Source organism: Shewanella avicenniae (assembly GCF_017354945.1).
Lineage (GTDB): Bacteria > Pseudomonadota > Gammaproteobacteria > Enterobacterales > Shewanellaceae > Shewanella > Shewanella avicenniae.
On the sequence record NZ_CP071503.1, the window covers coordinates 2,536,050 to 2,651,392 of the forward strand.

The following is a 115,343-nucleotide window of genomic DNA, read 5'->3' on the forward strand; positions in this document are numbered from 1 at the left end:
TGATTGGTGCGCTGTTTATTTTGGATGATCCCATCTTTAACGGTCTCGCCATTGCACTCATCTTTGGTATTTTGATTTCGACACTGCTCACCTTAGTGGTGATCCCAGTGCTGTATTACGCCTTCATGCGCAAACGTATGGAAGCCCAACCTGCAACTTTGGCTACAGGAGCCTAACACTATGTCTAAACCTATGTCTGTAGAACGTGGCACCATGGCTTTTGCCGGATTTATGGTGCTGGTGTCTGTGGTGCTGACAGCCACAGTCCATCATAACTTTTTCTGGTTCACTGTTTTTATCGGTGCCAACCTGCTACAAAGTGCATTTACTGGTTTCTGTCCTGCAAGTATGTTGATGCGTAAACTGGGCGTAAAAACCGAAGCACAAATCACTGAAGAGGCGTTTTCCAAAAAATGAGTTGGAGTAAAACACGCACTACCCTAAGCGCAGTTAGCCTTGTCGCCCTGCTAAGTTGGCAACTGCCAGCCCACGCGACCAGCGATATCACGCCGCCAACGGCAGTGAAATTGGTCGCGCAAGGGGCGCTGTTGATTGATGTTCGCAGCGCGGGAGAATTTAGCGAAGGTCATCTCGACGGCGCCAAAAACATCGAGTATCAGCAAATTGTTGATCAGCTCGCGGTATTAGAGGTCGATAAGACAACCCCTATAGTGCTCTATTGTCGCAGCGGTCGGCGCGCCAGCGTCGCCCAACAAGCATTGCAGCAGGCGGGTTATCAAGCGGTGTCCAACGCTGGTGGTTTTAGCGAACTGCAACAGCCGTTTGCCAATCATTAATAGCGGCTCTTACGTTAACGGCGGTTTATGTTACTATGCCGCCGTTATTTGCAGGAGTTGTTATGTCAACCAACCAATCTCATCCAAACGATCCGCTTCACGGCAAAACCTTAGAGGCCATTTTACAGCATCTTGAGCAGCAATATGGCTTTGAGGGTCTTGCTGACCGCATCAAGGTCAATTGCTTTAGCAATGATCCTAATATCAAGTCTTGTTTAAAGTTTTTCCGCAAAACGCCTTGGGCGAGAGAGAAGCTAGAACGGCTTTATATCAAATCAATTGGCGAGAAGATGCCAGAGCACTTAAAGAGTGTCGCGCATCGTAAACCTACCCTTGCCGCGCCAAAATCAGTCAAACCTGCTGCAACACACACTGGCAAAGGTACAGACACCAGCACTGGCACTGGTGAAAACAGTGCGATTTGGGGTACTCCCAAGAAGTAAACCGTGTGCGAGTTGGGCACAGCCAACATCGCTGCTCGTACATGGAAGGTTAGACGCTAGCGCAAAAGGGAGTGGAGGTAGGCACGCTAGCGCCTAACGCAATGGGGATTATTCTGCCGCTTCAACCACAAAGGTGATATCGCGTGGCAAGCCTTGCACCAGCGGCAAGTGCTCTTTTGCAATATGGGCAATCGGCATGATGTCGCCATAGGTCGATGATTGCTCTTCGCCGTCAAACAATACCGCAAACCAACCGCCTGCTAAGCTAATATCACCGTTTTTCCAGCCATATTGCTTTTCGCTTGGGTCAAACTTGCCTTCGGTTGCCGTGCAGCAGTAATCAAAGGCTGAACGGTAACCTGAGGTTTTGAATGGTAAACGATTTTTAAAGTCTTGCGCCGCCACCGTATCGTTTAAGGTGGCAGGGATCACGACATCGCCTGCTTTTAATACAATCGCCATCGGCATAGGTAAATCCTTCTACTTATTATGTGAGTCTGTTGTCAGCGGACAATAGAAAAATACGATGGTTTTAGCAATTCAAATAGTCTTAAATGATTGCCCAATCTTCCAAAAATTGATCATAGTTCTAAAAAAATTATAATATTTTTAGTTGGTTGTATAAATTTCAAACATATTTGTTTTGAATTTCTAGCCAATCGTAGCATCACAACCTAGGCACACTATCAGCGCAAGGCTTCGCAATTGACGCCGATTAGTTTACTATGCGCCCCTTAACTACGCCGCCGAACACGGATCTTGATTATGTCTGCCAATGCGCTCTATACCGACCTGTCGGGTTACTACGACTTAATGTGTGTCGATATCGACTACCAAGCCCAGAGCCATTGCGTGCGTAGATTGCATCAGATGTTTGGTAATGGCGGTGATCAGCACCTTGATTTGGCCTGTGGCACCGGCCCGCATGTGCGCCATTTTATCGATTTTGGCTATCAAAGTAGTGGGTTGGATATCAACCAGCCAATGCTGGATCTCGCTGCGCAGCGCTGCCCAGAAGCGGAGTTTGTTCAACAAGACATGAGTGACTTTACCGTGACTCAAGAGCTAGATCTGATCACCTGCTTCCTCTACTCCATCCATTACAACGCCGATCTGACTAAGCTAAAGCAGTGTATTGAGAGCGCCCACCGTGCGTTAAGTAGCGGCGGCGTATTCTGCTTTAACGTGGTGGCCAAGGACAAAATCAATAATGCGCTATTTGTGCAACACGGCGCGACCCAAGCCGATGAGCAGTTTACCTTTCGCTCCAGCTGGTTTTTTCAAGGTGATGGTGACCAACAAGCCCTCAAGCTCAGTATTGAAAAAACCTGCAGCCAGCAAACTCAAATTTGGCATGACGAACATCCCATGGTGGCGTTTACCTTTGCGGCAATTGAACTGCTGCTACAGCCTTATTTTGAGGTACACCTGTTTGAGCATGACTACCACAAAATCATTCCGTGGGATGGGCATTCAGGCAACGCGTTGATTGTCTGCGTGAAACGTTAACCAAACGGTGTCGGCTACGCCCGAGGGGATATGCCGCAGCGATACAGATTTGCATAAAACAAAGGCCGCTAAATGCGGCCTTTGTTGTTTAATCTTGATGCGGTTCGAAGTATGAATCCGGGATCAAATGCCCCAACTCATGGGATTTGGTTTTCAGGTAGTTTTCGTTGTATGGGTTTTTACCCACTTGCAACGGCACCCGCTCCGTCACTTCCACCCCAACCTGCTGCATCGCTTTCACTTTGCGAGGGTTATTGGTCATCAAACGCACTTTATGTACGCCGATTTTTTCCAGCATTGGCGCAATCATGTCATATTTGCGCATATCTGCCGGGAAGCCCAACTTTTCGTTGGCTTCTACAGTATTTGCGCCTTGGTCTTGCAGCGCATAAGCGCGCACTTTATTGAGCAAGCCAATGCCGCGCCCTTCTTGACGCAGATAGAGAATAAAACCACGTCCTTCTGCAGCAATATTTTGCATCGCTGTTTGCAACTGAAAACCACAATCGCAACGCAGACTAAACAGCGCATCGCCAGTGAGACATTCAGAATGAATGCGTCCCAGCATCGGCTCGTCGGCCTGTAATTCACCAAAGGTTAACGCTACATGCTCTTTGCCTGATTCTGTATCTTCAAAACCATGCATGGAAAACACACCCCAAGGCGTTGGTAATTTGGCTGTAGCAACGTATTTAATCGACATGAACTAACCTTAACGACATCTCGAACACCCATCTGTACCGCTTTAACCAGCATCGAGATAAAAGCTGTTTAACACCTTCAGGCTTAGTGATTTTGCTGCGCGCAGGCGGCCACTAAGCAAACCTTTCCCGCTTGCGACACGGGCAATGCAGACCTTCGGTCTATTAGGCTGTGGAGTATATCAATAACCCGCACAGGATGAAGCAGCTTTTTTTCGCAAAATTTCGATTATTGTGAACGATTAATGCCACACATCGCACGTTTGGTTAAAAAAGCTGTCAGCCTTGAGGATGTAACTGATGAATCACTTGATTGGATGAGCCGCGAAAGCTCAGTGAAGGATCGGCCAGAGACTGCTCAAACTTGCCATCCACCAATACATCAATCAGCGGTAACAAGGCTTGTTGTTCGCTCGTTAACTCCGCCAGCGTATAACCGGTCCAAAGCCAGACATCTTTGCTGGGGGCTTCTTCCCTTACCCGCTGCAATAGCTGTTTTATCGCGCCTAGGTTTGCCGGAAACAGCGGGTCACCGCCCGATAATGATAGGCCTCGACGCTTGATGCGACTGTCGGTTAAATCTTTGATGATTTGGTCTTCCATCTGTTTATCAAACAGATGACCAGAACGCGGATCCCAAGTGGATTGATTGTAGCAGCCACGACATTGATGCTCGCAGCCTGACACAAACAGTGTGGCGCGCGTGCCGGGGCCGTTAATCACATCAACGGGAAAATACTTGTGATAGTTCATGCGAAGCTCCAAAAGTGAGGGGCACACTCGGTGCCCCTTAGTCGCGATTAGAGGTGCTTAACTCGACGTTTAACCTCTTCCTGCTTGCCGTGATTGAATGGACGCGCATCAGGACTGCCCAAATAACCACATACGCGGCGAGTTACCGACACTCGGCTTGGCTCATGGTTACCACATTTAGGACAGACAAAGCCTTTAGAGGTACATTCAAATTCGCCAGTAAAACCACAGTCGTAACATTCATCAATTGGCGTGTTAGTGCCGTAGTAAGGCACATGCTTAAAGCTGTAATCCCATACATCTTCCAACGCTTCCACGTTTTTCTGCATGTTTGGATATTCGCCGTAGCAAATGAAACCACCGCTAGACAAATCTGGATATGGCTTTTCAAAGTCGATTTTGTCGTAAGGGTTGACGTTCTTTTCAACATCCAAGTGGAAGCTGTTGGTGTAATAACCTTTGTCGGTCACTCCGTCCACTAAACCAAATTGCTTTACGTCCAACTTAGCAAAGCGGCTGCACAAGTTTTCACTTGGGGTGGCATACAAGCTGAAACCATAACCAGTTTCTGCTTTCCACTGCTCGGTAGCGGCTTTTAAACGAGCGACAATCGCCACTGCTTTTTCGCGCAAGGTGGCATCATCAAACACATGTGTGCCATTGCCATACAGCGCGTTAATGGTTTCATGCAAACCGATGTAACCCAACGAGATCGACGCACGGCCATTTTTGAAGATTTGCGCAATAGTATCGTCAGCCTTCAAACGCACGCCACAAGCGCCTTCCATATACAGGATTGGGGCCACACGGGCTTTCACGTTTTCTAAGCGAGCAATACGGGTATCCAGCGCTTTGCGGGCGATGACTAAACGTTGATCCAACAGGCGGTAGAAAGCTTGTTCGTCACCTTTAGCTTCAAGGGCGATGCGCGGTAAGTTAACGCTGACCACGCCGAGGTTGTTACGGCCTTCGTGGATCTGCTCACCATTTTCTTCATAAACACCGAGGAAGCTGCGGCATCCCATTGGGGTTTTAAATGAGCCAGTCACGCGCACAACTTGTTCATAGTTGAGGATGTCTGGGTACATTCTGATGGTAGAGCATTGCAACGCCAGCTGTTTGATATCGTAGTTTTGGTCTCCCTGCTTGTGGTTGACGCCATCTTTAATGGCAAATACCAGTTTAGGGAACACCGCAGTCTTATGGTTTTTACCCAGACCTTCCATACGGATTTTCAGAATCGACTGCTGAATTAAACGTGATTGCCAGCTAGTACCGAGACCAAAACCAAAGGTCACAAACGGAGTTTGACCGTTCGCGGTGTGCAGGGTATTCACTTCATATTCAAGTGATTGGAACGCATCGTGACACTCTTTTTCAGTGCGTTCATTGGCATAACCTTCAGCGTCGCTAATGCCCCACTTTTGCGCTACTTCCAGATGTTTCTCATAGCTTTTGGTAACAAACGGCGCCAACACTTCATCAATACGGTTGATGGTGGTGCCGCCGTAAATGTGACTCGCCACCTGCGCAATAATCTGTGCAGTAACGGCGGTCGCAGTTGAAATTGATTTAGGTGTATCAATTTCAGCATTGCCCATTTTAAAACCACGGGTCAGCATGCCGCCCAAATCAATCAACATACAGTTGAACATTGGGAAGAACGGTGAGTAGTCCAAATCGTGATAGTGGATTTCACCGGCTTCATGGGCGGCAACCACATCTTTGGGCAGAATATGATGTTTGGCGTAATGCTTCGCGACAATCCCCGCCAGCAAGTCACGTTGGGTTGGGATCACTTTCGCGTCTTTATTAGCGTTTTCGTTCAGCAAAGTAGCGTTACTTTGCTCAACCAAACCACGAATTTCTAGGCTGAGCTTACTTGAGCTTTCACGGCAGATGTCACGGTCGTGACGATATTCGATATACGCACGGGCTACCTTTTTGTATGGCCCATCCATCAACAGGTTTTCGACATGGTCCTGTAATTCTTGGATACCTACTTCGTCTTTCTCTTTGACAGCTTGGGTCACTACTGCGGCGACAGTTGCAGCATAATCCGCATCATCTACACCACAGTGCGTCGAGGCGGCCAGCACTGCGTCCCTGAGTCTTGTTTCATCAAACGGTGTACGACACCCGTCCCTTTTGATAACAACTGGCATGGCTCTTATTCTCCTTATTTTCGTTTTTAATCACCATATATAGTGAAATTTAACCACCTCAACACTATATGTGGGCAATTAGGCTACAAACGGCACAAGGAATCATTGATCTCGATCATGATTAGATGAGTCAGAAAATTGAGTGTTCAATAGTTGACGGAACGGTAGTAAAAGAGGTTTTTTGCACTTGACGCGCGGGTTTTAGAGCGATAGTTGGCGACTAATTTTAGCCGCCTATAATACCATGGTCTAAGGCACTATTCGTAGTCACCTAGGGTCGCTTCGATTAAGTGACGTACACGGCATACCGCCTGATAGCCAGCTTCAATCGCTTCTTCGGCACGATGAAATTCCATCATGCCAATATCCGAAACTTTCGGAATAATGCAGATATCGGGTGGGTCGCCCACTAAGCGCGCCCGTTTATGTCGCTGCTCCAAAATATCCATCGATTGCGACATCACCGCCAACATGCCCGGTTGTTGCTTATTAGCTGATGAGAATTTTTGCGTCAGGTTACCAATGTAGTCTTTGCCTTTGGCAAAAAAGTCCATAAAGGTTGATTCTGACTGTTGCCGTTCTTCCGCTTTATCTTGGTCGCTGCATTCACTTTTGATGTTTACCGGCAGAATTTGCAGTTTTTCGCGCCGATGACCATTGAGATCAACCGCAATCACCACATCAACCCCCATCGCCCGCGCCACCGACACAGGAATGGGATTCACCACAGCACCATCCACCAGCCAACGCTTCCCCTGCCTGACGGGCGACATAATCCCCGGCATTGAACATGAAGCGCGCACCGCATTACGTAAATTGCCACTACGAAACCACACTTCTTGGCCAGTATTGAGATCGGCCGACACCGCAATAAACGGCTTTTTCAGCTCCTCGATTTTCCACTCACCAAGATGCTGCTCCATAGCATCAAACACCTTATCACCACCGATAAGCCCACCACGACGCCAACTGATGTCCATCAAGGACAACACTTGCCAACTGGTGAAGCCACAGACCCATCGCTCTAGCTCATCTAACCTATCGTTTGCATAAGCAGCGCCCACCAGAGCACCGATGGAGCATCCGGCTATCTTCTGCGGATGAACCCCCATCGCTGCCAGCGCTTTTAGCACGCCAATATGTGCCCATCCTTTTGCGGCTCCGCTGCCTAACGCAATACCTACCGATGGCATACTTGTCTCTCCTGTTGCGGCAATTCCTGAACAACGCGCTAAATTCACCTATAATGGCCATTCTATATGGGCAGTCCCCATAAACTCAACGTGCTGAAATGCACCACAATATTGTGCGCCGATGACATACGCGTGATGCCGCGATGAAAGTTAGCCGCAAACGGTATTAGCGCTGCCCAAATGGCAAAAAAGCGCCTATAATATGCGGCCGCTAAAAATAGGAGTTCACTTTTGCAATTTTCAGACTTTTTTCTCGACAAACGCTTACTGCAATCTTTGGGGCATCAAGGCATCACTACGCCAACTCCAATTCAGGAAGTCGCCATTCCTGTAGCACTGGCCGGGAAGGATCTGATGGCGTCATCAAAAACAGGCTCAGGTAAAACCTTTGCGTTTTTGCTGCCGGCGTTGCAACGTGTTATTTCAACCAAAGCACTGAGTAAACAAGACCCGCGGGTGTTGATTTTGCTGCCTACGCGCGAACTGGCAAACCAAGTGTATGCCGAGTTGCGCTCACTGGTAGCCAATACCCAATACAGCGCGGTCAGTATTCTCGGCGGCGAGAACTTTAACGATCAAGCAAAAGCACTGGCACGCAATCCGCACTTTATTGTGGCAACCCCAGGCCGTTTAGCCGATCACCTAGAACAACGCCATCTGTTTCTGAACGGCTTGGAGTTACTGGTGTTAGATGAAGCGGATCGCATGTTAGATTTAGGCTTTGCCTCGCAACTGCGCGCTATCAACAGCGCGGCTGACCATCGTCGCCGCCAAACGCTGATGTTTTCAGCCACCTTAGCGCACGATGAAGTGCAAACACTGGCCAGTGAGTTACTTAAAGACCCACGCCATGTAGCGATTGGTGCCAGTAACCAAGCCAACCCAGACATTCAGCAACGTTTGTATTTAGTCGATAACCTCACCCACAAAGAAGCGGTATTGCAGCAGGTGTTGAACCACGCTAGTTTCCAGCAAGCCATTATCTTTACCGCCACTCGCGTCGATGCCGAGCGTTTAGCGCAATTGGTGGACAGTTGGGGGCATTCTGCAATTGGCTTGAGCGGCGAATTAATTCAGAGTAAGCGTAACCAGATTATGGACGGCTTTGCTCGCGGCCAAGCCAAAGTGCTCGTTACTACCGATGTGGCATCACGCGGGCTCGATTTGACCAATGTTGGCTTAGTGGTCAACTTTGATATGCCAAAATTTGCCGAAGAATATATTCACCGGATTGGCCGTACCGCTCGCGCAGGCGCAAAAGGCGATGCGGTGTCCTTGGTTGGGCCTAAAGATTGGCACGCGTTTGAGCGCATCGAAGCGTTCCTCGGCACCAATATTGAGCGCGCCGCCATTGAAGGTTTTGAAGGCAGATTTAACGGCCTTGCGCCAGAGCGCCAACATACTGGTAAGCGGTCGATCACTAAACCTAAGGCTGCTAAACCTCGCAGTTCAGTAAAAGCCGCGGCCAAGCCAGCTCAGCGCGATAAGCGCTTTATGACCTCGGTGGATGTTGGCGATGCGCCGATGCGCCGTAAACCGGCCAAACCTGACGTTAGCGAAAGCGACGAATAACTGTTTAAACAATGACGAATCATAGTTTTGCTCAGCCGTTGGGCAAAACAGAAAGGAAAGACCAATGAAAGTTTGTGGTGTAGAGATTAACAGCAGCGAAGCGATTATCTGCTTGGTGCAAGATGATGGCGAATTGTTCAACGTACCGGAATGCCGCAGTCGCTCAATCAGTTTGCGTAACGCAACCGACGACCAGGCGATTCAAGAATTCCATTTCGCCTTCAACAAGTTGATGCAAGATTATAAAGTCGATGAAATCGCCATTATCAGTCGTCCTCTGAAAGGCAAATTCGCAGGTTCAGCCGCAAGTTTCAAAATGGAAGCGGCCATTCAACTGTGCAACCTGCCAGCGACAGTAATTCAACAAACGGAAATCAAAGAGCAATTAAAGCGCAATCCGCTGCAAGTCGACTTTGAATGTTTGGAACTGCGTAAGATTCAAAAACCCGCTTTTGAAGCGGCTTACGCCCGCCTGAACATCAAGCAATATAGCAAGGACTGATCTTCCGTTGGCGACCGACTATCTCGGCCATTACAGCCCAGAGATCCAAGCGCAAGTAGCCCAACTTCAAGCACAAGGGAAGTTGGGCGCTTATCTGCTCAAGCGCCATCCAGACATCCATCAAATTCGCAGTGATCGCGCCCTGTATGAATACACGATGGCGCTCAAGAACGAATATCTGCGCCAATCTGCCCCACTGGCCAAAGTGTGTTTTGATGACAAAATTACCCTTAGTCATCATGCGTTAGGGTTACATACCTACGCCGCTCGACGCCAAGGCTATAAAATCAAAAGCAAAAACGAGATCCGTATTTCGTCCAAACTAAAGTGTGTGCCGGAAGCGTTTTTACGGATGCTAGTAGTGCATGAACTCGCCCACCTGCGGGAGAAAGAGCACAACAAAGCGTTTTACAAGTTGTGCCAGTACATGGAACCAGATTATCACCAGCTGGAATTTGAGCTGCGTATCTACCTCACCTTGGCAGATGCGGGCGAAGATCCCTATCAGGCTTAACTCTTATTGGTATTGCTGTCGTCTTCCGCAATGATTTGGTCAAAGCGCTGATAGCCATGCAGCGCTTCGAAGTCTTTCTCCTCTTTAGCCGCTTCAGATAAAGAGGCACTGAAATCTACCGCTAATTCCAAATCTGATATTGCCTGCTCATCAGCGCCTAATTTGGTGTAGGCACAGGCGCGTTGATACAGGGCATTGGCATTTTGCTGATCGACTTCCAGCACTCGGTTACAGATGCTCAGCGCCCAATGGTATTCACCCATCTCCATCGCAGCATCAGCCATATAGGTCAGTGCTTCCAAATCGCCCGGACGGATTTTGAGAATTTCATTATAAATTTCAATTTTTTGTTCTGGGGTTTGCGAGTGCTGCGCGCGGATCCACAAGTTGTGGATCTCATTAATACGTTCAATCTCGCGATTGTTTTCAGTGATGATGCGGGATTTACGCTTGAGTTCGCGCTCCATATCCTGAAACTTTTTCTCGTAGCGCCCGGCAATCTCTTCCAGTTTTTGATTGGCCATTTTCTGGGTATTGACCCGAATATCACGCAATGATTGCCAGCCAACCAAGGCAATTAACGACGCAGCCGCCGCAATCAAATAGAAAAAGTAAGTCACGGTGACGTTGGCATAGTTCATCGATTTATCCGCCACCGCCAATTCACGGTCAGTGATCTGCTGTGTCACCCGCAATTCCAGTGACTGCTGATCTTGCCGAATCGATTTCAGCTCATCGAGCACATAGCGCTCCATCAACGGCTTATCGTAAATACTTTGCTGAGAGTATGCTTGTGGCTCAGGGGTTTCTACCGCTGGGGCAGTAAAGGTCATAGTAAGCAGTAGCAGCGAAAGGAAACGGATCATGGCAGCCTCGGCAGTAGTTTTCATCGCCCTAAGCCTAACAAGCCCTTGATCCATGAGCAAATCTGATGGCCAAAAAGTTCCCCCAGCCATCGTGCTGCCGCACAAAAAAACAAAAATCCCCGCCGTAGCGAGGATTTCTAACATTTTCTGAGCTTAACCCAGATTCATGATATGGCGGCGTTGATCGACCAACGACTTAAATGCCAAAAGTTGCTGTTTGTCGAGGTGGCTGGCCATTGGGATTTGTGCGGTCATAGGGTTAACCGGACGGCCGTTAATATGGAACTCATAATGCAGATGCGGCCCCGTCACCCGGCCGGTATTGCCCGATAAGGCAATCACTTGACCACGACTGACGCGCTGCCCTTTGTGCACCAACACTTTAGACAAATGCAGATAACGGGTGGTGTACTTGCTGTCATGTTCAATCACCACATAACGGCCTGCGTATGGGTGGTCAGTCACCATTTTCACCACACCATCGCCGGTCGCTTCGATCTTAGTGCCAATCGGTGTGGAGAAATCAGTACCGTTGTGCGGTGCAGTTCTGCCCGTTACAGGATGGTGACGATACGGGTTAAACCCTGATGAAACACGATAGGCTTTTGCCAAAGGCAGGCGTTGGAAGGCACGCACTAAGCTGGCGCCGTTCTCATCATAAAAGTTGCCGTCAGCATCTTGAAAGGCGGTGATATCGTTACGGCCATTGTGAATACTGATGCCCAGTAGTTGGCTGTTACCAGTTAATTCGCCTTCCACAAATTGGTCTTTCAGCAAAATTGAGAAGGTGTCCCCTGCGCGCAAATCACGGGCAAAATTCACTTTATCTTTCAACAGCATTTCAACGCGTTGAATCTCGCCTGCACTTAATCCAATTTTTTCAGCGGAGCGATAGAAAGAACCATTGATGGTGCCGCTGATGATGCGGTCTTGCCACTGACCCGGCACGTTAACTTCTTTGACTTCAAAACTACCATCGTCATAACGGCTGAACACCACTTGGCGCGCAGCGTTAAAGTAAAGCTCTAACTGGGTCAGTTGTTGCTGTTCATCGGTCCAGAAACTGATTCTGTTACCGGGCATCAAGGTATCTAACGCCAGCACGTTCAAATCAGCTTCCAGCACTTTATACATGGTTTGCTGATCAACACCGGCTTGGGAGAACAATGCGCTTAAGGTGTCGCCCGATTCAATGTCATGGACAAAGCTTGGGCTGTGGGTGCGAACCTCATTTGGCTCCACATTTTGCTGCGGCAGAATGCGGCTAAAATCCAACTCTAATGGAATACGGTCACCCACTGGGGTGATACGTTGAGATTGCGTACTTGGCAGAACCAAGGCAACCGCCAAACAAAAGCCACTGAGTAATAAGGTTTTACGATGAAGAGATGGCAGTGCCTGCAAACGGGCGGTATAACTGCTAAACCCAAACATTTTCTCTGTTTGCAAACTGCGTCTCCTAAAGTAATTAACGGTTAAAGTTCACTGTCATCTGTTTGTAACAGCACCAATTCACAGAGTTATATCAGATCGAACGCAATAAACAAGGCTAAAACCGCTTTCAAATTTAATTGGCGACTTTTTAAACTGCGATTTGCGAAATTAAGCACATTCCAAACGGATGACACTACCGCGTGCCTGTTTCAGTACATCAACGCGGGTCAGTATCTGTTCTTTCATTTCGGTCACATGAGAAATCACCCCAATCATGCGGCCACTGGCTTGCAAATCAATTAAGGTGCGAATCGCCAACTCTAGCGAGTCTTGGTCTAGACTGCCAAACCCTTCATCAATAAACAGGGTGTCGAGTTTGATGCCGCCAGCGTAGGCTTGCACCACGTTACTCAAGCCTAATGCCAACGATAGCGCCGCCATAAAGCTTTCACCACCACTCAAGGTCGCCACGGGGCGCACTTTGCCGCTGTAGGCATCTTCCACTTCTAAATCCAGCCCTGAGGCGCGGTTACCTTTGGCGCGTTCCTCTTTGCGCAGCAAGCGATAGCGGCCTTTGCTCATACGCGCTAAACGCTCCGAAGCCTCAAGCAGCACGTCATCAAGCAATACGCTCAACACAAAGCGCTGCAAACTGAGTTTGCTTTGGTTATTGCCGTTGGCAACATCTGACAAAGTGCCCACTACCGCAAAACGGCTTTCCAAAGCGGCTAACGCTTTGGCATCGGCGGCCAACTTTTGCTGGCAATTGATTAAGTTACTTAAGCGACTGTTGATCTGTTGAAATTGCTCATCTGCTTGTTGCACCAGTTGCTGCTGTGCAGTGACTGCCGTCATTAATGCGGTAAGGTCGGGCGCAATTGCATCTTTGAGCTTTTGCTGCAATGCATCAAGTTGCCCTGCCAAGGCATGACATTGCTGCTGCCATTGCTCAATATTGGCGGTCAACTGCTGCTGTTGACCATCGCTTAGCTGCGCAGCCGTTAACGCGGCCACATCGCTAAACCCGGCCTGTAGTAATGCGCTACTTAGCTCTTGCTCAGCTTGTTCGCTATAGCCTTGTGCTTGCGCTAACTGTTGCTTGCTGGCAGCAAGGGCGCTTTCTGCCGTGGCTAACTGAGCCGTTGCCTGTTGCTGCGCTTGTTGGATCTGGTTTATTTGCGCCGTTAGCCCGCTTTGTTGCTGAGCCAATTGCTGCAATTGATCGGTCAATTGCGCCAACGCGGCTGCCGCGGTGAGGTTTTGTAACTCGGCAGGCAGACGACGCTGATTCTCTGTTAGCGCCCCCGCTAAACTGCTGCAGTGGCTTTGTTGCTCAGCCACCTGCTGTTGCGCACTATTGAGTTGCTGTTGCTGCGTAGTTAATTGCTGCTCCAACGCGCTAAGCTGCTGCTGTTGTTTGCTCAGCTGTTGCTGCGCCTGTTGCGCGGCGGCAAATTGCTGTTGAGTCGCGGTGAGTTGTTGCTGCCATTCGTCAAGCGGCAGTGGTGCTTGGTAATCAAGCACCAGCGCACTAAACAGAGGTACAAGCTGTTGCTCCAAACCCGCCAGTTGATCGCGCAAGCTACGGTAATCGCTACGCAAGGTTTCGCAGATCGAGCGTTTGCTGTCGAGCTGTTGCTGGGCGTGCTCTAATTGCTGTTCGGTCGGAATTTCAAGCTCACTGTGCGCCGGATTAGGATGCTGCTGACTGCCACATACGGGGCACGGCACATTGGGGCCAAGTTGCTGTGCTAACAGTGCCGCCTGCCCTTGGTGCCATTGTATTCTGAGCTGAGTCAATTGGGCTTCTGCGGTATCAAGCGCCGCTTTCGCCTGCTTGCCCTGCTCAGCTTTTTGGGTCAACTGATGATTAAGCCGCTGTTGCTGTTGTTGCAAGCCCACAATTTGCTGCCCTTGCTCACATTGACGCTGCCACTGATATTGCTGCTGTTGCAGTTCAGACAGCTGGCCAGCGTGCTGTTGCAGTTCGGCCATCGCTTGCGTGAGCTGGGTTTTCTTTGCTTGCAGTTGTTGCAGTTGTTGCTCAGCCGTTTGCTGCGCTTTAATAACGCGCTGCAGCTCAGTGTTGGCCTGATCCAGTTGCTGTTGCTGCTGATAATAATTTTCCAGTAACGGCTTTAATTGCTCAGCGTGTTGCTGAGCACTGCGGCTGAATTGCAATTGCTGATCCAGCGCAGGCAGTTGTTGTGCGGCGCTATCGGCTTGCTGTTTTTGTTGCGTAGCGTGTCTCAGTTGCTGCTCGGCGGCAGTCAGTGCTTGTTGCTGTGCGATAAGTTCGCGACTGCGTTGTTGCTGCTGGCGATAAACCGGCAGCACTTGCTGCGCCATTTGCGCTAATTTGAGTTGTTGCTTGACGCGATCCATCTCGGCTTGACGCGCCTTGGCTTGCTCAAGGCTTTGCGCCACCCGCGCCTGCTCCGCCAGTTCACTATTGAGGCGTTTACCTGCATCTAACTGCTTATTTGCCTCGTCCAGCTTGGCACTGGCCTGCGTTTTTTGCTGTTTGGCGTGCTCACAAAGTGGCGTAAGTTCACTGATGGCATTTGTCAGCGCATCGGTTGATTCCACCCCTGCAGTATCGAGGATCCCCAGTCGTTTCTGCTCTAAATCATGGGCTTCATCGCGGATTGCTTTGGCTTGCGCCTTTAATCGCTCTTCAATACGGCTATAGATGCTGGTTTGAAACAGCTGGCTAAAAATCTTTTCCCGCGCTTTAGAATCGGCCAGCAATAGTTCACGAAACTTGCCTTGCGGCAACACCATCACCTGGCGAAACTGATCCACATCCAGCCCGGTCAACTCTTCAACCATGCTAGTCGCTTCAGAGACTCTGCTGGCCACCAGCAATTCAGCACTGCCATCGGGCAGTAGCCGCTGTAATTTGGCTTCGGCACTTTGATTGGTGTAACCATCACCGCGGGCTTTCGGGCGTTGCTGATCTGGCGTGCGTTTAATCAAATAGCAACGTTCGCCTAATTCAAATTGAAACTCGACCGTGGTCATCAGGCTGTCATCGGCATAGTCGCAGCGCATTTGTGGCGCCTCACGCTCATTGCCGGTGGTTTTGCCATAAAGCGCGAAACAAATAGCATCGAGAATACTGGTTTTGCCGGCACCGGTTGGGCCATTAATCAAAAACAGTGGGTTTTGCCCCAATTCGCGAAAGTCGATAACCTGTTTATCCGCAAACGGGCCAAAGGCCGTCATGGTCAGTTGTAATGGCTTCATGCATCCTCTCCTTGGTGCAATTCATCAATCAATCCATGCAGATGTTGCTGCTGCGCCTCGGTTAATAGCTCTCCCGCCACTTGCGAGAAGAAATCACTGAACATCTCCAGCTCACCTTTTTTGATCCGCTCGCGGCCAATATCGCGGTCTTGTTGCTGAGTCATCAAACCGGTGCGCTCCAAGTGCAGCACATTAGGATAACGGCTACGCAGTTTACCCATTGGGTCGAGCAAGGCATGAGTGTCGCTCAAGCGCACCATCAGGTAATCATCCGCATGGGGATCATCTTTCGCACGCTCAAGCAATTCCGCTAAGCTGCCTTCAATAATCCGCACGTCGCGCGCGGCGGTAATCGGCAGCAAAGTGATTACAGCAGGCTGTGAGGGTTTCAGTTCCACCAAGGTGACCGATTTGCGCTGAGTAGCCTCGCTAAAGGAGTACTTCAGCGGCGAACCGCTATAACGCACATGCTCAGCGGCGCGATATTGCGGCCCATGCAGATGCCCAAGTGCGGCATAATCAAACGGGGTAAATAATGCGGGCGAAATCCGGTCAGCCCCGCCAACACTGAGTGGCCGCTCAGACTCAGATTCACTGCTGCCATCCAGAAAACAGTGCGCCACCACCACCTTTGGCAAGCCTTCGCTCGAGTGGGCAGCCACTTGCGCCAGCATTGCCGCCATCGCTTGTTCGTGACTGGTGATGCTGTCATCGTCGAGCAGATGCCGCACCGCCGTAGGCTCCGCGTAAGAAATCGGATAAAACCAAGCCGCGCCACTTTTACCCTGCAACAAAATAGGCGTGAGTTCGGCGGTCAAACTGCCAACAATATGCAAGCCACTGCGTTTCATCTGATTAGCGGCAAACCCCAAGCGCTCGGCACTGTCGTGGTTACCAGCAGTCAACAATACCGGGATTTGATGCTCGGCAATCATCTCATCGAGAAAGTCTGACAGTAAGGTGACTGCTGCGGCCGGTGGAATCGAGCGATCGTAAATATCACCGGCGATCACCAGTGCATCAACTTGATGCTCAACGGCGAGTTGGGCAATCTGCTGCAGTGCTAACCGCTGCTGTTCAATCAGTGATTCGCCATGCAATTGCCGACCGAGATGCCAGTCAGATGAGTGAATAAACTTCATAGGCTGTAGGCTTCCTTGCGCTTAAAACGGTTGAAAATGGTAATGCTCGGCTAACAGTTTAACACTCATCAGCAATGACATGGTCACCACCAAAGGCCGAATCAACTTGGTACCTTTGCTCAACACTAAGCGCGAGCCTAAAGTTGCGCCAAGTCCTTGACCAGCCAACATAATGAGTCCCATGCTCCACACTACTTTACCGCCTAGAGTAAAAAACAGCAGTGACGAGATATTGGTGGCAAAGTTCATCACTTTGGCGTGAGCCGTAGCTTTGGCGATGCCGTAGCCAGCCATGGTGACAAAGCCTAAGGCGAAAAAGCTGCCGGTTCCGGGGCCAAAAAAGCCATCGTAAACGCCGACACCTAAGCCAATGGTGAACGCAAACGGCACCGGGGTAAGCACTCGCGCGCTGTCTTGATCAGAAATCTTTTTAGAAAACAGGAAGTAACAGCCAATCGCTAAGATTAAAAATGGCAACATCGTTTTTAATACACTGCCATCGACCAGCTGTACCGCAATAGTGCCCACCGCTGAACCAGCAAGCGCACAGGCGATGGCAAGTTTCATCTCCCGCAGTTGCACCATGCCTTTACGCACAAAATAGACGCTGGCAAAAAAGCTGCCGCCACAGGCTTGCAGTTTGTTAGTCGCCAGCGCGGCCGCAGGCGGTAAACCTATCCACATCAGCGCCGGAATGGTGATGAGACCGCCGCCACCGGCGATTGAATCGATAAAGCCCGCCACAAAGGCGACCGAAAACAGCAGGATTACAAGTTGGAGGGTAAGCTCAATGTCCATTGAATATTATTATTGTGATAAGAGTCGAATGGGCTATTAGAGAGCTTTTCGATTAAAAACGCAAAGTGAAAAAGGCAAAGTGTACAGATGCAAAAAAGCCGTCTGGGTAACAGACGGCTTAGTGTTCTATCGTTCACGTTAGCGCTAAATCAACTCAGCGCTCAATCAATGGATTACAGAGTTGATTACCACTTCATTTCGCCCGTATTGACCTTGGCGCTCATCTCCAGCGATTGTTCACCCGCTAAATGAGGATATTTGGCTTTCATGCTGGCAATCACCGCTGCTGAATCGGCAGATTGACGTAACACCTCATCAAAGGTTTGCAGGTATTGTTCGGTAAATTGCAGTGCAGCAACGCCATTAGGCATCTGTTTGACATAGTGGCCGGGAATCACTTTCTGTGGCTTCAGCGCCAGCATCGCGTTGATATCATCACGCCACTGTTGGCGAGCAGCTACGGTTTGAGTATCAGCAGTCCACGCATGTTGTCCGGCAACGACCGCCACGCCACCGAGCACGGTGCGGTTAGAGGGTATCCACAAAAACGCACCATAATCATCGGCTTTACGCAGCTCAACGGTGTCACCATCCACACTGAAGCTACGTTGCTCAGTCGCTTGCGGCACAATGATTTCAGTCGGCGCACCGGATTTTAAAATCGGTCCCCAATAAGCAATTTTGGCTGCTTTGGTGGCATTGATATGATCCACCACTTTTTGCGTGGCAACCACTTTGGCGTTAGGAAACGCAGCCACAATGGGTTGTAAGCCAAAGTAGAAATCGGGGTCACCACAGGTAATCAAAATGGTGGTGAGCTGTTTACCGCTCTGTTTGATCAGTTGAACCAACGCCGCGCCATCTTGAGTGCTGAACTGCGCGTCCACCAGCATGGCTTCATGCTCACCGGAGATCAGGGTTGAGCTGATGGGGAAAATACCATTTTGCTGCGGATTGTAGGTTTGTAACTGCAACTCAGCATTGGCGGATGTTACGCCAGCCAGCAATATCGCGGCACTGGCCAACAATGGTTGCAAGGTGTGTTTCAAGATAGGTTTAACAACGGATTTCATATACTACTCCTTTAGATAAAGTGACGCGCTTACGCCTGCAGCCACTGGGTCAATTGCTGAACTAACGCGGCAGGCTCGCCATAAAAACGATTCACCGGCACGTTGAAATACTCAGTCCCTCGTTGCACTAACAAACTCGGAAAGCCTTGTGCGCCATGTTGAGCCATTAACTGGCGAGTACGGTTGATCGCTTGGCTGGCCAGTTGTTTGGCAGCATCGCTGCGGGCTTCTTGCCACACGTCAGCCGCTAAACCTAACTTTGCAGCCACTGCATCGAGCACTGAGGTTTGGCTAATATCTTTGCCATCCACATACCAGGCATGTTGTGCTGCGGCCAAAAATGCCAATGCATCAGCACCGCTGTGTTGTTGCAGCGCTAACATGGCCGCGCTTGCAGGCAATGAATCCAATACAACCGATTGGTCACGACAGAGATGCTCGCGATATTGCTCACCAAAGGTTGCGCCGGTGAGTTCAGCAATGCGGGCATCGTGGTCGCGAACATGCAAATGCCAGTCAGCATCAATGCGGCGTCGGCTATAGCCCATAAACAAGCCACCTGAGTGCAGTTCAAACTGTGCTGGCCATTGTTGCGCGGTAGCCTGTAGCAGCGACAAGGCGCCATAGCTCCAGCCACAAAGTGGGTCGATAATCCAATGCAGGGTGATTTCTTGAGTGTTTGTCATGCTGACCTCGATACGAATCAATCTATAGCGCTATTTTAAGTTTCACATTGAGAAACAAAATCCCCATAATTAGACATAGTTTGTTTCATAAATCGAGCAGATGAATGGATAGGATCACCGCGGCGCAAGTGTTTACCCGAATTTGTGAATTAGGCAGTTTGAGTGCCGCCTCAAGGGCAATGGGCATGTCGCGGCCGATGATTAGCCGCTATCTGGCTGAAATGGAAGATTGGGCGGGGACGCGCTTGCTGCATCGCTCTTCACGCAAACTAAGCCTCACGCCAGCTGGCGAGCAGTTGCTGTCGCAAACCCAAGCCTTGTTACAGCTTGCTGATGGGATTAGCCAAGTCGAGTTACAGCAAACGGTAGCGGGCACGCTGCGGATTTCCTGTGCGCATTTCACCGCTCAGCGAATACTCAATCCACTGTTGCAGCAGTTTTTAAAGCAACATCCGGCGCTCAAGGTCGAGGTGCAGATCAGTAACCAAAACGTTAACTTGGTGGCCGAGCGGATTGATTTGGCGATTCGGATCACCAATGAACTCGATCCCAATATTATCGCGCGGCGCCTCGGTGACTGTCGCTCGGTACTCTGCGCCAGTCCGCATTATCTGGCCGAGTATGGTGAACCCAAAGCCCCCGCCCAATTAATTCAGCATAACTGTTTGCATTACAGTAACTTCTCCGATGGGATTTGGTCATTTATCGCCCCCAATGGTGAATTGGTTGATACACCAATTCAGGGCAATCTGTCAGTCAACGAATCCTCTATCTTATTAGATGCCATTCTTAATCACAGTGGAATTGCCGTGTTACCTGAGCTGGATGCAGCACCCTACTTAAACAGCGGCGCATTGACAGCATTATTGCAAGATTATCAACCGCAGCCGTTAGGCATTTTTGGCATCTATCGCAGCCGAATCCATCAACCGTTGGCGTTGCGGCTGCTGCTTGATGCATTGCGCGACTTTCTACAAACTAGCGCTTAAATCGGGTTTACATCTGGTTATTTTTTATCTTGTTTGCGTAATTTAAATACAGCTTAAGGAGCAGCAAATGAATCCAGCCAAAGTAGTGCGAGCACAGGTAAAAACGCTGACAGATCTGCCTAACGTCGGCAAAGCCACCGCCAGCGATCTGCAACTGCTGGGTATACATCAGCCTGAGCAACTCGCCGGACAAGATCCTTATCAACTCTATCTAACCCTCTGTGAAATCACCGGTGTTCGTCATGATCCCTGTGTCATCGACGTGTTTATGGCGATTACTCGCTTTGTTGATGGTGAAGCGCCTCAACCTTGGTGGCACTTTACCGATGAACGTAAAAAGTTATATAGCGTCTAGCCTATTATAACCAATACTTTCGAAAGCCTTAGCCACTGCGGATGCAGGCCACAGTTCATCCTGAAAGTTAGTTTCTAAAGCGTTATATTTTGACCAAAATCAACATTCCTTAAATTCAATTTCCTTATGTTGTTTGGGTATTGGCAAATCATATCGCCATCCAGCATGAATCACGGCCCCAGCACAATGATTTCAGCTTGATCACTTTTGAACTTGTAAGGAAAGGAAATGAAAACCGCAGTAGTAGTTATCGATGTGCAACGCGCCTATTTTGAACAAGATCAGCAGCCGTTTGATGCGGCAGCGACCATCAGCAACATCAACAGTCTGACTGAATGGGCACATGCCAACGCCACGCCGGTTGTGTTTGTGCAACATCAAAGCGAAACCGTTACCGCTGGCAGCGATGCATGGCGTTTACAGCAAGATCTCTTAGTGCGCCAAGGGGATCAATTTGTGCAAAAGTGCACCCCTGATGCGTTCCAAAACACCATTTTGAAACCGCTGTTGGATCAACATGACATCGATCATCTGATCGTTTGCGGTTATGCCACCGAGTTTTGCATCGACACCACAGTTCGCCGCGCAGCAGAGTTGGGCTACAGCGTCGATATCGCCGCCGATGCACATACCACCAATGATAAAGCACACAGCAGTGCTGAATTTATCCGTCAGCATCACAACTGCACTCTACCTGCAATCACCAGCTTTGGTGTGGCCGTACGCGCATTGACGACTGAAGAACTGACCCGCCCAGTTGCGGCATCACAAGCGATCTAACCCTCGCGGCAGAACGCCGTTCATCTTGATGGCGCCACGCATGGTGATGCTAGATGTAGCTAATCATTAAGATGCGCCAACACAAAGGCCGACGTAATGTCGGCCTTTTCGCATTCTGAGTATGAGATGCATTCAGTGGGTACACGGGTTTGAAGCTGCAACGTTCGAAGCAACAAAGCTCGAAACAGCCACGCTTAAAACCTGACGCTATCAGTAAGCTCACTCAATCAAAAAGTGCGCCCGCGCAGTGGCAATTAACTGTTTACGGCTGGTTTGCCAACATTCAATGTGCACGTTAGCCACCCGACGCCCCTGCCGGGTAATATGGCATTCAGCAAAACTGTCTTTATGATAACCGGCACGAAGATAGTCGATGGAGAAGTCCACCACTTTCGGCACTTTACTGGTCTGCATAAACACCATTAGCTGGATAATCGCCGACATCTCCATAAAGCCGGCGATCACCCCACCATGCAACGCCGGCAACACCGGATTGCCGATGTTGTCGTCATTAGCAGGCAGTTGAAACACCAGCTCATCACCAAAGCGATTTACCTGCATCCCAATAAATTTGGCATAAGGTACGTGGGCGATCAGATCGGCAAAGTCATTGGTTTCAGTCACGCGCGCGACTAAAGTTTTTACATCCGTCAGAGGCTGTTTTGGCTCAGTCATGCTGTGCCTCCTCACCCATTAACGCTTTACGGAAGTTGTCACCAATCATCTCCGGGCTAATGCGCATAAACGAGCCGACCGCGTGAGCAATCGGATCATCCACGCTATCTTGATAGGCGATGGCGCGGGTAAAAGCCACGCTGGATGACAAACGATAACATTCGGCCATGCCAAATATCGGCTTATGCGGCTGCGCTGGCTTCATGTAATCGACCCGCAAATCGAGCGTGGGCGATATCTCGAGCGTACCAAACTTCTCCTTAATAGCGCATACCACGGCACAACCGCTGCCGGTGTCCATCAAGGTGGTAATCACCCCGCCGTGCAACACACCGGTATCGGGATAACCAATTAACGCCTCGTTGTAAGGCAGCTCTAGCAGTACATGATGCTCGCTGGCCTCATGCACTTTCAGCCCAAGACGGCGGCATTGCGCTAACTGATTAACAAAGCGCGTTGCCAGTGTCGTCATCGGGAAATAATCAGGATTTGTCTTCATCTGCGACTTTTTTTCGACTCAACATTGGGCCCAGTGGTTTGCCGCCCAACAGGTGCATATGCACGTGGAACACTTCCTGCCCCGCATGTTCGTTGGTGTTGACGATTAAACGAAAACCGTCATCAGCAATGCCCATCTCTTCTGCGAGCTTGGCCGCCACAGTGAACATGCGCCCAAGTGCGGCTTCATCTGAGGCCTTCACATCATTGATGGTCGGGATGACATGGTTCGGCACAATCAGAATATGGGTGGGGGCTTGCGGCGCGATATCGCGAAATGCGGTCACGAGGTGATCTTGAAAGACGATATCGGCGGGGATTTCACGTCTGACAATCTTACTGAACAGGGTTTCTTCAGCCATTTTACACTCTCCGGTGATTTCTAATGTCAGTGACACAGTTTAGCAGCTGTATCATCACGAAACGGTTTTTGCGTATAACTCAACGCATTATACGGTGATGCACACTTGAATGCGCTGCTTGATTAACATAGCAGCTTCAATCGCCTACCAGAAGATGTAAAGCACAACGAACACTTTTGTTCAATAAAAGCGCAATTCTGCCATGATCACCAAAAAGCCGATTTATTTCCGCTGGTCAGATTGCTGTCACTGCGGATTTTGGTAGCATGTTGAGCACTTCATCACACTTCAAATCAGCAATCACATGATCAGTTATCAAATTACCGCCGTTGATCCGGTGGCTCATTTATTTGAAGTCTCAATGCGGGTTGACGCACCTGCCAAGCAACAAGAATTTTGGTTACCGGCTTGGTTGCCAGGTAGCTATATGATCCGCGACTTCGCCAAAAATATTATTGGCTTACGCGCATCTGATGAAATCAATCGCCCACTCGCTATCAGCCAACTAGACAAACAACGCTGGCTGATTGAGTCCGATGCCAAGGTACTACATTTACGCTATCAAATTTACGCGTGGGATCTGTCGGTACGTACCGCTCATCTCGATCAAACCCACGGTTTTTTTAACGGCAGCAGCGTGTTTTTGGCAGTGCGCGGGCAAGAACTTAACGCCCATGAAGTAGAAATTCTGCCACCCGCTTCTTTCAGCGATTGGCAAGTAGCGACCACACTGCCGCGCATCAAAGGTGATGATTTTGGCTTTGGTCGTTTTCGTGCCGCCGATTACGATGAATTGATTGATCATCCAGTAGAAATGGGCACCTTTACCCTAGGCAGTTTTGAAGCCTGTGGCGTGCGTCATGATGTGGTGCTTACCGGGCGTCATCATTGCCATATGCCGCGCTTGCTTAAAGATCTCACCGAGATTTGTGAAAGCCAGATCAAACTGTTTGGCACCCCAGCGCCGTTTGAGCGCTATCTGTTTATGACCCAAGTGCTTAAAAGCGGTTTTGGCGGCCTTGAACATCGCGCATCAACGGCCCTGCACTGCGCCCGCAACGAACTGCCAAAATCGATGGATGCGCCAGTTGATAAAGACTATCGCAGCTATTTAACCCTTTGTAGTCATGAGTATTTCCACAGCTGGAACGTCAAACGCATTAAGCCGAAGGCATTTATTCCTTATCAATTGGAAGCTGAAACCTACACCCCACAACTGTGGGCTTACGAAGGTATCACCTCCTATTACGATGACTTGATGACCTACCGCAGTGGCAGGGTTGATAAGCAAAGCTACCTTGAGCTGCTCAGCCAAACGTTCACCCGCGTTTATCGTGGGGTTGGCCGCCTGACACAAAGCTTAAGCGATTCAAGCTTCAACGCGTGGACCAAGTTCTACAAGCAAGATGAAAACGCTGGCAATGCGATTGTCAGTTACTACACCAAAGGTGGTTTGTTCGCCCTTTATCTTGACTTAACCTTGCGCCTAGAAACCCAAGGCGAGAAAACCCTTGATGACCTGATGCGCCTGCTGTGGCAACGTTTTGGCTTAACGGGGATTGGCACTGACGACGACAGCCATCAACAGCTGTACAGCGAACTGCTCGGCCGCGATGCCAGCGCCGAATTTGCTTGGATTAACAAAGCGGAAGATTTGCCGTTAGCGGAGCTGCTCGCCAAATTTGGGGTTGAGATGAAACTGCGCCCAAGCAGCAGTAATAGCGACCAAGGGGGGGGCGATGCCGATGGTCTCAAGGTGGGCTTTGGTGCCAAATATAAAGCGGAAGGGCTCGGGGTACGAATTGTCAGTGTTGCTAACGGCTCACCGGCACACAAAGCGGGCTTAAGTGCCAAAGACCTACTGATTGCCGCCGATGGCTTACAAGCAGGTGCGCAGTTTGAGCAGTTCTTGCAGCTTTACCAAGAAAAAAACAGCATTACCCTACATTGGTTCCGCGATGACGTACTGATGAGCGGCGAGTTACCGATTGAAGTGGCCGCTAACGATACTGTGTCGCTATTGATCCGCGATGAAGAGAAAATCAAAGCCTGGCTGGATTAGCTTTAGCTTTTACTAAAAGGCAAAGAGCGGCATTGCCGCTCTTTTTGTTTGCGCTTAGCGCAGTTTATTTACGCCGCAAAGCTTAGCATCAGCGGCAGGGTGAGCAGGCTGGCGATGGTTGATAGGGTTAACGCAGATATTGGAAATTCGGTATTTTTGCCGGTCATTTGCGAGAAAATTACCGACATTCCCGCCACTGGGCAAGCGCTCAACGCCAACACCACCAGCAACATATCGCCTTTGATTTCGAGCGCTAACAAGCACACCAACACCACCGCGGGGAACAGCAGGTTACGCACAAATACACTCAGCCAGGCCATGCTGCTAAACCAGATGCGGCCAATTTTAACCGGCGCCATCGCTGCCCCCACCAAAATCAACGCCAAGGCGGTGTTCATCTTGCCGACATGACCAACGGCGTCATGCAAGGCAGTTGGTAAGCTGATGGAAAACACAAAGAACAAACAGCCAATAATGGCCACTACCGTATTCGGATTGAGGAGGACTTTAATCAACGACTTACGGTCTAGCTTGCCAGAGTGAGTCATCACCCCATGAGTCCAGACAAAAATGCCGTTTACTGCAATATACACTGAACCGTAAAACGCGCCGTTACTGCCTACCAGCGCCACCACAAACGGCAACCCCATAAAGCCACAGTTGGAATAAACCGCAGTAAACTGCATCTGCTCGGCAATACCACGTTGTTTCAAGCTGCGGCCATTGAGCAGTAACTTACTCATGACGATAAACAGCACGTGGATACCAAATGCGAGCCCACCCACCATCATAAAGTTGTGCCACATCTCGGGGGAGTAAGGAATTTGAAAGGCGTTAAACACAAGGCAAGGCATGACCACATAACACAGCAGCCAAATCAATTTGTCGCAGGTAGGCTTATCTAAAATGTTAGCTTTGGCGAGCCAATACCCCAGCCCCATCAGCACAAACAGCACAAATATCTGATTAATAATTACGCCAACGCCCATCTTTGATTTCGACACCTATCCATTGGAAAGCAACAGTATACGCTTTTATTGTCACTTTCCCGAATACTCAACTGAGGCAGCAGCAATCACGCCCATATTTGCTCATTTTTACGCCTTCGCGGCTGTTAAATGATCCAAATTCATAGCATTAATGAATAATAACCATTAGTCTTTTTCTGGCCTTTTCAATGTATTATGTAAATTGATACACAATCAGCTGGCAGCAAGGCACGAACCGCCTTAGTTATGTTATGGTGCCAGCCGCTACACTGATGGATGCCGCTATTAAGACGATACGTCGCCCACTATAGCGATACAACATCCTACATTCACACATGGCCTTGGCTCGCCCCTAGCTCGCGTATGCGTAAGGCATGCGCCCTATCGACATTTACTCTGATAGCGAACACCAAGGGTTGTCATTAGGCCATGGCAATAATAAGTGCCCACAAAGGAATTGGAGATCACATGCAGAATAAACTGACTTCACTGCTGTTAACTGCCGGTATTCTTGCCAGCGTTAGCGGTTTAGCCAACGCCGCCGAACCAGCAACAGCACAAATGCTGTATAAATCAGGCACCCAAGGGCAATTCAAAGGCCCAGAGAAATTATTCACTGGCGATGTTTCGGTTGAGATGCTGTTTCCCGCTAATGACACCACCGCCTATTCAGGTGCGTACGTGACCTTTCAACCCGGAGCGCGCACAGCATGGCACCTGCATCCTGCTGGTCAACATATGGTGATCACCTCAGGGGTTGCCTTAACCGGTACCCGTGATGGCAAAATTATTACCGCCAAAGCCGGTGATTCGGTTTGGTGCCCACCAAACCTTGAACATTGGCACGGCGCAACACCCGATGCCCCAATGACTCACCTTGTCATCACCAACAGCATCGACGGCAAAAACGTGATTTGGGGTGATAAAGTCACCGATGAGCAATACCTCAGCAAGGCAAAATAGGCCTGAAACCTTTTGGTTTTTAAAAGACTGACCAGCGGTATATGAAAGACTGAAGGGCGGTTTATAAAAAACTGAGCGGTGATTCGTAAAGTGAGCCGCAGTTAACCGATAGCAAAAAGCGACCGATGAATTCAGGTCGCTTTTTTGTTGGCCAATGTTTGCGGTGTGGGGCGATGTCATACCGTTAACCAATTGAATAAGGCAAGAAAAAGGGCGATACAACTAAAGCGTTGTATCGCCCTTGTGCGCTCCCACGGCTTTATCAGCCTAATTAAAAGGTCGATGCATCAATAACGTAGCGGTATCTGGCTTCTTTATTAACCACGCTTTCCCACGCATCATTAATCTCAGTCGCTTTGATCTTTTGGATCTTCGGCAGAATGTTATTAGCCGCGCAGTAATCCACCATCTCTTGGGTTTCTTTAATGCCACCAATCAGTGACGCGTTAAAGTTCACCCGCGAGAACGCCAGATACAACGCATTCACTGTCACTTCTGACTTGATCGGCATACCCACTTGAGTAAAGGTGCCATAAGGTTTCACCACTGCGGCGTAAGCGGCCACATTGAAATCATATGGAATGGTGCTCAACAGGTAATCCATTTGGCCATTGTATGCGCCCAGCTTGCTGAGATCGTCTACTACTACCGCTTCTTTCGCGCCAAAGGCGAGAATATCTTTCACTTTAGAAGGTGAAGTGGTGAACGCGTACACTTCAGCACCTTTCGATACGGCAAATTTAATCGCCATATGCCCCAAACCACCAATACCGGCAATCGCGACTTTCATGCCAGGTTTGATGTCCGCCCGCATCAGTGGCGAATAGGTAGTGATACCCGCACACATCAGCGGTGCAGCTTCTTCAAAGCTAATGTTTTTAGGCACATGCATCACAAAGTTTTCTTCTACAACGATGTTGTTAGAGTAACCACCTTGTGAAATACCGGTCGGTGAACGGTCATCTGGATAGCCATAAGTGAAGATGGTATCTGGATTGTATTGTTCTTCATCGGTGGCGTGTTGATGATAATGGTTACCCACCATACAACCTACGCCAGCACGGTCGCCCACTTTGAATTTGGTAACGTTTTTACCTACGGCAGCAACCACACCCACGATTTCGTGACCCGGTACTTGTGGGTATTTTTGTTGACCCCAGTGGCCTTTCTCTTGGTGAATATCAGAGTGGCAGATACTGGCAAACTTGATATCAATCAGTACATCGTTATCGCCCACAGGACGACGTTCGAATTTCCAAGGTTTCAGCTTGCCTGATTCGTCAAATGCCGCATAACCGCGAGATTGAATGTTGCCAGAAGCTTGACTAGCAAACACATTCATTGGACCAGCCAGCATAGCGCCCATACCGACAGCGCCGGTGAATTTCATCACTTTTCTTCGGTTATGATCATGATCTTTACCGTCACACATTCAAAATCTCCTTAGTTTGGATTAACTTCTCCGTTCACTTACTGCCATTTCTTGCACAATAACCTGCTGTTGAAGATAAATAGCTGCGGTTATTGATAAAGCAATTACGCGCGTTCTAATGCGAGACAACCCACAAAAACCGCGTAGATGACTTACGTTAATTAAGGCTTAAGCTGCTGAAAAACCTTATTTCAACCTTAATTCTCGTCAATGACAGAAGAATTTCAACATCACATTCGATGCTGTCATTTTCCACGGTTTTCTAAAATACCAATAGCTTGTTTGTCTACAATTCTTGCCTATTTTTACAAATTTTCTGAACACAACCTTAAACGGCTTAACTGAACTCAAAATGAACGGATTTGAGCAACTTTTCGACAATTTGGTGTGAAAAGCGTGAAGGTAATGGCACCACTCGCTAGCGGATTCCGCCAGCCGCAGTATCTTGCGGTCAGCATTTAGCAAATCAGCTTTTCCCCTCCCCTTAATTAACTGTTAATCTTTGCCTCCTAATGTCGAGCGGGCACGGGTTGCTGGCCAACCACCATGGACGTCACCAAGCGATAACACTAAGGATAACAATGAAATCTCTGCGTTTACCCCTGAACTCGGCGCTGCTTTGCGCTACTGTTTTTTTCAGCCAATATGCGGCAGCGGGCTCAACCGTTGAAACCAGCAGTGATATTGGTTTGGTGGCCGTTCCTGCCGCTGCGTGGGCATTAAGCCAATTTAAAGATGATAGCGAAGGCCAATATCAACTTTATTGGGGCTTGGGCACCACATTGCTCAGCACTGAGCTACTAAAATACACCATCCATGAACGCCGTCCTGATGGCAGTGATGATGATAGTTTTCCTTCTGGCCACACCTCACTCACCTTTGCCGCTGCCACCTACGTGCAGCAACGTTACGGTTGGAAAACCTCCATCCCGTTTTATGCTGCCGCCAGTTATGTGGGTTGGTCGCGAGTGCATACCGATCGCCACTACACCAAAGATGTGTTGGCTGGGGCGCTGATTGGCTACCTGAACGCGCGTTATTTCACTGAACCGTTCCACGGTGTGCAGGTGGCCGCGTATTCCAACGAGGATGCTGTTGGGATCAATCTCCATATGGCATTCTAACGGCTTGCACAGTCAGCGACGGATATCGCAGTGAAAAACCAGTCATTTATCAAAAAGTTGGGCTACGCCATTAACGGCTTTATCTACGCAGTCAAGGCCGAGCACAATATGCGCCGCCACCTTGCTGCCGCGGTAATCGCACTGGCAGTGTTTGCTTGGCGTCAACCCAGTGCGCTGTGGTGGGCGTTGATTGTGCTGTGTATTGCGTTAGTGTGGGCAGCAGAGTTAATCAACTCTGCTGTTGAAGGCTTGATTGACCATCTCCACCCTGAGATTCATCCGCAGATTGGCCATATCAAAGATATGTTAGCCGCAATGGTGTTGGTGTTCAGTCTCGCCGCCGTGGTGGTGGGCGTATTGGGCTTGTATTCGACGCTGTAATTACCTCCTCAATCAACACAGCGCGGTTTATTCATAGTCATAAGGGGTGAAATTAATCCCGTAGCCAAAGGGCTTATCGCTAGGCGCACATTCAGGTTCAGTCTCAAAAATTTGGATGTCGCCAATGATTTCAAAGCCAATCTGGCGACCAATGACATCCAGCATATCGGCGCTTTGATCCGCATTGAGCGCCCAGGTTTTCATCGTCATAATCGCTGGCCCGCGCGGACATTCAAAGCCATCTTGTAATTCACCAACAATGCCATCACCCAGCACAGTAAAGTGGCTAAATTCGGTGGTTTCTGGCTGTTTACTCATGAGTTATCCTTTTCGTTAGTCGCACTGCCCTCATCAAAACTGATGCAGGCTAGATTAGCCAGCCTCGCACGACCAATCTGTAACCAAACGCGTGAAATCCAATCCAGCGGCTTGTTATTTATCCAGCATTCAGCAGTTTGCACGGCAGCAATGTTATTAAAACACCGCCTCGTTAACACATTTTTTAACATTTCTGTTGCGCCACTTTGCGCTCAGCTTCTTTAGAATCAGATGCAATATCAACATGGAAGCCAGAACATGCCCATAACAACTAAAATCAGCCCCCACCTAAGCTCGAAGATCAGCATGAAAGTCAGCACCAAGCTCAGCTTAGTGGCACTCGCCCTCTCATCCCTTGTCGCCATGCCGAGTTATGCGGCGACGGCATCGACAACGGTCGCGACCCAAGCGGTAGCTGCGGAACAAAGCCCGTCTGCACGCACTAACGCGCTGTTCGATGCCATCTATATGGAAGACGTAATGGCCAGCCCAGTGCGCCAAACCTACATGGGCATTAAACAAGATTACGACAAATGGGATGATTTTGGCGACGCCGCCGATGCCGCAGCATTAGCGCGCAATAGAAAGCATCTGGCGCAACTTAACCAGATTGATGCCTCGCAACTCGATGCCCAAACCCAGTTAAGCCTGACACTGTACAAGCAAAGCTTGAGCGACGACATTAGCGACTACCAGTGGCGCTATCACAACTATCCGGTCAACCAGATGTTTGGCGGCCATTCGATGATCGCATCGTTTCTGATCAACCAACATCAAATCAGCAACGTCAGCGATGCCAAAGCCTATATCAGCCGGATCAACGGCGTACCTGAGCGCTTAGCTCAGCTGCAACAGGCGCTCGAAATCCGAGCCGACAAAGGCATTATCGCGCCCAAATTTGTGTTCGCCCATGTGATTTCTGATAGCCAAAACATCATCAGCGGCGCCCCGTTCGATACTGGTGCGGATAGCGCACTGCTGGCCGACTTCAGCAAAAAAGTCACCGCACTAGCGATCAGCAGCGATGAAAAATCAGCCTTAATTGCCGAAGCCAAAACCGCGCTGGTGAATTCATTGGCTCCGGCGTATAAAACGCTGATCAGCTACATCAAAACCCTTGAAGCTAAAGCCGATACACGCGACGGCGCGTGGAAATTCCCTGACGGTGAAGCCTTCTACAACCGCGCATTGGCACGCACTACCACCACCGACATGACCGCAGCGCAGATCCATGCGCTCGGCTTGGCCGAAGTAGAACGCATCCATAACGAAATGCGCGCCATTATGAAAAAGGTGAACTTTAACGGCAGTTTGCAAGAGTTCTTCGCCTTTATGCGCGACGACGCGCAATTCTATTACCCCAACAATGCCGACGGCCAACAAGCCTATTTGGCAGATGCAGAACGCATTATCGACAACATGCGTACTCGCCTTGATGAGGAGTTTAAGGTCAAACCGAAAGCGCCGATCATCGTCAAAAAAGTGGAAGCCTTTAGAGAGAAATCCGCAGGCAAAGCCTTTTACAGCCAACCATCACCCGATGGTTCACGCCCAGGCACCTTCTACGCCAACCTGTACGACATGCGTGCCATGCCAAAATATCAGATGGAAGCTCTGGTGTATCATGAAGGGATCCCCGGCCACCACATGCAAATTGCCATCTCACAAGAGTTAGAAGGCATTCCCACTTTCCGTAAATTTGGCCGTTACACCGCCTATACCGAAGGCTGGGGGTTATACAGCGAATCCTTCCCGAAAGAGATGGGGCTTTACCAAGATCCTTACTCCGACTTTGGTCGCTTGGCGATGGAACTGTGGCGCGCCTGCCGCTTAGTCGTCGACACCGGCATTCATGCGAAAAAGTGGACGCGTGAGCAAGGTATCGCCTTCTACTCCGAAAACACACCCAATGCCAAATCTGACGTGATTAAGATGGTTGAGCGTCATATCGTGATGCCGTCACAAGCCACCGCTTACAAAGTCGGCATGAATAAAATCATGGAGTTGAAGCAAAAGGCACGTAAGCAATTGGGCGATAAGTTTGATGTACGTGAGTTCCATTCAGTGATTCTGGCCAACGGCCCATTGCCGTTGGATGTGCTTGAAGATCAAGTGAACCGCTGGATTGACGGGGTTAATAAGATCTGAGGCGATGAGTAAGTAACCACAATATTTCTTCAGTTAGTATCACCGCACAGTCGCCCGCAGTATCGACGCGGTGATACTTCTCACCGACATCAAATACAATCCCTTCGACAGCGTTCACTGCATCATTGGGATGGATCATTCCACAAGACGGGTTAGCCAATAACCTCATTGAATGTTTAGCCAATGGTGCTGAAAACAACACATCGTAGGCAATAAGGTATTTGCCAGATCGCCGTCAGGCATCAAGGTATAGCTATGTTGATATCAGCAAACATATACATGAGCGTTAGCGCAAATGGCGGTGAAACAGGATACACAAACTCAGCATAACGCTGTGGGGTTTAGGCCGGAATCAGCTGAAGTTAACGGGAGATTACCAACGGATAGTTCTACCGATCGATGTAAGCAAGAGAGCAACGAGGATAATGTTTAATCAGGATTGAATAAGTTAATGATAAACATAGAAAATCAACATTCAACAACTGAATTTAGCTGGGACAATTTAGCGCTATTTAATCAAGTGGGTGCTCATATTTTTTTAAAATAATGGCCATAGTGCCGTCTTGCTCCATCTCAGCCACGATTTTATCAAACTGCTCCACCAGCGGAATATTTTCTGGCTTTTTAGAAAATACAAGATAACTCACCGCAGTTTCACTTGGTGGTCCACTAATAGTAACGCGTTCAAGTCCATTGAGCTGTTTGAGTATGTCGATGCCAACCAAACGGCTACAGATAACCGTGTCCATTCTGCCTGCCAACAATTTTTTAAACGTCAGTTCAAAACTTGTCGCTACATCTAGGCGCTTAAAGGTGTTTTCTTTTACAGCCGTATCAAATCTATTGCCGTAGGAGGTTCTATTAACGACACCTATGCTGGCGTTCGCCAGCGAGGCGTAATCGCCATCAAATTCGACTTTAGAGCCTTTCAAAACAAAAAATACATAATCTTGAGTAACCAAGGGGTGCTTGGGAAACAGCATTGTTTGTTCACGCTCGTCGGTCTTTTTTATGGTAAACAAGCCATCAACTTGCTGATGTTCAACAAGATATAAAGATCTCGCCCAAGGGAAAAACCTATATTGAACCGGTTGATCCATCCTAGAGAATATCTCGTTGACAATATCAATAGTGAGCCCTTGCGCCGTAGCACCAGTTTGCTGCATATAGGGGGGATAATGCATCGTAGCAAACTCTAATTGAGTTTGACTCCAAGAGAAGTTGCTATGCAGCAGTACGAATATGACGAGCAGAAAATTTCTCAAATTGCGTATGCATCTTATGGGTTGGAACGCATAAACTAAGTCTATCTGCGGTTGGTACTTTGTCAAAAGCCATTGGATAAATCATCTGCGGTAGGCGGGTCTAATGGCTAACGCCATTCCAAACTTCGTTTGGCAAGATTATCGCTGCGCGATAGCAAACTACGTTTGCTTAAAGTCGTGGAACTGCTCGTTCCACACCAGAGGATAAGGGGGCTAGACGGCTTCGCCCCCTTATCAATCCCCCTGCCGCCCCGACGTCGCGAAACACTACGGTGCTTCTGGTTTGCCATTTTCGCAAACCGCTCTGATTCGCGGTCCATCGCTCACCATCGCTGCTCGATATCCATATCTCGCTTGCTCAATGTCTGCCCAACGCTCCTTCGTCGCGCCGAGGGGGATTTCGGTGTTGCCTGATAGTTAGGCGGAATAGCTAAGATTAATTAGCAATCAACATCAATGATGATTTACATTACACGTAATGAATTTACTACTTTTTAACATAATTATTCATAAATAATTTCAAAATAACTTGAACAAATGTAGACTGGATGCCGAAATAAAAAGTATTGGCTAGTTGTTCATCGACACAAGGAGTGATAATCACAATGTTGGATAAGAAAAATATAGATATTTCCAATCTTAAAATAGAAAATGTTGATCTAGAACAATTAAAAAGAAGACTCTCTACTGGTACTGCGATTTTATTTACTGGCGCTGGATTTTCATCGGGAACAACTAATGTAAAGTCAAACACACCCCCTTTAGCAAAAGAGTTAGCGAAAGAGTTAGCGAAATTAGCCAATGTAACTGAAACAGAAGATTTGATGTTTGCTTCGGAAGTTGCAATGGAATATACAGAACATGAAGACATAATTAATTTATTAAAAGATAATTATACATTAAAGTCCGTCAGTGATTACCATAAAAAAATATGCAGCATTCCATGGCGGCGATTTTATACAACAAACTATGACAACTCTATTGAATTAGCATCTCTTGATGTGGGGAAAAGAATAGAATCTGTTGATCTCTCTAGTAAAGCTTCTGATTATTCGCAAAAAGAAAATGTATGTGTACATATTAATGGGAAAATTGATGGAAGTACTAGTGATGATTTATCTTCAAAAATAAAACTTTCTGATTCGTCATATCTGTCCCCTGATAGCTTTTTGAAGTCCAGTTGGAGTTATCATTTTAAAAATGATCTTGAACGAGCTAGTGCTATTGTTTTTGTTGGCTATTCGATGTATGACTTAGACGTTAAAAAAATATTGTATTCAAATCCAGAGTATCGAGAAAAGACTTACTTTGTAGTTAGAGAAGGTTCTAGCTTTCAAGATACTTTTATCTTGAAAAAATTTGGACATATATTAAACGTCGGCGTAAATGGCTTTTCAGACATTGTTGGTGATATAAATAAAGTTGTAGATTCAGATGATTTCTTTACTGAATCTTTAATTAAATACGAAATAAAAAATTATGATATAGATATCAGAGATGGTGACAGTGAAAAACTTCTACTTTTTGGAATTTATTCTTCTGACAAGTTACAAAGCTATCTAAGAAATACAAAGAATATACCTTATGTTTTTATAAGAAAAATTTCATCCGATATAGTCTTTGATATTGAACAAGGTGAAAATATTGTAATCCAGTCAGATTTAGGAAACGGCAAGTCACTTTTTCTGGAAATGCTTGCCTATGATTTAACTATGAAAGGAACGCCTGTATTTTATGTCGAAAATACAGATGGTGACATGATTACTGATCTGATAAATATTTCTAAGAATTTTGAAAAATCTATCATTATAATAGACGAATATTCAAAGCATTTAAATTTAGTTGAGTATGTTATAAAAACTGATTTTAGTGGTAAATTACAATTTGTCATTGCTGGAAGAAGTACTAATTATTTAGAAGATTTAAGGAATGATGATTTTAATTTTATCGAATATAATTTAGATATTCTGTCTTTAGAAGAGATAAAAATGCTTTCTAATATTCTTGATAATTTAGCAGCATGGAATGAGTTCTCTTCTTTAAATAAGAATGCCAAAATAGAACTGATCGAAGAACACTATAAGTCACAGTTATCCTTAGTACTTCTCGGGCTTCTTAACAGTCCTAACATCAAAGATAAAATTAAATCCCAAACTGATATTCTTTATAAAAAAGAATCTATCAAGAAAACTATATTTTCAATATGCATCTGTGAAATATCAAATGTTGAGCCAAGTTATGGCTTAGTTTCTGAAATAGCAGGTAACAATGACATCTATAGTAATCAACTAAGATCTATGCCAGAATTTAACATGCTTTTTAATTACTCAAATGGGCGAATAAAAAGTAAATCTAGTGTCTTATCACTATCGTTACTAAATAATACATTCTCCGACATTTATGTTATGAATTCTCTTTTGGATATAGTCGACTTCATAAATAATTCTGGGCATAGAGAGCCTGAATTTTCAAGTATATTCAAATCATTATTGAGATTTCACATCGTTGAAAAAATAATGCCACAAAGGCAGGATGCTATTGATCGGTACTATGAGAAAATCAAGATTAAATGTCCTTGGCTAATGGAAAGTCCTCATTACTGGGTTCAATATGCAATGAGCAGATTATCATTATCCGATTTTAGTAGAGCTCAAAATTACTTAACTAATGCTTATGAGAAAGCTAGAAACAAATCTTCAGATTACCACACAGACAACATAGACACTCAACAGGCACGATTGTATTTAAATAAATCTTTAGAAACACTAGATATAAATGAATCTTATAGACTATTTGATGACGCCCATAGATTACTATTACCATTACCAGAGGATGGTCGGAAATTCAGACAAGTTTTAATTTATCAAAAAGTATTTGAACAAAAATACCAGTCTTTTTCAAAAAAACAGAAAGTTGGATTTAAACATGCAGTTAAGGCCATGTTTCAAAAAGCGTCAAGCCATAATTTAAACCCAAGAATCATTCATCACGCAAAAAAAATGTTTTTTATTGAAATAGCCGAAAGCCAAATGTCCTCAATATTAAAACAAATAGATGAAAATAGATAATTAGGAAGGTTTTATTTAGATAATTAATTCGAATTAATTACAATTAGAATATTATTTAATGTGCATACTTTAGTTTGATGCGATGAATATTAAAGAGGCGCGGCGAAGGAGCGTTGGGCAGACATTGAGCAATCGAGTCAGGGAAGACGAGAAGCGATGGTGAGTCACGGATGACGAATCAGAGCGATTTGCGAAAATGGCAAACCAGAAGCGCCGTAGCGTTTCGCGACGTCGGGGCGTCCTCGGGGTTCCAAGGGGTAAGGGACGAGCATTACCCCTTGGCTCTGGTGTGGAACGAGCAGTTCCACGACTTTGGCAAACGCAGTTTGCAATCGCGCAGCGATAAAGTCTTTCAAGGGCAGCTTGTTATGGCGTAGCCATAAATCTCTACAAGCGCCAGCTTCCAACGCACAGCCAATCAGCATACTTCTATGCGATTGCGACCATTCGCCTTGGCTTTATAAACCCCCAAATCTGCAGATTTAATAAAATCGGCAATCGACGCCATCGCTGGTGTAAAGGTTGCTAAGCCAATACTGACGCTCCCTTGCCACTGCGATTGCCCCACGTTTACCCGTAACCGCTGGATTTTTTCAAGCAAGTTTGAAGCGAGGCAGAGCACCCCATCTTGGTCAGTATTGGGACAAATAATTAAAAACTCATCGCCGCCAAGGCGGCTGGCAATATCATCAGTTCTCAGATGATGTTTAAAGGTATCTGCAAGCTGAACCAAAACGGCGTCGCCAGCGTCATGCCCTTCTGTGTCATTGATGGTTTTGAAATTGTCGGCGTCAATCATCATGCAACTGAACGTTTCATTGGTTCGATTAGCTCGCCATAACTGCTCCAGCTCACGCATGGCAAAGCGGCGATTTGGCAATCCCGTCAACGGATCTGTCGTCGCTAATAACTCTAACTCTTTGTTGGCGTTATCTAACTGAAGGTTCGCATGTTCCAAGTCGCGGGTACGCTGTTGCACCTTCTCTTCCAACTGATTGGTAAGCTCCATCAAGGCATGGTTACGCTCAGACACTTGGCTAAATAAGGCACTCAGGGCATTGAGCAGCGGCCCTCTGACATCATTAGTTAAAATCACCTCATTGTCATAAGCCTGCTCAGGCGTGCAGCCGTTGTCTATCGCCTCCATCTGCCGCGCCATAGTTTTGTCTAAACCTAGGATATGGTACGCCAGCCAATGCATAAGAAAATCGAGCAGATATTTAAGTGAATCAAATTTCTGGTTTAGCAGTTCGCCCTGCATCATTCTGACTTCATCAATAAACTGGTTATGCTGCTTTTTATGTTCTTTGATATGTCGAGGGTCGAGGTCAGCGTTCTCCATTAATGATTCTTCTTCATCAAAATGGTAAACCGTGTAAGCCAATAGGTCGGTAAGCACACTTTCAGTGTCTTTAGAATTTAATGAGTTAGTCGCGAGTGATGCACTGTACTTATTGAGGAGGCTGATTAATTCTTGATGCTGGGCGTCAACTTCTGAGTATCCCGTTACATAGATTTTGTCCCATACAAAAGATTTCATTTTCAGACCTTTTATCGTTTAAACGCAGCAAAGCGTAACCACGGATTATTCGACGCTAATTTGACCGTCGAGGCAGGAATGCGATCCCTCTAAATCAAGCCGTGCTGAGCAATTTTTGTTCAACAGCTACTCTGTCGCATAACTAAAAGTTGATCAACTTGGTACACAAAGAGTTAGTGGCGAGTCACACCAATTGGGCGATATAGGCAATAAGTTGTTTTGGGTTCGGCTTATCAGAAGAGCGAAGCTGCATTGGGCAGATATTGAGCAAGCGAGACATTCGCCGTTCCCGCACATCCATGTGCTCCGAGGTAGCAGGATGGCACCGAAATTCCCAGCACAGGGAGCGTGTTTACAGCGTGTCACTGGATTGTCTGTGCAGGCAACAAGCTTCACACACCGTTAATAAATAACCTCGTAGTATCAGGCAACGCCAATCCCCTCGGCGCGGCGAAGGAGCGTTGGGCAGACATTGAGCAATCGAGACATTCGCCGTTCCCGCACATCCATGTGCTCCACGGCATTAGTACATCCTGTACGTCGATGCTGGCGTCGAGCGCACAGGGAGCGTGTTTACAGCGTGTCACCGGATTGTCTGTGTAGGCAATTAGCTCCAATATGGCAAACAGCTTCGAACGCAGTAAATTGATAAATTCGTTGCATCAGGCAACCCCCATTCCCCTCGGCGCGGCGAAGGAGCGTTGGGCAGACATTGAGCAATCGAGACAGGAAGTCGAAGAAGCCGCGCCGAGGAATGGATTCCGAGTTGGCGGCGATTTGCGAAAATGGCAAACCAGAAGCGCCGTAGCGTTTCGCGACGTCGGGGCAGCTGGGGGATTGACAAGGGGGCGAGGCTGTCCAGCCCCCTTGTCCTCTGGTGTGGAACGAGTAGTTCCACGACGTTAGCAAGCGGATGCTTTCAAGGCGCAGCCTTCAAAAAAAGGCCACTCTAACGAGTGGCCTGCTCCCCAAAACAGCTTCATAGCAACAAGGCTAGAAGCAACGCAATAATCACTAAACTTTGAATACCACACACCACCTTAAAAAACTTCAACGGTTCCCGTTGCAGTAACGGCACAAACTGCCCTGACACCGCCACCCGCGCCGGCGTCGACAGCGCGGTAAAAAACTCATGAGTGTCGGCATAACGGTCAGCCGGATTAATACTCAGTGCGCGGCGTACTGCCGCATCCATCCACGATGGCACTTCGGGTGCGAGATCTGAGATAGGTTGGTATTTCAACGCGGCAAAATCTTTGGCGGTGCGACACTCGGCTAACTTGCCATAAAACGGCAGCTTGCCGGTCAGCATCTCAAAGGTAATGACCGCCAGCGAGAACAGATCGCTTTGCAGATTGCCAGTATGACCCAGCAGCAATTCAGGTGCGGAGTAATCTGCGGTGCCGAGAATATGGTCGCGCTCAATCGGGGTGGAGATTTCCGCCAAACCGCGTACATAACAGGAACCAAAATCCAGCAGTTTCACCCTTTTGTCTTGGCAAACCATCACATTACCGGGCTTGAGATCGCGGTGCACCATCTCACGCCGATGCAGCGCTCTTAGCCCTGCTTCCATCTGGCTGACCAAATGCAGCGTGGTGTCTGGGTCGCATTTTTTGCCCGCCAACCAATTATCCAAGGGCTGGCCGTTGAGGTATTCGGTCAGGTAATACAGCGCGGATTTGGGTTGGTCATGATCCACCAAAGCCACCACATTTTGATGACGAATGCGGCTGCCAATCCAGCTCTCTTGCATAAAGCGTTCGATGTAAGCGGCATCGTCAATGTAGTTGACCGATGGCGTTTTCATTACCGCCAACTGCCCTTGCGGGTTTTGCACCAGATACACCTGACTGCGCTCGCTTTCGTGCAAAACCTTACGCACGCGATAGCCGTCAAGGCTTTGCCCGAGCGACATCGGCGGTGGGAAGGGTTTGCTGGATAAACGCAGATAGAGGTCGTTTTTATCCATCGACGGCAAGCTGGCCACTTTCAGATATTGGCAGCTGAGGTTGTCGTCACTGCCGGCGGCTAACGCCAGCTCCACCAGTGAACGGCACAGATGCTCGCAATCTTCATCATCTTGGACGGGATGATTGACCAGATGTTCGACCATGGCGTTATGGCTTAAGTAACCATGAATGCCGTCGGTCATCAGCAGAACAGCATCACCTTCTTGCAGGGCTAAGCTGCTGTAATCAATCTCTAATTTGGGTTCTAGCCCCAATGCACGGGTTAAGAATGTGCCCTCGCCTGCACTGCCTTTACTGCAAGCATGATCGCGGGTCAGTTGGCGCAATTCGCCTTGACGCCACAGGTAAACTCGCCCATCGCCCACATGCATTAGATGCAGGCTACAGGATTTAATAATGGCGGCGCTAAAGGTACATACGTAACCCCGGCTGGCGTCGCGAAAATCGCGACCCAAGCCGAGTAACCATTGGTTGATGGCGGCAAGCACTCGCTGGCTGGCAGTTTGCACCGACCAACTTTGGGGGGTGGAGTAGTAATCGGAAAGAAAACTGCTCACGGCTGCACGGGCGGCTTGCTGCCCGGCTTCTGCAGCACTCACACCATCGCAAATCACGGCAGCTACGCCCTTGCTGTGCAATAAGTCATTCTGCGGCACGCTGATACCCACGGCATCATCGTTCTGCGGTTTGACCCCAGCACTTGAACACTGTCCGGCCCACAACGTCAGCCCAGATGCCATTGGCAATTCAGCATTGGCGTTGGCCGTGATGCTGGTATCAACCGCAGCTACCGTTACCGGCGTGGCTTCTTTGGTAGACACCGCATTGGGTTCAATGATGGACGTAGCTACATTCATGGTTGAATTTCCGTTGCCGTATTTTCGGTTTCAGTACTTTCCGTTTAAGTACTTTCCGTTTCGGTATTAGCCAACGCTGATTAACGTGACCTCACCGTTTTCATCCACTTCGGCCATATGGCCTTTTGGCTCACGCATGAACAGTAAGCAACCCACACCGAACAGCGCAGATACCGCGATGGTGTAGAAGAAGGCTTGTACTGACACTAAAGAGTAGACGGTCAGAAAGAACACCGCACCCACGTTACCGTACGCGCCTGTCATACCGGCGATTTGGCCCGTCAAACGGCGTTTAATCAACGGCACTGCGGCGAATACGGCACCTTCACCCGCTTGGACGAAGAATGAGCAAGCCATGACCGCAACAACCGCTAACGGCAGGCTCCAGCTGGCATCAATCTGTGCCACAGTGAAGTAACCCGCAGCTAAGCCTGCAGTTAAAATCAACAGGGTTGATTTACGGCCAAAACGGTCTGAAATCCAACCGCCGCCTGGGCGAGACATCAGGTTCATAAAGGCGTAAGAAGAAGCCACCATACCGGCTTGCGCCAAACCTAAGCTGAAGGTTTCAGCGAAGAACATTGGCAACATGGATACTACCGCCAGCTCAGAGCCGAAGGTCGAGAAATACAATACGTTCAGTACGGCCACTTGCTTAAATTGATAACGTTCAAACTCAGGTACTTCTTTTTCAAATACATGACGGTTAACTTGCCAAGTATTATAAAAATCAATCACTAACAGTACAGCCAGCACCACAATCACTGCCGTAACCATCGTTGGGGTCAGCATTTTCACACCTGCTGGTGACAGTTTCCAACACAGCAAACCCAGCGTGGCATACATTGGCAGTTTCATCAGCAGTAACAACCAGAAGTCGCCTTTGCTGGTCACTTCCATCGCGCCTGATTTCTTTGGCTTGAAGTAGGTTGAGCCTTTCGGGGTGTCACTGGCACCGATGTAGTAGATCACACCGATGATGATGCTCATTACGCCAGTCAGCGCAATTGCTGCACGCCAGCCGTAAGGTTCGCCAATGGCCAGTGCTAACACCGGCAAGCAGAATGCGGCTGCGGCTGAACCAAAGTTACCCCAACCGCCGTAGATGCCTTCTGCGGTGCCGAGTTCTTTGGCTGGGAACCATTCGCCGATCATACGGATACCCACCACAAAGCCTGCGCCGATAAAGCCAAGCAGGAAGCGCGCAATCGCTAACTGGGTAAAGCTGTCAGCAAAGGCGAAAAGAAAACAGGGTAGCGAACAAATCACCATCAGTGATGAGTAAACTTTACGTGGACCAAATTTGTCGGTCACCATGCCGATGACCACCCGCGCTGGAATGGTCAACGCCACGTTCAAAATCAACAGGGTTTTGACTTGCTCCTTGGTGAGCCCCAAGCTTTCGCTGATCAGGCTCATCAACGGCGCGGCGTTAAACCACACCACGAATGACACAAAGAACGCCATCCAACTCAAGTGCATGATTTTCATCTTGCCCTTGAACGAAAACAGATTAAATTTTTCCTGACTCATGATTATGCTCCTGCCAGCCAAACGCCGGTTTCATCAATTCGAACAGCCACTTTCTCAGCGCTGAGCTGTGGTTCTTCCAAACACTCACCTGTGGTGAGGCGATAATGTTGCTTATACAGCGGTGAGCAGACGTACAACTCACCGGCTAATTCACAAATCTGGCCGCGTGCCAGCAGGCTAACGCCACTGGCAGGGTCACGGTTATCCAGCGCAAATACGCCTTGTTGTCCCAGATTAAAAATCGCCACAGCACGCCCGGCGACCCAGGCGGCGATACCTTTTCCTACCGGCAATGCGGAGGGATCACATACTCTTTCCCAGCTCATAGGGTTTCCTCCTCAGCTGCTGGTGTTAGATTGATGGCGGGAATACGTTGCCCGCGCACCCGTTGGTATGGCAAAGCAGCCGCAGTTGGCGCCGCTTGCGGATTGACAAACTCACTGAAGCGCGCCCGCAGTTCAGGGGTTTCAACACTGGTTTTCCACTCGCATTGGTAGCTATCCACCACAGCTTGCATCTGGCTTAACAGCTCATCGCCGATGCCGAGCGAGTCTTCTAAAATCACTTGTTTGAGGTAATCAAGGCCACCGTCGAGGCTTTCGAGCCAGACGGAGGTACGTTGCAGCTTGTCAGCAGTGCGCACGTAGAACATCAACACTTTGTCGATAAGCTCAACCAATTCGGCATCGTTCAAATCGCTGGCGAACAGGTCGGCGTGACGGGGTTTCATGCCACCGTTACCGCAGACATAGAGGTTCCAGCCTTTGTCGGTCGCAATCACGCCGATATCTTTGCCTTGGGCTTCGGCGCATTCTCGGGTACAGCCCGATACCGCCATTTTCAGTTTGTGTGGTGAGCGCAAGCCCTTGTAACGGTTCTCTAACTCAATCGCCATGCCGACTGAGTTTTGCACCCCGTAGCGGCACCAAGTGCTGCCGACACAAGACTTCACGGTACGCAGTGATTTGCCGTAGGCGTGGCCGGTTTCAAACCCAGCGGCGATCAGTTGCTCCCAAATTTCTGGCAGTTCAGATAACTTGGCGCCGAACAGATCGATGCGCTGACCGCCAGTGATTTTGGTATACAGATCGTAACGCTTGGCTACTTCGCCGATAGCAATCAGTTTGTCTGGGGTAATTTCGCCACCGGCGATGCGCGGTACGACGGAGTAAGTGCCATCTTTTTGCAGGTTGCCGAGGAAGGCATCGTTTGTGTCTTGCAGTTGACCGCGACTCTCTGACAACACATGACCGTTGTAGAGCGAGGCAAAAATTGACGCTGCAGCAGGCTGACAGGTATTACAACCCACGCCATGCACGTGTGATTTACCGTGTTTGGCCAGCAAAGTGGCGAAGTCTTTAATGCCTTCCACTTGGCACAGGTGGAACAGCTCCTGACGGCTGTACTCGAAGTGGCTGCACAGCGCTTTGCTCACTTCAACACCTTGCGCCGCCAAGCCTTCGTTGATCACCTTCTGCACACTGGCCGAACAACCACCGCAGCCAGAAGCTGCTTTGGTACAACGTTTGATATCGCCAAGCGACGCCGCACCTTCGGCCACGGCTTTGAGAATACTGCCACGTCTCACCTGATGGCAGGAGCAGATCAAATCGTTATTGGATTTTGGCAAGGCTGGCGCATCACCCGACAGCAACATGGCGGCTGCGCTACCTTCAATTTTGTGGCCGCTGAGATAGAGGTTCAGCAGCGTGCCGTAATCACTGGTATCGCCCACCAGCAGCGCGCCGGTGATCACGTTACCTGCATCATTGAGCCACAGCTTTTTGTAGATGCCTGCAGGCTCATCCATCAGTTCAACAAAACGGGTGTCGTCGCTACCACGGCTGTTACCAATTGCAGCCACATCCACGCCCATCAATTTGAGCTTGGTGCTCATATCGGCACCTAAGAAGTCACCGTGGTGTTGCTCGGCAATTTCAAGTGAATGAACAATATGCCCTAACGCCACTTTCGCCATTTGGTAGCCGGGGGCAACTAAGCCAAAGATGCGGTCTTGCCAGCTGGCACATTCACCAATGGCGTACACATCCGCCACTGTGGTTTGGCAGAAGTTATCGACCGCGTAACCGCCGCGGGCGCCTTTTTCCAGCGCGCAGCTGTCAGACAGGTTGTCGTATGGGCGAATACCGGCAGAGAACACCAGCATGTCGGTATCGAGCAGTGCGCCATCGGCAAACTTGAGGCGCAGACGGCCAGTTTCACCATCAACGATCTCTTGGGTCACTTTGCTGGTGTGGATTTCCACCCCGAGAGCGGCGATTTTGGCCTTCAGCAACGCGCCAGCTTTGGCATCCAACTGCACCGGCATCAACTGTGGGGCAAACTCCACCACGTGGGTTTTTAATCCGAGCAGTTTCAGCGCATTGGCCGCTTCCAAGCCGAGCAGACCACCACCGATTACCACGCCGGTTTTGGCATTTTTAGCGGCCGCTTCAATCGCCAGTAGATCGTCAGTGGTGCGATACACCATGCAACCTTCGCGGTCACGGCCATTAATCGGTGGCACAAAACCGTAAGAGCCGGTGGCTAACACCAGCTTGTCGTAACTTTCACGAGTACCATCAGCCAGTAGCAGTGATTTGGCGTCACTGTCGATGCCGACCACAGTGGCACCCAGTTTCAAACTCACGCCCCACTCGGCATATTGCTCGGCGGTGGTCATGGCTAAATCGTCCAGCGCAGCGCCATTAAAGTAGGACGATAGCTGCACGCGATCGTATGCCACACGTTTTTCAGCGCCGATGACTAACACATCCAGATGCTGCTGCAGGCCTTGCTCGCACAGCTGTTCAACAAAGTTGTGGCCCACCATGCCGTTGCCGACGACCACTAATTTTGGCTTTGATTCAAAGTTTGACATACCTTTCTCCCGTGCTCACTGGCCTTGCTGGTGTTGAATCCGCTGCGAACAGCGATGCTTCAAGCTCAAAAAATCGTTAAAAACAATCCATAAAAACAAAAGGCGCCAACCTGCCCTCGCTCAACAGCCGCGAATTCGCGAGCTCACTGAGCGTGAGGAAGTTGGCGCCTTTGCCATGGTTAAATTTTCAGTTAACCCGCGCGATGACCCTTGGGTGCTATTCGTTGCGGTCGCCCCCCGAAGGTGGCCAAACAATATCGGTAACGCTATCTACGCGGCAGCAACGTGCAGCAATAATTGCTGCGCTAACTTGTCCATGCTGATGCCGCAGTGCATTGATTTCTGTCTGAGCAGTTGAAATGCTTCCTGCTCATCACGGCAGCCTTGCTTAATCAACACGCGACACAGGGCGTCGATTGCTGGGTTGGCCAGCCCTTTACCACTGGTAGCTAAAGCCACTGCCGATTCGGCTGTTGCCGCTTTGCCAAGCAGCAACAGCATGGCGGCCAAGGTGGCATTCACCGCGGCGGCTTGCAGACTGTTATCGCTGGCACCTGGGCGAGCTACGTCAGCAAAACGGGCTAACACTTCGTCATCGGTGCCGAGCAGTTGCAACTGTGCTTGGGTGCCTTGTGGCGCACATGCTGGCAACAGTTCACGCGTCACCGCACCATTGCGCCAAAACACCAATTCATTCTCAACGCGTGGGTTAATCTCCGCTTCACCTTGATGACCACGGAAAATCAAAATTTGTTGTGGCTGACTGTGAGCTGCCATCGCGCTCAGTACCGCCAGATAGTGATCATCTAAACCGTGATGGAAATACGTCCGCACACCGTATTGGCAGTTTGCTGGGTTGAAGAAACGTACCGCTTGGGTCAGTAAGCTACGTAATCCCAAGGTACGATGCAGTTCACGAATACGTGACCACAGCGGCAGCATGCTATCGAGCGCCATATACACAACGCCTTTGCTATCGAGCGCTTTGGCAGCACTTTTGGCATCAATCGCAGTAGCAATGCCGGCTTGTTTCACAAACGCCGCTACATGATTGCGCTTAGGTGAAGCTAATTCATCACCATGCAGCAATACCCGTTGGCCTTTTTTTCCAAGACGCAGTGCTGCAAACAGCAACCACGGAAACTGCTCGCGTTTACCGGCATAACATGGCCAATCCAAGCTCACTGCCAGCTCAGGTACGCTGACAAATACGCTGAAATCCCGTAAGCCCAGTGCTGCACCGGCGACTTCTTCGGCGGTTTCGCCGCGATGACGCATGATCATCAGCAGTGCGCCAAATTGCAGGTCGTCCATTTCACCCTTGGCCCATAAGTGGATCATGGCGCGAGTTTCGTCGACGGTCAGCGTGCGCGCTTTCTTTGGTCCAGCGGCCAAGGCATGTACCAGTTCACGAGCAGTGATGGTGAACTCAAAATTAACCGGCGATAGCATGGCGCAATCCTCCGTTCACAGATACCTGATGTTCGCCAACGTCGATGTCGTTGATCAGCTGTTGTAACTCACGCCCCACGGCGACCACTTCACCGATGATCATCAGGGTTGGGCCTTCGCTGCTGATGGTTTTTGCCACCGCCGCCATAGTGCCCACTGTGGCGTAGTGCAGTTGTTGGCTGTCACGGCAACCTGCACTGATAAACACCATAGGTAACTCGCTTGAACCACCGGCGAGCAGCAAAGAAGCCGCGATTTTCTGCGCTTGGTCTTTGCCCATGTAGAACACCAGAGTGCTACCAAGATCGAGCAATGCGCGCCAATGGTGAGTCGTGTTGCCACTGGCTTGGTGGCCCGTCACTAATGTCACCGAGCGTGATACACCGCGATGGGTCAGCGGGATTGCGGCAGCTGCGGCACAGCCTAATGCGGCAGTCACGCCCGCCACAAATTGCGATTTAATGCCATGCTCGGCTAAAAACAGCGCTTCTTCAGTGCCACGACCAAACACGTTGGGATCACCGCCTTTGAGGCGCAGCACTTTTAAACCGCGTTGTGCCAGTGACAGTAGCTTGTGGTTGATTGCATCTTGGCTGGAAGACACCTTGCCACCGCACACTACGCCGCCGCGTTTGCCCATGTCGTAACGCTCGCAGCTTTCTGGTAACAGCGCCAGAATGTCGCTATCGACCAGCGCGTCAAACACTACGGCTTCTGCAGTGCTAATCAATTTGAATGCCGCTAAGGTCAGGTTGCCCAAACTGCCACAGCCTGCACCGACTAACGCCACTTCACCTGCCATCAACTGTGGCAGTTGGTTGCTCGCCAACATCGCTTGCATGTTATGCATTGTGTGCTCCCCCCAGAGTAACCACCGCCGCTGCGGCATCAGAAAATTCAGTTTCAAGAATTGAGATCAGCTCGCCACGACAGCTACCACAACCGGTGCTGCAGCCAGTCAACTGCTGCACGCCTTCAATACGGCATTTGCCGGTAAAGCTGTGTGCCACCGTGATTATCTGTTCACGGGTCACGCCTTTGCAGACGCACACCAGCGGACTGTCACCTGCGCGCACCAGCTGCTCCAACTTACCCAGCAGTTGCGCCGTGGCCACTTGCCCGATCAACTTTGCGACTGCGTCTTTATCTACCGCAACACGCAGAGGTGACAGCAAACGAATGGCGCTGATACGGCCATTAGCTAATTCACAGTGGATATCCACTTGGCCAATCTGCCATTTAAGGCCATTGATGGTCTGTGGCAGGTATTGCTGTTGCAGCGCCACATGCTGGCAATGGCTGTCGCTCAATACTTGAGTGAAGCGATAAAGCACTCTATCGATAGCGGAAACATCGCCCCATTCAATGCCTTGCCAAATGTCGTTGCGGCTAGTGATGGTGACCGGTTGACCTTTAAATGCAGGCTGCTTAGACACAGGATCACGACGCGTATCCAGCAGTTGATTGACACTGAAGCTGCCGGTTTCGCGGCCAGTCCAGTGCATTGCCATAAACAGTTGGTTGGCTTGTAAGGCATCATCCGCCATCAGTTGCAGCAGTAATTCGCCACCAACAGGGCTAGTTAAAGCAACCATTTGGCCTTCAACCAGTTGCAATGCGCTGATGGTGCTTGAATGGGCGTACACGCAAGGCTGTTGTTCGTGCGACACCAGTTGCGCCACGTGACCAGTGCGAGTGCGTGTATGCCATTGGTCACGGCTACGGCCAGAGATCAGCAGCAGTTGCTCAGCGGTGTAGTGAGTGTCAACTAACGCAGGCGTAACGAAACGGGCGCGACCATCGGTAAAAGAAAACTCACCATAGCTATATACCCGTGGATTACGGTCAGCGCTCAGGGGCCATTGTTGTGGTTTCAGCGCGTCATAGTCGGCATCGCTGAGTTCGGCAAACTTGGCCAAATCCAGCTGCTTATGCGGATAGGCCTGTTTCACTTTGGCCGACAAGGCAGCAAATTCGCGGAAGATATCGGCGGCGCTGGCATAGTCAAAACCGGCGTAGCCCATTTTTTTAGCCACTTCAGCCACCATCCACCAATCGGCTTTCGCTTCACCTTTGCTGGTAATAAACGCGCGTTGACGGGTGATACGACGTTCGCAGTTGGTGGTTGTGCCCGACTTTTCTGACCAACCTTGGGCTGGCAATAACAGATCAGCCATACGGGCTGTATCGGTATCACTGCTGATATCCGATACCACCACAAACGGACAAGTCTCGAGCGCCTTTTGCACCAAGGTGCTGTCTGGCAATGAGGCTAACGGGTTGGTCGCCATAATCCATACCGCTTTGATTTTGCCATCGGCCATCGCTTGGAACATATCCAGCGCACTAACCCCTGCGTGAGTAGCAATATTGTCACTGCCCCAAAAGTCAGCCACCAGCGCACGCTCATCTTCGGCAAAGCCCAAGTGATTGGCGAGTTGCGTTGCTAAGCCACCCACTTCACGGCCGCCCATTGCATTCGGCTGTCCGGTCAACGAAAAGAATCCACGTCCCGGTTTGCCAATATCGCCGTTGAGCAGATGACAGTTGATGATGGCGTTGGTGGTATCAGTGCCGTGAATAGATTGATTCACGCCCATGCAGCTGGCAGTCAGCACAGCTTTGTGGTCACGATACAGCGCCAGCAGTTGATCGAATTGCAGTTGGCTGATGCCACAGTACGCCAGTACGTCGCTGTCAGCGGCTAACCAGTTGTCGAGATTGGTCAGTGCATTGGTTAAGCCGTCGGTATGCGCCTCAAGGTACGCTGGGTTGACAGCACTTGACTGATGCAACTTTTTAAACAGCAGTGAGAACAGCCATAAATCGCTGTCAGGGCTGATCGCTAAATGCAGATCCGCCTGACGGGCAGTGGCGGTGCGACGCGGGTCAATCACCACCAGCTTAGTGCCGTGCGATTCACGGGCACGCAAAATACGTTGGAACAGCACCGGGTGAGTCCAAGCGGTATTGGCGCCGACCAGCACCACCACATCGGCCAGTTCAAAGTCTTGATAGCAGCCAGGCACGACATCTTCACCAAAGGCGCGAATATGGGCGCTGACGGCAGACGACATACACAGGCGAGAATTGGTATCAACGTTGGCTGTGCCCCAAAAGCCCTTCGCCAGCTTGTTAGCGACGTAATAGTCTTCGGTGAGCAGTTGGCCTGAAAGATAAAACGCGACGGAGTCAGCGCCGTACTGCGCAATAGTGCTGGCAAACTTTTCGGCGACCAGATCAGTGGCGTCATCCCAACTGAGGGTTGCAGCCGCGTTGGCTAAACGTGGATAACGCAAGGCATGAGGTAATGGCAGGGTGTCGAGCAGGCGCTCGCCCTTCTGACATAGATGACCAAAGTTGGCTGGATGGTCGGCATCACCTTTCAAGGTACAGATCGACGGAGAAACTGCTACGCCAGTTTGCGCTGCTGCTGACACGCTAATGCCACAGCCTACTCCACAATATGCACAGTTTGTTTGAATTTGCTTCACCGCGAGCCCCCCTATCTTGATAGAAGGTTTATTGCAACGGTTAGGCCAATATTTAAACAACTTTGATTTAGAACAAGTTTTTCAAAAAAGGGCTATTTGTCAGTTTTAACTTTTGCGCAACACAAGTGCAAAAAAATACCCCCATGAACAAGTTTGGTGCAAAAACTCCTTATAAATCAACTACCTATAAAGAGGTATATAAGTAAATTAATACCCCTAAAGAGGTATGCCTTGCGAGGTATTAACACCGAAATTGCCTGCTGGCCGTTGCGGGTTCCCTTGAGGGAATATAACGACCATTTAGGGTTGTCCATCTTTTAGCCAAGCTAATTTCGCGCTATACAAATTCTTGTTGCCGCTGTCCCCAGCATATTGAATTGCATCAGCCAGAGAGCGCTTTGCTGACGACAAATTACCAAGAGCAAACTGACATTGTGCCAATAACAGATGTGCACGATGAAAATAGGGATATTCCTTCAGAAAACGCCTGAGTAAGCGCTTCGCTTCGCCGTACTGTCCTTCATTCATCGCGCTTAAGGCGCTCAAATATTGGGCGATGGGCTTCACCTCGATCACTGCATCCAGCCGCCGAGCCAACGCCTGCGCCTTGTGTTGATCGTTTTCAGCGAGGGCGACGATGTGGTAGTTATTCAATATGTCGCTATCGTTTGGGTCTATCGCTAGGCCATATTCGTAAAACTGAATCGCAGTGGCGTTGTCTCCGGCTTGGCGATGCAGCACGCCAACCATATTAATTAACGGTGTATATTGAGGCGCGATCGCTAACCCTTTCATCGCTATCCAGTACGCCCGCTTTGGCTGCCCAGCTAACATCGCATCTGAGGCAAGATTGCGATAAAACATGGCCATGAAAGTGGCTTCATCAACGCTTTTCCCTCCGGCTATGACCAAGCTGTTGTCAGGGAAATAATCAATCGCGTTAATCCCTAGCGGTTTGCCATCAACCGCCTCACCGATCAGCAAAGCACGCACGTGAGAGGAATACATGGCAAGCGCATCATCAACATCCAATAAGATTGGCGCGGCGTTCACTTCAACGAAGCCAATGTTCACTTTTGCCGACTTAGCGAGTGCATACGTAAGCATGGCTAAGGTCATGCAGTTACCACGCTTTTTCTGCAATGCCTCTGCCGCGGTGAAGTTTTCGCCTTCGTAACTGTAGTTCTCCATCAACTGATGCAGATACAGCGTGAGCTGTTGATATTTCGGTAGCGGCTTAGCGGCGGGGGTTTGACTAAATGCGAAAAAACGCGCGGTGTCTGCCTCAGCAATACGGTAGAAAGTTTCAGGCTCTGGCACTGACGCGGCGCTGGTAACGTCGTTAAAAAGAAAGGAATTGCCCACGGGTGGGACAAGCTGAACGGACGTCGGCGTTTGAGTCGCACATCCAGCGATTAACACCAACAGCGAAAAACATGCAATGTAACGCCCCATTTGACTGCCTACCTTTGCTCGAATTTACGATAGGTATGCTTTAGTTGTAACAGATTTTGAGAAAGTCAGGCATAAAAATGCCGGCATAAAGCCGGCATTTGACGCGTAAACGCTGAGATTATTTACCCAGAATTTTCTCTGGAGTACGGCCGTCGTCGTGACAAGCTTCACAAGTAGGACGTTGACCAACGTTCATATCGTGTGGTGCGTGGCAGTCAGCACATTTCAGCATGCCGTCGTGTGGCTTATGAACTGCGTCCATTTCAGCCAGACCACCGTGACAACCAACGCATTGTTTGAATTCATGTTCGCCGTCAGCAGATGGTGAACCGTCTGCGTGGCAAGATTCACAACCGCCGTTCATTTCTACGTGGAACTCAGCCAGTTTTTTCTCTTCAGCGAAAGCGCCTGTTGACAACGCCATTGCTGCTAAACCTGCGCCAAACAGAGCGCTAAGAATTTTTTTGCTCACCATATATCCTCCAGTAACACAAACTGGCCGGAATTCTTTTGATCGCAATGATGCCAGTCCAGTTTGCTTTAATAGCACGACTTAAGATTTACTGCCGTAATACGGCAAGTAACGAAACTAAATATCAGTCTGCGATACTTTAACAACTTATAAAAAACCAAAATGTGCGCTAAATCAACTTAATGTCTAATATGGAAATAGATTCACAAAAAATTTAGCTGATAAAACAGAGAGTAAAGATTAATTACAAGTTTTACTAATTTACAACAAAAAAGAAGGCTCTATGGCCTTCTTTTGCATAAATCACGCGTTTATTTGCACTTATCGAGCGTCGCGCAGCGCTTGAATACGTTTTTCTAATGGTGGATGACTCATCATCAGTTCCGCCATAGAACGCTTACCATTGATACCAAACGCTGACATGTTGGCTGGCATCTCTCCGGTTTCTGGGCCATTACGAAGACGCTCAAGCGCAGCAATCATCTTATTGCGCCCTGCTAACGTCGCCGCACCAGCATCGGCACGATACTCACGAATCCGTGAGAAATAGGCCACGATGATAGATGCCAGAATACCAAACAGAATTTCTAGCACGATAACCACGGCAAAGTAAGCCAAACCGCCTAAGCCTTCACCTTCCTCTTCATCGCTAGACAGGAAGTTGCTGATCAACCCTGCCACCACGCGCGCGGCAAAAATCACGAAGGTGTTCACCACGCCCTGGATCAGGGTCAAGGTCACCATGTCACCGTTGGCAACGTGGCTCATTTCGTGCGCCAATACCGCTTCAACTTCATCAGCGCTCATGCCATACATCAGGCCTGAACTCACCGCAACCAGTGAGTTATTTTTGCTCGGACCGGTTGCAAAGGCGTTCATTTCTGGCGATTGGTAAATCGCCACTTCTGGCATTTTCACACCCGCTTGCTGCGCTTGACGGGCAACAGTTTCCAACAACCAGCGCTCAGTGTTGTCGCGCGGATGGGTGATAACTTCTAAGCCCATTGATTTTTTGGCAATCCACTTTGACATCGCCAAGCTGATAAAGGCACCACCGAAACCAAAGATGGCCGCAAACACTAACAAACCACTCATGGTTTGCGTATTCACGCCCAGTACTGACATCACGACCGATGCCACGACCAGTACCGCCAAGTTGGTTAACAGAAAAAGAATGACACGCTTCATATAGACTCCTGTGGAGAATATTCGCCACTAATTAGTACGCTCTACCAGACATAATATGTCCGTTTTTTGAGAATTCAAGCACCCAAATATTAAATAATGTTTAATTAGGGTTTCCCTTGTATTTGGGCGAAGTCTAGGGCGCTCAACTTAATCAAAGCTTAATGCTAAGTTGCTGAATAATCGCTGTAGATTGAGGTTCAACCACGTCCTTTGTTAGTATGGTATTACCTTTGTACCAGCATAGAGAAACCCAATGATCACAAACGCACTTTTACTGAGCAGTTCCCGTGCGGGCGATAGCCCTTATCTGCAACATGCGCTGCCGTTTATTAAGCCCATGACCAGCCATGCCAAGAAGTGGCTTTTCATTCCCTATGCGGGTGTCAGTAAGCCTTACGAGCAGTATTTGGAAACTGTGGTTCAGGGATTGTCTGAATTACGGCTGAATATCTCGTCTATCCATCAATATGGTGACCCTAAGCAAGCCATTCTAGATGCCGAAGGGATTTTAGTGGGTGGCGGCAACACCTTTCATTTGCTGCATGAGCTGTATCGTTATGATCTGGTGCACTTGATCCGTGAGCAAGTGATTGCGGGTAAACCTTATATTGGTTGGAGTGCTGGTTCCAACATTGCAGGGAAAAGCATCCGCACCACCAATGATATGCCCATTATCGAACCGCCCTCTTTCAGCGCCATCGGGCTGCTGCCGTTCCAAATTAATCCGCATTACAGCAATGTCACCATTGCAGGCCATAACGGTGAAACACGGGCTCAGCGTATTTTGGAATTTACCTGTGTTGATCCGCTCACGCCTGTGCTGGGCATTCAAGAGGGCACCGCACTTAAACTGACGGGGAACAAATTGGAATTGCTAGGTGACTTGCCCGCCTATCTATTCAGCGGTCCAGAGCAAGAGTTGCCGGTTCCAGCGGGCAGCGATCTGTCGCATATGCTGGGCTAAGGTATTGCGCCTACATTAACACCACACTTGGGGTGAAAATATGCCCCAAGACAATCAAGCCGACGTAATGTCGGCTTGGTTTTCATCAAGGCTTAGTAGCGCTTTTTGAGCAGCGGCGTTATATCTAAGTGCTGCGCGGCGGCAGCCGCCGAAAATTGTGCCAGATGCGGCACTTCGCCAAGCAACGGCGCCTGCATCATCTCTTTCAAACTGCTGAGATTTTCTTGATAGCGTTGCATCGGTTGCTCCACATTATTAGCAACCCAACCAGCCACTTCCAACCCATCTGCAATAATCGCATCACGGGTTAACAAGGCGTGATTTAATGCGCCTAAACGCATGTTTACCACAATAATGACGGGAACTGCTAAGGCAGTTGCCACTTCAGATAGAAAACGATTGTCGCCCAAAGGTAAACGCCAACCACCCGCACCTTCCATCAAACAAAAATTGGCCATTGAAAACTGGGTAAAATCCAGCGATGCAACAATCGTTTCCGGGCTGATATCTACCCCAAGATCGGCAGCCGCAATGTGCGGTGCTATCGCAGGTTCAAAGCTGAACGGATTAATCGCTTGATAATCCAGTTGCAGACTCGATTCTGATTTAAGCAACAAGGCATCACTATTACGTAAGCCATCCTCTGTTTGATCGCACCCCGAAGCCACAGGCTTAAGCCCCAAGGTACGCATACCATAGCTGGTACGCGCTTTATGCAATAGCGCGGCAGTAATTGCTGTTTTGCCGCTGTCAGTATCTGTGCCTGTTACAAAGAAAATCATCGACTCACCTAGTTGTCACGCTGCAGCGCCTCTGTTCGGCTATTTGCGCGCAGTAATATATAAAACCTGATAACTCAGCGGCAAACCTTGTGGTTGGCGCATCAACTCGGCTTGCTGTTGCAACCGTGTCCAATGTCGCTTACCTCGCAGCCCGCTGGATTCGGTCACCGAAGACGCACCCACGCCTTTAATGGAATACAGCAAACTACGTAAATCGTTAAAAAAGCATTGATGCGTCTCGCAAGATACCGATAACACCTGCCACGCTTGGCTGCCAAAGGCTTTTTGCCACGACTCAAGCTCGACAAAAGTGCGCCGTTGCAAGCCTAACTGGCGAAGCTCAAGCAGACTATCGGCAATCACAACCGCAACCGCCAGTTGCCCATTTGGACGTAACACACGATACGCCTCAGCGGCGACTTGCGCCAGATTGTCGCACCACTGCAATGCAAGATTTGAAAAATAACAGTCCACAGACGCATCGAGTAGCGGCAGTTTTATCGCATCCCCAGCCAATGCGAGGTAATCGGTGTAGCTTTGACTAAGTTGCGCCAACATTCCTTGCGCTATGTCAACCGCAACTACTTGATTAGGCTTAAGTTGGTAAAAGTCTGTTCCGGGTCCAGCCCCAACATCGAGCAGACGCCCAACGGGCGCCTGTAACATCTCCAGCAGTCGGCGCCGAGTTTGCCGTTGCACCACATCATGTTGCTGATATTGGCGGGCGGCCTGAGAAAATCGCTGCGCCACAAGCTCTGTGGCCGCCTGCGGTTTAGGCGTTGACATCAAGCACCTCAGTGATTGCAGCAACCAGTTGCTGGATGTGCTCGGCGGTATGAGAAGCACTCAAGGTAATTCGCAAACGCGCACTGCCCTGTGGGACAGTCGGTGGACGAATGGCACCGATTAAAAAACCTTTGCAACTGAGTTGCTGAGCGATACGTAACACTCGCTCACAGTCCCCGACCACTAATGGCTGAATAGCAGTCGCCGATGGCATTAACGTCAAGCCAGCAGCCTCAGCTAACTGGCGGAACAGCGCAATATTTTGTTTAAGTCGTTGTTGCGGCGCGCCAGTTTGCGCAATGTGCAGTGCAGCCAGCGTTGCCGTACAGCAAGCAGGGGATAGCGCCGTGGAATAGATATATTCGCGGCTGTTGGCCACCAGAAAGTCGATCAGTTGCTGACTGCCAATTATCGCAGCGCCCTGACATCCGAGGGTTTTACCAAAGGTGACCACACGCGCAAACGGGACGATTGGGACGTTGTCAGTCAGCAAAAAGCCATGAGCATCATCTACAATCAACGGGCAATTGTGTTCGGCGCATAATTGCTGCAACGTCAATAACGGCGCTTCATCGCCATCCATGCTAAACACAGATTCTGTTACCAGTGCTAACGGCACCGCGGACTCAAACATGCGAGCAGCGGCTGTAACGTCATTATGGGGGAAGCGTTTTAACTTCACTTGGGCATCTCGCAGCCCATCAATCATTGAGGCGTGAATGAGCTTATCCGCCAGCACAAGGTCTTGCGCAGCAAATAGGGTTTTTAACAACGCCGTATTGGCAGCAAACCCCGAACTAAACAACAGTGAGGCTTCAGCATTGCAGGCCGTCGCTAAGGCTTGTTCCAATTGGTAATGGGCATCACTATAGCCAGACACCAAAGGTGACGCCGTACTACCTGCACCATATTGCTGCGCGCCTTGATACAGTGCATCGGCCACCTCAGGCGCGAAACTGAGTCCGAGATAATCATTACTGGCAAAATTAACTAACTCAGCTTGCGCCTGTGAGATCTTTGCCGGCTGGCCTGGTACCGCTGTGCGAAACTGACGTTGGCGCAATAAACCTTGCTGCGCCAATGTTGCTTGTCGCTGCGAAATCCGAGTTAACAGATGGGTTGAATCCAATTACAGCGCGCCTGCATCATAAAATTCGCCAGCTGCTTTGGCTTGTTTTGCCTGTTGGTGTTTCGCGGCTTGAGCGATTTCAGCACCTTCCTGTTCAAGCACTGCCGCTCGGCCTTGCTCTGGTGTTAACCCAAGGCGTTTAAACAATGACATATCATCGTTTTCTTCTGGGTTTGGCGTAGTTAGCAACTTACAACCGTAGAAAATCGAGTTCGCGCCCGCAAAGAAACACATCGCCTGCATCTCATCGCTCATCTCTTCACGACCTGCCGAAAGACGTACACGAGAGAGCGGCATAATGATCCGCGCAACGGCGATAGTACGGACAAACTCCAGCGGATCGAGTGCTTCTTGGTCCGCCAACGGGGTGCCCGTTACTTTGACCAACATATTGATCGGCACTGAATCAGGATGTTTCGGCATATTTGCCAGCTGTTGCAGTAAACCTGCGCGATCAGATGCTTGTTCACCCATGCCGACAATGCCACCAGAACAGACTTTCATGCCCGCGGCACGCACATTTTCTAGCGTGTTTAACCGGTCTTCATAGGTACGAGTGGTGATGATATCGCCATAAAATTCAGGCGAGGTATCAAGGTTATGGTTGTAGTAATCAAGCCCTGCTGCAGCCAATTCGTTGGCTTGTTGTTGATCCAACATGCCAAGGGTCATGCAGGTTTCCATGCCGAGCGATTTAACTTCCTTCACCATTTCGGTGAGGTAAGGCATATCGCGTGCTTTAGGGTTACGCCATGCGGCACCCATACAAAAACGCGTGGCACCTGCGGCTTTGGCACTGCGAGCTTCGGTCAACACCTTTTCCATTTCGAGTAAGCGCTCTTGCTCTAAGCCCGTATCGTAGCGCGCACTTTGAGGACAATATTTACAGTCTTCTGGGCAGGCACCGGTTTTAATGGAGAGTAAGCGACTGACTTGTACTTCATTGGGATTGAATTGTTGGCGATGAATCGTATGCGCCTGAAACAATAGGTCGTTCATCGGTAGCGCAAACAGCGCTTCAATCTCTTGTTTTTGCCAATCGTGACGCACCACTGCATCTACCATATCTGCGTTCCTGTTATTTCGTGCTCTGCACAATGCGGCTTGAAGCCAATTTTCATTTTGGCTAGCATACCTGTGCCCGGTTAGCTGTCAACACGGCCGACCAATTCAAGTTTACTGTTGATTACATTATGAGCAATATTGACTACTCGTTTGACCAGCAACACCTTTGGCACCCCTACAGTTCGATGCAAAACCCCGCCACCGTTTTTGGGGTTAGCTCGGCAAACGCTGTCACCCTCACCCTTGATAATGGTCAACAATTGATCGACGGTACTAGCTCATGGTGGGCTTGTATTCATGGGTATGGACATCCACAAATTTTAGCGGCGATGCAGCAACAGCTGCAGCAGCTAAGCCATGTGATGTTCGGAGGCATCACTCATGCCCCTGCTATCGAACTGTGTAAGCAGCTATTGGACTTAGCGCCCAATAATCTTAGCAAAGTGTTTTTAGCCGATTCAGGTTCAATCGCAGTGGAAGTGGCGATGAAAATGGCGTTGCAGTATTGGCAAGGTCGCCATGCCGCGGATAAAAGTAAAATCCTCACGGTGAGACGTGGCTACCATGGGGATACATTTGCGGCGATGAGTGTTTGCGACCCAGCAGAAGGCATGCACAGCATGTTTGGCGCAAATGTGGCGCAGCAGTTATTCGCGCCCGCGCCAAAAACTCCGTTCGGCGCGCCATTGTTAACCGAAGATACCTATGAGCTCGAAGCAATATTGGCATCACAGCATGCGCATATCGCCGCACTGATTATCGAGCCGATAATGCAAGGTGCTGGTGCAATGTGGTTCTACAGCGCTGAGTACCTTAGTCGCGTGCGTGATCTATGTGACCAATATGGGGTGTTGCTGATTTTGGATGAGATTGCGACCGGTTTTGGCCGTACCGGCAAAATGTTTGCCTGTGAACATGCCGATATTCAGCCCGATATTATGTGTGTGGGCAAAGCACTGACCGGCGGCTATATCAGCCTCGCAGCTACACTGTGTACTGATGAAGTCGCCAGCGGGATCAGCGATTCACGGGCTGGCGTATTTATGCATGGCCCAACGTTTATGGCCAATCCACTCGCCTGCGCAGCGGCACGCGCCAGTTTAGCATTAGTCGCCAGTGGCAAATGGCAAACTCAAGTGGCAAGAATCGAGGCGCAAATGCAAGTTGAGCTCGCCCCTGCCGCTGAATTTTCACAGGTGAAAGCGGTGCGGGTGCTAGGTGCTGTAGGCGTTATCGAAATGCACCACACGGTTGATACCGGTAAGTTGCAGCAGGAATTTGTTAACCGTGGCGTTTGGGTGCGACCATTTAGCCGCTTTATCTACATCATGCCGCCATATGTCATCAGCGCAGAAGAACTCTCGCAACTCACTAACGCCATGCTTGAGGTTGCTGCATTACCGCAACACACACTGGCAGAACACGCTGTGAGTCACGGCTAGTAGCCTGCAATAGATGTCCAGCACCAAATCGGTTGTTTTGAGATAGCAAGCAAAAAGCGCTTAACGAGCAAACGTTAAGCGCCTGTTTAACAGCAATCAGTTGAATTATGGGCTATTCGCAAATAAGCTGCCTGCCAAAATCTTATCGACCAGCCCCGGCAGGATCTCGCTGGCCTTACCTTCGTAATGGAGATGGAACAAGCTGTGGCGCTCCTTAGCCGCGAGGTTCACTTCAACCGACATCGCACCATGATGATTGGCAATTTCAACAAAACCTGCTGCCGGATAAACCGTGCCTGAAGTGCCAATCGCAATAAACAGATCACACTCCTCTAGCGCGTCATGAATACGATCCATGCCAATGGGGATTTCGCCAAACCAAACGATATGTGGCCGCAAACGTTGCGCCGGAATACAACAAGTACAACAGTTATCATTGCCAAACGGTTCATGCAGCCGAAAAATTTGCCCAGAACGTGGACAGCGCCCTTTGGACAATTCTCCGTGCATATGCAGTAACTTGCGACTCCCGCCACGCTCATGCAAATCATCAACGTTTTGCGTTACCAGTAAAAAATCGCCGGTAAACTCTTGCTCAAGCCGCGCCAGCGCTTCATGGGCCGCGTTGGGTTTCACACTGGGATCTTGCAATTGATGCCAACGCTCGTTATAAAACCGCTCAACTAATTCTGGATCGCGTGCATACCCCTCTGGCGTGGCCACATCTTCAATATGGTGATTTTCCCATAACCCATTTTGATCTCTGAATGTACGTAGCCCAGATTCTGCCGAGATCCCTGCCCCGGTCAGCACAACTATTCGATGGTACATGCCTGACCCCTTATGCGTTTTATCACATACTGCACAGCACCAACCGAGCGAGCAATAGTTCCTTGGTATAACCTTACAAAAATCAGTGCCAATCTGTTTGTTTTTATTGGGATATAGCTCAATAAACCACTTTTATGCTTAAGATAGCCTCAAAAAGACTAGCGAAGGTTTAAGTTTGTAAAAACTGCTCATATAATGAGTCCAACACCCACTGATGAACCCTAAGCTGTGACAAGGGGTTCTGCAATCAAGAGATTCACCATGACAGATGGAAATCAAGCACTAAAGAAAGCGGGTTTGAAAGTCACCCTGCCAAGAATAAAAATTCTGGAGCTGATGCAAGGCCCAGAAAATCAACATATCAGCGCAGAAGACTTATACAAAAAGTTGCTCGATTTGGGCGAAGAGATTGGTCTAGCTACGGTTTATCGTGTACTGAACCAATTTGACGATGCAGGGATAGTGTCACGCCACCACTTTGAAAGTGGTAAAGCGGTGTTTGAACTGTCAACTCAAGACCATCACGATCACCTCGTGTGTCTGACTTGTGGCAAAGTGATTGAATTCTCTGATGAAGTGATTGAACGTCGTCAGCACGAAATAGCCACAAAACATAATATCAAGCTCACCAACCACAGCTTATATCTGTACGGTACGAGCGTAGATGGTAAATGTGATCATGGTGATGAAGAGTAATCTTCTGTAACACCTGAGTGAAGAAACCGACCTGATAGTCGGTTTTTTCTGCCTTTCAGCCAACACGTTAGTACAAAAAAGGCGCCATTCGGCGCCTTTTAGCACAAGCTGTTAACTCGAGATTACCAACCAGTTTTTTCGCGCAGCGCTTTACCGATATCGGCCAGTGAACGAACAGTCGTTACACCAGCAGCTTCAAGGGCTGCAAACTTGTCAGCTGCAGTACCTTTACCACCGGCGATGATCGCACCAGCGTGACCCATGCGTTTACCCGCTGGAGCAGTCACACCTGCAATATAAGATACAACAGGTTTAGTCACGTTCGCTTTGATGTAAGCGGCTGCTTCTTCTTCAGCAGTACCACCGATTTCACCGATCATCACGATGGCTTCAGTCAGTGGGTCGTTTTGGAACATTTCCAATACGTCGATGAAGTTAGTACCTGGGATTGGGTCACCGCCGATACCAACACAAGTTGATTGGCCGAAACCTTCATCGGTAGTTTGCTTAACCGCTTCGTAAGTCAAAGTACCTGAACGAGATACGATACCTACTTTACCTGGCTTGTGAATGTGACCTGGCATGATACCGATCTTACATTCGCCTGGGGTGATCACACCTGGACAGTTAGGACCGATCATACGTACGCCAGTCTGCTCCAACTTCACTTTCACCTGCAGCATATCCAATGTAGGAATACCTTCAGTGATACAAACGATCAGTTGAATACCACTGTCGATTGCTTCCAGAATCGCATCTTTACAGAATGGTGCTGGAACATAGATAACAGAAGCAGTTGCACCAGTCGCAGCGACTGCGTCTTTTACAGTATTAAATACTGGCAGACCTAAATGGGTAGTACCGCCTTTACCTGGAGATACACCGCCGACCAACTGAGTACCGTAAGCCAGTGCTTGCTCAGAGTGGAATGTACCTTGACCACCAGTGAAACCCTGACAGATCACCTTGGTATCTTTATTGATTAATACAGACATTATTTGCCCTCCGCAGCTTTAACCACTTGCTGAGCTGCATCAGTCAGGCTGCTCGCCGCGATGATATCCAGACCGGATTCAGCCAATACTTTCGCACCAAGTTCAGCATTAGTACCTTCAAGACGAACAACTACTGGTACTTTTACGCCGACTTCTTTAACCGCGCCGATGATACCTTCAGCGATCATGTCACAACGCACGATACCACCGAAGATGTTAACCAATACGGCTTTCACATTGCTGTCAGACAGAATGATCTTGAATGCTTCTGATACACGTTCTTTAGTCGCGCCACCACCAACGTCCAAGAAGTTTGCAGGCTTGCCACCGTGCAGGTTAACGATGTCCATCGTGCCCATCGCCAAACCAGCACCGTTCACCATACAACCTACGTTACCGTCCAATGCTACGTAGTTCAGTTCGAACTTAGCAGCGTGAGCTTCACGTGGGTCGTCTTGTGAAGGGTCATGCATGTCTTTGATTTTTGGCTGACGGAACAGAGCGTTACCATCAACACCAATTTTGCCATCCAAGCAGTGCAAGTTGCCTTCGGTAGTAATTACCAGTGGGTTGATTTCCAACAGAGCAAAATCGTGTTCCAAGAACATGGTCGCTAAACCCATGAAGATCTTGGTGAACTGTTTGATTTGAGTTGGATTCAGACCCAGTTGGAAACCGAGATCACGGCCTTGGAAAGGTTGTGGGCCAGTGATTGGATCGATAATGGCTTTATGGATCAGCTCTGGCGTTTCTTCAGCAACTTTTTCAATCTCAACGCCACCTTCTGTTGATGCCATGAACACGACACGACGTGAAGCACGGTCAACAACGGCACCCAGATACAATTCATTTGCGATATCAGTGCAGCTTTCTACCAAAATCTTGGCAACTGGCTGACCTTTCTCGTCTGTCTGGTAAGTCACCAGATTTTTGCCCAACCACTTCTCAGCGAATGCGCGGATCTCTTCTTTATCGCTGGTAACTTTAACGCCACCCGCTTTACCACGGCCACCCGCATGTACCTGACACTTAACAACCCAAGTGTCGCCACCAATACGGCCAGCAGCTTCAACTGCTTCCTGAGGGGTGTCGCAAGCATAGCCTTCCGACACTGGCAAACCGTATTCTGCAAATAAGGCTTTTGCCTGATACTCATGCAAATTCATGATTGATTATCCGTAAACAACGTTTTTGGACAAACTGGCCCTCTACTGAAGGCCAGTCACGAGGTACTGCTTTGCTGTCTTAAAGGTCGAGCAGCAAGCGTGTTGGGTCTTCTAACAAGTCACGGATGGTGACCAAGAAGCCCACAGATTCACGACCATCAATAATGCGGTGGTCGTATGAAAGTGCCAGATACATCATTGGCTGAATTTCTACCTGACCATTCACTGCCATTGGACGATCTTTAATGGCGTGCATACCGAGAATGGCACTTTGTGGCAGATTTAGAATTGGTGTCGACATCAATGAACCGAACACACCACCGTTGGTCACGGTGAAGTTACCACCGGTCATGTCTTCAACAGTCAGCTTGCCATCACGGCCTTTAATGGCCAGATCGCGAATCGCTTTTTCCATCTCAGCCAAGGTCATGGTGTCAGTGTCACGCAGTACTGGGGTTACCAGACCACGTGGCGTTGATACCGCAATGCTCACGTCAAAGTAGTTGTGATACACGATGTCGTTACCGTCGATAGAAGCGTTCACTTCTGGGTAACGTTTAAGCGCTTCGGTCACCGCTTTCACGTAGAAAGACATAAAGCCCAAGCGGATACCGTGTTTCTTTTCAAACTCATCTTGATACTTCTTACGAATGTCCATGATAGGTTTCATGTTCACTTCGTTGAAAGTAGTCAACATTGCAGTTGAGTTTTTAGCTTCCAGCAGACGGGTAGCAATGGTTTTACGCAGACGTGTCATAGGAACACGTTTTTCACTGCGATCACCGCTCAATGCAACCGGCGCTGGCGCTGCAACAGCGGCAGCTGGTTTAGCTGCAGATTTCACAAAGGCTTCAACGTCTTCTTTGGTGATGCGGCCACCAACACCAGTGCCTTTGATCTTACTTGGGTCAACATTGTGTTCAGCCACTAAACGACGTACTGATGGGCTCAGCGCATCGTTGCTTTCGCCAGCAGCTTCAGCATCAGCTTTGGGTGCTGCCGCTTCAGCTTGCTCTTTTGATACTTCTTGACCAACGACTGCACCTGGGGTGATGGTGGCAATCAACTGTTCGCCCAACACTGTGTCGCCTTCTTGCGCTAAGAAGTCGCCCATAACGCCATCTTCTGGCGCTACAACTTCAAGAACAACCTTGTCAGTTTCAATATCCACCAGGTTCTGATCGCGTGAAACAGCCTCTCCCGGCTTAACGTGCCAAGTGGCGATGGTTGCATCCGCTACTGATTCTGGCAGTACAGGTACCTTAATTTCGATACTCATGGAAAGCTTTCCTTTTATATAAATTTATTACTTCAGATTTAATGCGCTTACGATCAGAGATTCCTGCTGGCGCGTATGCAATTCCGGATAACCACAAGCTGGTGCTGCAGACGCTTCCCTGCCGGCATAGCTCAATTGGGCTCCTTTTGGAATCGAAGTCCAGAAATGGTGCTGACTGCAATACCATGCACCTTGGTTCTGAGGCTCTTCCTGGCACCAAACGAAATCTTTCACATGTTGATAATCGGCTAACACTGCTTCTAACTCTTCATGCGGGAACGGATAAAGCTGTTCCACGCGAACAATCGCAACATTATCGATATTTTCTTTACGACGACGATCAAGCAAGTCGTAGTAAACTTTACCGCTACAGAAAACCACACGATCGACTTTTGCAGGTTCAAGTGGGTCTACTTCACCAATCACGTTGCGGAAACAACCTTCTGCCAACTCTTCCAGTGAAGATACGGCCATTGGGTGACGCAACAGCGACTTAGGCGACATCACCACCAGAGGACGACGCATAGGACGCACTACCTGACGACGCAGCATGTGGTAAACCTGTGCAGGCGTAGATGGAATACATACCTGCATATTGTGGTTTGCACACAATTGAAGGAAACGTTCCAGACGTGCAGATGAGTGTTCAGGACCTTGACCTTCATAACCATGTGGCAACAACAGCGTCAAACCACACAAACGGCCCCACTTCTGCTCACCAGAAGACAAGAATTGGTCAATGACCACCTGTGCACAGTTGGCAAAGTCACCAAATTGCGCTTCCCAAATCGTCAAACCAGCAGGTTCCGCGGTGGCATAACCATATTCAAAGGCCAGTACTGAGGCTTCTGACAACACAGAGTCGTTGACATCAAACGGCCCTTCTTTGTCAGCCACGTGGCGTAATGGCAGATAAGTCGTGCCATCATTTTGATTATGTAACACGGCATGACGATGGAAGAAGGTACCGCGACCGGAGTCTTGCCCGGTGATACGGACACGCTTTTTATCTTCCAAAATTGTGGCGTAAGCTAAAGTTTCAGCAAAGCCCCAATCCAGCAGCTTTTCACCTTTTGCCATGGCACCACGATCGGTATAAATCTTTTCAACACGGCTATGCAGTTTATGGGTTTCAGGCACATAGCTAATTTTTGCTGCCAACTCTTTAATATGATCTAAACCGATAGAACCGTTATACGCTTCATCCCATTCGCGATTCAGATAAGGTGACCAGTCAACGGTGTGCAACGTCATTGGACGCCACTCTTTGACCACGCAATCCCCTTTATCCAAGGCATCGCGATAATCGTTGACTAAGCCAGTAACATCGTCAGCGCCCAAGGATTTTTCTTCAACCAGACGATCGGCGTAAATCTTACGCGTTGTTGGATGCTTTTTAATCTTGGTGTACATCATTGGCTGAGTTGCACTTGGCTCATCAGCTTCGTTATGACCATGACGGCGATAACATACCAGTTCAATCACCACATCACGTTTGAAGGTGTTACGGTAATCAACCGCCACTTGAGAGATGAAAGCAACGGCTTCAGGGTCATCACCATTGACGTGGAAGATTGGCGCCTGAACCATCTTAGCAATGTCAGTACAGTATTCTGTTGAACGGGTATCATGATGGTTAGAGGTAGTAAAACCCACTTGGTTGTTCACTACGATACGGATTGAACCGCCCACTTTAAATGCCCGAGTCTGCGACATGTTAAAGGTTTCTTGCACAATACCTTGACCAGCAATGGCCGAGTCACCATGAATGGTGATTGGCATCACTTGCAAGCCATCGTCACTACCACGGCGGTCTAGACGTGCGCGCACAGAGCCCATCACCACTGGGTTAACAATTTCGAGGTGCGATGGGTTAAACGCCAACGCCAAATGCACATTACCACCGGGGGTTTCAAAATCAGAAGAGAAACCTTGGTGGTATTTAACGTCACCAGAGCCTAAACCGTCCTCATGATGCTTACCGGCGAATTCGTCAAACAGCTCTGCTGGACGTTTACCAAGAATATTCACCAGCACGTTTAGACGACCACGGTGCGCCATACCGATAACAATCTCTTTAGTACCAGCTTCACCAGCGCGATAGATGATTTCACGCAGCATTGGCACTAATGAATCACCGCCTTCAAGCGAGAAACGTTTTGCGCCAGGGAATTTTGCACCAAGATATTTTTCCATCCCTTCGGCAGCGTTCAAACCTTCCAACAAACGTGCTTTCACAGCTGTTGAATAGGCTGCCTTACCTAAAGAAGATTCGATCTGATGCTGGATCCAACGCTTCTCTTCGGTGTCGGTAATGTGCATGTATTCGGCGCCGATAGATTCGGTGTAAGTCGCTTTAAGCGCCTTAACCAAGTCACGGAGCTTCATGGTGCCATTACCGTAGGCGAAAGAACCTGTATTGAACTCGCGATCCATATCTTCGGCACCTAGGCCGTGGAATGCTGGGTCGAGTTCGGCAACAGCGTCACGCTTCCACAAGGCCAATGGGTCTAAATTGGCATTTTGGTGACCGCGGAAGCGGTAAGCGTTGATTAACTGCAGCACTTTAACCTGTTTCGCATCGAGATCAGGGTCTGTGACGCGGCTGGTAGTCTTAGTTCGACTGTCGCTCGCTAACGCTCTGAAATAATCACGAATTTTGGAATGGGCAGGTTCTGGTACGCTGGTATCGGTACCATTTACTGGTGGGAGATTATCAAAGACGGCACGCCAGTCGTCAGAGACTGCACTGGGGTCTTCTTGATAGGCTTCATACATCTCTTCTACATAGGCCGAGTTTGCCCCACTCAAGTGAGACGATTCGAGCCAAGCTTTCATGATGCCTTGGTGCATTTTTATTCCTTTCAATCTTGGTATATGTGCATCGCTTTAATTCAGCTACTTCACTGAAACTGACTACATGAATTTCGTTCCATTTCTTGCAATCAACTTGTCGTCCTTTACACACGAAAGAGAGCCACTCCCTGCACATGAGAAAGTGACTCCCGCACGAGCTATATCATTATGAATGCTTGCCCGTCTTGCTGCATTTATACCGCCCGATTCAGCAACATAGACTTGATGTGTCCAATCGCTTTAGTAGGGTTAAGCCCTTTAGGACAGACATCAACACAATTCATAATGCCGTGGCAACGGAATACACTGTATGCATCGTCTAGTTCTGATAAACGCTCTTCAGTTGCAGTATCGCGACTATCAATCAAGAAGCGATAAGCGTGCAACAAGCCGCTTGGGCCAACGAATTTATCAGGGTTCCACCAGAACGAAGGACAAGCCGTAGAACAACAAGCACACATGATACATTCATACAGACCATCCAAGTGTGCGCGCTCTTCAGGAGATTGCAAATGCTCACGTGCTGGTTGCTTATCGTCATTGATTAAGTATGGCTTAATCTTTTCGTATTGCTTATAAAACTGACTTAAATCAACAATTAAATCACGAACAACCGGCATCCCTGGTAGTGGTCTGATCTCCAGTTTCTTACCTTTAAAGGTTGAAACAGGGGTAATACAGGCAAGACCATTCTTACCGTTCATGTTCATACCGTCAGAGCCGCAAACCCCTTCACGACATGAACGACGGAACGCTAACGTTGGATCTTGCTCTTTCAATCGCATCAACACATCCAACATCATCATGTCCGAGCCATCTGGAATTTCCAGTTGGTAATCCTTCATGTAGGGCTTTTTATCTACATCAGGATTGTAGCGATAAACTGCAATGTCTAATTTCATCTCGCGACTCCTTAGTAGGTACGTTTCTTCGGAGGGAAGGCTTCACGTGATTTTGGTGCCATGTTGACTGCACGGCGATCCATGGTTTCAGTCACTGGGTCAAACAGACTGTGACACAACCAGTTTTCATCATCACGCTCTGGGAAATCTTCACGGCTATGTGCACCGCGGCTTTCCGTACGGAAGTTAGCGGCATAAGCTGAAGCAATAGCGGTTGCCATCAGGTTATCGAGTTCGAGACATTCGATACGCTGAGTATTAAATTCTTTCGAATTATCAGACAACTTAGCATTAGCCAAACGCTCACGAATCGCTTTCAACTCTTCCAAGCCTTCCGCCATTGCGTTACCGCTGCGGAATACCGAGAAGTGCAGTTGCATACACATCTGCATGTCTTTACGAATTTGAACTGGATCTTCACCGTCTTTATTGCTTTCCCAACGATTCAAACGCGCCAGAGATTTCGCAATATCAGCTTCAGATGCAGGTTTTGGCGTATCCATCTGTTCAAGAGCTGCACCCAAGTGTTGACCTGCTGCACGACCAAATACCACCAAGTCGAGCAGTGAGTTACCACCCAAACGGTTCGCACCGTGTACAGATACGCAGGCAATTTCGCCTACTGCAAACAAACCAACCACATCTTTTTCTGTGCCGTCGGTATCTTTATGGATAACTTGACCAGTAACACGTGTTGGCAGACCACCCATCATATAGTGACAAGTTGGAATTACTGGGATTGGACCATCCGCTGGATCGATGTGTGCGAAGGTACGAGACAATTCACAAACACCTGGCAAACGCGCTTCGAGAGTTTCTTTACCCAAATGATCCAGTTTCAATTTGATATGTGGTGGCAAACCACCATCGGTGCAACCACGACCTTCACGAATTTCGGTCATCATTGAACGTGCAACCACATCACGTGATGCCAAGTCTTTCGCGTTTGGCGCATAACGCTCCATGAAGCGCTCGCCATCTTTATTCAGCAGGTAACCACCTTCACCACGACAACCTTCAGTTACCAGCACACCAGCCCCAGCGATACCCGTTGGGTGGAACTGCCACATTTCCATGTCTTGCAGTTGCACACCGGCACGGGCAGCCATACCAACACCGTCACCCGTGTTGATGTGCGCGTTGGTAGTAGAGGCAAAGATACGACCTGCACCACCGGTTGCCAGTACAGTTGCTTTGGCTTTGAAATAAACGACTTCGCCTGTTTCGATTTCTAGTGCAGTACAACCAACGATAACACCGTCTTCGTTCTTGACCAGATCAAGTGCGTACCACTCAGAAAACACTTGAGTTTTGTTTTTTACGTTCTGCTGGTACAAGCAGTGAAGCAATGCATGGCCGGTACGGTCAGCGGCAGCCGCAGTACGCGCAGCTTGCTCACCACCGAAGTTTTTAGACTGACCACCGAAAGGGCGTTGGTAGATAGTGCCGTCATCGAAACGAGAGAATGGCAAACCCATATGCTCAAGTTCAATAATGGCTTCAGGACCGGTTTGACACATATATTCGATAGCGTCTTGGTCACCGATAAAATCAGAGCCTTTCACTGTGTCATACATGTGGTATTCCCAGTTGTCTTCATGGGCATTACCCAATGCAACTGTAATACCGCCCTGCGCAGACACAGTGTGAGAACGTGTTGGAAATACTTTTGACAGCAGCGCGCAGCTTTTGCCTTCCTTAGAAATCTGCAGTGCAGCTCGCATACCAGCGCCACCAGCACCGATAACGACCGCATCAAACTCTCTTACCTGAATAGCCACTTATACACCCCACACAATCAGAATGCCGCTCGCCAAATATGCAAAGGCTGTCACGACAAAAACAAACTGAAGTACACCACGTAAAGAAACGCATTTAACGTAGTCGGTCAGTACTTGCCACACCCCAATCCAGGCGTGGATTAGCAGCGCAATTAATGCCAGCAAGGTAAACACTTTCATTGGCAAGCTGGCAAATAAGCCATGCCAAACTTCATAAGTGAGAGGATTACTGAAAGCGGCGAATGCCACCAAGAACAAGGTATAACAGGCTAAAACTACTGCGCTTGCGCGCAACATAATAAAGTCATGGACACCACTGCGTCCAAACGATGCTGCATTGGTTACCATACCCAAACCCCCGCCAGAATCGAAAAGATGATGGCAAGTACAAAAACTGCCTTCGCTGACGCCTTACCTGACGCCAACTCTTCCCAACGACCAGTGTCCATTACCAAGTGACGCAAGCCACCTAATAAGTGATAACCCAGTGCGGTAAGGATTCCCCAAACGATGAACTTCACGAAGAAGCTATCAAGCAGTGATTGCACATACTGAAAGCCTTCTGGAGACTTCAGGGATGCATTGAGCAACCACAAAAGCACGCCAACAGCAAACAGCATAATGACACCGGATACCCGGTGGAGAATGGACGCAATTGCAGTCGCCGGAAAGCGAATCGTCTGCAAATCTAAATGGACAGGTCTTTGCTTTTTCACGTTCTGCTCACTCAGCTCCATTGAGCATTTTTTGTTATGCGAAATGTCCTTCTAGCGAGGACAACTTGTGATGTAGATCACATCGTACTTTCGGCAAATGGACTAGGTTGAACAATCAACTAACTGATTGACTACTTTAGTAATTCATTCAGTAAAACTTTATGAATTCGGCTACTAAAATGCAGCCCTTTTGAACCGAGGCAAGTATACTCGTCGAAAAAGTCAAATACAAACATCACATATTGGGAATTTTATTTTTTTTTGAAACTTTTAATCGTAAGTATAAGTCACTACAGGGAAATTGGTCAGACCTATACTATTGTCTAACGAATTTAAACGCCCAATTAAATTGAAATGTGATCTAGATTACTTGTACAGTAATTCAAATTTGTTACGCCGCACTCACAATAAAATGAAGTAAGGAGAACGGGTTATGGCTGAATTAGTAGCCAAATTGGAACTTCCAGGAAGTGACTCGATCGAACTGCCAGTAAAACAAGGCACCGCTGGTTTCGATGTGATCGATATCAGCAAATTAGGCAGTAAAGGGTACTTTACCTTCGACCCAGGTTTTCTTGCCACCGCATCATGCGAATCTGCCATTACTTTTATTGATGGCGACAAAGGTATCTTGTTGCACCGTGGTTATCCAATCGATCAACTCGCAGTCGAGTCTAGCTATCTAGATCTTTGCTACCTGTTGTTGTACGGAGAGCTCCCTACAAAAGATCAGTATGAAAAATTCGCTAAAACGGTCCGCAACCACACCATGGTTCATCAACAAGTAGAATTTTTCTTCCGCGGTTTCCGCCGCGATGCGCACCCGATGGCAATGCTATGTGGTGTGACAGGAGCTTTGGCGTCGTTCTACCAGGATTCATTAGACGTTGCCGACCCTAAACACCGTGAAATCGCGGCCTATCGTTTAGTGTCGAAAATGCCAACGTTAGCGGCTATGTGCTACAAGTACTCAGTTGGCCAACCGTTCCAATATCCACGTAATGACCTCAGTTACAGCGGTAACTTCTTGTCGATGATGTTTGGCGTACCTTGTGAACCATACCAAGTTAACCCAATCATTGAACGTGCGATGGATCGTATCTTTATTCTGCACGCTGACCACGAACAAAACGCCTCTACTTCTACTGTGCGTCTTGCGGGTTCATCGGGTGCTAACCCATTTGCATGTATCGCTGCGGGTATTGCGTCACTGTGGGGTCCGGCGCATGGTGGAGCTAACGAAGCTTGCTTGAAGATGTTGGAAGAGATTGGCAGTGTTGATCGCATTCCTGAATTCATCGAAAAAGCAAAAGACAAGAATGATCCATTCCGTCTGATGGGCTTTGGTCACCGGGTTTATAAGAACTTCGACCCACGCGCTAAAGTGATGCGCGAGACTTGCCACGAAGTGTTAACTGAACTGAAAGTGGATGACCCATTGTTGGATGTTGCGATGGAACTGGAACGCATTGCGCTTGAAGATGAATACTTCATCTCTAAGAAACTGTATCCAAACGTCGACTTCTACTCTGGCATTATCATGAAAGCCATTGGTATTCCGACCAGTATGTTCACCGTGATCTTTGCGTTGGCACGTACTGTAGGCTGGATTGCCCATTGGAAAGAGATGCTGGATCAACCAGGTCATAAAATTAGCCGTCCTCGCCAACTTTATACTGGTGAAGCTGAACGTGACTTCATTAAGTTGTCTGACCGCTAATCACTTACCCACTTCAAAAAAGGCGCTTTCAGCGCCTTTTTTATTGCCGTTATCCGCCCTATCAATCCTTGCCCTGCTCATTTGTCACCTACACTTAACATCCATTACGAAAAATGGTGAAAATCGCTAACAACTGAAAAGTTTCACTAACTGTTAGCACTAAAAGTAAAATTATTTAGCCAAATACAATCCAACTCATTGATTGTAAACGTAAATAATTATTGGCATCCAGTTTGCTTATACTCGTTGACGATTTTAATAGGGACTTTCTCATGAAACGCCAACCATCATTTTTTAAACCTGTTATCAGTGCGCTAGTTATTGGCTTTATGTTGACTGGCTGCGGCGAGCAAGAACAAACAAAAAAAGAAGAGAGCTACGCGATTCCAGTTGAAACTGCGGCCGTTACTCAAGGCCACATTTCCTCGTTCTATAACACCACTGCCACACTCGAAGCGCCCGAGGAAGCTGGCGTAACTACCCGCATTGCGGGACTGATTGAGCAATTGTATGTTGAGGAAGGCGACAGAGTTAGCAAAGGTCAGCTGTTAGCCAAAATCGATGCGCGTCGTCAGTACTACGAATTGGAACGTTCTACAGCTGAAGTAAAAATCATTGAGCAAGAGCTAGAGCGTTTGAAAAGGATGAATAACCGTGAGTTCATCAGCGCCGACAGTTTAGCTAAGCTTGAATACAATCTAAAAGCAGCAAAAGCACAGCGCGACTTAGCGCAACTACAAGTCACTGAAAGTGAAATTCGCTCGCCAATCGATGGCGTGATCGCAACCCGCTACGTCAAGCAAGGCAACATGGCCAAAGAGTTCGACCAACTGTTTTACGTTGTCAGTCAAGATGAGCTATATGGCATCGTCCATTTACCCGAGCAACAACTCACCAGCTTGAAACTCGGTCAAGAAGCAATAGTGCAACCGAATAAGCGTGGTGAAGTGTTCTCAGCGTCGGTACTGCGCATCAGTCCCGTTATCGACAGCGATAGCGGTACCTTTAAAGTGACCTTGACCATTCCTAACCAAGCACAAAAGTTAAAAGCGGGCATGTATGCCAATGTGCAACTTAAATACGATACACATAGTGATGTGGCGGTGGTGCCATTCAACGCTGTCGTCAATCAAGACGATGTACAAACCTTGTATGTGGTAGAAGATGGCAAAGCATTACGCCGTGAAGTCTCGCTAGGTTACCGCGAAGACAATCGTGTCGAAATCCAATCGGGGATTAAAGTTGGTGAACAGATTGTTGTGCGCGGTCAGCATAACCTCAAAGACCAATCACAAGTCGAAGTGTTAAGCCCACTCAAGCTTACCGCCGCTAAATAATCGCAAGGAAAGCACAATGTCAGTAATTAATGTATCGGTGCGGCGTCCCGTCACCGTATGGATGTTTATGCTCGCGATTATGCTATTTGGCATGGTGGGCTTTTCCAGACTTGCAGTCACCCTACTCCCAGATCTGAGCTACCCAACGCTGACGATTCGGACTCAATACGATGGTGCCGCGCCCGTTGAAGTCGAACAATTGGTCAGCAAACCCATTGAAGAAGCCGTGGGTATCGTGAAAGGTCTGCGAAAAATAAGCTCTGTTTCTCGCTCAGGCATGTCAGATGTGGTGCTGGAATTTGAATGGGGCACCCAAATGGACATGGCGGGCTTAGAAGTGCGGGAAAAGCTCGACACCATTGAGTTACCCCTCGATATTGATAAACCGCTGCTGCTAAGGTTTAACCCCAATCTTGACCCGATCATGCGACTCGCGCTGCCGGCAAAATCTGCGACAGAGAAGGAACTCAAACAGCTGCGCACTTACGCTGAGGAAGAGCTAAAACGCGAGTTAGAATCTTTACCGGGTGTTGCGTCCGTGCGCTTATCTGGCGGGTTGGAGCAGGAAGTCCACATTCTGCTTAATCAACAGAAACTTGCACAACTAAGCCTGTCTTCGGATGACATTCGTAGTCGCATTGCCGCTGAAAACATCAACCTGTCTGCAGGTAAAGTGGTACAAGGCGACCGCGAATTTTTGGTGCGCACCGTTAATCAGTTCCAATCATTGGCTGAACTTGCTGACATTATTGTCTACAAACAAGGCGCAACCTTAGTGCGCTTAGGTGATATTGCGGAGGTCACCGACGGCTTTAAAGAGCGCAGCGATATCACCCGCATTAACGGCAAAGAATCCATCGAGCTCGCGCTTTACAAAGAAGGCGATGCCAATACTGTCGCCGTTGCCGACCAAGTAAAACAGCGCTTAGCAAAGTTGAAGCAAGACAGCCAAAATGCCAACCAGATGCAACCAGAGGTGATCTACGATCAGTCTGACTTTATTCAGAGTGCCGTAAGTGAAGTCACCTCGTCGGCGTTAATCGGCAGCATCTTAGCGATGCTGGTTATCTATCTTTTTTTGCGCGATATCGTGCCGACACTGATTATTTCGATTTCGATTCCGTTTTCGGTGATCGCCACCTTTAACATGATGTACTTTGCGGGTATCAGCCTCAACATTATGTCGCTCGGCGGTATCGCCCTAGCGGTGGGCTTACTGGTTGATAACGCCATTGTAGTGCTGGAAAATATCGACCGCTGTAAAACTCAAGGCATGAATAAAGTCGATGCGGCTATCAATGGCACCAAGGAAGTTGCGGGTGCGATCACCGCCTCAACACTGACGACGCTTGCGGTGTTTGTGCCACTTATTTTTGTGGATGGCATCGCCGGGGCACTGTTTGCTGATCAAGCGCTTACCGTCACCTTCGCCCTATTAGCTTCATTATTGGTGGCGATGACCTCAATCCCAATGTTGGCTTCTCGCCAAGGCTTTAAAGGGGATGCGGTTGCTGAGCCGCAAATGCCGCAACCGATACCTACTACGCGTTGGGCTAAATTGGGGTTCTACACAGTTAAAGTTATTGGCTTTCCGTTCAAGCTGTTGTTTAACCTATTGCCTCAGTTACTCACTACCTTCATCTTGACCGTCACTCGCCTTGTTGCATGGCTTGCCTCATGGCTTATGAAGCCATTGGTAATGGGTTTTAACCTCGCCTATCAAGGATTGGCAAAACTTTATCGCCCACTGCTAAATAGTGCATTGGCGCACAAAGGAATCACCCTCGCAATAGCCATCGTATTTACTGCATCTGCCGGGCTTATGCTGTCTCGCTTAGGTACCGGGCTGATCCCCCCAATGAACCAAGGTGAATTCTACGTAGAGATACTGCTACCACCCGGCACTGAAGTCTCACAAACTGATAACGTATTGCAGCAACTTGCAAGTGAAATCGCCGACAATCCAGCGGTTAAACATGCCTACACTCAAGCTGGTAGCGGTGGTTTGATGACCTCAGATACCAGCCGTGGTGGCGAAAATTGGGGCCGTTTGCAGGTAGTATTGGCGGATCATCTCGCCTTTGAACAAGTAGCAGAACAACTGAGACAAAAAGCCCGAGCCATTCCTGAGCTGGAGGCTAAGGTAAAATTCCCCGAACTGTTTACCTTTAAAACACCGCTTGAAATTGAGCTAAGCGGCTATGAGCTGGATCAGCTTAAACAGAGTGCCGACCGTTTGGTCGATGCGATGTCTGCCAATCCACTTTATACCGATATCAACACCTCGTTAAAAGACGGCCAACCTGAAATTAGCATTCGCTTCGATCATGCCCGCATTGCCGCGCTGGGGTTAGATGCACCGACAATTGCCAATCGTATTGCACAACGGGTGGGCGGAACCGTCGCCAGCAAATATACCCTGCGTGAACGCAAAATCGATATTTTGGTACGTAGCGAAGAGAGTGAACGTAACAACATCACCGATATCGATTCGATGCTGATTAACCCTGATGGTAAACGCCCCATTCCGTTATCGGCGGTGGCCGATGTCAAGCTGACGATTGGCCCCTCTGCGATCAATCGCATCAGCCAACAACGGGTGGCGATTGTCTCGGCCGATATTACTGGCGGAGATCTCGATGCGGCGGTTGCAGAAGCACGGGGGATTGTTGCCAAACTTGGATTGCCTAACTCCATTCATACCCGCTTTGGTGGCCAGAATGAAGAGATGCAAAGCTCATTTGATTCACTCAAGATTGCGCTGGTGCTGGCGGTATTCTTAGTTTATCTGGTGATGGCCAGCCAGTTTGAATCGCTGTTACACCCACTGCTGATATTAGCGGCTGTCCCCATTGCGCTGTCCGGCAGTATTTATGGCTTATACCTCACCAACAGCCAGCTATCGGTGATTGTGTTTATTGGTCTCATCATGCTGGCGGGGATTGTGGTCAACAACGCCATCGTTTTGGTGGATCGTATCAATCAGTTGCGAATGGCGGGCGTCGACAAATTAGCCGCAATTAAAGAAGCCGGCGCTTCTCGTCTGCGGCCAATTTTGATGACCACCTTGACCACCAATCTCGGCTTACTGCCAATGGCATTAGGTTTAGGTGATGGTGCAGAAGTGCGTGCACCGATGGCTATCACGGTAATCTTTGGTCTATCACTCTCCACCTTGCTAACGTTGGTGGTGATCCCCGTGCTGTATGCCATGTTTGATCGCAAACGTTTTGATGATGTCGCAACTCAGCAGGAGGTCAGCGTATGAACCTCACTCGCTTAGCGTTAAAACGCCCAGTGACCACCAGCATGTTTTTCACTGCAATATTGCTGTTCGGTATGGCCGCCTCTCGCTTGTTACCGCTCGAGATGTTTCCAGGGATTGATATTCCTGAAATCTATATCAATGTACCGTACAAAGGCTCATCGCCAGCCGAAGTCGAGCGCGATATTACCAACGTGCTGGAAGAGTCACTGGCCACCATGGGCGGGATTGAGACTTTAAAATCTAATTCCAATCAAAATGGCAGTGAAATCGAAATCGAGATGAAATGGGGTGAAAACGTCGCCACCCGGAGTCTTGAGGCGCGCGAAAAAATCGATCAAGTCAGAAATCTGTTACCCGATGATGTAGAGCGTGTGCTGATCCAGCAATTTTCTACCGCCGATATGCCGGTGTTGAACATTCGCATCTCCAGCGAACGGGAGTTATCGAACGCATTTGACCTGTTAGATAAACAACTGCGCGTACCACTAGAGCGGGTTGATGGCGTATCAAAAGTCACTCTTTATGGTGTTGAGCAAAAGCAGATTGAAGTGCGCATTGATGCCGACAAACTTAGCGCCAGTACCATTGAACTGCCGCAGTTGCGCAGCCAACTGCTCGCCGAAAACTTCATTGTCAGTGGCGGTACCCTACGCGATAGCGGCGTGGTTTATCAAGTGTCGCCTAAAGGCGAGTTTCGCGATCTTGATGAGATTCGAGCACTAATCGTCGCCCGCGGCATTCATCTTGGCGATATCGCCGATGTGCTCTACGCGTTGCCAGAACGGACGGTAGGACGCCATCTGGATCAGAAATACGCCGTCGGACTCGATATCTACAAAGAATCTGGCGCTAATCTGGTCGACGTATCAGACAAAGTCATGACGGTGATTAACCAAGTTAAACAGGATCCCCAATTTCAGGGCATTAAGCTGTTTATCATGGATAACCAAGGCGAAGGAGTAAAATCGTCACTCAATGACCTGCTGATGTCAGGCCTGATTGGTGCTTTGCTATCATTTGCGGTGTTGTACCTGTTCTTACGTAATATTCCAATGACGCTTGTGGTCGTTTCCTCTGTGCCAATCTCGATTGGATTAACACTCGCGGGCATGTATTTCCTCGGCTACAGCCTCAACGTCCTGTCGATGATGGGCCTGTTGTTGGCTGTGGGCATGTTGATTGATAACGCGGTGGTCGTCTCTGAAAGCGTATTGCAGGAGCAGCAAAAAGAGGATCGTGGCGATGAAACAGTGCTGCTTGGGGTGAATAAAGTGGCGCTGGCGGTCATGGCAGGCACACTGACAACGGCCATCGTATTTTTACCGAATATCTTCGGCGTAAAGGTAGAACTGACGATATTTCTCGAACACGTGGCGGTGGCTATCTGTATTTCGTTGGCAGCGAGTTTATTGGTCGCTAAAACCCTCATCCCGCTGTTGCTATCTCGACTACATGGCAAAATCACACTCCCTGAGCCGAAACAAAGCCGATTACAGCTTGGCTATCAACGGTCACTCAAATGGGTGTTAATCCATCCCAAACTCTCCACATTTATCGCTGTAGTGCTGTTAGCCTCAACGGCACTGCCATTAAGTTTGGTGCCTAAGGACAGCCAAGACAGTGAGAGTAAAGAGCGACTTTACATCAATTATGAAGTCGAAGGTCGCCATAGTTTGGCAGTAACTGAGGCGATGGTAAACCGGATGGAAAGCTATTTATATGCCAACAAGGAAGCGTTTCATATTGATACCGTGTACAGCTTTTACTCACCGGATGAGGCAAGTTCCAGTGTCATATTGCTGCCAGATCTGCCCATGGATATCGCTGAGTTAAAAAAGAAAATTCGTGAAGGTTTTCCTCGCTTAGCGGCTGCCAAACCACAATTTGGTTGGGGCGACGATAATTCGGGTGTACGGGTAACCTTAACCGGCAGGTCTACCGCCGAGCTCATTAAGATCAGTGAGCAAGTGTTACCACTGCTCTCCAATATCGACGGTTTACAAGATGTGCGTTCTGAGCTGAACGGTGAGCAACAAGAAGTCATTATTAACGTTAATCGTGACAGTGTTGCCCGACTTGGCCTCAAAGTACGTGACATCGCCAGTACCGTATCCACTGCATTAAGGGGCTCACAATTACGTTCATTTCGACATGATCCAAGCGGTGAGCTACGGATTCAGTTGCTGTATGACAAGTCATGGCAACAATCGCTGCAACACCTCAAAGATCTTCCTGTTGCCAACATTGATGGTCGAATTTACTCACTAGCGCAGCTCGCTGACATTCAAATTCAGCCGCGGTTTGATGCCATTCGCCACTACAACCGTGAAACCGCATTATCGATTGGTGCCAACCTCGAGAAACTGGAGATGGATAAAGCGCAGCAGTTGATTAAACAAGCCATGGAACATGTGAATTTTCCGCCCGGTTATGGCTATTCACTTCGCGGCGGTTTTGAGAAGCAAGATAAAGAACAATCGGTGATGATGGTCAATATGCTATTGGCGGTAGCGATGATTTACATCGTGATGGCGGCATTGTTTGAATCACTGCTACTGCCTAGCGCCATTATTACCAGTATTCTGTTTTCGATTACTGGCGTATTTTGGGCGTTGTGGCTAACCGCTACCCCCATGTCGGTGATGGCAATGATCGGGGTACTGGTGTTATTAGGCATTGTGGTTAATAACGGCATTGTATTGGTCGATCAAATCAACCAAATGACGCCGGCACTCGATGAGTTATCAAGCACCATTACCGATGTCTGTATCACTCGTTTGCGCCCAGTGTTGATGACGGTTGGCACCACAATATTAGGCTTAGTTCCTTTGGCTATGGGCGACACTCAGATAGGGGGTGGAGGCCCACCCTACTCGCCAATGGCAATCGCCATTATTGGCGGCTTGGCGTTTTCAACCGCCACCAGCCTTTATTTAGTGCCGTTATGTTATCAAGCCTTTTTCCGCCTACGCTATCGCTCATCCGTTGGTTGGCAACGTTCGCTTAAGCTAAGTCAACGATTACTGCCGTGGCTTGGATCTTAGAAAAACACCCTGCGCCACAAGAGCAAATAAATTTTGCTCTTGTGGTTACCAGGTTAGACATGACGAAAATGCCACAGTAACCAGAAAATCGGCGTAACATCGCGGCCACCGCGATGACGAAATGGCTTCATCAGGTAATACAACCATTGCCAGCTAGCGAGAAAACTTTTACTCGCCTGCCAAATGCGCTCACCACCACAACGGCGATACTGGGCAACCACCTCGGTAATAAGTGCGTTATTGGGGCCGAGATACCGATAAAGGCTGTGGATATACACCAGCAAATCGCGAATGTGTTGGTACAACAGCCCTTTTCGCGGTGCTCTGGCTTCAAAATCGATAAACCTGACCCGACCTTGTTGCCAACTGATATCGCGTAGCGCGGGTCGACCGTGTGCCAAACCCAATTGATGCAGTTGTGCGAGCGCCTCAGCGCTGTCGAGTAACACTTGACGTCGAAAATCGGCCGACAGATCTTGGCGCGCTATCCACTGTTTCAAGGTGGGGCCAACATCTTCTAGCACCATATAACCAGGTTGTTCATACACAACATTGGGCACTGGCGCATGTTGTTCGGCCAATTGTAATAGGCAGGATTTTTCTTGTTCGAGGGAGGACGCTGGATGAGCTTTAAGGAGACGCATTCTGCCGTGCAATTGCTCTGGTTGTTTCAACCAGTACTTTCGCCCGGAAAAATCGAAGCTGATGATCCGTTCACCTCGATGCTCTAGCAACAACTGCTGAACTTTTTGCTCAATGGTTGCGGCCATGATGACACTCCGTGTAAAAATCGAGAGTGTTATTATCGGGCTAATTTAGCAAGCCACTCAATAATAAGCCGCTAACAAGTATCAGATAACATCATGTTATCAAACAATTTTTAACACTTGAGCACAGTTCTGTTGCCGTTCAGTAACCTTTCGCTTAGCGAAAGATAAAAAAATACCGCCCAAAAGCGGTATTTCATCATGGTGACAAAGTGGAAAACTATTCAGCCACTTCTTGCAGGTTGGTTGCTTTCTCGGCCAACAACACTGGAATACCGTCATTGATTTGATAAACCAAGCGGTCAGCTTTACAGATCAGCGTCTGCTGCTCTTTGTTGTATTCCAGTTTGCCTTTGCATACTGGGCACGCCACGATGTCGAGAAGTTTTTTATCAAACGCCATTAGTTCATCCTTCATTTTTAGCATTAGTTTTTTGGGCAACTACGTTCGCAACTTTTGCGAGCAATTGCGCCGAAAATTCATCAGATAGGCGAGCATCTACCGGCAGATACCAACCGTTCTTAAGGGTAAATTCGCGACATTTAATCGCATCTTTCTCCGTCATCACCAGTGCCAATTCCGCTTCGTTGACTGCAAAATCCGCCGCGCTATAGGGGTGATGGTCAGCAAATATCTTGGTCTGCGCAATATCATACCCCAACTCGGTGAGAGTATCGAAAAAGCGCTGCGGATTGCCAATCCCTGCGATCGCTTTAATGCGTTTTGGCTCACAACTTGGCGAATTGTCACGCTGCAACGGCTGCAATTTGTCGGCTGATAACTGCATTGCAAACCGGGTTGGCGAATCCTGTTTAGCCCCGTTTTCAACAATAAAATCGACCGTCGATAGACGCCATTTACCTTCTCGCAACGGACCAGCGGGCAACAGCATGCCGTTGCCTAATTGGCGTTTACCATCTAACACCAGCAGTTCGATATCTCGGCCCAAACGGTAGTGTTGTAAACCGTCATCGCTGATGATGATGTCAACCTTGTGCTCAGCTAATAGCAATTTTGCCGTGGCGATGCGATCTTGCCCCACCGCCATTGGGACTTGCGTACGCGCCACGATCATCGCCGGCTCGTCACCCACCTCTTTGGCTAAGGCCTGGGTGCTAACAATCCTCGGCTGCTGTTGCTCACTACCATAGCCGCGGCTGATGACACCGGGATGATATCCCTGCTGCCGCAACAGCTCGATAAGATAAATCACCAGCGGCGTTTTACCACTGCCACCCACGGTGATATTGCCCACCAACAACACCGGCACTGGCAACTGTTCAACTGGCTTTAGCCCAATCCGAAACAGCTGGCGGCGTACGCCGCTTATCAAGCCAAACAACCAAGACAATGGCCACAACAGCCATTTCAGCCAGTGGTTTTGATACCAGATGCGGTTTACAAAGGCTTCCACTTAGCCCCCAAATTGCATCTGATAGAGTTTGGCGTACATGCCATTTTGCTCAAGCAAGGATTTATGATTGCCACGCTCCACCACTTTGCCTTGGTCAATCACCAAAATCTCATCGGCGTTTTCAATGGTCGATAAACGGTGGGCAATCACGATAGATGTACGGTTACGGCGCAGATTATCTAAGCCTTTTTGAATGGCTTTTTCTGATTCTGTGTCTAATGCAGAGGTGGCTTCATCCAAAATCAACACCGGCGCGTTACGTAAAATGGCACGCGCAATCGCAATACGTTGCCGTTGACCGCCGGATAACATCACCCCGTTTTCACCGATTTCAGTATCTAGGCCATCTGGCAGACGTTCAATAAACTCCATCGCATACGCGAGGGTGGCCGCTTCAATCACTTGTTCGCGGGTCACTTCACCCGGGTAGGCATAGGCGATGTTGTTCGCGATAGTGTCATTAAACAGCGTGACCTGTTGCGATACGAGTGCGATCTGACTACGTAATCCTTTGAGCGAATAGTCATGAATATCAATACCATCGAGCATAATTTGGCCTTCACGCAGTTCGCCATAGAAGCGGGTAATCAAACTCGCAATGGTCGATTTACCTGAACCCGAACGCCCCACCAACGCCAAAGTGCGGCCTTGTTTTACTTCCAGTGACACTTGGTCAAGCGCCAGCTTTTCCTGCTCTGGATAGCTAAAGCTGACATTATCAAACTTAATATCACCGGCAACGCGTTCAACTTCATGGGTGCCTTCATCTTTCTCTGCTGGCGTGTCGATCAACTCAAACACTGTGGCACACGCCGTCATACCACGCTGAAATTCGGCGTTAAGGCGAGTTAAGTTTTTGATCGGTTGCAACAGCGCTAACATGGTACTGAGCATTGCCGCAAAGATACCGGCGGTCAGTTCATCATGCAGACTATCAAGACTAGCGGCATAAATAACCGCACCCAGCGCCAGTGAACTAATCACCATCACTGTGGGTTGGCTAATCGCCTGCACCGTGGCCAGCTTCATGTTCTGGTAACGGTTATATTTATTCACTTTGGCAAAGCGAGCCGACTCAGTTTTCTGCCCACCAAAAATCAGCACGTTTTTGTGGCCTTTGATCATCTGCTCCGAAGCGGCAGTCACTGTGCCCATCGCATTTTGGATTTGACGCGAGACCTTGCGTAAGCGCTTGTTTACCACAGACACAACAACACCAATCAGCGGCACAATGATCAAAATGCACAGTGATAGTTTCCACGACATTGAAAACATCACCCCGAGATAGGCAATAACACTCACGCCATCACGGATCAGAGTTACCAAGGTGTTGCCTGAGGCGCGGGCGATTTGTTCGGTATCGTAGGTCACTTTGGAAATCAGTTCACCTGGGCTCATCTTGTCCATAAAGCTCACAGGCAAACGCAAAATATGGTCAAACACCTGCTGGCGCATGGTTTCCACCACACGAGTACTCATATAAGACACGCCATAGGTGGCCACGAAGTTAAAAAAGCCACGCAGGATAAACAGCCCGATTACAATAAACGGGGCAATTTTCAACACATTGCTGTCTGACTTGAAACCATGGGTATTCGCAACTTCGATACCATCGACAATGCTCGGTGTTGGCGTTGCCGCAAAGCCTTCATCAATAAATGGCCGGATCAGGTACAAAAAGGTCGCATCAACAATCGCATAGGCAACCAATGCTAAGGCTGAGATGATAAAGATGCCTTTGAGGTCAGCAACATAGGTGAGTAATCGCTTAAAAATATCGCGATTTCGCGGATTCGGCATTTTCGTCATTGAGGCAGAATTAATTCACTAACAAAACAAAGAGGGCATTCTACTCTGGATTGACGGGGTTACCAAATGCTATCAGGCGGTTATACCAATAGGGGGCGATATCCGCTCGGTAACTGCGAACGCTTTGCGCACCATTGGCGATTTCAATACTGAGCTGGCCTTGCTCACCAGTAACAAAGGTTTCCACACCATGCGCCTGATACCTTTGTTGAACTTCCGCTTTGGGAAAGCCCCAGCGATTTTGGTATCCAGCCGCAAAAATCGCCCAACGCGGCGCAACCGCGCTAAGCAGATCATCGGTTGACGAGGTATTACTGCCATGATGCGGCGCTAACAGCAGATCACTATTCAGTTCAGCCTCACGTTTGGTTAAGCCAATTTCTGCCGGCAGCTCAATATCACCGGGCAATAACACGCTAAACGCCGCATCATAAATGCGCAGCACACAAGAACCATTATTGCCAGTTGAGGGCGTTAACGGGCCGAGGAACCCCAAATTAAGATCCCGCCATTGTTGCCTATGTGGACGACAATTATCACTGGCTTTGAGTTGGCTTAAGTCAGTAATCACTTGCGCCTCGGGATACTGCTGCATGATGTATGTGGCACCGCCAGCATGATCATTGTCGCCATGACTCACCACCAAGTAATCCAGCTTGGCAATACCGCGATGCTGCAAAAAAGGCACGATCACACGCTCGGCATAGCTGAAATCATCAAAGCTGGCGCCGGTGTCATACAGTAAACCATGCTGGCCTTGCTGCACCACCACGGCCAGCCCCTGCCCCACATCCAATACATGCAGTTGCCAACCCGCAGGCCTAACCCATTCAGCCATTAGCAGTAGTTGCAAACCCAATGGCACGCAGGGGATCACTAGCCAATAACATTGTTGTGGCCGAAGTAAGCGCCAACCGCCAGTAACGGCTATCAGCGCCAGCATTAATGCCATCGCCAATTCTGCAGACAAAGGCCACCACGCCGCCACAAGGTGATCCGCGAGCTGCCATAACCACTCGGCGGGGACCAAGGAATTGGAGGTCAGTTGCCACAACGCGGTGCTTAATTCGGTAAAACCTAGCGCTGAACCTAGCATGCCGAGACAAAAACACAGCATCACCAGCGGGATCACCAGCAATGAAAACCAAGGCACCAGCAGTAAGTTGATCCAAAAGCTGTGCAGGGTTAAGCCACCAAACAGCAGCAGCTGCAGCAAACTCATCCCCAAACACAAACGCCATTGAATGCGCCATAGGCTAAGCCCCCACTGCTTAACCTGTGGCCAGATGCCATTATTTATTTCATTCGCCGCTGGCGAGCGCCATTCGCTCAGGATCAGTGCCAGCGCAAAAAACGACAGCCAAAAGCCGTTGCTCAATGGCGCCAGCGGATCAAACAACAGCACCAAAGCCAACGCCCACAATAATCGCTCCCAACTCGAACTCGCCCGCATGGTCAGTTGACTGACAACCACCACCACTAACATCAATAACGCCCGTTGTACCGGAATGCCCCAACCTGCCAACCAAGCATAAGCCGCCGCAATCGCGATGGCACTGAGATTGGCGAGAATGAAATTTCGGCGTGATTCCACCGGCCAGAATCGATTGAGCGCCCACTTCATCATCAGCAACAGATAGAGCGATACCACCGACAGGTGCAGCCCCGAAATCGCCACTAAATGGGCCGTACCACTATTGCGCAACTGCTGCCAACGCGCTGCACTAATCTCACTGCGCTCGCCCATGGTTAACGCCAGTAAGATGTCACGATGCGCAACGCCTTGCAGCTGCGCCTTAACCGATGCAAGCAGCCCCGCCCTTAACCCAGCAATCTCGGCAACTTTTTGCGCTGAAATAACATTGGCTCGCGCCTCAATATGCTGACTTAGCAACTGCCGTTGTTGATTAAAACCGCCTTGGTTCAACACCGACGAAAATGCTTTAGGCTTGAGTTCAAACTGCCAGATTTCACCAACTTGCGGCAGTAATTGCGACGCTTGTTTGGTGAGATCCCAACCCAATCGCCAACGTCGTAATGGTGCGTCAGAATCACCGTTGGCTAATTGCTGAACATCAAAACTAATCCAGTCGCCGTTTACAGAAACTAGTGATATGATTTCAGCCCTCACTGTGAGGGGTGTAGTATGTCCCCGGACAGATGATTGCTGTTCAACTGCGGCCGATGGCAGCAGCCAGTGGCAATATGCTGTTATCCATATTACGCCCACAAGCACGCCCGCTATCCCGGAGCAACCCCCTCGAAAGCGATGCTTGCAGTGCCAAAAGACACACAGGAGTAAAGCGCCTGCAATAATTGGCAACCATAATAACGGTATCATTGATGGCCAAACGATCGCGGAGATAATCGCGATGCCAAAGCCTGAGAGAAAAAGATTCATATCATTAGTAAAGACAGCAATCGAATCCTATGCCAAAAAAACTTCTTAAACGTCTCACACCAAATCCTGAAGTGCTGCGAGACCATAAATATCTACGCATCTTTGGTGGATTGCTCAACAATCCGAATTTATGGGCACTTACCCGCCGCTCAACGCCAGGGGCATTCGCAGTAGGATTATTTGCTGCTTGGGTACCTATGCCATTTCAAATGGTACTGGCTGCCGCATTAGCGATTGTATTTAACGTCAACTTGCCGGTATCGGTTGCCTTAGTGTGGATCACCAACCCAATCACCATGCCACCCATGTTTTATCTGGCGTATAAATTGGGTGCTATCATTCTGAACCATCCGCCAGAACCGTTTCATTTTGAAGCCACATGGAGCTGGCTAGAAACCTCATTTGCCAGTATTGCACCGCCATTTTTATTAGGCTGTTTTGTAATTGGAGTGGTCAGCTCCGCGCTCGGCTATTTTGTGGTGAAAGGCGCTTGGCAATATTCCATCTATCGCCATTGGCAAAAGAAGCGTCAACATCGCATTAATAAATAGCGCATCCCAAAACAGCGCTGCGAGTTGAAAACGAACAAAGAAAAAAACGTACACATGGATTTTCCGGGTGTACGTTTTTTGTTGTCGTGACATCCCGCATGTTCAACATTTCCACGCCCAATTCGCCCTAACGCTAATACAACAACCACTTATGGCGTCATTTGATTACCTTTGCCGCTATTCTCACTGCGGCGGTTGTCACCTTTTACCCGTTTCGATGCTACAATCGCGCCGTCAAAATTATCTATCAGCGGTGCTTGTTTATGAGTTTTTCCTCCCTAGGTCTTCAGTCTGCATTATTGGCTATCCTCGATAAACTTGGATATCAAACGCCAACGCCAATTCAGCATGCCGCTATTCCAGAAGTCCTAGCTGGTCACGATGTGATGGCGGGCGCACAAACTGGTACAGGTAAAACTGCCGCATTTGCCTTGCCGTTGATCCAGCGCCACCTCGCTCGCACTAACGCCGCAAACGCTATTCGAGTATTGGTGCTGACGCCAACACGGGAACTCGCGCAACAAGTCCATCAAAGCTTTGTGAATTACAGCGAAGGGCTTGGCCTCAAAGCCGTGGTTGCCTATGGCGGTGCGAGTATTAATCCTCAAATCGATGCATTAAACGCAGGTTGCGATGTATTAGTGGCGACGCCTGGCCGTTTGTTGGAACTGGCTATCAAAGAACTCATCGACCTAAGCACGTTGGAAACACTGGTACTGGATGAAGCCGATCGCATGTTGGACATGGGCTTTATCATTGATATCAAACGCATCCTTAAACGTCTGCCTGAAGCTCGGCAAACCCTGTTTTTCTCAGCCACCTTTAATGATGAGGTTTTTGCGCTTAGCAAAACCCTGCTTAAGCAACCAAAACTGATTGAAGTGGCACAGAGAAATGCGACTGCAGCACAAATTGAACAACGCTTTTACGAAGTGGATAGCCAACGAAAAGCCGCGTTATTGGCCTATCTGATTGGGTCTAAAAACTGGCAGCAGGTGCTGATTTTTACCCGCACCAAACAAACCGTCGATGAACTCGAAAAAGAGCTGCAAAAAGATGGTATCAGCACTGCGGGTATCCATGGCGACAAATCCCAAGGCGCTCGCGATCGTAGCTTAGCACAGTTCAAATCCGGCCAAGTGCGGGTGCTGGTTGCGACCGATGTTGCAGCTCGCGGCTTAGATATTGAACAGCTGCAATATGTGGTTAACTTTGAGCTGCCATACAACGCCGAAGACTATATTCATCGCATTGGTCGCACTGGCCGCGCAGGCCAAACCGGCACCGCGGTTTCGTTGGTGTCTGGTAAAGAAAAATACCTGTTCGAGGATGTGAAAAAGCTCACTGGCGAGCAATTTCTACTGCAATGGATGGAAGGGTTTGAGCCGAATCTGCTGGCACAGGAAGAACTCAGCAATAATAAGCGGCCACCATCTAAGAAAACCCTGCGCGCTAAAGCACTGGGTCAAAGTGGCAACAACAGAGCCAAAAGCGGTAAACCGCGCCGCCGTTATATTTGATAACGTGAAGCACCCGTAATAGAGGCTCAATTGCTCATTAATGAGTCTCTGCTTTTTCTATTTACACCTAAGCAAAGCACATTGGTAACTAACAAAGTTTAACTGTTTTTTACCAAGCAAATTAGACACTAATTTTTTGCGAATTGTCGTTCCAACGCAAACCTACATCACAAATTTTTATCAATCGTTATAATATGTTATTACCTATCTATGGCATAGTTCACTTGCTGTCACTCACTCTGTAAGCAGCTTGCCACATCAATCACTCAACTGCAGCACTCATCTGATACAGGATGTTCCCCCGTTATGCTCCAAGAACAACTTGATGCCATTCAATCCGTCATGGATAGTCGCGTGAAACGTATTATCAAGACCACACCATGGCCGTTAACCATAGCAACGTTTCTGGTGTTAATGATGGGCTATGCCATCTGGTATCTGTGGTGTTTAGCTGCGCTCGAACCGTTAATTAGCGCACCAGAGCAAGATATTCTGCCCACCTATGCTCCCGTGCATCTTGCGCTATTAACCGTGATGGCGACGTTACTGTTGTTTATCAGTTGCTTATCCACCAAAGCACAAGCATTACGCTACTGGCAGGTGTTGTTAGTGATGTTTTTCGGTGGCGGAATAATTGTGGCAGCACTGCCGTCAGTATGGGCCGTACTACTGCTCGTTGTGGCGGCATTCGTAGCTTTGGCATACTTTATCTGGCCGTGGCAACACTTCATCAAGCCGCTGCAATCCATCGAAAAAGATCCCGATATACTCATGTTTGCTTGTGTAAATTGCGCTAAGCAAATCATTAGTTTGCCGCATAATGAGATCCGCCCTCAGTGGCTTAATTTGCTACAAGAGATATTGGCACTGAGGCAGACCACACCGTTAAAAGCGCGGTTTGACGAGGTGGTATTAGACTTTTCAGTGCACTTTGCCCTGCTGTTTGGTGCACTCAGTTTTCGTCTAAGTTCATACGGTGAAAACGAGCAGCAGCTGTTAACCACATTTTTGGCGCAATATCCTGCGTTTGATAGCACCAAACGCATGACCTATAACCAAGTTGCCTACTATCGCAACGTTACCCTCAACTCTGCAGAAGCTGAAAGCTACCTGCGCATCATGGCATTAAAGTCTGGCTTAATCGTGGCCGACCGTAGCGTTAAAACCTTGCCAGATACCATCAACGACCTCGAGCTGTTGTTGTTGCCACTGTTACTTGAAACGCCTGCAGCACAACAGGTGGATATCATCCATCTCTGTGAACGTTTGATGGCACGTTTACAAAAAACTCAGGAGCGGCTCAATGTATTTCAGCAAAATAGCTGGCTGGAGGTATTAAAAAACCTCGCACTGGGTGCCGACCCCGTGCACATCTCACTTTGTTATCAATGGTACCAACTGGATCAACGTTATCCGCAGCACCGCCTGAGTTTTGCCAAAGAGACATACGCCTACAATGAGGCACGTGAGCATCAGCTATTGGATTATTGCCAGCGCATTATTCATCAAGCATCACTGCAACTTATCGATCCCCATGCTAATAATCATTCGCTGTCGTTAAGCCATTTATTTGAACAGATCAATCAATATCCAAACTGGGCATTCGCGGCGTTTATCAACCAAACGCCAGCATCATTAATCACAGCGGGGGCTGCCCGCATAGAGACACAACTAGCCACCGAATTTTATGCCAAGCTCAACGCACTTACGGAGGCGCATCAGCGCATCGAAGCGCCTGACCGCGAGCAGCCGCTGGCACTCGATGCGACCAGTGATGCCGCGGTGGAACAGCAGTTATCGCGTTATTTTAATGCGATTGAGCGTGAATTGGGGTTAGTACTCACCCAATATGAAGAATGTGATGAGCTGCGTTATTGTCGTGAACAAGACAGGTATGAGTATGACATTGAACAGCAGCTAGATCGTGCCGTGCTGTCGCGTATCGATCAATGCAATGACAAATTGAGTCAGGTACTCAGCGAGTTACAGCACGATATCGACACACAGCACATTGATCTAACGCCCTTTATTGCCCATCTCAGGCTAAAATTTGGCGCATTAGCCCAAGCACTCGCCGCATGTGACAGTAACGAACAACTCCAATGGTTATTAAACGGCGACGATCTACCCGCCTTAGCCGTAGACAGCACCAGGCAACGCCCTCAATATCTGTTCGCCGTAATGCAGCAAGTCACGCTGTTTCACCAAGCACTGCATCAAAGTGAGCGTGGCAAAGCGTTTCGTGCCATTTCACGACTGTTACAACTCTTCGGTGCCCGCTACCCCCTTAACCAAGAAACCGCTGACAGCTTGATAGTTTCATCCATTCAAATGGCCAGCGATTGGACCTTACCGCACATAGATATCGAAGCCTGGCTTCAACAACTGCAGCAACTGGCCGACGACGTACTACCGTTACTGACGCCTGAGCGCCAACAACATGTGTTGCAGTTAATCAGGATGGCATTTGAAAAATATGCCGAGACGAGCGAAAACTCACTAGAGGCCAAGCATAAAGCCCAGCTGCAACAGCTGTTACTTGCAGGTACCGTGCAATGATAGCGCCGCAAACGATTGACAGCGAACGACATCTACGGCGATGCCGAGGTCACCGTGTTCATTAAGTTGCTAACGCGTGAGCTGGTGTGGGGCGGGATCGTCGGCTTACTGCTGGCATGGCCACTGAGCAACTATTGGCTATGCCAGCAACCCAGCCGCACGGTGAGCTCATTATCAGCCAATGGCTATGCGATGTATTTTCAGCCAGCGCAGATGCCGACTTGGCAAATCACCTTGAATAATGACAGTCAGTTTCGCGGACATTGGCAACGCACAGTCTATGTGTTGGACGAATATCAGCTGTATGCCTATCAACAAAATGATGGCCAAGTGGTATTAGTTGAAAGCCACAGTATCGCCCCGAAAGCACGCTATTTAGGGGAAGTAATAGCCACTAATACGCTGCTGCAAGCGCTGGCGCGGCGCCAGTTGAAGCTACCTGCTGAGCTAACCGCACATCTCAGTGCGATCAGTTTTCGCGAACATCGCTCCTGGCTTGGACAATGGCTGTACAGCGCCTATGCCTTACCCATTTATGGGGTACAGCAGCTAACGCCACTATCCGCCTCCCTATTAACAGACATCACGGCGACGGAGCAGAATAATGAACACTAAACACCGTCATGCAAGCTCTGCGGCGACGGCAAAGTTAGGTAAAATTCTCTATCGTCCCGCAACGTCGCCAGCGCAACTGATACGTCAACAGTTACCCTTGGCACTATGGAGAGTATTGTGGCTACTCATCTGCTGGTTAATGTTGTTGTATCCGGTGCTAGCGCTATTGTCCGTCGCAGCGTCCATCAACACTCACCTTGCGTTGCTGTTTTTTCTACTATTGTGGTCCCTGGCAAGCGTTGCCCTCTACCGTAATATTCCACAGCTATATTCCACTCGTTGGGATATCGTGGGTGATAAGGGTGTCATGTCGCAACGGGTTCAAAGTAATGGCCGAGTGTTGCAAAGAACCTTGCTATGTTTTGATAACGCCATCCAATATCAGCACCACGGTCATCATTTAGTAATTAAACAAGGCAATGACAGTGTACAGTTTTGTCACGCAAAAATGGGAAGTGAAGCAGAGCTAGCCTGTACGGCGGCTTTTCGAGCGGCAGTACAATTTCACGCTCGCTTACCAAAACAATAATCGTCAAGCACATGGATAGGCAATAGCATCTCAGCTAACCCCTGCCCTAAGATTACCTGACGGCCTAACCAGCTAAATCGGCCTTTATTAGTAAACGCTCAGCTTATAAAACAAGGGGCTTTATCGTTATTGATCTGCGATTGATTTTTGGCCAATCTAACTACCAAGCGTGATCACGGCTTTAAGCGCTAATGCGAAGCTCCCAGAATAACACCTATACTGCAACCTAATGCAACACTGATACATATCCCCAGCGCCAGTTAGTCGACTATTTTAACAGTTCTATAATGTCCAACATTTGTGCTAAGAACACTCAGCCAGAGATGTTTAACATCTTGATTTTTAATGATATTTAACCTTCAACTCTCGAAGTACGGACAAAGTGCTATATAGCTACGCTAAACTGAGTGTGACGGCAAGGTTACTGAGCACTTCTGGTTTAATACATAACAATTATGCCCGTGATGAAGGCAAACGCGACCACTAATTTCCTGACACATTAAATGACGATGTGTTGGGTTGATAAACCGCAGATGACGACGAAAACAGCTTGAGTCCAATTAATGTACAACCGCCAACGCCCCACAGCAGGATGGTCAGCGTGTCATATCCAAAACTGGACAAAACACAAAAGAAGGAAAAAACCTGAATGCCGATCGGAAGGATAAATAAACCGTAAACCCAAAGGGAGTATGCACTAAATTTGCTAAAGTCATCTGACGTCCTTGTAATTGAATGGCTAGAGCATACAAAAATCAGTTTGCTAAATCTGAAGCGATTACAATTCAATGTTTGCACCGTTAGCTTCTTTTTATCATCAGCTCAGAAAAAGCACATTGCCATTTGCCGCTGAACCAAGAAGCCATCAGCTTTTAAGTGAAATGTAACCAGCAGAATTCGTAAAGAATCTTCGCTGAGATCAAGCTTTATCAAGATACTCAGCGCAAAAAACTGATCCCGCAGACTCAGGTAACTTTACCGCCCTGCCAATGCCGCAGCTGGCGAAATCTGGCTGGCGCGATAAGCAGGATAAACAGTCGAAAACAGACTCATCACCAGTGCGGTTGCAATCACTAACACAATATCTTGCAGTTCGATTCGGGATGGCAGGAAGTCAATAAAGTAGACATCGGCAGATAAAAACCGATGACCAATCAGCGTTTCTAATTTCGCGACCAAATAAGACAAGTTATTCGCCATCAAAACGCCAGTAACGCCACCGATAACAGCGCCTAACACGCCGTTGAGCGCACCTTGAACTATGAACACCACCATCACGCTGGGGCGTTTTAAGCCCATAGTCATCAAAATGGCGATTTCGGCTGCTTTATCGCGCACCGCCATAATCAAGGTCGATACGATATTGAAACAGGCAACAGCAATCACCAGTGCCAGCACCAGATACATCAGGGTGCGTACCATTTGAATGTCTTGGTACAGGTGGCCTTGGGTACGCGTCCAGTCACTGACATACATAATCTGATGCTGCTGATAACCGAGCTGCCGCACTAACGTCGGCGCGTCAAAGACGCGCTCTACTTTGATGCGTACCACATTGACCGCATCCCCCAAATCCATCAGCGACTGCGCATAGGCCAGCGGTACATAAGCGTTGCTGTAGTCTAGTTCACCACCGATGCTAAAACTGCCACTAACCGTCAGGCTATGGCTAAGAGCACGCCCGATTTGACCAGCGGTGCGATCAGACGCAGCAGGCGGCAAGTAAAAGGTCACCACATCACCAACCTTCAATCCGAGCTTGTCGAGCACACCTTGCCCCATGACGATATTGGCACCATCACCAGCAAGACTTTGCCAACTTTCCGCTGACATAAACTGCGGCAAACTGGATACTTCCGCTTCAAGACTTGGATCAATACCGGTGATTTTTACCCCGGTAAAGCCACCAGGTTTTTGCAGCAACCCTTGCATTTTTACATTCGGCGCAGCGGCCACAATGCCATTAATGCCTTTAGCTTGGGTGAGAATTTCTCGCCAATTTGCCAGCGGTTCATCACCGGCAATCAGTTCGCCATGCGGCACAACCCCTAACAAGCGCTTCTCAAGTTCGGTCTCAAAGCCATTCATGGCCGACAGTACCAAGATCAGTACCGCCACCCCTAACGCGATGCCAGATGTCGATGCAAACGAGATAAAACTGACGAATCCGCCCCGCTCGCGCGCACGATAAAAACGCCAGCCGATGGTGATTGGTAGCGGCAGTCCCATGCTTAACTCTCCGCCTCGTTCACTAACAAATGGCCGTCCACCATACGCAGTTGCCGATCCATTCGGTCAGCGAGTGCTTGGTCATGTGTTACCACCACAAAGGCCGTATCGAACTGCTTTGCCAGCTCTTGCACCAGTTGATACACAGCTTCACCACTGGCCGCATCGAGGTTACCTGTCGGCTCATCGGCCAACACCAACTTAGGCTGGTTAATCAAGGCGCGAGCGATGGCGACCCGCTGGCGCTCCCCCCCTGACAACTCAGAAGGAAGATGAGTCAAACGATGGCTTAAACCCACCCGTTCGAGTAATGCAGTCGCCCGCTGGGCAACCTCTTTTTTGTTGTGTCCAGCAATCCACCCTGGCATCGAGACGTTTTCTAACGCGGTGAATTCCGGCAGCAGATGATGAAACTGATAGATAAACCCAATCTGCTCATTGCGCACTTTAGCCTGTTTAGCCAACGACATTTGGTACAGATTTTGACCATTTAACAAAACCTTACCTGCTGACGGCTTATCCAAAGTGCCCATAATATGGAGTAAGGTGCTTTTGCCTGAACCCGAACTCCCCACAATCGCAACCTGTTCCCCCGCATTGATGCAAAGCGACACCTCGTGCAGCACAGGCGTACTCACTTTGCCTTCAAGATAACTTTTGCTGACACCCTCAACTTGCAACAACGGCGGCTTTTCCATGTAACTCATCTCTTTTATTCGTAACGTAATGCGTTGGCGGGTTGTACGGCAGCGGCGCGTACTGCGGGATATAGCGTTGCCAACAGTGTTAACACCACTGACCCCGATGCGATAAGGCCCAAGTGGCTCGGGTCTAAAATGACTGGCAGACGTTGCCCCACACCTAAAATCTGCATGCCCAATGTGCTCATAATGCCATTGATATTCAGCGTCGCGGTCACGCCCAATGCGATACCTAACACCAAGCCCACCAAGGCATTCAGCGACCCTTGACTGATAAACACTAACATCACCCCAAATGGACTGAGCCCTTGGGTCTTCAATACTGCCACATCAGCAGTTTTATCCACGACCATCATCACCAACGCCGACACAATATTGAAGGCTGCTACAGTAATGATCAGGCTAAGTAACAGTGACATCATGTTTTTTTCCATCTTCACTGCAGCGAACAGATGGCCGTAATTATCGCGCCAATCGCTCACCTCGGCATTGATACCTTGCTGTTGAAGCAGAGTGCTCACCGCGGGAGATAGACTAGGCGCTAAGAAAGGATCACTGAGGAATACGCGCAAATCTTCAATATCGTCTGCGGATTTACGCATTAGACGGCGAGCATCGCTATAGTGCAGATAGGCGACGTTTGCATCTACCTGAGAGCCCATTTCAAACACGCCAGCCACAGTAAATGTTCGTTGACTGGGCACTGGGCCTAATGGCGAATAGATCACCCCTTCCCCACTGAGCAAACGCACTTTGTCCCCGCTAGAGACATTTAGCCGACGGGCTAATTCACTGCCCAGCAGCACATTATATTTTCCCGCTTGTAGCGCAGTGTAGGCATCATTAAAGGTATTCGTTGCTAAAGGCGACAGCGCCTTGTCCTCATCAGGGAAAATACCGTATACGGCCACCGCCTGAATATTACTGGCGGACTGCGCCATCGCTTGATTGGTAATGCTCGGCTCAACACCCTTCACGCCCGGCAAACTCAGCAACTGTTGTTTCACTTTTTGCCAGTCCGATAACGGGGCTTGGGTATGAATCGTCAGTTGCGGAATAGCGCCAAGGATGCGTTGTTTTAATTGTCCCTCGAGGCCATTCATCACCGAGCTGACAACAATCAGCGCAGCAACACCCAAAAAGATGCCACTGACCGCAAAAAAAGTAATAAATGAGGCAAAAGCGTTGGACTTACGCGCGCGCCAGTAGCGATAGCCTATAAAACATGACAGAGCTGGATTCATGTGAAGCGCCGCATCTCCCTTGCTAAATCATTGAAGTGCGCACGATAATAGGTGGAATAACCTGTAATTAAAAGAGGCACAGCCGTTGAATTCCGACAGTAACGCTTATTTCAGTGTATTGCATCCATTTGATGCCTATTTATCGCGCTGGCCCACTGAAAATCCACTGCCAACTGAAGAGCAATTGCATGGCATGAAATCCACCGGCATGCAGCTAATCAGCGAGGTAAAAGCCCTCGAAGGAAGTTACATGCTGCAGTTGCGTCATCTCGGGGATGACGCCCGCGCAATCGCCGATTACATGAAACTGCAATCGCGTAAAATTGACTTGGTATTGCAGCATCTACTGGAACAAGAAGCCAAAGATGGCTTGCGCTGCACCGGACTGCAATTTGGTGGCAGCAACTTTCGGGTGGCGAGCCCTGAGCCTTTTCAGCTTGGAGAGCAAGTTAAGGTCACACTGTTCATCCGAGAAGAGGTGCTGAGTGTCCTGTGTTTCGCCACAGTGGTGGATTGCCATCCAGATGCGCAGCAACCAAACCACTTCGTCGTGGAGTTAGCTTACAGTGTCATTAACGATGCCGAAGTTGAACATTTGGTGAAGGCCAGTCTTAACGTTCAACAAAAACAGCTGCAACTTCGAAAAGCCAATCGTTAACCAAAACATGCCAGTGCCAGCATCGGGCTGGCACTGCTGCAAACAGCACTATACAATGATGCGCAATTTCGTTGCGAGCAGTTGATTTTCCACCACTAATGACCACTTTTTCTGTTCTAGCGCCACCGAGCGCTACTCAAGCTGGCGATGTGCGTTTTCTTAACGTTACTGACGGTGTTGCACGCGCGCTAACGCTGGCCGAACTCAGCAAAGCGCATTCAGGTATTTCGTTACTAATCACCCCGGATACACCTAGTGCGATCACGCTAGAAGCCGAACTGAGTTATCTGCTGGCCGACTCACTGCCGGTATGGCTGTTTCCCGATCGTGAAACCTTGCCATTTGATAGCTTTTCACCGCATCAGGATTTGATCTCACAACGCTTAGAAACCCTGTCTCGCCTACCAACGGCGAATAAAGGTTTATTGATTGTGCCGGTCAGCACGCTGATGGTGCGTTTGCCGCCGAAATCTTTTATGTCAGCCAATGTGATGTTGCTGAAAAAAGGCGACAAATATCCGCTGGAGCAGATGCGCCAATATTTGGTGGATGCGGGCTATCATAATGTTGGCCAAGTTTATGAGCATGGCGAATTTGCCATCCGAGGTTCCATCATCGATATCTTTCCAATGGGGTCGAACGAACCACTGCGGATCGAACTATTTGACGATGAAGTGGAATCGATTCGCTATTTTGAAGCGGATAGTCAGTTGTCAAAAGCGCCGGTCAATGAGATCCGCATGCTGCCAGCGCGTGAATTTCCAACTGATGACGCCGCGATTGAAGGGTTCCGCCAACGCTATCGCCGCTATTTTGAAGTGGTGGTTAAAGAGCCAGAATCGGTTTACCAACAAGTTAGCCGCCACATCATGCCAGCGGGCATTGAAAACTATCTGCCGCTGTTTTTTGATGAAACCGCGACCCTGTTTGACTATTTGACCCCCGCAGTGCAACTGCTGACCGTGGGTGACTTAGCCAGCGCCGCAGATGAGCATTTAAAGCAGATCCAACAACGCTATGAAGACCGCCGCGTTGACCCATTAAGGCCATTATTAGCGCCGCAAGATCTCTATCTTTTAAATGAGCAGCTATTTGCCGAATTAAAAACAAGACCGAGAGTGCAACTGGCTGCCACCGAGCAAAAACACCAGTTGCACGCGGCACTGCAACCACTGCCCGATTTAACCGTTAACCATAAGCTTCGCCAACCCTTGGCCGCCGTTGCCGACTACATGGTAACTGGCGCCAGCAGAGTGTTATTTAGTGCCGAATCTGAAGGTCGCCGCGAAGCGCTGCAAGAGCTGCTGAGTAAGATTAATGTTAAGCCAGTGAGGTTTAACAACATAGCCGACTTTATCAAGGCGCAAGACAGCATTGGCTTAATTGTTTCGCCGTTGTCACAAGGTTGTCGTTTAGCGACTCCCGATGTCAGCATCATTTGTGAAACAGAGCTGTTTGGTGCGCGTATTTCACAGCAGCGCCGCCGCGATAAACAACGTCAAGTCAGTCAAGATGCGCTGATCCGCGATCTGGCCGAGTTAAAAGTCGGCCAAGCGATTGTGCATATCGAGCACGGGGTTGCACTCTATAAAGGTCTGGAAACCTTAGATACTGGCGGCATGGTCGCCGAGTACTTAAAGCTTGAATATGCCGGTGGCGACAAGTTGTATGTGCCGGTGTCTTCGCTACATCTGATCAGCCGCTACACCACAGGGCCAGAAGCTGAGCCAGCACTCAATAAGCTGGGTAATGAAAGCTGGGCGAAGGCACGTAAAAAGGCGATTGAGCGGATCCGTGATGTCGCGGCCGAGCTATTAGATGTCTATGCCCGTCGCCAAGCACGCCCCGGCTTTGCCTGTGAGCTGGATGACACCGAATACGCCCAGTTTGCCCAAAGTTTTCCATTTGAAGAAACCGTCGACCAAGAGAATGCGATTGACGCTGTGCTGAATGACATGCAGGCGGCCACCGCGATGGATCGTCTGGTGTGTGGTGACGTGGGTTTTGGTAAAACCGAAGTGGCAATGCGCGCAGCATTTGTCGCGGTAAACGCTGGCAAACAGGTGGTGGTGTTAGTGCCTACGACCCTGCTCGCCCAACAACATTTTGAAAACTTTAAAGACCGTTTTGCTGACTGGCCAGTGCGGATTGAAGTGATGTCACGCTTCCGTACCGCCAAAGAGCAAAATCAAGTGATTGAGGCACTGGCCGAAGGCAAGGTTGATATCGTGATTGGCACCCACAAGTTGCTCAACTCAGAAGTGAAGTTTGAGGATTTAGGGTTATTGGTTATCGATGAAGAACACCGCTTTGGGGTGCGTCAAAAAGAGAAAATCAAAGCGCTGCGTGCCAACGTGGATATCCTAACGCTGACAGCGACGCCGATTCCGCGAACCCTCAATATGGCGATGTCCGGCATGCGTGATCTGTCGATAATCGCCACGCCACCGGCAAAACGGTTAGCAGTGAAAACCTTTGTGCGCGAATATGATAAGAACACCATTCGTGAAGCAGTACAGCGGGAAATTTTGCGCGGCGGTCAAGTATATTACTTGCACAATAACGTCGAGAGTATCGAGCGTGCCGCAGAAGAATTGCGCGAATTGGTGCCGGAAGCACGGGTGATTGTCGCCCATGGACAGATGCGGGAACGGGAACTTGAACGGGTTATGTCAGAGTTCTACCACCGCCGCTTTAACGTGCTGGTGTGTACCACGATTATCGAAACCGGAATTGACGTGCCAAGCGCCAATACCATCGTTATTGAACGTGCCGATAACTTTGGTCTGGCACAGTTACACCAATTACGCGGACGCGTTGGCCGTTCACACCATCAAGCCTACGCTTATCTAATGACGCCCCATCCGAAGCGAATGACCGCTGATGCGCGCAAACGTTTAGAAGCAATCGATGCGCTGGAAGACTTGGGTGCAGGCTTTATGTTGGCGACCCAAGATTTAGAAATTCGTGGCGCAGGTGAATTGCTCGGTGAAGAACAAAGCGGTCATATCTCCAAAATTGGTTTTAGCCTGTATATGGAGATGCTGGAGTCGGCTGTAAAAGCCCTGAAACAGGGTAAAGAACCATCACTGGCACAAATGCTGAACGAACAAGCCGAGATGGAACTTCGTATTCCGGCCTTGTTGCCAGAGGACTATGTCGGCGATGTGAATATTCGCCTATCCTTATATAAACGCATCGCCAACTGCCACACCGAAGCTGCGCTCGATGAACTCAAAGTTGAGTTAATTGACCGATTTGGTCTGTTACCCGAGCAAACCAAGAATCTCATGGCGATGACCTTACTTAAACATCAAGCCACTGTGCTCGGCATCAAAAAGCTAGAAATGCACAGCCGTGGTGGCAGTTTAGAGTTTAATAACGACCATGTGATCGACCCAGGCTTTATCATTGGCTTACTGCAATCACAACCACAAATCTATCGAATGGACGGACCGAATAAGTTAAAGTTTGCCATGGCGATGGAGAGCAGCAAAGAACGACTCGATACCGCACAGCTGCTATTAGCGCAGTTATCGCAACACAGGGTGGGAGACCAAGCGTGATTAAACAATGTCTGTTAGCAACACTGGCAGGACTAAGTGCATTTGCGGCGCAAGCTGCCCAATACCCTTGGTATGAAGTTGAGATTTTTGTGTTTGAACGCCAAGCAGTAAGCGACGAACACTGGCCGTCCACGCCACTCACCTTAAAAACCGATAACGCCATCGATTTAATTACCCCACAAGTGGCCAATGATATCACCGGCGTAAGCATGGCATTGGGCGATTGTGGTAATCGCAATTGGAACAATGTCAGCAGCCAAGATTTTGGGGTTAACGCCACTCTAGATACCACACTGACGACCTCACAAAAAACACCAAATCAGCAACCTTGTCATGGTCTTACCAGTGCCAACAAACTGCTATTGCCCAAGCAACTACCGGTACAAGTTGTGCCAGCCAACCAGCATTCGGCTGCGGTGCCATCTGCGGTGTTACTCGGTGCGAATAACGCCAATTTTAAGAACTACATCGCCAAGTTAAATCGCCAAGGTGGAATTCAACCACTGCTGCATATGACATGGCAGCAAGAGATGAAGCCACGCAGCAATGCGCAGCCACTGCATCTGTTTGCAGGTAAAGATTATGCCGAGCAATTCCAAGCCAATGGAATGCCAGTATCGGTGGAAGCAAAATCTAACCGTTATGGTTTTGATGAACTCAAACAGGATGGCAATCAAACGGCTCCCGTTTGGCAATTTGACGGCTTACTCACCATCTATCTAAATCATTATCTGTTTGTGGAAACTCGCTTTAATTTACGAGCACTTGAGCAGAAAACCTTGGAAGGCGATGCCACCTCGGACACCACACCATCCATCATTCCGTTTTTAGGCGTGGCACCTATGGAGCAAAACCGCCGTATTCGAAGCACTGAAATCCATTACTTCGATCATCCACGGATGGGAATGTTGTTACAGGTAAGAAAGATGCAACAGCCTTCTGGTGTCGCGGTGGAAGCGGAAGAGCAAGCTGACGACAGCGCCGATACGCCACCTGAATCAACAGCGCCTGAATCAACTACGCCGAACGGGGTCCATTAATCAAGACAGCTAACGCTGGCTGAAGTGCATTTGGCTTCAGCCAGTGACTGAAAAATCGAGATAAATCTCATCGCCCTCATCGTCTTCAACCAACACATGACTGACATCGGCCGCGAATGGCCCAGCTTCACAACTGGCAATCAACTGGTCGACGGCGGGGTAAGCGCCCTGCGCTAACACTTCAACATCGCCATTTTCCAAATTACAGACATAGCCGGTCAGCCCTAAGGCACGCGCCTTTTGTAAGGTAAATCGTCGATATCCTACGCCCTGCACTTTGCCTTTTACTGTAAGCAATACGCGTTTCATCACAGCCCCCTCATTCGAGTTCTACTGTTAAATCAAGCACTACTGGCAGCAAAAAGCAAAGTTTGCTGACGATATTAATCGCTAAATTTAAATCCCTTAATACTGGTGAGGTGACTTGAGAGCGACGGAAATTTGTGTGGCTGATTTTTATCCACAATCACCTGATAATACTCGCCTAATAAATTGCCGCTGCGCTCGCTGTCGAGTAACTCATCTTGCGCGGATAATAAACATAAGGCATTTCCGCGATTTTTGCGGCGAAATTCGCTAACGCATTTATCAGCAATGTCCGCATACTCTTCTGGACGGTCAATTTTGCCCTGCATGTTTTCTTCTGGCCACAGATTAGGATTCACCAGAACAGTGCGCATACCCGACAGAAAGCCTACCCGTTCAGCCCAAAATCCTCCCAAACCAACCCCAAGCAGTAACGGCTGTTTATCATCGGTGAGTTTGAGATGCTTATTTACTTCATTGAGCAAGTGTTGCATGTCATATTTGGGATACAGGGTGCTGTAACTGACCAAACGTACATCGTCATCAATGAACTGCAACTGACGCACCTTTTCATGGTTGCCGGGACTGGTAGCATCAAAACCGTGCAGGTATAAAATCATCCAAGTATTCCTTTTACGTCACTACGGTTCTATTCAAGCTAACTGAGATCTCGATCAAATTTGTTGTGCCATATCAAATATTATGCAGCGCGGATCTGCTGAACGATGGCAATCGCACGTTGCCACTCAGGTTCATTCTCGAGCGCTTGCATCACTTTGAGCGGATCAGGCTTAAGTGCCGCGAACAAGGCGTTATCGGCAGTTGGCCAATCAAAATCATTTAGTAATGAGCGTGCACCTTGTGGATCATTACACACCAACACCATATTACAGCCCGCGTTCAATGCGGCATGGGCTCGAGCGCGGTAGTCTCCGGCAACTGCAGCGCCTTTCATGCCGAGATCATCGGAGAAAATCACTCCGTTGAAATTCAACTGATGACGGAGCACCTGCTGCAACCAAAACTCACTAAAGCCCGCTGGTTGGTTGTCTACCGCCGAATAAATCACATGGGCAGGCATGATGCCCTGCACCTTCTGTTCGTTAATCAATTGCTTAAACGGCAGCATATCTTGCGCCGAAATTGCCGCCAATTCGCGTGGGTCGATCGCGCTGGCGTGATGCGTATCAGCCACCACGCTGCCGTGCCCAGGGAAATGCTTACCGACCGCGGCCATCCCGGTTTGCGCCATTCCGTCTATAAATGCCGATGCGAGCGCGATAACCTCATCCGGTTTTGCTGAAAAGCTGCGCGTGCCAATCACCTCACTGACACCGTTAAGGTCAAGCACTGGCGCAAAGCTTAAATCGATGTCGCATGCCAGAAGCTCTGTGGCCATTAAAAATCCTAACGATTTTGCCCAGCGCTGCGCTTCCGCTAAATCCTTGGCGGCAGGCAGAATATCGCCCATCGCCGGGATTTGGGTAAAGCCGTCTCGAAAGCGTTGTACACGGCCACCTTCATGATCCACTGCGATAATAATCTCAGGTTTAACTGCTCGAATCGCGGCGATTAACTCATTGAGCTGCTGTCGATGTTGATAGTTACGGCTAAACAGAATCAAGCCGCCAACGGCTGGATGTTGTAAAACGTCCGCTTCATCCGCTTGCAGGGTGGTGCCTTCGATATCCAGCATCAAATAACTCATGGGCCTTCCTTACTCCAAACAATTTCTCATCATTACACAGCGTTAACTCGGTAGCCTTTCATCGCTCAGCTATACTTTGCAAACGGTTATGGTCAGTTATTTTAATCTGACTAATGCGACTAAACATCGATAAAAATATCTAATGCAAATATGGCTGTTGTTTGTGGGATACTGAGCGACATAGCACTGAAATATCGTTCCAGAGTAACGGTATTTAAATCGATGTAACAGCCTAATCAACGCTGTTTACGGCGAACGCATAATAATAAAGCTGAAATCAGGATTCTATGATGATTAGCGTTTTCGATATGTTCAAAATCGGTATTGGCCCGTCAAGCTCCCACACCGTTGGGCCAATGAAAGCGGGTAAGCAATTTATCGCCCACCTGCAACAACAAGGGTTACTGGCTCAGGTTGATGAATTGCAAGCTGAGCTTTTTGGCTCGCTTGGGCAAACAGGTAAAGGCCACGGCACAGGCAAAGCGGTTATTCTCGGGTTGATGGGGGAAGAGCCTGAAACCGTCGATACCGATAGCATCGACGCCATTCTACAGCTGGTTGAGCAACAACAGTGCCTGCCATTATCCACTGGCCGCTCGGTAAAATTCACCCGCGAACAGGGCATTACGTTCCACCGTCGCAAAACTCTGCCTGCCCATGCGAATGCCATGACACTGTATGCTCTTCAACAGGGGCAAGTGATCTGCGAGCGCACTTATTACTCGGTTGGTGGTGGTTTTATTCTCGATCAGGATGAAATTCTTGCGAAGAATGCTTCGCCTGCAACGCCAATGAAAAAGGCACCCTACGATTTTGATACCGCTGCAGAATTGGTACAGCTTTGCCATGACAATGGCCTGAGTATCGCCGCATTAATGATGGCGAATGAAACCAGTCAACGCGCTGAAACGCAAGTAAGACAGCAGTTGTGGCAGATCTGGCAAACCATGAAGCAATGCGTGGATAAGGGCTGCAAGAAAGAAGGCATTCTACCGGGAGGATTAAAACTGCGTCGCCGCGCGGCAGCGTTACATCGTCGACTAAAAGCCGAAAGCAAACACAACGTTGATCCACTCAATACCATGGATTGGGTGAATTTATTCGCCATGGCAGTAAATGAGCAAAACGCTGCGGGCGAACGCGTCGTTACCGCGCCCACCAACGGCGCGGCGGGGATTATCCCTGCGGTATTGTGCTATTACGATGCCTTTGTTGAGAAAGTCGATGAAGATACCTGCTGCAGCTTTTTATTAACTGCGGCAGCGATTGGTATTCTGTATAAGAAAAATGCCTCAATTTCCGGTGCCGAAGTCGGCTGCCAAGGTGAAGTGGGCGTTGCTTGCTCTATGGCCGCAGCGGCATTGACTGAAATCATGGGCGGCACAGTGTCTCACGTCGAAAATGCCGCTGAAATCGGTATGGAGCATAATCTAGGGCTCACCTGTGACCCCGTGGGCGGCTTAGTGCAAGTCCCTTGTATTGAGCGCAACGCGATGGGCGCAGTCAAGGCAATTAATGCATCGCGCTTAGCACTACGCGGCGATGGTAACCACAAGGTATCGCTGGATAAAGTGATAAAAACCATGATGGATACCGGCAAAGATATGCGCAGCAAATATAAAGAAACCGCCAAAGGTGGGCTGGCGGTCAACATTGTTGAATGTTAAAGACAACAAAGCCTGCAATTTTGCAGGCTTTGTTTTAATCGGCGCATAGAGATTAGCGAACTGGCAGATCCATATCGGCAAACATCTCTTCAATCAGCGTAGAATCTTTAATCGCCTCTGCCTTTTCAACCACATCTCGAGTCAAGTGCGGTGCAAACCGCTCAATAAAGTCGTACATGTAGCCCCTTAGGAAATTGCCCTTACGGAAACCGATTTTAGTGGTGCTATGGGCAAACAGGTGGCTGGCATCAATTGCAACTAAATCGGTATCAATTTGCGGGTTAACCGCCATTGACGCGATAATCCCCACCCCTAAACCTAAACGCACATAAGTTTTCAACACATCCGCACTCGTGGCACTGAACACCACCCGAGGCTCAACACCGGCGCGCTTAAAGCCTTTTTCAATTTCTGACGCTTTGTCAAAGCCAAACACATAAGTGACCAGCGGGAAACGCGCTAACTCTTCAATGGAGATATGGCTACGACTCGCTAGTGGGTGGTCTTTTTGCACCACCACAGAACGGTTCCAGTGATAGCAAGGCAACATAATCAAATCACTATAGAGGTGCATCGCTTCTGTTGCTATGGCAAAGTCAGCATCGCCACGAGCAGCCGCTTCGCTGATCTGCGCCGGACTGCCTTGATGCATATGCAAATTCACTTTGGGATAGCGTTGAATGAATTGTTTAATAATGTGTGGCAAGGCATAACGCGCCTGTGTATCAGTGGTGGCGATATTGAGATCGCCTTGATCGGGTTTAGTATATTCCTCTGCGACCTTTTTGATACTTTCGACTTTACCGAGAATATCATTGGCGATTCGAATCACCTGCTGCCCCGCTGGGGTCACATGGGTAAGGTGCTTGCCACTACGGCCAAAGATTTGAATACCCAGCTCATCTTCCAACATACGAACCTGCTTACTAATCCCCGGTTGTGAGGTGTAAAGGTTCTCGGCGGTAGTCGAAACATTGAGGTTGTGGTTGACTACTTCGGCAATATATCGCAATTGCTGCAGTTTCATTGTCTAGTCCTTGAATTCCTGTTCCGCAAAATGCCAGAATTTGTGAGTTGGTAGCGCGATACTATAATCATTGGTTATAGAGCATCGCAATCAATAATTCAATCTGGAATATATATCCCCCAGACTGCTGAGTTGTGTGCAAGCGCATAAAAAAGCAGGTAAAAGATATCTATTTCACTAAATCGATTTATTATATTATTAACAAAATTATAAAATTAACGAGAAGACTATGGCCTTTACCCTAGTACTGCTGTTAATCGGAGCATTGTTGGTCGTCGTGATCGTTTTCAATGCTATGCAGCAGCAAAAGGAACGAGCTGAAGCGGTGCGTCGCACCGAACTTACGCGACAACGCTCGATTATGGAAGAAACCGAAGAAGTCCTCTCTAACACCGGTATGTTTCCATGCTCGCCCAATGTAAGCTTAGTGCTGTATCGCCGCATCAGAGATGCTGCCGTACAAGCATTACAACTCGTACCACCGCAGCAACGTGGCGACTATGAGCGCCGCATTCTTGACCTCGATAGTTTAATTAGCACCCAACAAAGTTCCGGGGCATCAATTCCCTCACTTGAGTCATTTAAGCTGCCGGATAACGATCGCCAAATCCTGACTCTCGTTCAAACACTGAAAAAGCTGCGTGCCATCGTTCGAGATGAACACAATAAAGGTAAATTAGATCCAACAGTGTTCGCTAATGAAGAAGGTCGTATTAATAACCTGCAATTGCGCATTAACGTTGAAAGCATGTTATCCAGAGCGCGTTCAAGCTGTTATATGAAGCAATATGGTTCATCTCGGCAGATGGTAACTAAAGCACTGAGTACACTGAATGCAATTAAGGCACAAACGCCAAATGATCCCTTCATAGGTAAGAAAGTTGAAGAGGCTAAATTGCTGTTGGATGAGATTAACAGTGCAGTGAAAACCAACGCGCCAGCGGCAGCAACAACCAAGAAAGAAGAAAACGATATTGATGTGATTTTCCAACCCAAAAAGAAGTGGTAACCCAGATATCACACCTGTTGTTAGATGCCCGTTGTTGAGCGCTGACATTCAAGTCCTGAAGTTTTAGTAAGATAATAAAAAACCCTGCGATGCAGGGTTTTTTATTGGACTTAATATCCGCTTACTTTTTCTTAGCGGAACCGGTGCTCACCCATTTACCCGCTTGGTAATGCGCCGCCCAACCGCTGGCCTTGCCGCTGATTTCACTGGCGACGTATTGTTCTTTTGTCTTACGACTAAATTTCACCAAGGTTGGATTACCCGCATCATCTTGTGCTGGTGCATCCGCTAAATATTGGTACTTAGGCCAGAGTTGATCACGACAACTCACCAGTTCCGACACCAAAGGTGCACGAGTCTCGCGTGAACGCGGGAAGGTACTCGCCGCCAAGAAAATCCCTGCTGCACCATCTCGTAATACGAAATAGGCGTCAGATTTTTCACATTTCAACTCAGGCAAATGGATTGGATCTTCTTTTGGCGGTGCCGCCTCACCATTTTTCAGCAGCTTACGGGTGTTTTTACACTCGCTATTGGTACAACCGAAATACTTACCGAAACGCCCGTTTTTAAGCTCCATATCTGAGCCACAGCGGTCGCACTCGATAAGCGGGCCATCATACCCTTTAAGCTTAAATTGGCCGGCTTCCACCTCGTAACCATCACATGACGGGTTATTACCACACACATGCAGCTTACGCGTTTCGTCAATCAGATAGCTGTCCATCGCCGTGCCACATTTGCCACAACGATGTTTGGCACGCAGTGCATCAGTTTCTGCATCTTCACCGTCGGCGATGGCTTCTTCACCGGGTACCAAATTCATGGTGGTCTTGCAGCGCTCTTTCGGCGGTAAGGCGTAACCCGAGCAACCGAGGAATACACCGGTAGTCCCTGTGCGAATGCCCATTGGACGACCACAGGTTGGACAGACGATATCGGTCAACACCATCTGATTTGGACGCATACCGCCCTGTTCTGGCGTCTGCTCAGCCTGTTCTAATTTTTCGGTAAACTCGCCGTAAAATTTGTTAAGGACTTGTTTCCACTCCAACTCGCCATGAGCAACGTCATCAAGGGTTTGCTCCATTTCGGCAGTAAAGTCGTAGCTCATCAACTCGCTAAAGTTTTCTAACAAACGCTCACTGACGATTTCGCCCATTTTCTCGGCGAAGAAACGACGATTTTCGACACGAACATAGCCGCGGTCTTGAATGGTAGAAATAATCGCTGCATAGGTGGATGGACGACCAATGCCACGCTTTTCTAACTCTTTCACCAACGACGCTTCACTGTAACGTGCAGGCGGTTTGGTAAAATGTTGCTTCGGTGTAAGTTCGTTCAAATCTAACTTGTCACCCTGCTCCACAAACGGCAGCGTGACCTCTTCATCATTCTTTTTCTTCAGCGCAGGTTGCACCCGCGTCCAACCATCGAACTTGAGCACTCGTCCGTTTGCCCGCAGCTCATAATCACCGGCTGTAACAGTTAAGCGCGTAGCATCGTATTGCGCAGGTGTCATCTGACAAGACACAAACTGGCGCCAAATCAGTTCATATAAACGTTGCGCATCACGCTCCATATCTGTCAGCGAGACTGCTGCAACACTCACATCAGATGGACGGATCGCTTCGTGAGCCTCTTGCGCGTTTTCCTTGTTGCCATAACGTAATGGTTCGGCCGGCAGGTAACGCTCACCAAATTCTTTGCCGATCATACTGCGGACACTGTCGAGTGCCTCTTGGCTCAGATTGGTCGAGTCGGTACGCATATAGGTGATGTGACCGGCCTCGTAAAGGCGTTGTGCCAACATCATGGTTTTCTTCACCCCGAAACCAAGACGCGTACTGGCGGCCTGCTGCAAGGTGGACGTAATAAACGGCGCGGAGGGTTTGCTCTGCGTCGCTTTGGTCTCTTTGGCGGTAACCACGAAAGATTGCTGCTGCAAATCAGCTACCGCTTTTAATGCTTGCTGCTCATTTTTAGGTTCAAAGGCTTCGCCATTAAAACGAGCAACTTCCATCTCCAACGCACTTGAAGGCGTTTGCAGATTGGCATGCACGTCCCAAAACTCTTCCGGAACAAATGCTTTAATTTCAGCTTCGCGCTCAACTACTAGACGCACTGCTACAGATTGCACCCGCCCTGCGGATAAGCCGCGCGCAACCTTTTTCCACAGCAGTGGCGACACCATAAAGCCCACCACACGGTCAAGGAAACGGCGCGCTTGCTGCGCATTGACCATATTGTTGTTCAGGTCGCCCGGATGACTAAACGCATCCTGAATGGCAGATTTGGTGATTTCGTTGAACACCACCCGCTTAAAGCGTTGTTCATCACCACCAATCACTTGTTGCAAATGCCAAGCAATCGCTTCCCCTTCGCGGTCCAAATCCGTTGCGAGATAGATTTGGTCAGCCGACTCAGCAAGTGATTTAAGTTCTTTTACAACCTTTTCTTTCCCAGGCAAGATTTGATAGCTGGCTTTCCAGTCATGCTCAGGGTCGATCCCCATGCGAGCAATAAGCGCTTTGCGCTCTTTTTCCTGCTTATACAACGCCTTTTCTTCAGGCGACATCTTGCGCACATCAGCAGCGGAAACGCTTTTCCCATTGGACTCGGCAGTAGATGAGGTAGGCAGATCTCGAATGTGCCCAACACTCGATTTCACGATAAATTCTTTACCAAGATATTTATTTATAGTCTTGGCTTTGGCCGGTGATTCGACAATAACTAGCGATTTTCCCATTATTCAGTGCGCCAAAATTCTCGGAAAGGTAAAATTTGCCACCATATATAGAGGGTTGTTGACCCAGTTTCAAGTCAATCCCACTTTTATGTATGACAGGGAGTCAATTTTTAAACACAGAAAAATATTCAAAAAATAATATTTCATCTTAAAAAATTAATATTTCATTATTTAACGGTAAGCAAGTAATAGTTATTCAAATTTGGCGTTCCCGCTGATTTTGAGCATCAGAACCTCGCTTGTCGTCGATAAATTCTTCCCTATACTGGTGGCAAATTTAACAAGATTTTAAATTTCTCAAGGGGACGAGATGAAACAGTTCGAAGCCAACTTCGACGGCCTAGTAGGCCCTACACACAGCTATGCAGGGCTATCGTTTGGCAATGTCGCCTCCAGTCAAAACGCCGCAGCACCTTCAAATCCTAAAGCTGCTGCCCTGCAAGGATTGAAAAAAGCCAAAGCGTTAGCGGATATGGGCCTAGTCCAAGGGGTTATTGCTCCTCAGGAGCGCCCTGACGTTTACACACTGCGCGAATTGGGGTTTTCTGGCACCGATGCACAAGTATTGGCAAAAGCCGCTAAAACAGCGCCTCAGTGGCTACAAGCATGCGCCAGCGCCTCCAGCATGTGGACCGCAAATGCCGCAACGGTATCGCCAAGTGCCGATACTAGCGACGGAAAAATCCATTTTACTCCGGCGAATTTGGTCGACAAATTTCATCGCAGCATCGAAGCCAACACCACCAGCCGTATTTTGCAGGCAATGTTTTACGATAAGCGGCATTTTAAACATCACGCGCCCTTACCTATGCATGCCAGCTTAGGCGATGAGGGTGCGGCCAATCACACCCGTCTTTGTCAGCAATTTGATGAATCGGGCGTGGAGATTTTTGTCTACGGCCAATCGGTCTTTAATTCCTCAATGCCGAAACCACAGAAATATCCAGCAAGGCAGACACTAGAAGCATCACAAGCCATCGCACGCCTACACGGGTTAGACGATGATAGCTGCATATTTTTGCAGCAGAATCCGCAAGTCATCGATCAGGGCGTGTTCCACAACGACGTGATTGCGGTCGGCAACCAAAATGTGCTGCTGTTTCATGAGCAGGCATTTTTTGACCGCGAACAGAAACTTCAAGAACTGCGCGATAAGTTTGAGGGTGAACTTCACCTTATCAAAGTGCCCAGCGCCAAAGTATCTGTCACCGATGCGGTCAAAACCTATCTTTTCAACACGCAAATTATCACCCTGCCATCAGGAGACATGGCGATTATCGCCCCTAGCGACTGTGAAGAGCATGCAGGAGTGAAAGCGTACCTTGATGAGTTGCTTGAAATGGGCACTCCCATCAAACAAGTGCTGTATTTCGATGTGAAACAAAGTATGCAAAACGGCGGCGGCCCAGCGTGTTTACGTCTGCGCGTTGCAATGAATCAAGAAGAATTAAACGCTGTAAATAGTCATGTGATACTGACAGATGAACGCTATGAGATTCTCACTAAATGGGTTGAACGTCATTATCGTGACCGACTGTTACCAGCAGATTTAGCCGATCCTCAGCTGTTATTAGAAACTCGCAGCGCGTTAGACGAACTTACTCATATTTTAAAATTGGGCAGCATTTATCCGTTTCAGCGCTAATTATTGACGCGGAAATTTGATCAGTCATTTTTATAATGTCCGTTCAATACCGCCTAAATTTACCTCAATAAAAAAGCCCGCAAAGCGGGCTTTTTCGAATCGAGCTTTTAGTAAATATTGACTGGAATACTTACAACTTCTGATACTAAACCACCTGGCGATGTCACGGTTACAATAAAGGTACCAGAGTCTGGCTGATCAGCCCCACCCAAGGTCACACTGAACTGTCTACCACCGTTGTGATTTGAGCTCGGCCAAGTGAAACTTGCAGTGCTATCCACTGAACCCGCTGTGGTGCTGAAGTTCACCACTGAACCGGCAGGCATCTGTTGGTTATGGATATCAGAGATAGTGAACTGCACCGTTGCAGCACCAGTACCAGTGATATCAATTGACCCACCCAGATTATCACCATCACGGTCAATAATACGGATATCTGAAGCTGCAGTCGCATAAGCTGCGCTACTTGCCATCACCATCACCAGACTACCGCGAACATAAATTGATTTGGGTTGGTTTACGCCATCAGCACAACCGGCATGTGCAGGGATTGAACACAGCACACCGTTGTAAACGCCATCAGCAGTATCAAACACGCCGTTGCTGTTGTAGTCGATCAAACGCTCATTATCGCCACCCGCTTGACCACCTGCTTGCTGCGGATTGAAGATGCCGTCTTCGTTGTAATCTCTGAACGCATCATCTAAATCGTAGGGCTGACCAGATACATCATTACCCGCAAACGCTGCAACTTCAGAGACATCAAAGCGACCATTACCGTTGAGATCAGGGAACGACTCTTCACCAATAGCGTAAGCGTTAATCGTAGCGCGGCCACCATACATTTGACCGTAGAAGTTGCCACCATTGACTAGCTCTGCACGCGGATTGCGCATAGCGCCTGTGGCACTATCAACTAACGACTGCCCTTCTGGACGAGCGTTTTGGCTTGTCCAAGCAACACTACAGGCACCATTACTGGTCACACATGAGGGTTCAATCGCACCACCTTCGGTAGTGAAATACACAGCGGTACCATCTGGCACAGGGTTGTTAAACGCGTCAGCGAGGCGCGCGGTTACCATCACTTCGGTACCATCTACATCCCACCCTTCAGCATTCAACACTTCCGCAGAGAGAGAGAATGAATCTTGGTCTGGAATACCGGTTGAAATCACCAATTCACTAGATTGGGAAGAAATCACTGGATTTGAACCATCAATTGTTGCCGTCACACGTACCGACGTTGCCACTGTACCCGAGTTAACCACTGTCTGTACGATGCCAGAACTGTTAGTAGTAGCGCTTGCAGGACTCAGTGACAAACCACCCACTGTTGAGTTCAGGCTGAAGCTTACCGATTGGTTTGGTACAGCATTCCCGTTGGTATCCAGTACGCGAAAACGCAAGGTAGATGATTCATCCAAACCAGTACCTTGAATACCAATTTGTGATGGCGTTGCGTCCAAAAACACTACGCTACCGACGTTAGCAGGAAGCACTGTTAAACTGCCTGAAGCTGACAAGCTACGTCCGCCCACATTCGCTGTTGCAGTAATGGTGTCAGTATTGACACAGCCTTGAGCTAGATAAGTACTGCTGGCAACACCATTTACCGTAGTCACTGGCGAGCTCAATTGAGCCAACCCTTGACGGGTACACACAGAAGAGAAAATTACATCAACTGGGTCAGTGAACAAATTTCCTTCGTCATCACGCAACTCGACGCTTACTGTCGCTGTACCACCGGCAGACAAGCTCGCAGTGCTGACGGCGGCCTGTTGCGCCACAAACGGCGTACCGCTACCCATAGTGACATTCGTAGCACCCACAACGAAGACTCGCTCAGCCGATTCACCGGTTGCGAGCGTCGCAGTCGCAGTGCCAGCCCCTGGTGTGCTACCAGCATAGATATTCACACTAGCAACCCCGTTGCTATCTGTCATTGCCGTTGCAATCGGTAAATCACCAATGCTGCTAGTAAACGTAACAATGACTGCTCGAGAAATTCCGGTCACACGTGCAGTTAAAATGCCTGGGCTTGTTGCATTAATGGTATCCGTTGCAACGCCACTACTATCAGTCAAACTCAACGAAATTTGTGCTGAGCCACCGCTTGCACCACCGTCACCGACCATAGTAAAGCCAACGGATGCAGACGCACCGGATGAAATAGACGCTGTAACCTGCCCAGCACCTGGGGTGTTAGACGTCGCAAGCGTGACAGTTGCCACCCCATTTGCATCGGTTAATGCTGTGCCGATAGTAGGAACAAACGTTCCCAAAGAAGCATTGTTAAGCGCAAACGTCACTAACTCGCCGGCAACAGCACCTGACAGGCTGTTTGTCACCGTGGCCGTTAATGTGGCTGGAGTGTCGGCAGCAATCGTGCTGTTTGAAATGGATAATGTGACCGAAGTGGTCCCGGTTGGATTAGTTGTTCCGTTGTCCGTATTTTGGTCTAGATTACCACCGCCACCACAGGCTGTGAGCATCAAACACAGACACGCCCCTAAAAACTTAATTGCTGACTGCATTGTCAGCCTCCTTGTCATCTCGAGCTAATGAGAAATTTGTTTCCGCTATAGCTTAGGATATACAGGGTTTTCACACAATAATTACATACTTAACTCGTGAGGTTTTATTTACTCACAAAATTCTGTGGGGGTTTACAGTTCCCACATAATCCCTTTCTTGCTAGGCTAACGTGGCTATAAAAATTAAAACAATAACAGGAAGAGAAATGTCAGCGAAAAAAAGAAAACTCGGGCTCACAGGTAAAATTCTGATCGCCATGGTGACAGGGTTTTTATTTGGTTATCTACTTCGTGAAATCGCCCCCGACAGTCAGTTCGTAAAGGACTACATATCCGACGGAGTGCTGCACGTCGTCGGAACAATATTTGTTAACTGTTTGAAAATGTTGGTTGTTCCATTAGTATTTGTCTCGCTAGTTTGCGGTACTTGCTCGTTGAGCGATCCGTCAAAGTTGGGTAAATTAGGTGGTAAAACGCTGGCATTTTATCTATTTACTACCGCAATTGCTCTCGCCTTTGCCATCAGTGCGGCGGTAATTTTCCAACCTGGTGCTGGCGGTCAATTAACCGCAAACCTGAGTTACGATGCCAAAGAAGCGCCGGGGTTAGCCGACGTACTGATCAGCATGGTACCCACAAATCCGATTAAAGCGATGACCGATGGTAATATGCTGCAGATTA

The 115,343-nt window shown here is 48.8% G+C and carries 94 protein-coding genes (2 of these 94 cut by a window edge); 36 read left to right on the top strand and 58 right to left on the bottom strand.

The features are described 5' to 3' along the window. The 4 genes from JYB87_RS11170 to JYB87_RS11185 all read left to right on the top strand — a co-directional run. On the top strand, positions 1–176 hold the 3' end of the coding sequence (locus JYB87_RS11170; protein WP_207353577.1) for an efflux RND transporter permease subunit. 3,091 nt of this gene lie to the left of the window's left edge; 176 of the gene's 3,267 nt are visible here — the last part of the coding sequence; its start codon lies beyond the left edge, outside the window; its stop codon occupies positions 174–176. 16 nt (positions 177–192) lie between these two features. Then, complete coding sequence (locus tag JYB87_RS11175; RefSeq protein ID WP_207356679.1) at positions 193–417, top strand: YgaP family membrane protein; 225 nt, start codon at positions 193–195, stop codon at positions 415–417. Beyond that, complete coding sequence (locus tag JYB87_RS11180; RefSeq protein WP_207353578.1) at positions 414–797, top strand: rhodanese-like domain-containing protein; 384 nt, start codon at positions 414–416, stop codon at positions 795–797. The genes JYB87_RS11175 and JYB87_RS11180 overlap by 4 nt, the downstream gene beginning before the upstream one ends. Positions 798–859: 62 nt before the next feature. After that, on the top strand, positions 860–1,240 hold the full coding sequence (locus JYB87_RS11185; RefSeq protein WP_207353579.1) for a VF530 family protein: 381 nt from the start codon (positions 860–862) through the stop codon (positions 1,238–1,240). Positions 1,241–1,348: 108 nt separating this feature from the next. Here JYB87_RS11185 and JYB87_RS11190 read toward each other — a convergent pair whose 3' ends face one another. After that, positions 1,349–1,708 carry a cyclophilin-like fold protein gene (locus JYB87_RS11190; RefSeq protein WP_207353580.1) on the bottom strand — a complete coding sequence of 120 codons (360 nt, stop codon included), beginning with the start codon at positions 1,706–1,708 and terminating at the stop codon, positions 1,349–1,351. Positions 1,709–2,005: 297 nt separating this feature from the next. Between JYB87_RS11190 and JYB87_RS11195 the strand changes: the two genes are divergently transcribed. Beyond that, a complete protein-coding gene (locus JYB87_RS11195; RefSeq protein ID WP_207353581.1) occupies positions 2,006–2,749 on the top strand; it encodes a class I SAM-dependent DNA methyltransferase in 744 nt (247 codons plus the stop codon). Positions 2,750–2,837: 88 nt separating this feature from the next. On the opposite strand, the gene ribA is transcribed toward JYB87_RS11195, so the two are convergent. The 4 genes from ribA to rssA form a co-directional block, all read right to left on the bottom strand. Further along, complete coding sequence (ribA, locus tag JYB87_RS11200; protein WP_207353582.1) at positions 2,838–3,452, bottom strand: GTP cyclohydrolase II; 615 nt, start codon at positions 3,450–3,452, stop codon at positions 2,838–2,840. Between the two features lie 277 nt (positions 3,453–3,729). Beyond that, a complete protein-coding gene (nrdG, locus tag JYB87_RS11205; protein WP_207353583.1) occupies positions 3,730–4,203 on the bottom strand; it encodes an anaerobic ribonucleoside-triphosphate reductase-activating protein in 474 nt (157 codons plus the stop codon). A 47-nt stretch (positions 4,204–4,250) separates the two neighbouring features. After that, a complete protein-coding gene (gene nrdD / locus JYB87_RS11210; protein ID WP_207353584.1) occupies positions 4,251–6,368 on the bottom strand; it encodes an anaerobic ribonucleoside-triphosphate reductase in 2,118 nt (705 codons plus the stop codon). A 257-nt stretch (positions 6,369–6,625) separates the two neighbouring features. Next, on the bottom strand, positions 6,626–7,561 hold the full coding sequence (rssA, locus tag JYB87_RS11215; RefSeq protein ID WP_207353585.1) for a patatin-like phospholipase RssA: 936 nt from the start codon (positions 7,559–7,561) through the stop codon (positions 6,626–6,628). A gap of 231 nt (positions 7,562–7,792) precedes the next feature. Here rssA and JYB87_RS11220 point away from each other — a divergent pair, with 231 nt between their 5' ends. The 3 genes from JYB87_RS11220 (at position 7,793) to JYB87_RS11230 (ending at position 10,149) form a co-directional block, all read left to right on the top strand. After that, complete coding sequence (locus JYB87_RS11220; protein ID WP_207353586.1) at positions 7,793–9,133, top strand: DEAD/DEAH box helicase; 1,341 nt, start codon at positions 7,793–7,795, stop codon at positions 9,131–9,133. Between the two features lie 64 nt (positions 9,134–9,197). Continuing rightward, positions 9,198–9,635: a DUF3010 family protein gene (locus tag JYB87_RS11225; RefSeq protein ID WP_207353587.1), complete on the top strand. Its 438-nt coding sequence runs from the start codon at positions 9,198–9,200 to the stop codon at positions 9,633–9,635. Between the two features lie 7 nt (positions 9,636–9,642). Continuing rightward, on the top strand, positions 9,643–10,149 hold the full coding sequence (locus JYB87_RS11230) for a M48 metallopeptidase family protein (RefSeq protein ID WP_207353588.1): 507 nt from the start codon (positions 9,643–9,645) through the stop codon (positions 10,147–10,149). On the opposite strand, the gene JYB87_RS11235 is transcribed toward JYB87_RS11230, so the two are convergent. From JYB87_RS11235 to JYB87_RS11265, 7 genes are all read right to left on the bottom strand, one after another. Next, positions 10,146–11,039 (bottom strand): tetratricopeptide repeat protein, encoded by an 894-nt coding sequence (locus tag JYB87_RS11235; RefSeq protein ID WP_228729847.1) that lies wholly within the window; start codon positions 11,037–11,039, stop codon positions 10,146–10,148. The two genes, JYB87_RS11230 and JYB87_RS11235, sit on opposite strands and share 4 nt — an antisense overlap. Positions 11,040–11,168: 129 nt before the next feature. Further along, positions 11,169–12,464 carry a peptidoglycan DD-metalloendopeptidase family protein gene (locus JYB87_RS11240; RefSeq protein WP_407695814.1) on the bottom strand — a complete coding sequence of 432 codons (1,296 nt, stop codon included), beginning with the start codon at positions 12,462–12,464 and terminating at the stop codon, positions 11,169–11,171. A gap of 153 nt (positions 12,465–12,617) precedes the next feature. Next, positions 12,618–15,698 carry an SbcC/MukB-like Walker B domain-containing protein gene (locus tag JYB87_RS11245; RefSeq protein ID WP_207353589.1) on the bottom strand — a complete coding sequence of 1,027 codons (3,081 nt, stop codon included), beginning with the start codon at positions 15,696–15,698 and terminating at the stop codon, positions 12,618–12,620. Further along, a complete protein-coding gene (locus JYB87_RS11250) occupies positions 15,695–16,840 on the bottom strand; it encodes an exonuclease SbcCD subunit D (RefSeq protein ID WP_207353590.1) in 1,146 nt (381 codons plus the stop codon). The genes JYB87_RS11245 and JYB87_RS11250 overlap by 4 nt, the downstream gene beginning before the upstream one ends. A 21-nt stretch (positions 16,841–16,861) precedes the next feature. Beyond that, complete coding sequence (locus JYB87_RS11255) at positions 16,862–17,638, bottom strand: TSUP family transporter (protein WP_207353591.1); 777 nt, start codon at positions 17,636–17,638, stop codon at positions 16,862–16,864. Between the two features lie 185 nt (positions 17,639–17,823). Continuing rightward, complete coding sequence (locus JYB87_RS11260) at positions 17,824–18,711, bottom strand: Vmh family MBL fold metallo-hydrolase (protein ID WP_228729848.1); 888 nt, start codon at positions 18,709–18,711, stop codon at positions 17,824–17,826. 29 nt (positions 18,712–18,740) lie between these two features. Continuing rightward, positions 18,741–19,397, bottom strand: coding sequence for a DsbA family protein (locus JYB87_RS11265; RefSeq protein ID WP_207353592.1), 657 nt, complete (start codon positions 19,395–19,397; stop codon positions 18,741–18,743). A 104-nt stretch (positions 19,398–19,501) separates the two neighbouring features. Between JYB87_RS11265 and JYB87_RS11270 the strand changes: the two genes are divergently transcribed. From JYB87_RS11270 to JYB87_RS11280, 3 genes are all read left to right on the top strand, one after another. After that, positions 19,502–20,386 (top strand): LysR family transcriptional regulator, encoded by an 885-nt coding sequence (locus tag JYB87_RS11270; RefSeq protein WP_207353593.1) that lies wholly within the window; start codon positions 19,502–19,504, stop codon positions 20,384–20,386. A 67-nt stretch (positions 20,387–20,453) separates the two neighbouring features. After that, positions 20,454–20,741, top strand: a complete 288-nt coding sequence (locus tag JYB87_RS11275; protein WP_207353594.1) for a helix-hairpin-helix domain-containing protein — start codon at positions 20,454–20,456, stop codon at positions 20,739–20,741. Between the two features lie 228 nt (positions 20,742–20,969). Further along, positions 20,970–21,521, top strand: coding sequence for an isochorismatase family protein (locus JYB87_RS11280; RefSeq protein WP_207353595.1), 552 nt, complete (start codon positions 20,970–20,972; stop codon positions 21,519–21,521). 219 nt (positions 21,522–21,740) lie between these two features. On the opposite strand, the gene JYB87_RS11285 is transcribed toward JYB87_RS11280, so the two are convergent. The 3 genes from JYB87_RS11285 to hinT are packed head-to-tail and all read right to left on the bottom strand — an operon-like array spanning position 21,741 to position 23,056. Further along, on the bottom strand, positions 21,741–22,196 hold the full coding sequence (locus tag JYB87_RS11285) for a PaaI family thioesterase (protein WP_207353596.1): 456 nt from the start codon (positions 22,194–22,196) through the stop codon (positions 21,741–21,743). Then, positions 22,189–22,695: a PaaI family thioesterase gene (locus JYB87_RS11290; protein ID WP_207353597.1), complete on the bottom strand. Its 507-nt coding sequence runs from the start codon at positions 22,693–22,695 to the stop codon at positions 22,189–22,191. The genes JYB87_RS11285 and JYB87_RS11290 overlap by 8 nt, the downstream gene beginning before the upstream one ends. Continuing rightward, complete coding sequence (hinT, locus tag JYB87_RS11295; RefSeq protein WP_207353598.1) at positions 22,679–23,056, bottom strand: purine nucleoside phosphoramidase; 378 nt, start codon at positions 23,054–23,056, stop codon at positions 22,679–22,681. Before hinT ends, JYB87_RS11290 begins: the two co-directional genes overlap by 17 nt. A 304-nt stretch (positions 23,057–23,360) precedes the next feature. Here hinT and JYB87_RS11300 point away from each other — a divergent pair, with 304 nt between their 5' ends. Continuing rightward, entirely contained in the window at positions 23,361–25,118 is a 1,758-nt protein-coding gene (locus tag JYB87_RS11300; protein ID WP_207353599.1) for a M61 family metallopeptidase, read from the top strand. Positions 25,119–25,186: 68 nt separating this feature from the next. Here JYB87_RS11300 and JYB87_RS11305 read toward each other — a convergent pair whose 3' ends face one another. After that, complete coding sequence (locus JYB87_RS11305) at positions 25,187–26,122, bottom strand: AEC family transporter (RefSeq protein WP_207353600.1); 936 nt, start codon at positions 26,120–26,122, stop codon at positions 25,187–25,189. A gap of 453 nt (positions 26,123–26,575) precedes the next feature. On the opposite strand from JYB87_RS11305, the gene JYB87_RS11310 reads away from it, so the two are divergent. Further along, positions 26,576–27,070: a (R)-mandelonitrile lyase gene (locus JYB87_RS11310; protein ID WP_207353601.1), complete on the top strand. Its 495-nt coding sequence runs from the start codon at positions 26,576–26,578 to the stop codon at positions 27,068–27,070. A 271-nt stretch (positions 27,071–27,341) separates the two neighbouring features. Here JYB87_RS11310 and JYB87_RS11315 read toward each other — a convergent pair whose 3' ends face one another. Beyond that, positions 27,342–28,502, bottom strand: coding sequence for an NAD(P)-dependent alcohol dehydrogenase (locus tag JYB87_RS11315; protein ID WP_207353602.1), 1,161 nt, complete (start codon positions 28,500–28,502; stop codon positions 27,342–27,344). 581 nt (positions 28,503–29,083) lie between these two features. On the opposite strand from JYB87_RS11315, the gene JYB87_RS11320 reads away from it, so the two are divergent. Both JYB87_RS11320 and JYB87_RS11325 read left to right on the top strand, forming a co-directional pair. Then, positions 29,084–29,626, top strand: a complete 543-nt coding sequence (locus JYB87_RS11320; RefSeq protein WP_207353603.1) for a phosphatase PAP2 family protein — start codon at positions 29,084–29,086, stop codon at positions 29,624–29,626. Between the two features lie 30 nt (positions 29,627–29,656). Then, positions 29,657–30,007: a diacylglycerol kinase gene (locus JYB87_RS11325; protein WP_228729849.1), complete on the top strand. Its 351-nt coding sequence runs from the start codon at positions 29,657–29,659 to the stop codon at positions 30,005–30,007. A 27-nt stretch (positions 30,008–30,034) separates the two neighbouring features. Here the strand turns inward: JYB87_RS11325 and JYB87_RS11330 are convergent, their stop codons facing one another. Beyond that, positions 30,035–30,325: a hypothetical protein gene (locus JYB87_RS11330; RefSeq protein ID WP_207353604.1), complete on the bottom strand. Its 291-nt coding sequence runs from the start codon at positions 30,323–30,325 to the stop codon at positions 30,035–30,037. A 306-nt stretch (positions 30,326–30,631) separates the two neighbouring features. On the opposite strand from JYB87_RS11330, the gene JYB87_RS11335 reads away from it, so the two are divergent. Then, on the top strand, positions 30,632–32,473 hold the full coding sequence (locus JYB87_RS11335) for a DUF885 domain-containing protein (RefSeq protein ID WP_207353605.1): 1,842 nt from the start codon (positions 30,632–30,634) through the stop codon (positions 32,471–32,473). 512 nt (positions 32,474–32,985) lie between these two features. On the opposite strand, the gene JYB87_RS11340 is transcribed toward JYB87_RS11335, so the two are convergent. Then, complete coding sequence (locus tag JYB87_RS11340) at positions 32,986–33,657, bottom strand: substrate-binding periplasmic protein (protein WP_228729850.1); 672 nt, start codon at positions 33,655–33,657, stop codon at positions 32,986–32,988. Positions 33,658–34,343: 686 nt separating this feature from the next. Here JYB87_RS11340 and JYB87_RS11345 point away from each other — a divergent pair. Next, the gene (locus tag JYB87_RS11345; RefSeq protein ID WP_207353607.1) at positions 34,344–36,806 is read left to right on the top strand and encodes an SIR2 family protein; all 2,463 of its coding nucleotides are present in this window, start codon (positions 34,344–34,346) and stop codon (positions 36,804–36,806) included. 164 nt (positions 36,807–36,970) lie between these two features. Here JYB87_RS11345 and JYB87_RS11350 read toward each other — a convergent pair whose 3' ends face one another. The 12 genes from JYB87_RS11350 to htpX form a co-directional block, all read right to left on the bottom strand. Beyond that, positions 36,971–37,231, bottom strand: a complete 261-nt coding sequence (locus JYB87_RS11350; RefSeq protein ID WP_207353608.1) for a hypothetical protein — start codon at positions 37,229–37,231, stop codon at positions 36,971–36,973. Beyond that, positions 37,225–38,346: a GGDEF domain-containing protein gene (locus tag JYB87_RS11355; protein ID WP_207353609.1), complete on the bottom strand. Its 1,122-nt coding sequence runs from the start codon at positions 38,344–38,346 to the stop codon at positions 37,225–37,227. The genes JYB87_RS11350 and JYB87_RS11355 overlap by 7 nt, the downstream gene beginning before the upstream one ends. Before the next feature lie 979 nt (positions 38,347–39,325). Further along, a complete protein-coding gene (locus tag JYB87_RS11360; RefSeq protein WP_207353610.1) occupies positions 39,326–41,176 on the bottom strand; it encodes a bifunctional protein-serine/threonine kinase/phosphatase in 1,851 nt (616 codons plus the stop codon). Between the two features lie 66 nt (positions 41,177–41,242). Next, a complete protein-coding gene (locus JYB87_RS11365; protein ID WP_207353611.1) occupies positions 41,243–42,709 on the bottom strand; it encodes a NarK family nitrate/nitrite MFS transporter in 1,467 nt (488 codons plus the stop codon). 2 nt (positions 42,710–42,711) lie between these two features. After that, complete coding sequence (nirD, locus tag JYB87_RS11370; RefSeq protein WP_037440219.1) at positions 42,712–43,035, bottom strand: nitrite reductase small subunit NirD; 324 nt, start codon at positions 43,033–43,035, stop codon at positions 42,712–42,714. Continuing rightward, positions 43,032–45,590, bottom strand: coding sequence for a nitrite reductase large subunit NirB (gene nirB, locus JYB87_RS11375; RefSeq protein ID WP_207353612.1), 2,559 nt, complete (start codon positions 45,588–45,590; stop codon positions 43,032–43,034). The genes nirD and nirB overlap by 4 nt, the downstream gene beginning before the upstream one ends. Before the next feature lie 270 nt (positions 45,591–45,860). Next, positions 45,861–47,042, bottom strand: a complete 1,182-nt coding sequence (locus tag JYB87_RS11380) for an ANTAR domain-containing protein (protein ID WP_207353613.1) — start codon at positions 47,040–47,042, stop codon at positions 45,861–45,863. Further along, the gene (cobA, locus tag JYB87_RS11385) at positions 47,026–47,892 is read right to left on the bottom strand and encodes a uroporphyrinogen-III C-methyltransferase (RefSeq protein ID WP_207353614.1); all 867 of its coding nucleotides are present in this window, start codon (positions 47,890–47,892) and stop codon (positions 47,026–47,028) included. Before cobA ends, JYB87_RS11380 begins: the two co-directional genes overlap by 17 nt. Then, on the bottom strand, positions 47,885–50,536 hold the full coding sequence (locus tag JYB87_RS11390; protein WP_207353615.1) for a nitrate reductase: 2,652 nt from the start codon (positions 50,534–50,536) through the stop codon (positions 47,885–47,887). The genes cobA and JYB87_RS11390 overlap by 8 nt, the downstream gene beginning before the upstream one ends. Positions 50,537–50,836: 300 nt before the next feature. Beyond that, positions 50,837–51,991 carry a tetratricopeptide repeat protein gene (locus tag JYB87_RS11395; RefSeq protein WP_207353616.1) on the bottom strand — a complete coding sequence of 385 codons (1,155 nt, stop codon included), beginning with the start codon at positions 51,989–51,991 and terminating at the stop codon, positions 50,837–50,839. 118 nt (positions 51,992–52,109) lie between these two features. Then, positions 52,110–52,463 (bottom strand): tetraheme c-type cytochrome CctA, encoded by a 354-nt coding sequence (gene cctA / locus JYB87_RS11400; RefSeq protein ID WP_207356684.1) that lies wholly within the window; start codon positions 52,461–52,463, stop codon positions 52,110–52,112. A gap of 321 nt (positions 52,464–52,784) precedes the next feature. After that, the gene (gene htpX / locus JYB87_RS11405) at positions 52,785–53,651 is read right to left on the bottom strand and encodes a protease HtpX (protein ID WP_207353617.1); all 867 of its coding nucleotides are present in this window, start codon (positions 53,649–53,651) and stop codon (positions 52,785–52,787) included. Positions 53,652–53,904: 253 nt separating this feature from the next. Between htpX and pepE the strand changes: the two genes are divergently transcribed. Next, entirely contained in the window at positions 53,905–54,615 is a 711-nt protein-coding gene (gene pepE / locus JYB87_RS11410) for a dipeptidase PepE (RefSeq protein WP_207353618.1), read from the top strand. A 92-nt stretch (positions 54,616–54,707) separates the two neighbouring features. Here pepE and bioD read toward each other — a convergent pair whose 3' ends face one another. From bioD to bioB, 4 genes are read right to left on the bottom strand one after another with little or no spacing between them, the layout of a single operon-like run. Further along, on the bottom strand, positions 54,708–55,394 hold the full coding sequence (bioD, locus tag JYB87_RS11415; RefSeq protein ID WP_207356685.1) for a dethiobiotin synthase: 687 nt from the start codon (positions 55,392–55,394) through the stop codon (positions 54,708–54,710). Positions 55,395–55,436: 42 nt separating this feature from the next. Then, the gene (gene bioC / locus JYB87_RS11420; RefSeq protein WP_207353619.1) at positions 55,437–56,183 is read right to left on the bottom strand and encodes a malonyl-ACP O-methyltransferase BioC; all 747 of its coding nucleotides are present in this window, start codon (positions 56,181–56,183) and stop codon (positions 55,437–55,439) included. Further along, positions 56,170–57,312 carry an aminotransferase class I/II-fold pyridoxal phosphate-dependent enzyme gene (locus JYB87_RS11425; protein ID WP_207353620.1) on the bottom strand — a complete coding sequence of 381 codons (1,143 nt, stop codon included), beginning with the start codon at positions 57,310–57,312 and terminating at the stop codon, positions 56,170–56,172. Before JYB87_RS11425 ends, bioC begins: the two co-directional genes overlap by 14 nt. Next, positions 57,313–58,377, bottom strand: coding sequence for a biotin synthase BioB (gene bioB, locus JYB87_RS11430; protein ID WP_207353621.1), 1,065 nt, complete (start codon positions 58,375–58,377; stop codon positions 57,313–57,315). Positions 58,378–58,505: 128 nt separating this feature from the next. Here bioB and bioA point away from each other — a divergent pair, with 128 nt between their 5' ends. Continuing rightward, positions 58,506–59,819 (top strand): adenosylmethionine--8-amino-7-oxononanoate transaminase, encoded by a 1,314-nt coding sequence (bioA, locus tag JYB87_RS11435; protein ID WP_207353622.1) that lies wholly within the window; start codon positions 58,506–58,508, stop codon positions 59,817–59,819. 105 nt (positions 59,820–59,924) lie between these two features. On the opposite strand, the gene cobB is transcribed toward bioA, so the two are convergent. Further along, entirely contained in the window at positions 59,925–60,650 is a 726-nt protein-coding gene (gene cobB, locus JYB87_RS11440) for a Sir2 family NAD+-dependent deacetylase (protein WP_207353623.1), read from the bottom strand. A gap of 261 nt (positions 60,651–60,911) precedes the next feature. Here cobB and fur point away from each other — a divergent pair, with 261 nt between their 5' ends. Continuing rightward, positions 60,912–61,346, top strand: coding sequence for a ferric iron uptake transcriptional regulator (fur, locus tag JYB87_RS11445; RefSeq protein WP_207353624.1), 435 nt, complete (start codon positions 60,912–60,914; stop codon positions 61,344–61,346). Positions 61,347–61,468: 122 nt separating this feature from the next. Here fur and sucD read toward each other — a convergent pair whose 3' ends face one another. The 8 genes from sucD to sdhC all read right to left on the bottom strand — a co-directional run bounded on the left by sucD (position 61,469) and on the right by sdhC (position 71,062). Next, positions 61,469–62,341: a succinate--CoA ligase subunit alpha gene (sucD, locus tag JYB87_RS11450; RefSeq protein ID WP_207353625.1), complete on the bottom strand. Its 873-nt coding sequence runs from the start codon at positions 62,339–62,341 to the stop codon at positions 61,469–61,471. Next, positions 62,341–63,507 carry an ADP-forming succinate--CoA ligase subunit beta gene (gene sucC, locus JYB87_RS11455; RefSeq protein ID WP_207353626.1) on the bottom strand — a complete coding sequence of 389 codons (1,167 nt, stop codon included), beginning with the start codon at positions 63,505–63,507 and terminating at the stop codon, positions 62,341–62,343. The genes sucD and sucC overlap by 1 nt, the downstream gene beginning before the upstream one ends. 79 nt (positions 63,508–63,586) lie before the next feature. After that, on the bottom strand, positions 63,587–64,786 hold the full coding sequence (odhB, locus tag JYB87_RS11460; protein WP_207353627.1) for a 2-oxoglutarate dehydrogenase complex dihydrolipoyllysine-residue succinyltransferase: 1,200 nt from the start codon (positions 64,784–64,786) through the stop codon (positions 63,587–63,589). Between the two features lie 27 nt (positions 64,787–64,813). Next, positions 64,814–67,639, bottom strand: a complete 2,826-nt coding sequence (sucA, locus tag JYB87_RS11465; protein WP_207353628.1) for a 2-oxoglutarate dehydrogenase E1 component — start codon at positions 67,637–67,639, stop codon at positions 64,814–64,816. A gap of 197 nt (positions 67,640–67,836) precedes the next feature. Continuing rightward, complete coding sequence (locus JYB87_RS11470; protein ID WP_207353629.1) at positions 67,837–68,544, bottom strand: succinate dehydrogenase iron-sulfur subunit; 708 nt, start codon at positions 68,542–68,544, stop codon at positions 67,837–67,839. An 11-nt stretch (positions 68,545–68,555) separates the two neighbouring features. Further along, complete coding sequence (sdhA, locus tag JYB87_RS11475) at positions 68,556–70,325, bottom strand: succinate dehydrogenase flavoprotein subunit (RefSeq protein ID WP_207353630.1); 1,770 nt, start codon at positions 70,323–70,325, stop codon at positions 68,556–68,558. Then, positions 70,326–70,673 (bottom strand): succinate dehydrogenase, hydrophobic membrane anchor protein, encoded by a 348-nt coding sequence (sdhD, locus tag JYB87_RS11480; RefSeq protein WP_207353631.1) that lies wholly within the window; start codon positions 70,671–70,673, stop codon positions 70,326–70,328. It abuts the gene before it with no gap. Next, on the bottom strand, positions 70,667–71,062 hold the full coding sequence (gene sdhC / locus JYB87_RS11485) for a succinate dehydrogenase cytochrome b556 subunit (protein ID WP_207353632.1): 396 nt from the start codon (positions 71,060–71,062) through the stop codon (positions 70,667–70,669). Before sdhC ends, sdhD begins: the two co-directional genes overlap by 7 nt. Positions 71,063–71,474: 412 nt before the next feature. On the opposite strand from sdhC, the gene JYB87_RS11490 reads away from it, so the two are divergent. The 4 genes from JYB87_RS11490 (at position 71,475) to JYB87_RS11505 (ending at position 80,410) form a co-directional block, all read left to right on the top strand. Further along, positions 71,475–72,761, top strand: a complete 1,287-nt coding sequence (locus JYB87_RS11490) for a citrate synthase (protein WP_207353633.1) — start codon at positions 71,475–71,477, stop codon at positions 72,759–72,761. A 272-nt stretch (positions 72,762–73,033) separates the two neighbouring features. Next, the gene (locus JYB87_RS11495; RefSeq protein WP_207353634.1) at positions 73,034–74,098 is read left to right on the top strand and encodes an efflux RND transporter periplasmic adaptor subunit; all 1,065 of its coding nucleotides are present in this window, start codon (positions 73,034–73,036) and stop codon (positions 74,096–74,098) included. A gap of 16 nt (positions 74,099–74,114) precedes the next feature. After that, positions 74,115–77,366 carry an efflux RND transporter permease subunit gene (locus JYB87_RS11500; RefSeq protein ID WP_207353635.1) on the top strand — a complete coding sequence of 1,084 codons (3,252 nt, stop codon included), beginning with the start codon at positions 74,115–74,117 and terminating at the stop codon, positions 77,364–77,366. Continuing rightward, complete coding sequence (locus JYB87_RS11505; RefSeq protein ID WP_207353636.1) at positions 77,363–80,410, top strand: efflux RND transporter permease subunit; 3,048 nt, start codon at positions 77,363–77,365, stop codon at positions 80,408–80,410. Before JYB87_RS11500 ends, JYB87_RS11505 begins: the two co-directional genes overlap by 4 nt. Positions 80,411–80,463: 53 nt before the next feature. Here the strand turns inward: JYB87_RS11505 and JYB87_RS11510 are convergent, their stop codons facing one another. The 5 genes from JYB87_RS11510 to JYB87_RS11530 all read right to left on the bottom strand — a co-directional run bounded on the left by JYB87_RS11510 (position 80,464) and on the right by JYB87_RS11530 (position 86,802). Next, complete coding sequence (locus tag JYB87_RS11510) at positions 80,464–81,180, bottom strand: phosphotransferase (protein ID WP_207353637.1); 717 nt, start codon at positions 81,178–81,180, stop codon at positions 80,464–80,466. Positions 81,181–81,397: 217 nt separating this feature from the next. Then, on the bottom strand, positions 81,398–81,580 hold the full coding sequence (locus JYB87_RS11515) for a Trm112 family protein (protein ID WP_207353638.1): 183 nt from the start codon (positions 81,578–81,580) through the stop codon (positions 81,398–81,400). A 4-nt stretch (positions 81,581–81,584) separates the two neighbouring features. Continuing rightward, positions 81,585–82,592: a tetraacyldisaccharide 4'-kinase gene (lpxK, locus tag JYB87_RS11520; RefSeq protein WP_207353639.1), complete on the bottom strand. Its 1,008-nt coding sequence runs from the start codon at positions 82,590–82,592 to the stop codon at positions 81,585–81,587. Then, positions 82,593–84,401: a lipid A export permease/ATP-binding protein MsbA gene (gene msbA / locus JYB87_RS11525; RefSeq protein ID WP_207353640.1), complete on the bottom strand. Its 1,809-nt coding sequence runs from the start codon at positions 84,399–84,401 to the stop codon at positions 82,593–82,595. 40 nt (positions 84,402–84,441) lie between these two features. Next, positions 84,442–86,802, bottom strand: coding sequence for a DNA internalization-related competence protein ComEC/Rec2 (locus JYB87_RS11530; protein WP_324032199.1), 2,361 nt, complete (start codon positions 86,800–86,802; stop codon positions 84,442–84,444). 29 nt (positions 86,803–86,831) lie between these two features. On the opposite strand from JYB87_RS11530, the gene JYB87_RS11535 reads away from it, so the two are divergent. From JYB87_RS11535 to JYB87_RS11555, 5 genes are all read left to right on the top strand, one after another. Then, on the top strand, positions 86,832–87,353 hold the full coding sequence (locus tag JYB87_RS11535) for a DUF2062 domain-containing protein (protein ID WP_207353642.1): 522 nt from the start codon (positions 86,832–86,834) through the stop codon (positions 87,351–87,353). Positions 87,354–87,616: 263 nt separating this feature from the next. Next, positions 87,617–88,873, top strand: a complete 1,257-nt coding sequence (locus JYB87_RS11540; RefSeq protein ID WP_207353643.1) for a DEAD/DEAH box helicase — start codon at positions 87,617–87,619, stop codon at positions 88,871–88,873. A 306-nt stretch (positions 88,874–89,179) separates the two neighbouring features. Next, entirely contained in the window at positions 89,180–91,432 is a 2,253-nt protein-coding gene (locus JYB87_RS11545; RefSeq protein ID WP_207353644.1) for a hypothetical protein, read from the top strand. 15 nt (positions 91,433–91,447) lie between these two features. Continuing rightward, positions 91,448–92,047: a hypothetical protein gene (locus JYB87_RS11550; protein ID WP_207353645.1), complete on the top strand. Its 600-nt coding sequence runs from the start codon at positions 91,448–91,450 to the stop codon at positions 92,045–92,047. Continuing rightward, positions 92,037–92,576, top strand: coding sequence for a hypothetical protein (locus JYB87_RS11555; RefSeq protein WP_207353646.1), 540 nt, complete (start codon positions 92,037–92,039; stop codon positions 92,574–92,576). Before JYB87_RS11550 ends, JYB87_RS11555 begins: the two co-directional genes overlap by 11 nt. Positions 92,577–93,551: 975 nt before the next feature. On the opposite strand, the gene lolE is transcribed toward JYB87_RS11555, so the two are convergent. From lolE to JYB87_RS11570, 3 genes are read right to left on the bottom strand one after another with little or no spacing between them, the layout of a single operon-like run. Then, positions 93,552–94,805 (bottom strand): lipoprotein-releasing ABC transporter permease subunit LolE, encoded by a 1,254-nt coding sequence (gene lolE, locus JYB87_RS11560; RefSeq protein ID WP_207353647.1) that lies wholly within the window; start codon positions 94,803–94,805, stop codon positions 93,552–93,554. Positions 94,806–94,807: 2 nt separating this feature from the next. Continuing rightward, positions 94,808–95,512: a lipoprotein-releasing ABC transporter ATP-binding protein LolD gene (gene lolD / locus JYB87_RS11565; RefSeq protein WP_207353648.1), complete on the bottom strand. Its 705-nt coding sequence runs from the start codon at positions 95,510–95,512 to the stop codon at positions 94,808–94,810. Positions 95,513–95,517: 5 nt separating this feature from the next. Further along, entirely contained in the window at positions 95,518–96,750 is a 1,233-nt protein-coding gene (locus JYB87_RS11570) for a lipoprotein-releasing ABC transporter permease subunit (RefSeq protein ID WP_207353649.1), read from the bottom strand. Between the two features lie 85 nt (positions 96,751–96,835). Here JYB87_RS11570 and JYB87_RS11575 point away from each other — a divergent pair, with 85 nt between their 5' ends. The 3 genes from JYB87_RS11575 to JYB87_RS11585 all read left to right on the top strand — a co-directional run bounded on the left by JYB87_RS11575 (position 96,836) and on the right by JYB87_RS11585 (position 102,014). Then, on the top strand, positions 96,836–97,408 hold the full coding sequence (locus tag JYB87_RS11575; protein WP_207353650.1) for a hypothetical protein: 573 nt from the start codon (positions 96,836–96,838) through the stop codon (positions 97,406–97,408). Positions 97,409–97,506: 98 nt separating this feature from the next. Next, complete coding sequence (gene mfd, locus JYB87_RS11580) at positions 97,507–100,974, top strand: transcription-repair coupling factor (RefSeq protein WP_207353651.1); 3,468 nt, start codon at positions 97,507–97,509, stop codon at positions 100,972–100,974. After that, the gene (locus tag JYB87_RS11585; protein WP_207353652.1) at positions 100,971–102,014 is read left to right on the top strand and encodes a peptidoglycan binding protein CsiV; all 1,044 of its coding nucleotides are present in this window, start codon (positions 100,971–100,973) and stop codon (positions 102,012–102,014) included. Before mfd ends, JYB87_RS11585 begins: the two co-directional genes overlap by 4 nt. A gap of 36 nt (positions 102,015–102,050) precedes the next feature. Here JYB87_RS11585 and JYB87_RS11590 read toward each other — a convergent pair whose 3' ends face one another. The 3 genes from JYB87_RS11590 to nagZ form a co-directional block, all read right to left on the bottom strand. Further along, entirely contained in the window at positions 102,051–102,323 is a 273-nt protein-coding gene (locus tag JYB87_RS11590; RefSeq protein WP_207353653.1) for an acylphosphatase, read from the bottom strand. Positions 102,324–102,397: 74 nt separating this feature from the next. Then, on the bottom strand, positions 102,398–102,940 hold the full coding sequence (gene ycfP, locus JYB87_RS11595; protein ID WP_207353654.1) for an alpha/beta hydrolase YcfP: 543 nt from the start codon (positions 102,938–102,940) through the stop codon (positions 102,398–102,400). An 80-nt stretch (positions 102,941–103,020) separates the two neighbouring features. Then, on the bottom strand, positions 103,021–104,028 hold the full coding sequence (gene nagZ, locus JYB87_RS11600; protein ID WP_207353655.1) for a beta-N-acetylhexosaminidase: 1,008 nt from the start codon (positions 104,026–104,028) through the stop codon (positions 103,021–103,023). Between the two features lie 290 nt (positions 104,029–104,318). Here nagZ and JYB87_RS11605 point away from each other — a divergent pair, with 290 nt between their 5' ends. Continuing rightward, complete coding sequence (locus tag JYB87_RS11605; protein ID WP_207356686.1) at positions 104,319–105,695, top strand: L-serine ammonia-lyase; 1,377 nt, start codon at positions 104,319–104,321, stop codon at positions 105,693–105,695. 52 nt (positions 105,696–105,747) lie between these two features. Here JYB87_RS11605 and cysB read toward each other — a convergent pair whose 3' ends face one another. Then, positions 105,748–106,722, bottom strand: a complete 975-nt coding sequence (gene cysB, locus JYB87_RS11610) for an HTH-type transcriptional regulator CysB (protein WP_207353656.1) — start codon at positions 106,720–106,722, stop codon at positions 105,748–105,750. A 229-nt stretch (positions 106,723–106,951) separates the two neighbouring features. Here cysB and JYB87_RS11615 point away from each other — a divergent pair, with 229 nt between their 5' ends. After that, positions 106,952–107,731, top strand: a complete 780-nt coding sequence (locus tag JYB87_RS11615) for a hypothetical protein (protein ID WP_207353657.1) — start codon at positions 106,952–106,954, stop codon at positions 107,729–107,731. A gap of 121 nt (positions 107,732–107,852) precedes the next feature. Here JYB87_RS11615 and topA read toward each other — a convergent pair whose 3' ends face one another. Further along, a complete protein-coding gene (gene topA / locus JYB87_RS11620) occupies positions 107,853–110,480 on the bottom strand; it encodes a type I DNA topoisomerase (RefSeq protein WP_207353658.1) in 2,628 nt (875 codons plus the stop codon). A 310-nt stretch (positions 110,481–110,790) separates the two neighbouring features. On the opposite strand from topA, the gene astB reads away from it, so the two are divergent. Further along, positions 110,791–112,125, top strand: coding sequence for an N-succinylarginine dihydrolase (gene astB / locus JYB87_RS11625; RefSeq protein ID WP_207353659.1), 1,335 nt, complete (start codon positions 110,791–110,793; stop codon positions 112,123–112,125). 107 nt (positions 112,126–112,232) lie between these two features. Here the strand turns inward: astB and JYB87_RS11630 are convergent, their stop codons facing one another. Continuing rightward, positions 112,233–114,662 carry an Ig-like domain-containing protein gene (locus tag JYB87_RS11630; protein ID WP_207353660.1) on the bottom strand — a complete coding sequence of 810 codons (2,430 nt, stop codon included), beginning with the start codon at positions 114,660–114,662 and terminating at the stop codon, positions 112,233–112,235. Between the two features lie 206 nt (positions 114,663–114,868). Here JYB87_RS11630 and JYB87_RS11635 point away from each other — a divergent pair, with 206 nt between their 5' ends. Next, positions 114,869–115,343, top strand: the beginning of a protein-coding gene (locus JYB87_RS11635; RefSeq protein WP_207353661.1) for a dicarboxylate/amino acid:cation symporter. It continues 836 nt past the right edge of the window; only the first 475 of its 1,311 coding nucleotides appear in the window; its start codon is at positions 114,869–114,871; its stop codon lies off the right edge, out of view.

What these genes read in the sequence shown, in the direction of transcription:
- JYB87_RS11195 (WP_207353581.1), top strand. Translation starts at nt 2,006, where the DNA reads ATGTCTGCCAATGCGCTCTATACCGACCTGTCGGGTTACTACGACTTA.
- nirD (WP_037440219.1), bottom strand. Translation starts at nt 43,035, where the DNA reads ATGAGCTGGGAAAGAGTATGTGATCCCTCCGCATTGCCGGTAGGAAAA.
- JYB87_RS11355 (WP_207353609.1), bottom strand. Translation starts at nt 38,346, where the DNA reads ATGAAATCTTTTGTATGGGACAAAATCTATGTAACGGGATACTCAGAA.
- sucA (WP_207353628.1), bottom strand. Translation starts at nt 67,639, where the DNA reads ATGCACCAAGGCATCATGAAAGCTTGGCTCGAATCGTCTCACTTGAGT.
- JYB87_RS11470 (WP_207353629.1), bottom strand. Translation starts at nt 68,544, where the DNA reads ATGAAATTAGACATTGCAGTTTATCGCTACAATCCTGATGTAGATAAA.
- JYB87_RS11590 (WP_207353653.1), bottom strand. Translation starts at nt 102,323, where the DNA reads ATGAAACGCGTATTGCTTACAGTAAAAGGCAAAGTGCAGGGCGTAGGA.
- JYB87_RS11245 (WP_207353589.1), bottom strand. Translation starts at nt 15,698, where the DNA reads ATGAAGCCATTACAACTGACCATGACGGCCTTTGGCCCGTTTGCGGAT.
- JYB87_RS11540 (WP_207353643.1), top strand. Translation starts at nt 87,617, where the DNA reads ATGAGTTTTTCCTCCCTAGGTCTTCAGTCTGCATTATTGGCTATCCTC.
- bioC (WP_207353619.1), bottom strand. Translation starts at nt 56,183, where the DNA reads ATGTCAACGCCTAAACCGCAGGCGGCCACAGAGCTTGTGGCGCAGCGA.
- JYB87_RS11265 (WP_207353592.1), bottom strand. Translation starts at nt 19,397, where the DNA reads ATGACAAACACTCAAGAAATCACCCTGCATTGGATTATCGACCCACTT.
- JYB87_RS11340 (WP_228729850.1), bottom strand. Translation starts at nt 33,657, where the DNA reads ATGCATTATCCCCCCTATATGCAGCAAACTGGTGCTACGGCGCAAGGG.
- JYB87_RS11545 (WP_207353644.1), top strand. Translation starts at nt 89,180, where the DNA reads ATGCTCCAAGAACAACTTGATGCCATTCAATCCGTCATGGATAGTCGC.
- JYB87_RS11505 (WP_207353636.1), top strand. Translation starts at nt 77,363, where the DNA reads ATGAACCTCACTCGCTTAGCGTTAAAACGCCCAGTGACCACCAGCATG.
- JYB87_RS11380 (WP_207353613.1), bottom strand. Translation starts at nt 47,042, where the DNA reads ATGCTATCGCCGGTTAATTTTGAGTTCACCATCACTGCTCGTGAACTG.
- sucD (WP_207353625.1), bottom strand. Translation starts at nt 62,341, where the DNA reads ATGTCTGTATTAATCAATAAAGATACCAAGGTGATCTGTCAGGGTTTC.
- nagZ (WP_207353655.1), bottom strand. Translation starts at nt 104,028, where the DNA reads ATGAGTTATTTGATGCTGGATATCGAAGGCACCACCCTGCAAGCGGAT.
- bioA (WP_207353622.1), top strand. Translation starts at nt 58,506, where the DNA reads ATGAGCAATATTGACTACTCGTTTGACCAGCAACACCTTTGGCACCCC.
- JYB87_RS11360 (WP_207353610.1), bottom strand. Translation starts at nt 41,176, where the DNA reads ATGAATGTAGCTACGTCCATCATTGAACCCAATGCGGTGTCTACCAAA.
- JYB87_RS11260 (WP_228729848.1), bottom strand. Translation starts at nt 18,711, where the DNA reads ATGAAATCCGTTGTTAAACCTATCTTGAAACACACCTTGCAACCATTG.
- JYB87_RS11350 (WP_207353608.1), bottom strand. Translation starts at nt 37,231, where the DNA reads ATGCTGATTGGCTGTGCGTTGGAAGCTGGCGCTTGTAGAGATTTATGG.
- JYB87_RS11315 (WP_207353602.1), bottom strand. Translation starts at nt 28,502, where the DNA reads ATGTGTGACGGTAAAGATCATGATCATAACCGAAGAAAAGTGATGAAA.
- JYB87_RS11225 (WP_207353587.1), top strand. Translation starts at nt 9,198, where the DNA reads ATGAAAGTTTGTGGTGTAGAGATTAACAGCAGCGAAGCGATTATCTGC.
- pepE (WP_207353618.1), top strand. Translation starts at nt 53,905, where the DNA reads ATGATCACAAACGCACTTTTACTGAGCAGTTCCCGTGCGGGCGATAGC.
- JYB87_RS11190 (WP_207353580.1), bottom strand. Translation starts at nt 1,708, where the DNA reads ATGCCGATGGCGATTGTATTAAAAGCAGGCGATGTCGTGATCCCTGCC.
- JYB87_RS11310 (WP_207353601.1), top strand. Translation starts at nt 26,576, where the DNA reads ATGCAGAATAAACTGACTTCACTGCTGTTAACTGCCGGTATTCTTGCC.
- ycfP (WP_207353654.1), bottom strand. Translation starts at nt 102,940, where the DNA reads ATGATTTTATACCTGCACGGTTTTGATGCTACCAGTCCCGGCAACCAT.
- JYB87_RS11555 (WP_207353646.1), top strand. Translation starts at nt 92,037, where the DNA reads ATGAACACTAAACACCGTCATGCAAGCTCTGCGGCGACGGCAAAGTTA.
- JYB87_RS11510 (WP_207353637.1), bottom strand. Translation starts at nt 81,180, where the DNA reads ATGGCCGCAACCATTGAGCAAAAAGTTCAGCAGTTGTTGCTAGAGCAT.
- JYB87_RS11290 (WP_207353597.1), bottom strand. Translation starts at nt 22,695, where the DNA reads ATGAAGACAAATCCTGATTATTTCCCGATGACGACACTGGCAACGCGC.
- JYB87_RS11500 (WP_207353635.1), top strand. Translation starts at nt 74,115, where the DNA reads ATGTCAGTAATTAATGTATCGGTGCGGCGTCCCGTCACCGTATGGATG.
- rssA (WP_207353585.1), bottom strand. Translation starts at nt 7,561, where the DNA reads ATGCCATCGGTAGGTATTGCGTTAGGCAGCGGAGCCGCAAAAGGATGG.
- JYB87_RS11235 (WP_228729847.1), bottom strand. Translation starts at nt 11,039, where the DNA reads ATGAAAACTACTGCCGAGGCTGCCATGATCCGTTTCCTTTCGCTGCTA.
- JYB87_RS11330 (WP_207353604.1), bottom strand. Translation starts at nt 30,325, where the DNA reads ATGAGTAAACAGCCAGAAACCACCGAATTTAGCCACTTTACTGTGCTG.
- fur (WP_207353624.1), top strand. Translation starts at nt 60,912, where the DNA reads ATGACAGATGGAAATCAAGCACTAAAGAAAGCGGGTTTGAAAGTCACC.
- JYB87_RS11280 (WP_207353595.1), top strand. Translation starts at nt 20,970, where the DNA reads ATGAAAACCGCAGTAGTAGTTATCGATGTGCAACGCGCCTATTTTGAA.
- JYB87_RS11495 (WP_207353634.1), top strand. Translation starts at nt 73,034, where the DNA reads ATGAAACGCCAACCATCATTTTTTAAACCTGTTATCAGTGCGCTAGTT.
- JYB87_RS11250 (WP_207353590.1), bottom strand. Translation starts at nt 16,840, where the DNA reads ATGAAGTTTATTCACTCATCTGACTGGCATCTCGGTCGGCAATTGCAT.
- JYB87_RS11180 (WP_207353578.1), top strand. Translation starts at nt 414, where the DNA reads ATGAGTTGGAGTAAAACACGCACTACCCTAAGCGCAGTTAGCCTTGTC.
- JYB87_RS11275 (WP_207353594.1), top strand. Translation starts at nt 20,454, where the DNA reads ATGAATCCAGCCAAAGTAGTGCGAGCACAGGTAAAAACGCTGACAGAT.
- cobB (WP_207353623.1), bottom strand. Translation starts at nt 60,650, where the DNA reads ATGTACCATCGAATAGTTGTGCTGACCGGGGCAGGGATCTCGGCAGAA.
- hinT (WP_207353598.1), bottom strand. Translation starts at nt 23,056, where the DNA reads ATGGCTGAAGAAACCCTGTTCAGTAAGATTGTCAGACGTGAAATCCCC.
- JYB87_RS11285 (WP_207353596.1), bottom strand. Translation starts at nt 22,196, where the DNA reads ATGACTGAGCCAAAACAGCCTCTGACGGATGTAAAAACTTTAGTCGCG.
- cobA (WP_207353614.1), bottom strand. Translation starts at nt 47,892, where the DNA reads ATGCATAACATGCAAGCGATGTTGGCGAGCAACCAACTGCCACAGTTG.
- JYB87_RS11175 (WP_207356679.1), top strand. Translation starts at nt 193, where the DNA reads ATGTCTGTAGAACGTGGCACCATGGCTTTTGCCGGATTTATGGTGCTG.
- JYB87_RS11395 (WP_207353616.1), bottom strand. Translation starts at nt 51,991, where the DNA reads ATGGGGCGTTACATTGCATGTTTTTCGCTGTTGGTGTTAATCGCTGGA.
- lolD (WP_207353648.1), bottom strand. Translation starts at nt 95,512, where the DNA reads ATGAGTTACATGGAAAAGCCGCCGTTGTTGCAAGTTGAGGGTGTCAGC.
- topA (WP_207353658.1), bottom strand. Translation starts at nt 110,480, where the DNA reads ATGGGAAAATCGCTAGTTATTGTCGAATCACCGGCCAAAGCCAAGACT.
- JYB87_RS11535 (WP_207353642.1), top strand. Translation starts at nt 86,832, where the DNA reads ATGCCAAAAAAACTTCTTAAACGTCTCACACCAAATCCTGAAGTGCTG.
- astB (WP_207353659.1), top strand. Translation starts at nt 110,791, where the DNA reads ATGAAACAGTTCGAAGCCAACTTCGACGGCCTAGTAGGCCCTACACAC.
- JYB87_RS11300 (WP_207353599.1), top strand. Translation starts at nt 23,361, where the DNA reads ATGATCAGTTATCAAATTACCGCCGTTGATCCGGTGGCTCATTTATTT.
- JYB87_RS11515 (WP_207353638.1), bottom strand. Translation starts at nt 81,580, where the DNA reads ATGGCGTTTGATAAAAAACTTCTCGACATCGTGGCGTGCCCAGTATGC.
- JYB87_RS11605 (WP_207356686.1), top strand. Translation starts at nt 104,319, where the DNA reads ATGATTAGCGTTTTCGATATGTTCAAAATCGGTATTGGCCCGTCAAGC.
- sucC (WP_207353626.1), bottom strand. Translation starts at nt 63,507, where the DNA reads ATGAATTTGCATGAGTATCAGGCAAAAGCCTTATTTGCAGAATACGGT.
- bioB (WP_207353621.1), bottom strand. Translation starts at nt 58,377, where the DNA reads ATGGTAGATGCAGTGGTGCGTCACGATTGGCAAAAACAAGAGATTGAA.
- msbA (WP_207353640.1), bottom strand. Translation starts at nt 84,401, where the DNA reads ATGACGAAAATGCCGAATCCGCGAAATCGCGATATTTTTAAGCGATTA.
- JYB87_RS11490 (WP_207353633.1), top strand. Translation starts at nt 71,475, where the DNA reads ATGGCTGAATTAGTAGCCAAATTGGAACTTCCAGGAAGTGACTCGATC.
- JYB87_RS11345 (WP_207353607.1), top strand. Translation starts at nt 34,344, where the DNA reads ATGTTGGATAAGAAAAATATAGATATTTCCAATCTTAAAATAGAAAAT.
- JYB87_RS11185 (WP_207353579.1), top strand. Translation starts at nt 860, where the DNA reads ATGTCAACCAACCAATCTCATCCAAACGATCCGCTTCACGGCAAAACC.
- JYB87_RS11630 (WP_207353660.1), bottom strand. Translation starts at nt 114,662, where the DNA reads ATGCAGTCAGCAATTAAGTTTTTAGGGGCGTGTCTGTGTTTGATGCTC.
- JYB87_RS11320 (WP_207353603.1), top strand. Translation starts at nt 29,084, where the DNA reads ATGAAATCTCTGCGTTTACCCCTGAACTCGGCGCTGCTTTGCGCTACT.
- JYB87_RS11365 (WP_207353611.1), bottom strand. Translation starts at nt 42,709, where the DNA reads ATGAGTCAGGAAAAATTTAATCTGTTTTCGTTCAAGGGCAAGATGAAA.
- cysB (WP_207353656.1), bottom strand. Translation starts at nt 106,722, where the DNA reads ATGAAACTGCAGCAATTGCGATATATTGCCGAAGTAGTCAACCACAAC.
- sdhC (WP_207353632.1), bottom strand. Translation starts at nt 71,062, where the DNA reads ATGGAGCTGAGTGAGCAGAACGTGAAAAAGCAAAGACCTGTCCATTTA.
- ribA (WP_207353582.1), bottom strand. Translation starts at nt 3,452, where the DNA reads ATGTCGATTAAATACGTTGCTACAGCCAAATTACCAACGCCTTGGGGT.
- nrdD (WP_207353584.1), bottom strand. Translation starts at nt 6,368, where the DNA reads ATGCCAGTTGTTATCAAAAGGGACGGGTGTCGTACACCGTTTGATGAA.
- JYB87_RS11615 (WP_207353657.1), top strand. Translation starts at nt 106,952, where the DNA reads ATGGCCTTTACCCTAGTACTGCTGTTAATCGGAGCATTGTTGGTCGTC.
- sdhD (WP_207353631.1), bottom strand. Translation starts at nt 70,673, where the DNA reads ATGGTAACCAATGCAGCATCGTTTGGACGCAGTGGTGTCCATGACTTT.
- JYB87_RS11530 (WP_324032199.1), bottom strand. Translation starts at nt 86,802, where the DNA reads ATGAATCTTTTTCTCTCAGGCTTTGGCATCGCGATTATCTCCGCGATC.
- mfd (WP_207353651.1), top strand. Translation starts at nt 97,507, where the DNA reads ATGACCACTTTTTCTGTTCTAGCGCCACCGAGCGCTACTCAAGCTGGC.
- JYB87_RS11270 (WP_207353593.1), top strand. Translation starts at nt 19,502, where the DNA reads ATGGATAGGATCACCGCGGCGCAAGTGTTTACCCGAATTTGTGAATTA.
- JYB87_RS11255 (WP_207353591.1), bottom strand. Translation starts at nt 17,638, where the DNA reads ATGGACATTGAGCTTACCCTCCAACTTGTAATCCTGCTGTTTTCGGTC.
- JYB87_RS11335 (WP_207353605.1), top strand. Translation starts at nt 30,632, where the DNA reads ATGAAAGTCAGCACCAAGCTCAGCTTAGTGGCACTCGCCCTCTCATCC.
- nrdG (WP_207353583.1), bottom strand. Translation starts at nt 4,203, where the DNA reads ATGAACTATCACAAGTATTTTCCCGTTGATGTGATTAACGGCCCCGGC.
- nirB (WP_207353612.1), bottom strand. Translation starts at nt 45,590, where the DNA reads ATGTCAAACTTTGAATCAAAGCCAAAATTAGTGGTCGTCGGCAACGGC.
- JYB87_RS11570 (WP_207353649.1), bottom strand. Translation starts at nt 96,750, where the DNA reads ATGAATCCAGCTCTGTCATGTTTTATAGGCTATCGCTACTGGCGCGCG.
- htpX (WP_207353617.1), bottom strand. Translation starts at nt 53,651, where the DNA reads ATGAAGCGTGTCATTCTTTTTCTGTTAACCAACTTGGCGGTACTGGTC.
- odhB (WP_207353627.1), bottom strand. Translation starts at nt 64,786, where the DNA reads ATGAGTATCGAAATTAAGGTACCTGTACTGCCAGAATCAGTAGCGGAT.
- lolE (WP_207353647.1), bottom strand. Translation starts at nt 94,805, where the DNA reads ATGGGACTGCCGCTACCAATCACCATCGGCTGGCGTTTTTATCGTGCG.